At 61.6% G+C, this 113,905-nt stretch carries 101 protein-coding genes, 1 tRNA gene, 2 rRNA genes and 5 pseudogenes (2 of these 109 only partly in view); 59 read left to right on the top strand and 50 right to left on the bottom strand.

The genetic code is table 11. The features are described from left to right. The 5 genes from FJ972_RS08145 to FJ972_RS08125 form a co-directional block, all read right to left on the bottom strand. Nucleotides 1-49: the start of a copper resistance CopC/CopD family protein gene (locus tag FJ972_RS08145; protein ID WP_140522556.1), read on the bottom strand. The gene continues 1,586 nt to the left of window position 1, outside the view; 49 of the gene's 1,635 nt are visible here — the first part of the coding sequence; its start codon is at nt 47-49; its stop codon lies beyond the left edge, outside the window. A 52-nt stretch (nt 50-101) separates the two neighbouring features. Continuing rightward, complete coding sequence (locus FJ972_RS08140) at nt 102-620, bottom strand: YcnI family protein (protein ID WP_140500293.1); 519 nt, start codon at nt 618-620, stop codon at nt 102-104. A 38-nt stretch (nt 621-658) separates the two neighbouring features. After that, nucleotides 659-1,201: a copper chaperone PCu(A)C gene (locus tag FJ972_RS08135; protein ID WP_140522558.1), complete on the bottom strand. Its 543-nt coding sequence runs from the start codon at nt 1,199-1,201 to the stop codon at nt 659-661. 102 nt (nt 1,202-1,303) lie between these two features. After that, a complete protein-coding gene (locus FJ972_RS08130) occupies nt 1,304-1,660 on the bottom strand; it encodes a DUF2946 family protein (protein WP_140500463.1) in 357 nt (118 codons plus the stop codon). A gap of 138 nt (nt 1,661-1,798) precedes the next feature. Further along, nucleotides 1,799-2,701 (bottom strand): GntR family transcriptional regulator, encoded by a 903-nt coding sequence (locus tag FJ972_RS08125; protein ID WP_140500297.1) that lies wholly within the window; start codon nt 2,699-2,701, stop codon nt 1,799-1,801. Between the two features lie 252 nt (nt 2,702-2,953). On the opposite strand from FJ972_RS08125, the gene FJ972_RS08120 reads away from it, so the two are divergent. From FJ972_RS08120 to FJ972_RS08095, 6 genes are all read left to right on the top strand, one after another. Further along, nucleotides 2,954-4,459, top strand: a complete 1,506-nt coding sequence (locus FJ972_RS08120; protein ID WP_140522560.1) for a UxaA family hydrolase — start codon at nt 2,954-2,956, stop codon at nt 4,457-4,459. Between the two features lie 112 nt (nt 4,460-4,571). Then, nucleotides 4,572-5,570, top strand: a complete 999-nt coding sequence (locus FJ972_RS08115) for an aldo/keto reductase (protein WP_140522562.1) — start codon at nt 4,572-4,574, stop codon at nt 5,568-5,570. Between the two features lie 336 nt (nt 5,571-5,906). Beyond that, nucleotides 5,907-6,902 carry an ABC transporter substrate-binding protein gene (locus tag FJ972_RS08110; protein ID WP_140513786.1) on the top strand — a complete coding sequence of 332 codons (996 nt, stop codon included), beginning with the start codon at nt 5,907-5,909 and terminating at the stop codon, nt 6,900-6,902. Nucleotides 6,903-6,964: 62 nt separating this feature from the next. Then, on the top strand, nt 6,965-8,518 hold the full coding sequence (locus FJ972_RS08105) for a sugar ABC transporter ATP-binding protein (RefSeq protein WP_140500305.1): 1,554 nt from the start codon (nt 6,965-6,967) through the stop codon (nt 8,516-8,518). After that, nucleotides 8,515-9,483 carry an ABC transporter permease gene (locus FJ972_RS08100; RefSeq protein WP_140500307.1) on the top strand — a complete coding sequence of 323 codons (969 nt, stop codon included), beginning with the start codon at nt 8,515-8,517 and terminating at the stop codon, nt 9,481-9,483. The genes FJ972_RS08105 and FJ972_RS08100 overlap by 4 nt, the downstream gene beginning before the upstream one ends. Nucleotides 9,484-9,545: 62 nt before the next feature. Then, on the top strand, nt 9,546-10,565 hold the full coding sequence (locus FJ972_RS08095) for a zinc-binding alcohol dehydrogenase family protein (RefSeq protein ID WP_140522564.1): 1,020 nt from the start codon (nt 9,546-9,548) through the stop codon (nt 10,563-10,565). Nucleotides 10,566-10,685: 120 nt separating this feature from the next. On the opposite strand, the gene phnF is transcribed toward FJ972_RS08095, so the two are convergent. After that, nucleotides 10,686-11,420, bottom strand: coding sequence for a phosphonate metabolism transcriptional regulator PhnF (gene phnF, locus FJ972_RS08090; RefSeq protein WP_411969491.1), 735 nt, complete (start codon nt 11,418-11,420; stop codon nt 10,686-10,688). Between the two features lie 131 nt (nt 11,421-11,551). On the opposite strand from phnF, the gene phnG reads away from it, so the two are divergent. The 11 genes and pseudogenes from phnG to phnE (FJ972_RS08035) all read left to right on the top strand — a co-directional run bounded on the left by phnG (nt 11,552) and on the right by phnE (FJ972_RS08035) (nt 21,352). Continuing rightward, on the top strand, nt 11,552-12,013 hold the full coding sequence (gene phnG / locus FJ972_RS08085) for a phosphonate C-P lyase system protein PhnG (protein WP_140500313.1): 462 nt from the start codon (nt 11,552-11,554) through the stop codon (nt 12,011-12,013). Continuing rightward, nucleotides 12,013-12,624 (top strand): phosphonate C-P lyase system protein PhnH, encoded by a 612-nt coding sequence (gene phnH / locus FJ972_RS08080; protein WP_140522568.1) that lies wholly within the window; start codon nt 12,013-12,015, stop codon nt 12,622-12,624. The genes phnG and phnH overlap by 1 nt, the downstream gene beginning before the upstream one ends. Before the next feature lies 1 nt (nt 12,625). Continuing rightward, a complete protein-coding gene (locus FJ972_RS08075; RefSeq protein ID WP_140522570.1) occupies nt 12,626-13,738 on the top strand; it encodes a carbon-phosphorus lyase complex subunit PhnI in 1,113 nt (370 codons plus the stop codon). Then, nucleotides 13,735-14,574: pseudogene (locus FJ972_RS08070) on the top strand (alpha-D-ribose 1-methylphosphonate 5-phosphate C-P-lyase PhnJ); the annotation flags it as partial. The gene FJ972_RS08075 and the pseudogene FJ972_RS08070, both read left to right, overlap by 4 nt. Nucleotides 14,575-14,702: 128 nt before the next feature. After that, nucleotides 14,703-15,479, top strand: a complete 777-nt coding sequence (gene phnK, locus FJ972_RS08065; RefSeq protein ID WP_056577906.1) for a phosphonate C-P lyase system protein PhnK — start codon at nt 14,703-14,705, stop codon at nt 15,477-15,479. A gap of 64 nt (nt 15,480-15,543) precedes the next feature. After that, complete coding sequence (gene phnL, locus FJ972_RS08060) at nt 15,544-16,251, top strand: phosphonate C-P lyase system protein PhnL (protein ID WP_140522572.1); 708 nt, start codon at nt 15,544-15,546, stop codon at nt 16,249-16,251. Further along, a complete protein-coding gene (locus FJ972_RS08055) occupies nt 16,248-16,865 on the top strand; it encodes a DapH/DapD/GlmU-related protein (RefSeq protein ID WP_140522574.1) in 618 nt (205 codons plus the stop codon). The genes phnL and FJ972_RS08055 overlap by 4 nt, the downstream gene beginning before the upstream one ends. Nucleotides 16,866-17,126: 261 nt before the next feature. Continuing rightward, the gene (phnC, locus tag FJ972_RS08050) at nt 17,127-17,975 is read left to right on the top strand and encodes a phosphonate ABC transporter ATP-binding protein (RefSeq protein WP_140500368.1); all 849 of its coding nucleotides are present in this window, start codon (nt 17,127-17,129) and stop codon (nt 17,973-17,975) included. 92 nt (nt 17,976-18,067) lie between these two features. Next, nucleotides 18,068-18,976 (top strand): phosphonate ABC transporter substrate-binding protein, encoded by a 909-nt coding sequence (gene phnD, locus FJ972_RS08045; protein WP_140500369.1) that lies wholly within the window; start codon nt 18,068-18,070, stop codon nt 18,974-18,976. Nucleotides 18,977-19,034: 58 nt separating this feature from the next. After that, on the top strand, nt 19,035-19,991 hold the full coding sequence (gene phnE / locus FJ972_RS08040) for a phosphonate ABC transporter, permease protein PhnE (protein WP_140522576.1): 957 nt from the start codon (nt 19,035-19,037) through the stop codon (nt 19,989-19,991). Nucleotides 19,992-19,993: 2 nt separating this feature from the next. Then, complete coding sequence (phnE, locus tag FJ972_RS08035; protein ID WP_140513797.1) at nt 19,994-21,352, top strand: phosphonate ABC transporter, permease protein PhnE; 1,359 nt, start codon at nt 19,994-19,996, stop codon at nt 21,350-21,352. Nucleotides 21,353-21,702: 350 nt separating this feature from the next. On the opposite strand, the gene FJ972_RS08030 is transcribed toward phnE (FJ972_RS08035), so the two are convergent. The 3 genes from FJ972_RS08030 to FJ972_RS08020 are packed head-to-tail and all read right to left on the bottom strand — an operon-like array spanning nt 21,703 to nt 24,893. Beyond that, nucleotides 21,703-22,554, bottom strand: a complete 852-nt coding sequence (locus FJ972_RS08030; RefSeq protein ID WP_140513798.1) for a sugar phosphate isomerase/epimerase family protein — start codon at nt 22,552-22,554, stop codon at nt 21,703-21,705. Between the two features lie 40 nt (nt 22,555-22,594). Then, nucleotides 22,595-23,782, bottom strand: a complete 1,188-nt coding sequence (locus tag FJ972_RS08025) for a Gfo/Idh/MocA family protein (protein ID WP_140522578.1) — start codon at nt 23,780-23,782, stop codon at nt 22,595-22,597. A gap of 55 nt (nt 23,783-23,837) precedes the next feature. Further along, nucleotides 23,838-24,893 (bottom strand): sugar phosphate isomerase/epimerase family protein, encoded by a 1,056-nt coding sequence (locus FJ972_RS08020; protein ID WP_140522580.1) that lies wholly within the window; start codon nt 24,891-24,893, stop codon nt 23,838-23,840. A 399-nt stretch (nt 24,894-25,292) separates the two neighbouring features. Between FJ972_RS08020 and FJ972_RS08015 the strand changes: the two genes are divergently transcribed. The 5 genes from FJ972_RS08015 to FJ972_RS07995 are packed head-to-tail and all read left to right on the top strand — an operon-like array spanning nt 25,293 to nt 29,542. After that, nucleotides 25,293-26,180, top strand: a complete 888-nt coding sequence (locus FJ972_RS08015) for a sugar phosphate isomerase/epimerase family protein (protein WP_140500380.1) — start codon at nt 25,293-25,295, stop codon at nt 26,178-26,180. Between the two features lie 56 nt (nt 26,181-26,236). Then, nucleotides 26,237-27,406, top strand: a complete 1,170-nt coding sequence (locus tag FJ972_RS08010; RefSeq protein WP_140500381.1) for a mandelate racemase/muconate lactonizing enzyme family protein — start codon at nt 26,237-26,239, stop codon at nt 27,404-27,406. 2 nt (nt 27,407-27,408) lie between these two features. Next, a complete protein-coding gene (locus FJ972_RS08005) occupies nt 27,409-28,125 on the top strand; it encodes a FadR/GntR family transcriptional regulator (RefSeq protein WP_140513801.1) in 717 nt (238 codons plus the stop codon). Between the two features lie 5 nt (nt 28,126-28,130). Beyond that, the gene (locus FJ972_RS08000; RefSeq protein WP_140522582.1) at nt 28,131-29,111 is read left to right on the top strand and encodes a hydroxyacid dehydrogenase; all 981 of its coding nucleotides are present in this window, start codon (nt 28,131-28,133) and stop codon (nt 29,109-29,111) included. A gap of 41 nt (nt 29,112-29,152) precedes the next feature. Then, nucleotides 29,153-29,542, top strand: a complete 390-nt coding sequence (locus FJ972_RS07995) for a hypothetical protein (RefSeq protein WP_140522584.1) — start codon at nt 29,153-29,155, stop codon at nt 29,540-29,542. 18 nt (nt 29,543-29,560) lie between these two features. On the opposite strand, the gene FJ972_RS07990 is transcribed toward FJ972_RS07995, so the two are convergent. Beyond that, nucleotides 29,561-30,856: an amidase gene (locus FJ972_RS07990; protein WP_140522586.1), complete on the bottom strand. Its 1,296-nt coding sequence runs from the start codon at nt 30,854-30,856 to the stop codon at nt 29,561-29,563. A gap of 120 nt (nt 30,857-30,976) precedes the next feature. On the opposite strand from FJ972_RS07990, the gene FJ972_RS07985 reads away from it, so the two are divergent. Next, nucleotides 30,977-31,324: a GFA family protein gene (locus FJ972_RS07985; protein ID WP_140522589.1), complete on the top strand. Its 348-nt coding sequence runs from the start codon at nt 30,977-30,979 to the stop codon at nt 31,322-31,324. Nucleotides 31,325-31,444: 120 nt separating this feature from the next. Here the strand turns inward: FJ972_RS07985 and FJ972_RS07980 are convergent, their stop codons facing one another. Continuing rightward, nucleotides 31,445-32,659 carry an MFS transporter gene (locus tag FJ972_RS07980; RefSeq protein ID WP_140522591.1) on the bottom strand — a complete coding sequence of 405 codons (1,215 nt, stop codon included), beginning with the start codon at nt 32,657-32,659 and terminating at the stop codon, nt 31,445-31,447. A gap of 91 nt (nt 32,660-32,750) precedes the next feature. Between FJ972_RS07980 and FJ972_RS07975 the strand changes: the two genes are divergently transcribed. From FJ972_RS07975 to FJ972_RS07965, 3 genes and pseudogenes are all read left to right on the top strand, one after another. Beyond that, nucleotides 32,751-33,737 carry an AraC family transcriptional regulator gene (locus tag FJ972_RS07975; RefSeq protein WP_140522593.1) on the top strand — a complete coding sequence of 329 codons (987 nt, stop codon included), beginning with the start codon at nt 32,751-32,753 and terminating at the stop codon, nt 33,735-33,737. A gap of 106 nt (nt 33,738-33,843) precedes the next feature. Further along, a complete protein-coding gene (locus FJ972_RS07970; RefSeq protein WP_140522595.1) occupies nt 33,844-34,815 on the top strand; it encodes an AraC family transcriptional regulator in 972 nt (323 codons plus the stop codon). A gap of 146 nt (nt 34,816-34,961) precedes the next feature. Further along, nucleotides 34,962-35,392 (top strand): annotated as a pseudogene (locus tag FJ972_RS07965) (DUF4437 domain-containing protein). Nucleotides 35,393-35,721: 329 nt separating this feature from the next. Here the strand turns inward: FJ972_RS07965 and FJ972_RS07960 are convergent. From FJ972_RS07960 to FJ972_RS07930, 7 genes are all read right to left on the bottom strand, one after another. Beyond that, a complete protein-coding gene (locus tag FJ972_RS07960) occupies nt 35,722-36,807 on the bottom strand; it encodes an ABC transporter ATP-binding protein (RefSeq protein ID WP_140522597.1) in 1,086 nt (361 codons plus the stop codon). Beyond that, nucleotides 36,807-37,910: an ABC transporter ATP-binding protein gene (locus FJ972_RS07955; RefSeq protein WP_140500402.1), complete on the bottom strand. Its 1,104-nt coding sequence runs from the start codon at nt 37,908-37,910 to the stop codon at nt 36,807-36,809. Before FJ972_RS07955 ends, FJ972_RS07960 begins: the two co-directional genes overlap by 1 nt. Continuing rightward, a complete protein-coding gene (locus tag FJ972_RS07950) occupies nt 37,907-38,140 on the bottom strand; it encodes a hypothetical protein (RefSeq protein ID WP_140513808.1) in 234 nt (77 codons plus the stop codon). Before FJ972_RS07950 ends, FJ972_RS07955 begins: the two co-directional genes overlap by 4 nt. Next, on the bottom strand, nt 38,137-39,096 hold the full coding sequence (locus FJ972_RS07945; RefSeq protein ID WP_140500406.1) for a carbohydrate ABC transporter permease: 960 nt from the start codon (nt 39,094-39,096) through the stop codon (nt 38,137-38,139). Before FJ972_RS07945 ends, FJ972_RS07950 begins: the two co-directional genes overlap by 4 nt. A gap of 1 nt (nt 39,097) precedes the next feature. Further along, nucleotides 39,098-40,003: a carbohydrate ABC transporter permease gene (locus tag FJ972_RS07940; RefSeq protein WP_140500408.1), complete on the bottom strand. Its 906-nt coding sequence runs from the start codon at nt 40,001-40,003 to the stop codon at nt 39,098-39,100. 69 nt (nt 40,004-40,072) lie between these two features. Next, nucleotides 40,073-41,389, bottom strand: coding sequence for an ABC transporter substrate-binding protein (locus FJ972_RS07935; RefSeq protein WP_140500410.1), 1,317 nt, complete (start codon nt 41,387-41,389; stop codon nt 40,073-40,075). A 357-nt stretch (nt 41,390-41,746) separates the two neighbouring features. Then, a complete protein-coding gene (locus tag FJ972_RS07930) occupies nt 41,747-42,430 on the bottom strand; it encodes a TetR/AcrR family transcriptional regulator (protein WP_140522599.1) in 684 nt (227 codons plus the stop codon). 120 nt (nt 42,431-42,550) lie between these two features. Between FJ972_RS07930 and FJ972_RS07925 the strand changes: the two genes are divergently transcribed. The 4 genes from FJ972_RS07925 to FJ972_RS07910 are packed head-to-tail and all read left to right on the top strand — an operon-like array spanning nt 42,551 to nt 45,586. Continuing rightward, nucleotides 42,551-43,747, top strand: coding sequence for a Tm-1-like ATP-binding domain-containing protein (locus FJ972_RS07925; protein WP_140513810.1), 1,197 nt, complete (start codon nt 42,551-42,553; stop codon nt 43,745-43,747). 10 nt (nt 43,748-43,757) lie between these two features. Continuing rightward, nucleotides 43,758-44,627, top strand: coding sequence for a phosphoenolpyruvate hydrolase family protein (locus FJ972_RS07920; protein ID WP_140500416.1), 870 nt, complete (start codon nt 43,758-43,760; stop codon nt 44,625-44,627). A gap of 2 nt (nt 44,628-44,629) precedes the next feature. Then, on the top strand, nt 44,630-45,064 hold the full coding sequence (locus FJ972_RS07915; protein ID WP_140522601.1) for a cupin domain-containing protein: 435 nt from the start codon (nt 44,630-44,632) through the stop codon (nt 45,062-45,064). 48 nt (nt 45,065-45,112) lie between these two features. After that, complete coding sequence (locus FJ972_RS07910; RefSeq protein ID WP_140500419.1) at nt 45,113-45,586, top strand: hypothetical protein; 474 nt, start codon at nt 45,113-45,115, stop codon at nt 45,584-45,586. 123 nt (nt 45,587-45,709) lie between these two features. Here FJ972_RS07910 and FJ972_RS07905 read toward each other — a convergent pair whose 3' ends face one another. Beyond that, nucleotides 45,710-46,897: a M24 family metallopeptidase gene (locus FJ972_RS07905; protein ID WP_140522602.1), complete on the bottom strand. Its 1,188-nt coding sequence runs from the start codon at nt 46,895-46,897 to the stop codon at nt 45,710-45,712. 367 nt (nt 46,898-47,264) lie between these two features. On the opposite strand from FJ972_RS07905, the gene FJ972_RS07900 reads away from it, so the two are divergent. The 6 genes and pseudogenes from FJ972_RS07900 to FJ972_RS07875 all read left to right on the top strand — a co-directional run bounded on the left by FJ972_RS07900 (nt 47,265) and on the right by FJ972_RS07875 (nt 53,073). Beyond that, complete coding sequence (locus FJ972_RS07900) at nt 47,265-48,875, top strand: ABC transporter substrate-binding protein (RefSeq protein ID WP_140522604.1); 1,611 nt, start codon at nt 47,265-47,267, stop codon at nt 48,873-48,875. Between the two features lie 258 nt (nt 48,876-49,133). Further along, a complete protein-coding gene (locus FJ972_RS07895; protein ID WP_140522608.1) occupies nt 49,134-50,120 on the top strand; it encodes an ABC transporter permease in 987 nt (328 codons plus the stop codon). Further along, nucleotides 50,117-50,947, top strand: a complete 831-nt coding sequence (locus tag FJ972_RS07890) for an ABC transporter permease (RefSeq protein WP_140522610.1) — start codon at nt 50,117-50,119, stop codon at nt 50,945-50,947. Before FJ972_RS07895 ends, FJ972_RS07890 begins: the two co-directional genes overlap by 4 nt. Next, a pseudogene (locus FJ972_RS07885) lies at nt 50,944-51,782 on the top strand (ABC transporter ATP-binding protein). The gene FJ972_RS07890 and the pseudogene FJ972_RS07885 overlap by 4 nt, the downstream one beginning before the upstream one ends. Then, nucleotides 51,779-52,570 carry an ATP-binding cassette domain-containing protein gene (locus tag FJ972_RS07880; RefSeq protein WP_140522614.1) on the top strand — a complete coding sequence of 264 codons (792 nt, stop codon included), beginning with the start codon at nt 51,779-51,781 and terminating at the stop codon, nt 52,568-52,570. The pseudogene FJ972_RS07885 and the gene FJ972_RS07880 overlap by 4 nt, the downstream one beginning before the upstream one ends. Further along, nucleotides 52,567-53,073 carry an L-2-amino-thiazoline-4-carboxylic acid hydrolase gene (locus tag FJ972_RS07875; RefSeq protein WP_140500433.1) on the top strand — a complete coding sequence of 169 codons (507 nt, stop codon included), beginning with the start codon at nt 52,567-52,569 and terminating at the stop codon, nt 53,071-53,073. Before FJ972_RS07880 ends, FJ972_RS07875 begins: the two co-directional genes overlap by 4 nt. Nucleotides 53,074-53,085: 12 nt before the next feature. Here the strand turns inward: FJ972_RS07875 and FJ972_RS07870 are convergent, their stop codons facing one another. The 4 genes from FJ972_RS07870 to FJ972_RS07855 all read right to left on the bottom strand — a co-directional run bounded on the left by FJ972_RS07870 (nt 53,086) and on the right by FJ972_RS07855 (nt 57,296). Continuing rightward, nucleotides 53,086-53,832, bottom strand: coding sequence for an ATP-binding cassette domain-containing protein (locus tag FJ972_RS07870; protein ID WP_140500435.1), 747 nt, complete (start codon nt 53,830-53,832; stop codon nt 53,086-53,088). After that, the gene (locus FJ972_RS07865; protein ID WP_140500436.1) at nt 53,825-54,886 is read right to left on the bottom strand and encodes an ABC transporter permease subunit; all 1,062 of its coding nucleotides are present in this window, start codon (nt 54,884-54,886) and stop codon (nt 53,825-53,827) included. Before FJ972_RS07865 ends, FJ972_RS07870 begins: the two co-directional genes overlap by 8 nt. Before the next feature lie 99 nt (nt 54,887-54,985). Then, nucleotides 54,986-55,963 carry an ABC transporter substrate-binding protein gene (locus FJ972_RS07860; protein ID WP_140500438.1) on the bottom strand — a complete coding sequence of 326 codons (978 nt, stop codon included), beginning with the start codon at nt 55,961-55,963 and terminating at the stop codon, nt 54,986-54,988. Nucleotides 55,964-56,390: 427 nt separating this feature from the next. Next, nucleotides 56,391-57,296: a sugar-binding transcriptional regulator gene (locus FJ972_RS07855; protein ID WP_140500440.1), complete on the bottom strand. Its 906-nt coding sequence runs from the start codon at nt 57,294-57,296 to the stop codon at nt 56,391-56,393. Nucleotides 57,297-57,581: 285 nt separating this feature from the next. Between FJ972_RS07855 and FJ972_RS07850 the strand changes: the two genes are divergently transcribed. Beyond that, the gene (locus FJ972_RS07850) at nt 57,582-58,490 is read left to right on the top strand and encodes a tagatose-bisphosphate aldolase (RefSeq protein WP_140500441.1); all 909 of its coding nucleotides are present in this window, start codon (nt 57,582-57,584) and stop codon (nt 58,488-58,490) included. A gap of 35 nt (nt 58,491-58,525) precedes the next feature. Further along, nucleotides 58,526-59,980 (top strand): ROK family protein, encoded by a 1,455-nt coding sequence (locus tag FJ972_RS07845; protein WP_140522616.1) that lies wholly within the window; start codon nt 58,526-58,528, stop codon nt 59,978-59,980. 40 nt (nt 59,981-60,020) lie between these two features. Here the strand turns inward: FJ972_RS07845 and FJ972_RS07840 are convergent, their stop codons facing one another. Together FJ972_RS07840 and FJ972_RS07835 are read right to left on the bottom strand one after the other, a co-directional pair. Next, nucleotides 60,021-60,632, bottom strand: coding sequence for an NAD(P)-dependent oxidoreductase (locus FJ972_RS07840; protein WP_140522619.1), 612 nt, complete (start codon nt 60,630-60,632; stop codon nt 60,021-60,023). Between the two features lie 36 nt (nt 60,633-60,668). Continuing rightward, complete coding sequence (locus FJ972_RS07835; protein WP_140522621.1) at nt 60,669-61,307, bottom strand: DsbA family protein; 639 nt, start codon at nt 61,305-61,307, stop codon at nt 60,669-60,671. A gap of 133 nt (nt 61,308-61,440) precedes the next feature. Between FJ972_RS07835 and FJ972_RS07830 the strand changes: the two genes are divergently transcribed. Continuing rightward, entirely contained in the window at nt 61,441-62,358 is a 918-nt protein-coding gene (locus FJ972_RS07830; RefSeq protein WP_140522623.1) for a LysR family transcriptional regulator, read from the top strand. An 87-nt stretch (nt 62,359-62,445) separates the two neighbouring features. On the opposite strand, the gene FJ972_RS07825 is transcribed toward FJ972_RS07830, so the two are convergent. The 5 genes from FJ972_RS07825 to FJ972_RS07805 all read right to left on the bottom strand — a co-directional run bounded on the left by FJ972_RS07825 (nt 62,446) and on the right by FJ972_RS07805 (nt 65,468). Beyond that, a complete protein-coding gene (locus FJ972_RS07825; RefSeq protein ID WP_140500448.1) occupies nt 62,446-62,742 on the bottom strand; it encodes a DUF982 domain-containing protein in 297 nt (98 codons plus the stop codon). Then, nucleotides 62,723-63,103, bottom strand: coding sequence for a helix-turn-helix domain-containing protein (locus FJ972_RS07820; RefSeq protein WP_140522624.1), 381 nt, complete (start codon nt 63,101-63,103; stop codon nt 62,723-62,725). The genes FJ972_RS07825 and FJ972_RS07820 overlap by 20 nt, the downstream gene beginning before the upstream one ends. Then, nucleotides 63,081-63,392: a hypothetical protein gene (locus FJ972_RS07815; protein ID WP_226880519.1), complete on the bottom strand. Its 312-nt coding sequence runs from the start codon at nt 63,390-63,392 to the stop codon at nt 63,081-63,083. The genes FJ972_RS07820 and FJ972_RS07815 overlap by 23 nt, the downstream gene beginning before the upstream one ends. 72 nt (nt 63,393-63,464) lie before the next feature. Continuing rightward, the gene (gene groL, locus FJ972_RS07810) at nt 63,465-65,096 is read right to left on the bottom strand and encodes a chaperonin GroEL (RefSeq protein WP_140513825.1); all 1,632 of its coding nucleotides are present in this window, start codon (nt 65,094-65,096) and stop codon (nt 63,465-63,467) included. 57 nt (nt 65,097-65,153) lie between these two features. Continuing rightward, nucleotides 65,154-65,468 (bottom strand): co-chaperone GroES, encoded by a 315-nt coding sequence (locus FJ972_RS07805; RefSeq protein WP_140500451.1) that lies wholly within the window; start codon nt 65,466-65,468, stop codon nt 65,154-65,156. 336 nt (nt 65,469-65,804) lie between these two features. Between FJ972_RS07805 and FJ972_RS07800 the strand changes: the two genes are divergently transcribed. Together FJ972_RS07800 and FJ972_RS07795 are read left to right on the top strand one after the other, a co-directional pair. Then, nucleotides 65,805-66,146: a hypothetical protein gene (locus tag FJ972_RS07800; protein WP_226880517.1), complete on the top strand. Its 342-nt coding sequence runs from the start codon at nt 65,805-65,807 to the stop codon at nt 66,144-66,146. 24 nt (nt 66,147-66,170) lie between these two features. Continuing rightward, nucleotides 66,171-66,449, top strand: a complete 279-nt coding sequence (locus FJ972_RS07795; protein WP_140522626.1) for an usg protein — start codon at nt 66,171-66,173, stop codon at nt 66,447-66,449. Nucleotides 66,450-66,572: 123 nt separating this feature from the next. Here FJ972_RS07795 and FJ972_RS07790 read toward each other — a convergent pair whose 3' ends face one another. Both FJ972_RS07790 and FJ972_RS07785 read right to left on the bottom strand, forming a co-directional pair. After that, complete coding sequence (locus FJ972_RS07790) at nt 66,573-66,890, bottom strand: DUF982 domain-containing protein (protein WP_140500455.1); 318 nt, start codon at nt 66,888-66,890, stop codon at nt 66,573-66,575. Nucleotides 66,891-66,981: 91 nt separating this feature from the next. Next, nucleotides 66,982-67,131 (bottom strand): hypothetical protein, encoded by a 150-nt coding sequence (locus tag FJ972_RS07785; protein WP_181165362.1) that lies wholly within the window; start codon nt 67,129-67,131, stop codon nt 66,982-66,984. A gap of 26 nt (nt 67,132-67,157) precedes the next feature. Between FJ972_RS07785 and FJ972_RS07780 the strand changes: the two genes are divergently transcribed. Then, nucleotides 67,158-67,640, top strand: a complete 483-nt coding sequence (locus FJ972_RS07780; protein WP_140522628.1) for an Hsp20 family protein — start codon at nt 67,158-67,160, stop codon at nt 67,638-67,640. 78 nt (nt 67,641-67,718) lie between these two features. Next, the gene (locus FJ972_RS07775) at nt 67,719-68,225 is read left to right on the top strand and encodes an Hsp20/alpha crystallin family protein (RefSeq protein WP_140522630.1); all 507 of its coding nucleotides are present in this window, start codon (nt 67,719-67,721) and stop codon (nt 68,223-68,225) included. A 267-nt stretch (nt 68,226-68,492) separates the two neighbouring features. Here the strand turns inward: FJ972_RS07775 and FJ972_RS07770 are convergent, their stop codons facing one another. From FJ972_RS07770 to FJ972_RS07760, 3 genes are read right to left on the bottom strand one after another with little or no spacing between them, the layout of a single operon-like run. Beyond that, nucleotides 68,493-70,196 (bottom strand): recombinase family protein, encoded by a 1,704-nt coding sequence (locus tag FJ972_RS07770; protein ID WP_140522632.1) that lies wholly within the window; start codon nt 70,194-70,196, stop codon nt 68,493-68,495. Further along, nucleotides 70,193-70,648: a hypothetical protein gene (locus tag FJ972_RS07765; RefSeq protein ID WP_140522634.1), complete on the bottom strand. Its 456-nt coding sequence runs from the start codon at nt 70,646-70,648 to the stop codon at nt 70,193-70,195. Before FJ972_RS07765 ends, FJ972_RS07770 begins: the two co-directional genes overlap by 4 nt. Further along, nucleotides 70,638-71,240, bottom strand: coding sequence for a hypothetical protein (locus FJ972_RS07760; protein WP_226880515.1), 603 nt, complete (start codon nt 71,238-71,240; stop codon nt 70,638-70,640). The genes FJ972_RS07765 and FJ972_RS07760 overlap by 11 nt, the downstream gene beginning before the upstream one ends. 134 nt (nt 71,241-71,374) lie before the next feature. Between FJ972_RS07760 and FJ972_RS07755 the strand changes: the two genes are divergently transcribed. Further along, nucleotides 71,375-71,623, top strand: coding sequence for a helix-turn-helix domain-containing protein (locus tag FJ972_RS07755; protein ID WP_140522636.1), 249 nt, complete (start codon nt 71,375-71,377; stop codon nt 71,621-71,623). 178 nt (nt 71,624-71,801) lie between these two features. On the opposite strand, the gene FJ972_RS07750 is transcribed toward FJ972_RS07755, so the two are convergent. Further along, complete coding sequence (locus tag FJ972_RS07750) at nt 71,802-72,029, bottom strand: KTSC domain-containing protein (RefSeq protein ID WP_140522638.1); 228 nt, start codon at nt 72,027-72,029, stop codon at nt 71,802-71,804. 815 nt (nt 72,030-72,844) lie between these two features. On the opposite strand from FJ972_RS07750, the gene FJ972_RS07745 reads away from it, so the two are divergent. Next, nucleotides 72,845-73,600: a Crp/Fnr family transcriptional regulator gene (locus FJ972_RS07745; protein WP_140522640.1), complete on the top strand. Its 756-nt coding sequence runs from the start codon at nt 72,845-72,847 to the stop codon at nt 73,598-73,600. Between the two features lie 571 nt (nt 73,601-74,171). Then, on the top strand, nt 74,172-74,366 hold the full coding sequence (locus FJ972_RS07740) for a hypothetical protein (RefSeq protein ID WP_140522642.1): 195 nt from the start codon (nt 74,172-74,174) through the stop codon (nt 74,364-74,366). 700 nt (nt 74,367-75,066) lie between these two features. Here the strand turns inward: FJ972_RS07740 and FJ972_RS07735 are convergent. Next, nucleotides 75,067-75,352, bottom strand: a pseudogene (locus FJ972_RS07735) (PilZ domain-containing protein). A 959-nt stretch (nt 75,353-76,311) separates the two neighbouring features. On the opposite strand from FJ972_RS07735, the gene FJ972_RS07730 reads away from it, so the two are divergent. Continuing rightward, on the top strand, nt 76,312-77,040 hold the full coding sequence (locus FJ972_RS07730) for a Crp/Fnr family transcriptional regulator (protein ID WP_140522646.1): 729 nt from the start codon (nt 76,312-76,314) through the stop codon (nt 77,038-77,040). Between the two features lie 25 nt (nt 77,041-77,065). After that, complete coding sequence (locus FJ972_RS30340) at nt 77,066-77,311, top strand: DUF6894 family protein (RefSeq protein ID WP_140522648.1); 246 nt, start codon at nt 77,066-77,068, stop codon at nt 77,309-77,311. A 67-nt stretch (nt 77,312-77,378) separates the two neighbouring features. Here FJ972_RS30340 and FJ972_RS07725 read toward each other — a convergent pair whose 3' ends face one another. Further along, nucleotides 77,379-77,618, bottom strand: a complete 240-nt coding sequence (locus tag FJ972_RS07725) for a DUF6894 family protein (RefSeq protein ID WP_140522650.1) — start codon at nt 77,616-77,618, stop codon at nt 77,379-77,381. A 1,359-nt stretch (nt 77,619-78,977) separates the two neighbouring features. Between FJ972_RS07725 and FJ972_RS07720 the strand changes: the two genes are divergently transcribed. From FJ972_RS07720 to FJ972_RS07690, 4 genes and pseudogenes are all read left to right on the top strand, one after another. Further along, nucleotides 78,978-79,127, top strand: a complete 150-nt coding sequence (locus tag FJ972_RS07720; protein WP_181174677.1) for a hypothetical protein — start codon at nt 78,978-78,980, stop codon at nt 79,125-79,127. A gap of 26 nt (nt 79,128-79,153) precedes the next feature. Then, nucleotides 79,154-80,184, top strand: a pseudogene (locus tag FJ972_RS30335) (IS110 family transposase). A 533-nt stretch (nt 80,185-80,717) separates the two neighbouring features. Beyond that, nucleotides 80,718-81,134: a TIR domain-containing protein gene (locus FJ972_RS07695; protein ID WP_140522654.1), complete on the top strand. Its 417-nt coding sequence runs from the start codon at nt 80,718-80,720 to the stop codon at nt 81,132-81,134. Further along, nucleotides 81,134-81,685: a hypothetical protein gene (locus FJ972_RS07690; RefSeq protein ID WP_140522656.1), complete on the top strand. Its 552-nt coding sequence runs from the start codon at nt 81,134-81,136 to the stop codon at nt 81,683-81,685. Before FJ972_RS07695 ends, FJ972_RS07690 begins: the two co-directional genes overlap by 1 nt. A gap of 82 nt (nt 81,686-81,767) precedes the next feature. Here FJ972_RS07690 and FJ972_RS07685 read toward each other — a convergent pair whose 3' ends face one another. Together FJ972_RS07685 and FJ972_RS07680 are read right to left on the bottom strand one after the other, a co-directional pair. Next, the gene (locus FJ972_RS07685; RefSeq protein WP_181173430.1) at nt 81,768-82,478 is read right to left on the bottom strand and encodes a pYEATS domain-containing protein; all 711 of its coding nucleotides are present in this window, start codon (nt 82,476-82,478) and stop codon (nt 81,768-81,770) included. Continuing rightward, nucleotides 82,475-83,170, bottom strand: coding sequence for a hypothetical protein (locus FJ972_RS07680; RefSeq protein ID WP_140527974.1), 696 nt, complete (start codon nt 83,168-83,170; stop codon nt 82,475-82,477). The genes FJ972_RS07685 and FJ972_RS07680 overlap by 4 nt, the downstream gene beginning before the upstream one ends. A gap of 275 nt (nt 83,171-83,445) precedes the next feature. Between FJ972_RS07680 and FJ972_RS07675 the strand changes: the two genes are divergently transcribed. From FJ972_RS07675 to FJ972_RS07655, 5 genes are all read left to right on the top strand, one after another. Further along, on the top strand, nt 83,446-84,249 hold the full coding sequence (locus tag FJ972_RS07675; RefSeq protein ID WP_140522662.1) for an alpha/beta hydrolase: 804 nt from the start codon (nt 83,446-83,448) through the stop codon (nt 84,247-84,249). Beyond that, nucleotides 84,174-85,859: a serine protease gene (locus FJ972_RS07670; RefSeq protein WP_140522664.1), complete on the top strand. Its 1,686-nt coding sequence runs from the start codon at nt 84,174-84,176 to the stop codon at nt 85,857-85,859. The genes FJ972_RS07675 and FJ972_RS07670 overlap by 76 nt, the downstream gene beginning before the upstream one ends. 190 nt (nt 85,860-86,049) lie before the next feature. Further along, nucleotides 86,050-86,547, top strand: coding sequence for a TIR domain-containing protein (locus tag FJ972_RS07665; protein ID WP_140522666.1), 498 nt, complete (start codon nt 86,050-86,052; stop codon nt 86,545-86,547). Between the two features lie 577 nt (nt 86,548-87,124). Continuing rightward, complete coding sequence (locus FJ972_RS07660) at nt 87,125-88,087, top strand: toll/interleukin-1 receptor domain-containing protein (RefSeq protein ID WP_140522668.1); 963 nt, start codon at nt 87,125-87,127, stop codon at nt 88,085-88,087. Nucleotides 88,088-88,090: 3 nt separating this feature from the next. Further along, entirely contained in the window at nt 88,091-88,570 is a 480-nt protein-coding gene (locus FJ972_RS07655; protein ID WP_140522670.1) for a hypothetical protein, read from the top strand. 482 nt (nt 88,571-89,052) lie between these two features. On the opposite strand, the gene FJ972_RS07650 is transcribed toward FJ972_RS07655, so the two are convergent. Further along, nucleotides 89,053-89,883, bottom strand: a complete 831-nt coding sequence (locus FJ972_RS07650) for a DUF3883 domain-containing protein (RefSeq protein WP_140522672.1) — start codon at nt 89,881-89,883, stop codon at nt 89,053-89,055. A gap of 129 nt (nt 89,884-90,012) precedes the next feature. Further along, on the bottom strand, nt 90,013-91,368 hold the full coding sequence (locus FJ972_RS07645) for a hypothetical protein (protein WP_140522674.1): 1,356 nt from the start codon (nt 91,366-91,368) through the stop codon (nt 90,013-90,015). Nucleotides 91,369-92,373: 1,005 nt separating this feature from the next. Here FJ972_RS07645 and FJ972_RS07640 point away from each other — a divergent pair. Further along, nucleotides 92,374-92,985, top strand: a complete 612-nt coding sequence (locus tag FJ972_RS07640; protein WP_140522676.1) for a hypothetical protein — start codon at nt 92,374-92,376, stop codon at nt 92,983-92,985. A 204-nt stretch (nt 92,986-93,189) separates the two neighbouring features. On the opposite strand, the gene FJ972_RS07635 is transcribed toward FJ972_RS07640, so the two are convergent. From FJ972_RS07635 to FJ972_RS07615, 5 genes are all read right to left on the bottom strand, one after another. Continuing rightward, nucleotides 93,190-93,810: a matrixin family metalloprotease gene (locus tag FJ972_RS07635; protein ID WP_181173429.1), complete on the bottom strand. Its 621-nt coding sequence runs from the start codon at nt 93,808-93,810 to the stop codon at nt 93,190-93,192. A gap of 48 nt (nt 93,811-93,858) precedes the next feature. Then, on the bottom strand, nt 93,859-94,257 hold the full coding sequence (locus FJ972_RS07630; protein ID WP_140522680.1) for a hypothetical protein: 399 nt from the start codon (nt 94,255-94,257) through the stop codon (nt 93,859-93,861). A 108-nt stretch (nt 94,258-94,365) separates the two neighbouring features. Beyond that, the gene (locus tag FJ972_RS07625) at nt 94,366-94,587 is read right to left on the bottom strand and encodes a twin-arginine translocase TatA/TatE family subunit (protein WP_140522682.1); all 222 of its coding nucleotides are present in this window, start codon (nt 94,585-94,587) and stop codon (nt 94,366-94,368) included. Between the two features lie 44 nt (nt 94,588-94,631). Further along, complete coding sequence (locus tag FJ972_RS07620) at nt 94,632-99,878, bottom strand: hypothetical protein (RefSeq protein ID WP_140522684.1); 5,247 nt, start codon at nt 99,876-99,878, stop codon at nt 94,632-94,634. Beyond that, nucleotides 99,875-109,117, bottom strand: coding sequence for a hypothetical protein (locus FJ972_RS07615; protein WP_140522686.1), 9,243 nt, complete (start codon nt 109,115-109,117; stop codon nt 99,875-99,877). Before FJ972_RS07615 ends, FJ972_RS07620 begins: the two co-directional genes overlap by 4 nt. A gap of 296 nt (nt 109,118-109,413) precedes the next feature. On the opposite strand from FJ972_RS07615, the gene FJ972_RS07610 reads away from it, so the two are divergent. Further along, a complete protein-coding gene (locus tag FJ972_RS07610) occupies nt 109,414-110,457 on the top strand; it encodes a hypothetical protein (protein ID WP_140522688.1) in 1,044 nt (347 codons plus the stop codon). A gap of 405 nt (nt 110,458-110,862) precedes the next feature. Here FJ972_RS07610 and FJ972_RS07605 read toward each other — a convergent pair. The 3 genes from FJ972_RS07605 to FJ972_RS07595 form a co-directional block, all read right to left on the bottom strand. Next, a tRNA-Met gene (locus tag FJ972_RS07605) sits at nt 110,863-110,939 on the bottom strand. A 204-nt stretch (nt 110,940-111,143) separates the two neighbouring features. Beyond that, nucleotides 111,144-111,258, bottom strand: a 5S ribosomal RNA gene (gene rrf / locus FJ972_RS07600). 272 nt (nt 111,259-111,530) lie between these two features. Next, nucleotides 111,531-113,905, bottom strand: a 23S ribosomal RNA gene (locus tag FJ972_RS07595) (it continues 436 nt past the right edge of the window).

Below are 113,905 nucleotides of genomic sequence, written 5' to 3'. Positions count from 1 at the left end.
TGAGCTTGCCGGTCGCGCGAACCGTCCTGGAAGGGAATATCACCGTCATGTCATTGCCATAAATGCGGCGCGCTCCGGACAATGGAGCGCACCGCGAGAGCTTACTTTTTCGGCGTGAGCTCGATGCCGGGCGCGGGGTTCTCCAGGGCGTCTTCGTCCTGCCCGGCCGCCGGGATTTCGATCCAGCGGTCGGCGGCGCCATCGCACTCCTGCACCACCGGGAAATAGAGTTTCTGACCCGCCGGGAGGTCTGCCGTCAGCATCGCACGGAAGACGAACTCGTCGTAGAATTCGTCTGGCAGATTGCCGCCGCTCCAATCGACCTCCTTGACGCCGTCGGCCACCGCCTGGCCGTAGAGCTGGTAGGATTTCTCGTACTTGCCCTTCTTGGTCTGCAGCGTCCAGCCGGGCTTCGGCATCGGCTTCACCGCGATCACCCCTTCCGGGATCTGCACGCGCACGGCGGTCGTCGCCTTGCCGTCACAGCCATGCGGCACCCGCAGGATGGCCTTGTAGGTCGAACCGACCGCCGCTTCCTGTGTTTCGAGCGTGACATGCGCAAAGGCGGCACTGGTCCCCAGCGCCAGAAGCGCGCCGGCCGACAGAAGATACTTGTTCATGATGGTCCCTCTGAATTCAATAGTTGTGGATGGCGCGGTCAATTGGCGTGGTCGTCCATGCCACCGCCCATGCCTTCGACAGCGAACTCGACGTTGACGGCGCCAGCCTTTTCGAAGGTCAGCGTGGCTGCGAATTCTTCGCCCTGCTTGGGTTGCCGCTTCAGGCCGATGAACATCAGGTGATAGCCGCCGGGTGCTAGCGCCACCTTGCCGCCGGCCGGGATTTCCAGGCCGCCCGTCACCGGCCGCATGGTCATGACGCCGTCCTTGACGCCCATTTCATGCAGCTCTGCTTTTTCGGAGACGTCGGAGGAAATCGACAGCAGCCGGTCGGGTGCATTGCCCTTGTTGGTGATGGTGAAATAGCCGCCGGCCACCTTGGCGCCTGTGGGTGTCGCGCGCGACCAGGGATGCTCGATCTCGAGATCGCCGGCCTTGAATTCATGCGCGCAGACGGCCTGGGCACCGAAGAACAACAGCACAAACGCCAGCACGGCAAGGCCGACACGTTCATTGAAACGGCGCAGGAATTTGGTGCGGCCGCCCGAAGGAGGCGCCGCGATATGAAAAGCTTGGGACATGGTTTGCTCCATGAATAGGGGATCGCGCCGTTGGCCGGTCGCGAACGATTCGTTCTTTGGATGAAAGCACCGGCGGAAGGTTCCGCCGGGCGTACAGCAGGCTCAGGCCGAAAGCGGCGGCGCGCGCGGGTTCGACGGCGACCGCTGGCGCGCGAAATTGAGATGCGTGGCCGCCGGAAAGATGAAAACGACGGCTTCGAACGAAAGCGAGGCCAGCGCAAGCCCGGCATCGGGTGGCGGCGCAAAGGCCGCTGAAACCATGCTGCAGCCCAGCATGCAGCATGCCGGCAGATGCGACGGATGCGGGCCGCCATCGGGAAGCTGGGCAGTGCCCTCGTGGGTGCAGATGACGTTGCCGAAGGCGTCGATTTGCGAGGCGGCCGGTCCGGTGGCGAAGGCGAATGCGCTCAGCGTCGACTGAAGCAGCAGCAGGTAGGCCGCGACAAGCGCGACCGGAATGCTCCACCGTCTCCCCTTTTTGGTCAAATGACTTGCCTGTTCAAACCATCTGCATCTTCAAGCGATCACCGGAAGATGTCTACCACGGCAGCAAGAGACGGAAAATCGGCAAATCGGTGCTGCGGCAACGCGGCGCGATCAGGGCCTCTGTGGGTGCCGGCTCTCGGGGATCGAGGTCAGCAGCGTCTGGCGCGCCGACTTCAAATGCTTGCGGCAGGCGGCATCGACCTTGCCCAGGTCGCGTGATTTGAGCGCCGCGATATAGGCCAGATGCTCGCCGATCGCGATTTCGTTGCGCTCGCGCTCCTGCGCCTTGTTCCACTGGTAGTGGTAATGGAAGATCATGGCGATGACATCATAGAAATCGACGATGAAGCGGTTGTGCGAGGCGCGGTGGATCAGCCGATGGAAGCGCTCGTCGAGCTCCGAGAATTCGTTGAAGCGCGTGGCGATGTCACGGGCGAGGCCGCGGTGTTCCTCTTCGAGATTGTCGAGATCGGCCCACACCGCGCTGTCCTGCGGCAGTGCGGTGAACGCCGATGCCGAGCGCAGCTCGAACATCTCGCGGATTTCCGTCAACTCCAGCGCGAAGGCGCGGGTGAAACCCTTCAGCACCCAATGGCTGTTGCGGCGCTTCTCGATCAGGCCGAAGCGGGAGAAGCGGATCAGGAACTCGCGCACGCTGGTGGTGCCGACGCCGATCTCGCGCGCCAGTTCGAGCTCATTGATCTGCATGCCGGCCTCGGCGCCGCCGGCGAGCAGCCTGCGCATGAACGACCGCTCGATGATCTCGGCCAGCGTGTCGGTCTCTTCCTCGGGAAAGAAATCATCGGGGCGCGTTTCGCGCAGCACCGTCTTGGCGCGCTTGTTCCAGGCGATCAATCCGGTTTCTTCCATGCGCGCAAGGATGCTGCGCACAGTGGTGCGGCTGACGCCGAGCAGCGTACCCAGCTCCGGTTCCGAAGGCAGGCTGCGCGTCTCGTCGAGCAGCCTGAGGCACCTGTTATAGGCATCCTTGTAGACGTTGTTGCTCTTCGACATGCCCTGACCCATCGCTGGCCGGCGCTTGCGGCGGCCGGCTTGAAGCGCAATATGACGTTCCTATCGCCCTCGAAAGCGGAATCGCTTTGCCGAGGGGCTCGCTTACCGGTTGCAGCGCCGCTACTCATCCAGCCGCACAGGAACTGCCGGAAAAAACAATTGACGCAAAACTGTTTTTTCACGATAAAAGACATTAACTCTTAACAGGCGCGTGTCAATCCGCGCCTCCCAGGATCACCCCAGGAAACGCCCGTGAACGCCTCCAACTCAATTCTTCTGTCCCCAGCCGACAATGTCGCGGTCGCCAATGGCCGCATCGAGACCGGCACCGCGCTGCCCGGCGGAGCGCTTGCCGCCGCCATCATCGAGCCCGGCCACAAGGTGGCGATCAAGCCGATTCCCGCCGGGTCCGCCGTGGTCAAATATGCCCAGGCAATCGGCCGCGCCACGCAGGACATCGCGCCCGGCGAGCATGTCCATTCGCACAATCTGGTGTTCGAGGCCGGCCGCCTGCCGGTGGTACCGCCAAGCGAGGCCGAGCATGCGACCGAGGCCGACCGCGCCCGCACCTTCATGGGTTATCGCCGCGCCGACGGCCGCGCCGGCACGCGCAACTTCATCGGCATCATCGCCAGCGTCAACTGTTCGGCCACCGTCTGCCACGCCATCGCCGACGCGGCCAACCGCACGCTGCTGCCAAAATATCCCGGCATCGACGGCTTCGTCCCGATCGTTCACGGCCAGGGCTGCGGCATGAGCGCCACCGGCGACGGCATGATGGTGCTGCACCGCACATTGGCCGGCTATGCCCGCCATCCCAATTTCGGCGGCGCGCTGATGGTTGGGCTCGGCTGCGAGGTCAACCAGCTCACGCTGTACGGCCAGAAGGGTGCGGCCGCCGGTAAGCGCCATTTCAACATCCAGGACGCCGGCGGGTCGCGCAAATCGGTCGAAAAGGCCATGGGCGTACTGGCCGAGATCGCCGAGGAAGTCGGCGAGCTCAAGCGCGAACCGATCCCCGTGAGCGAGATCGTCGTCGGCCTGCAATGCGGCGGCTCCGACGGCATGTCGGGCATCACGGCCAATCCGGCGCTGGGCGCTGCGGTAGACATTCTGGCCGGCGTCGGCGGCATCGGTATTCTCTCCGAGACGACGGAAATCTACGGCGCCGAACATCTGCTCGCCTATCGCGCCGCGACGCCCGAGATCGCCAAGAAGCTCGATGGCTACGTCAAGTGGTGGGAAGACCACGTCGCCAAGCACGGCGCCTCGATCGACAACAACCCCTCGCCCGGCAACAAGCGCGGCGGCCTCACCACCATCCTGGAGAAATCGCTGGGCGCGGTAGCCAAGGGCGGCCAGACGCCGCTCAACGGCGTCTTCGGCTATGCCGAAAAGGTCACCGGCAGCGGGCTGGTGTTCATGGACACGCCCGGCTACGACCCGGTGTCCGCCACCGGCCAGGTGGCGGGCGGCGCCAACATCATCGTCTTCACCACCGGCCGCGGCTCCTGCTTCGGCTGCCGGCCGACGCCGTCGATCAAGGTCGCCACCAACTCGACCATGTATCATCAGATGGAAGAGGACATGGACGTCAATTGCGGCGTCATCGCCTCCGGCGAGAAGACCATCGCCGGCATGGGCCGCGAGATCTTCGAACTGATCGTCGAGACGGCCTCCGGCCGCAAGACCAAGAGCGAGGATTTCGGCTACGGCGACAACGAGTTCGTGCCCTGGCATCTCGGCGCGACGCTCTAGCTCTTTGAAGTCGCGCAGTCCGGAAAGTGGCCACGAACTTTCCTGGAATGCTGCGGCTTGAGGTCTTGGAATCTGCCGCGCCGGATAATGGCGGGCAACGGGGAGGTTGTGCATGGAAAAACGCCGCATCGGCCAGACGGCGCTCGAGGTCACCGAAGTAAGCTTCGGCGGTGCCGCGATCGGCGGGCTCTACCGCGCCTGTTCGCGCGAGGCGGCGATGGAAACGTTGCAAGGCGCGTGGGAGGCGGGCCTGCGCTATTTCGACACCGCGCCCTTCTATGGTTTCGGCCTGTCGGAGCGGCGTTTCGGCGACTTCCTGCGCTATAAGCCGCGCGATTCCTATGTGCTGTCGACCAAGGTCGGGCGCCTGTTCCGGCCCGTTCCGGAGGATCAGGTTCCCGATCACTCCTATGTCGATCCGCTGCCCTTCGCGCTCGACTACGACTATTCCTATGACGGCATCATGCGCTCGGTCGACTTCAGCTATGCGCGGCTTGGTCTAAACAGGATAGACATCCTGTTTGTGCACGACATCGGCGTGTACACGCATGGCGTCGAGAAGACCAAAATGCACTTTCGCCAGTTGATGGACGGTGGGCTCAAGGCGCTCGAAGAACTGAAAAACTCCGGCGTCATTTCCGCCTACGGGCTCGGCGTCAACGAAGTCCGGATATGTCTCGACGTGATGCGTCGCGCGCCGCTCGATTGTATCCTGCTCGCCAGCCGCTATTCCTTGCTCGATCGCAGCGCCGAAGCCGAACTTTTGCCGCTCTGCCGCGCCCGACAGACTTCGCTGGTCATCGGCGGTGTGTTCAACTCCGGCATATTGGCGACCGGACCGGTGCAGGGCGCCCATTTCGACTACAAGCCCGCCAGCGGTGACGTGCTCGACCGCGTCGGCGCGATGGAGCGGATCGCCGCCGAAGGTGGTTACCCGCTCGCCGCCGCCGCGTTCCAGTTCCCCCTCCAGGAATCCTCGGTCGCCACCGTGCTGACCGGCACCGCCAAGCTGGCGAACCTGACCCGCAATCTCGAACTGCTTGATGTCGACGTGCCTCAGGCGGACTACGCCAGATACCGCCCCTACACCGTAGTGCAGGAATTGGCATGAAGTGCCCGATCCGCCCGGGCGAAGGCGTGCGATCGCGGGGCTTCACGATCCCGCGAACCGAAGAAGGAACGGGCATTCTATATTGACTAATTTATGGAATTAATATTCCATACGTTAGTCACACGAAACGGAAGCGTCGGGCAGCGTGGGGAGAGCAAGGCGCCAGTGCTGTCATGACCGCCATGCCCCGAGGATGGCATAAACACCGCTTGCATCGACCGGATCGATGCACTATCAAAATACTGCAACTGTTTTTTATTGATAAAGTTCTGTTTGGCTACGCCTATCCGAACCGAGCTTCCGTATCGTTCACCGGGCGACCTAGGGAGGAATTCCATGAAATTCGTGACCAGCATTCTCAATCGCCGCGCTGTCATGGCGCTGGCGGCCGCGTCGATGCTTGCCGGCGTCATGCACTCGGCGCCGGTTTCGGCGGCGGACGTGACCATTCCGATCATCGTCAAGGACACCACGTCCTTCTACTGGCAGATCGTCCTGGCCGGGGCCCGCAAGGCCGGCAAGGATCTCGGCGTCAACGTGCCGGAGCTCGGCGCCCAGGCAGAGACCGACGTAAACGGCCAGATCTCGATCCTCGAAAACGCCGTCGCCAGCAATCCGGCGGCGATCGTCATCTCGCCGACCGAGTTCAAGGCGCTCGGCAAGCCGATCGACGAAGCCGCCGCCAAGGTCAAGGTTATCGGCATCGATTCCGGCGCCGACTCCAAGGCCTTCACCTCCTTCCTGACCACTGACAACGTCCAGGGCGGCCGCGTCGCCGCTGACGGCCTCGCAGCGGCCATCGGCGAAGCCAATGGCGGCAAGATCGAGGGCGACGTTGCCCTGATCACCAACACGCCTGGCGCCGGCTCGCTCGAACAGCGCAAGCAGGGCTTCATCGAACAGCTCAAGGCGAAATATCCGGGCCTGAAGCTGGTCGCCGACAAATATGCCGACGGCCAGGCCACCACCGGCCTCAACATCGCCACCGACCTGATCACCGCCAATCCGAACCTCAAGGGTATTTTCGCTTCCAACCTGATCATGGCGCAGGGCGTCGGGCAGGCTGTCGCCGAAAACAGCCTCGGCGGCAAGCTGGCGCTGGTTGGCTTCGACAGCGACGAGAAGCTGATCAAGTTCCTCAACGACGGCGTCATTTCCGCCCTCGTCGTCCAGGATCCCTACCGGATGGGCTATGACGGCATCAAGACCGCGCTTGCCGCCTCCAAGGGCGAAAAGGTCGAGACCAATGTCGACACCGGCGCCAACCTGGTCACCAAGGCCAACATGAAGGATCCCAAGATCGACGCGCTGCTCAACCCGAAGCTCAACTGAGCATCGGCACGCGCAACTGTTTCCGGGGCCTCTGCGCCCCGGAAACAACAGGGAGGATTGCCATGACGTCGACCGCGCAGGAACTGCATCCGGCCCCCGTGCTGGAGCCCGGCAGGACGATCCTCGAGCTGCAGGGTCTGGAAAAGCGCTATCCCGGCACGCATGCGCTGAAGCCTGTGACCCTGGCCTTCAAGGCGGGAGAGATCCACGCCATCGTCGGCGAGAACGGTGCCGGCAAATCGACCCTGATCAAGCTCCTGACCGGCGTCATCCCGCGCACCTCCGGAGAGGTTGTGTGGGAAGGCAAGCCGGCTGCCCTGGCGACGCCGCACGAAGCCATGGCGCTCGGCATCAACGCCGTGCACCAGGAAGTCGTGCTCTGCCGCCACCTGACCGTCGCCGCCAACATGTTCCTCGGCGAGGAGAACTCGCGCTTCGGCATCCTCCAGCAACGAGCCATGGTCAGGGAAGCGCAGAAGATCATCGACGGTCTCGGCTTCGACCTGCCGGCGCATGTCGTGCTCGGCGATCTCACCATCGGCCAGCAGCAGCTGATCGCCGCCGCCCGAGCCACCGTGCGCGGCACCAAATTCCTGATTTTCGACGAGCCGACCGCCTACCTCACCCGCAAAGAGGCCGACCAGCTGTTCACGCTGATCCGCCGCCTGAAGGGTGAAGGCGTCACCATCATCTACATCAGCCATCGCATGGAGGAGGTGTTCGAGCTCGCCGACCGCGTCTCGGTGCTGCGTGACGGCACGCTGGTCGGCACCCGCAACATCGCCGAGACCAATGAGCCGGAGCTGGTCAAGCTGATGATCAACCGCTCGATCGAGCAGATCTATCACAAGGAGCATTTCACGCCGGGCGCCGTCATCGCCGAGGCGCGGAACCTGTCCGGCAAGGGTTTCGAGAATGTCTCTCTGTCGGTGCGCGCGGGCGAGATCGTCGGGCTCTACGGCCTGATCGGAGCCGGCCGCAGCGAATTCGTCACCACCCTCTACGGCCGCCACCGCAAATCGGCCGGCCAGGTGTTGTGGGAAGGCAAGGAGGTGCAGGTCAACTCCGAGCACGACGCCATCAAGCTCGGCATGGCGCTGGCACCGGAAAGCCGCCGCGACCAGGGCCTGTGCCTCAACCTGCCGGTTGCATTGAATCTCAACCTGCCGATCTACAAGCGCATATCGAAAAATCTGCTGATCTCGTCTGCGCAGGAGAAGGCCGAGGCGGACCGGCAGATCGCCGACCTCAGGATCAAGACGCCGACGCGCGGCGCGCTGGCCTCCAGCCTGTCGGGCGGCAACCAGCAGAAGATCGTCATCGGCAAGTGGCTGGCGCACGGCGCCAAACTGTTCATCTTCGACGAGCCGACGGTCGGCGTCGATGTAGGCACCAAGGCCGAGATCTACCGGCTGTTCAGTGTGCTGTTGTCCAAGGGCGCGGGCATCATCCTGATCTCGTCCTATCTGCCTGAGGTCTACGAACTGGCCGACACGCTGCATGTGTTCCGGCGCGGCAAGCTGGTGGCCACGCATGGTTTCCGCACCGCCGATCACGAGGACATTCTGAGCCAGGCCCTGGCCGAGAAACAAGAAAAGACGGGAGGACAGACATGAGCACCGAGGCGATCCCTGCCGAAAAGCCGAAGCGCAACTACAATGCCCTGTTCGGGCTGACGCTGCTTGGCCTGCTGCTTCTGATGTGGGTCATCCTGGCGGTCGCCACGCCGTCCTTCGCTTCGGCGCTCAATATCACCAACCTGCTGCGCCAGGGTTCTCTGATCGCCATCCTGGCCGTCGGCCAGACCTTCGTCATCATCACCGGCGGCATCGACCTTTCCGTCGGCGCCATCGTCGGCTTCGCCACCGTCATCGTCGCACTGCTGATCAATGCCGGCTGGCCGGTCTGGATCGCGGTTCTGGCGACGCTGCTGGTGGGGGTCGCCATCGGCCTGTTCCACGGTTTCGGCATCGTCAGGATGGGCCTGCCGCCCTTCATCATCACGCTGGCGACCATGACCTCGCTGCGCGGCATCGGTCTCCTGATGACCAATGGCAATTCGATATCGATCAACAGCGACGCGTTCCAGGCGTTTTCGCGCGGCTCGCTGCTGGGGATCCCCTATCTGTTCTGGATGGTGATCGTGGTTGCGCTGCCCTCCTACGTCTTCCTGCACCACACGCGATGGGGACGCTATCTCTTCTCCGTCGGCTCGAACGCGGAAGCCGCGCGCCTCTCCGGCGTCAACGTGCCGCGCACGATCTACATGGCCTATGTGCTGTCCGGCCTGTGCGCGGCCTTCGTCGGCGTGCTGCTCGCGTCCCGCATCGGCATCGGCAATCCGACGCAGGGCGACACCTACGAGTTGCAAGCCATCGCCTCGTCGGTGATCGGCGGCACGTCGCTGTTCGGCGCCATCGGTTCGGTGCACGGGCCGCTGATCGGCTCGTTCATCCTCTCCACCATCAACAACGGCGCCAACCTGCTCAACGTCAACACGTTCTGGCAGCGCGTCATCACCGGCATGTTGATCATCGTCATCGTCTACTTCGACGGCCTGCGCCGCCGAGGTGGCAAGTAAAATCGATCGCCGGCCGGGTCGAAAAATCGGCCGGCGATTCCATGAACCGACTGGATTGAAGCATGAAAGCCGTTGTCTGCCGTTCGCCCGGCGACCTTGTCGTGGAAGACCGTCCCGCGGCTGGCTCGCCGCCTCCCGGCTGGGCGCTGGTGGCGGTCAGCCATGTCGGCATCTGCGGCACCGACTACCACATCTTCGAGGGCAAGCATCCCTTCCTCGCCTACCCCCGCATCATGGGCCATGAAGTGTCGGGGACCATCGTCGAGGCGGGCGAAGGCGTTGGTCTTGCCACGGGCGAGCCGGTCATCATCAATCCCTATCTGGCGTGCGGCAAATGCATCGCCTGCCGGCACGGTAAACCCAATTGCTGTGTCCGGATCGAAGTGCTCGGCGTGCATCGCGACGGCGCCATGTGCGAACAGATCCTTATCCCGGAACAAAACCTCTATCCAGCCAACGGCCTGTCGTTGGCCGATGCCGCGGCCGTCGAGTTCCTGGCCATCGGCGCCCATGCGGTGCGGCGCTCGCGTGCCGATCCCGGCGCACGGACGCTCGTCATCGGCGCCGGACCGATCGGGCTCGGCACCGCCATCTTCGCCCGCATCGCCGGGCTCGACGTGACGCTGCTCGACATGAGCAGCGAAAGGCTCGGCTTCGCCGCCAATGAACTCGGCTTCAAGACCCTCGACGGGTCGCGCGGCGCGGCATCCGATCTGGTCAGCGAAGCGACATCAGGCGAAGGCTTCGACGTGGTCTTCGACGCCACCGGGAACACCGGCTCGGTGCAGTCGGCCTTCGCTCATGTCGCGCATGGCGGGACATTGGTGCTGGTCAGCGTCGTGAAGGACGACATCGCCTTTTCCGACCCCGAGTTCCACAAGCGCGAGATGACGCTTGTCGGCAGCCGCAATGCCTTGAGGGCCGACTTTGACCACGTCGCCGCTTCGATCCGCGATGGCGCCGTGCCGCTGGCCAAGCTCGTCACCCACCGCACCACGCTTGCCGACACGCCACGTGATCTCGCCCGCTGGGCGCATGAGAAATCCGGCCTGATCAAGGCCGTGATCGAGGTGGGGGCATAAGCTGGCAGATCGTGAACCCGGCCCGTATTGACCACGCCCCGCGCAGGGCGACCCCCAAACCGCCAAGCCGCTGACAACCGAGCTGGTCTGGTACCAGCGTTGGTATAAGGCCGACACGCCCTACAGCGCCGACAGTTTCAGCTCCACCCGCTCCGCCGGGAAGCGCGCCTCGGCGAATTGGATCGGCCGGCCGTCCGTCGTCATGTTGACGGCCATCGTGACCAGCACGATGCCGCCCGGCTGCAGATCGAGGTCGGCAAGGTCGGAAGCATCGGCGTGACGCGCCGACAGCACCGTCGATTGCCTGAGATAATCGTCTATGCCGAAACGCTTGAGCGATGCGGTGATCGACCCGGTCTCGGCCATGGCCACATCGATGCCGGCGAAGCGCCTGGCGTCGAACCAGCCGGAAGCGCGCGACACCGGCTTCCCATCGGCCTCGCCGCGCGTCTCCAGGCGAATCACATCCGATCCCCTGGCAAGGCCCAGGGCTTCGGCGACGCGCCGGCTGGCCGGCTCGACCGATGAGGCCAGCAGCACGATATGCCGCTCCGACGCCTGGCCCTGCAAGCCGGTTGAAAATCGCGTGCGCGCGCCGATCGGATAGGACAGCCGCTTGCGCGACAGCACGAAAGTGCCGCGCCCCTGCTCGGCCCGCAGTACCCCGTCCTGCACGAGCGCCGCGATGGCGCTGCGCACCGTGTGACGGTTGACGCCATAGCGCTCGGCCAGCGCCACCTCCGGCGGCAGCGCGGCATTCTCGGCGAAATCGCCGGCAGCGATCGATTGCAGGATTCGGTCGGCGATCTGGCGCCACAACGAGACGCCGCTGCGCCGCTCGATACCGTCAGCCACGTGTTTTCCGTTCACGGTTTCGCCCCTGGCCGGCCCCTGTCACGCACCCGTCATGGACTCGCGTCAGGTAATGGGTATAATTCGTATGGTTGTCTATATCAATAGACAAATTAGAAGCAAGGATGTTGCTCATGCGAGGACAGGAAGCGCGCGACCAGGCCGAACGCAAGGCGGCCATGGCAACCCTGGCGCAGTCCAGCGGCGACGACATCGTTCGCCTCTGGAACGAATCCGGCCTGCCTGCCGAGGCCGAACTGCTGCGCGGTCCCGAGACCGGCCTGGTTACCATGCGCGGCCGCATCGGCGGCGGCGGCGCGCCGTTCAATGTCGGCGAGGCCACCGTGACCCGCGCCACAGTGCGCCTGCCGTCCGGACAGGTCGGCCATTGCTATGCGCTCGGCCGCGACAAGCAGAAGGCGAAGCTGGCGGCCATCGCCGACGCGCTGTGGCAGGACCCCGCCCACCGAGAGGCGGTCGAAACGGGCCTTCTCGCGCCGCTGCGGGCTGCCTTGACCACGGCACGAGAAAGGCGCCGCGCCGAAACGGCGGCAACGAAGGTGGATTTCTTCACCATGGTTCGCGGAGAAGATTGATGGATATCGCAGCGCAATCGATCGAGGGCGGGTTCGCCGATCCGGTGTTCAACGCCCAGACGGTGTTTCGCGCCGTCATGGACGCAATGGCGCGGCCGGGCAGCGTGCAACCCTTGCCGGCCCTGGCCCGCCCGCCGGCGCCGCTTTCGGCGATATCGGGCGCGGTTGCGCTGGCATTGTGCGACAACGACACGCCGCTCTGGCTGGACCCGGCCCTGCACGCCTCGGCAGCGGTCATGTCCTGGCTCGGCTTTCACAGCGGCGCGCCGCTGGCCAACACCCCGGCCGACGCGCATTTCGCCTTTGTGGCCTCGCCGGCCGAGATGATGGCGCTCGACGGTTTCTCGCAAGGCACGCAGGACTATCCCGACCGCTCGACCACATTGATCCTGCAGGTCGGCGATCTCACGTCAGGCACGCCGCTGCTGCTCGAAGGTCCTGGCATCGAGAAGACGGCGACGATCGCGCCGGCCCTCATGCCGCGTCATTTCATCGAGCAGTGGAAGCAGAACATCAACCGCTTTCCGCGCGGCGTCGACATCATCCTGGCGGCACATGACAGCCTCGCCTGCCTGCCGCGTACGACACGCATCAAGACGACGGAGGCCTAGCATGTATGTCGCGGTAAAAGGCGGCGAAGCTGCAATCGCCAACGCCCACAGCCTGCTCGCTGACCGTCGGCGCGGTGACCGCTCGGTACCGGCACTGCGCCTCGACCAGATCGTCGAACAGCTGGCGCTCGGCGTCGACCGGGTGATGAGCGAAGGCTCGCTTTACGATCGCGAACTCGCCGCACTCGCTATCGTGCAGGCGCGCGGCGACATGATCGAGGCGATCTTCCTGGTGCGGGCCTACCGCACCACGCTGCCGCGCTTTGGCTATACAAATGCCATCGACACCGCCACCATGCTGGTCGAACGCCGCGTTTCGGCGACCTACAAGGACCTGCCCGGCGGCCAGTTGCTTGGGCCCACCTTCGACTACACGCACCGGCTGCTCGATCCCGAGCTTGCCGCCGGCGCCGATGTCGCCGCGCCCTTGCGGCGCGAGACGGAAGCGCAGGCAATGCCGCGCGTCTCGGCGATCCTCGCTCGCGATGGGCTGATCGAGCCGGACGGAGACATGCCTCAGGACCATGTCCCCGGCGACATCACCCGCGAGCCGCTGGAGTTCCCGATGGCTCGCGACATCCGCCTGCAGGCGCTGTCGCGCGGCGACGAGGGGTTCCTGCTGGCGCTCGGCTATTCCACGCAGCGCGGCTATGCCCGCAACCATCCCTTCGTCGGCGAGATCCGCATCGGCGAGGTCGAGCTGGAGCTCGACGTGCCCGAACTGCCTTTCGCCGTGCCGCTCGGCACGGTGCGCGTCACCGAATGCCAGATGGTCAATCAGTTCAAGGGCTCGGCAAAGGCACCACCGCAATTCACCCGCGGCTATGGCCTGGTCTTCGGCCAGAGCGAGCGCAAGGCGATGGCCATGGCACTCTGCGACCGCGCTCTTCGTGCAAGCGAACTCGGCGAGGACATTGTCGCCGCCGCCCAGGACGAGGAATTCGTCATCTCGCACTCCGACAACGTCCAGGCGACCGGCTTCGTCGAACATCTGAAGCTGCCGCATTATGTCGACTTCCAGGCCGAACTCGACCTCGTGCGCCGCATGCGCGCCGAGTACGACGCTCGCGAAAATCCCAGCAAGATTGAAGAGAAGAAAGAGGCCGCGGAATGAGCGCGCAACCGACCGACATCGCCGCCTATAACTTCGCTTATCTCGACGAACAGACCAAGCGGATGATCCGCCGCGCGATCCTCAAGGGCATCGCCATTCCCGGCTATCAGGTGCCGTTCGCCTCGCGCGAAATGCCGATGCCCTATGGCTGGGGCACCGGCGGCGTCCAGGTTACCGCTTCGATCATCGGCCCCGACGATGTGCTGAAGGTCATCGACCAGGGCGCCGACGACACCACCAATGCGGTCTCGATCCGCGCCTTCTTCAAGAAGGTCGCCAATGTCGCGGTGACGACCGACACGGCCAGCGCCAGCATCATCCAGACCCGCCATCGCATTCCCGAACATCCGCTCGCCGCGGGCCAGGTGCTGGTCTATCAGGTGCCGATCCCCGAGCCCCTGCGCTTCCTCGAGCCGCGCGAGACCGAAACGCGCAAGATGCATGCGCTGGAGGAATACGGCCTCATGCATGTGAAGCTCTACGAGGACATCGCCAAGCACGGCCGCATCGCCACCACCTACGCCTATCCGGTGAAGGTTGAGGGCCGCTATGTGATGGACCCGTCGCCGACGCCGAAATTCGACAATCCCAAGATGCACCGCTCGCCGGCTTTGCAGCTGTTCGGCGCCGGCCGCGAGAAGCGCATCTATGCGCTGCCGCCCTTCACTGATGTGGTCAGCCTCGACTTCGAGGATCATCCGTTCGAGGTGCAGACCTTCGACCAGCCCTGCGCGCTATGCGGAGCCGAGAACGTCTATCTCGACGAGGTCATCCTCGATGATCACGGCGGCCACATGTTCGTCTGCTCCGACACCGACCACTGCGAGAAGCGGCGCAGCACCCCTACCTCCCCCTTGTGGGGAGGTCGCGCCGAAGGCGCGGGTGGGGGTAGCGACCCATCGGCAGCCCCCACCCCGGCGCTGCGCGCCGACCCTCCCCACAAGGGGGAGGGTAAGGAGATACAATGACCGACGAACCCTTGCTACGCGTTTCGGCGCTCTCGAAATTCTACGGCTCGCGCGTCGGCTGCGACAACGTCACCTTCGATCTGTGGCCGGGCGAAGTCCTGGCTGTCGTGGGCGAATCCGGCTCCGGCAAGACGACATTGCTCAACTGCCTGTCGACGCGGCTGCTGCCCTCATCCGGCACCGCCAGCTACCGCATGCGCGACGGCCAGTTCCGCGAACTCTACCGCATGAGCGAGGCCGAGCGCCGCTTCCTGATGCGCACCGACTGGGGCTTTGTCCACCAGAATCCGGCCGACGGCTTGCGCATGACGGTGTCGGCCGGCGCCAATGTCGGCGAACGCTTGATGGCGGTGGGCGACCGCCACTACGGCAAGATCCGCGCCACCGCCGTCGACTGGCTGTCGCGCGTCGAGATCGAGGAAGATCGCATCGACGACGAGCCGCGCGCCTTTTCCGGCGGCATGCGCCAGCGCCTGCAGATCGCCCGCAACCTCGTCACCGGCCCGCGGCTGGTGTTCATGGATGAACCGACAGGCGGCCTCGACGTCTCGGTGCAGGCGCGCCTGCTCGATCTCTTGCGCGGCCTCGTCACCGATCTCGGCCTCGCCGCCATCGTCGTCACCCATGACCTCGCGGTGGCGCGGCTTTTGTCGCAGCGCATGATGGTGATGAAGGACGGCCGCGTCGTCGAAAGCGGCCTCACCGACCGCGTGCTCGACGACCCGCGCGCGCCGTACACGCAATTACTTGTTTCCTCGATTCTGCAGGTTTGACGATGGCGCCAAGTCACCCCCCTCTGTCCTGCCCGCAAACGAATAACGATTGGAGTACCTTCTGATGCCGACGCCTCTCGTTGTTTCCGACGTCGCCAAGAGCTTCACCATGCATCTGCGCGACGGCATCAAACTGCCTGTCGTCGCCGGTGTCTCCTTCTCGATCCGCGCCGGTGAATGCACCGTGCTCGGCGGCCCGTCCGGGGCCGGCAAGAGCTCGATCCTGAAGATGCTCTACGGCAATTACGCCGTCGACGAAGGCCAGATCATCGTCACGCACGAAGACGGGCTGATCGACCTTGCCAGCGCCAGCCCGCGCACCGTGCTTGCCGTGCGCCGCCAGACCATCGGCTATGTCAGCCAGTTCCTGCGCACCGTGCCCCGCGTATCGGCGCTCGACGTCATCGCCGAGCCGCTCGTGGAGCGCGGCGAGGATCGCGAAACAGCAAGAAGTAAGGCGCGCGCCTTGCTGGCGCGGCTCAATCTGCCGGAAAAACTCTGGGCATTGCCGCCGGCGACCTTCTCCGGCGGCGAGCAGCAGCGCGTCAATATCGCGCGTGGCTTCATCACCGAGCACCCGATCCTGCTGCTCGACGAGCCGACCGCTTCGCTCGACGCAAGGAACCGCGATGTGGTGATCGAACTCATCGCCGCCAAGAAAACGGCAGGCGTCGCCCTGCTCGGCATCTTCCACGACCATGATGTGCGCGAAGCGGTGGCCGACCGCATCATCGACGTCACCGCCTTCGCCCCGGGAAAGCTCGCCGCATGAGCAGGAAATTGTCGGAGACGCCGCTGGTCCACCCGACGGCGGACGTGGAGAATTCGACGCTTGGCCGGTGGACCGAAATCGCCGACCGCTGTCGGGTTTCGGAAAGCGAACTCGGCGACTATTCCTACATGATGCAGGACTGCGCCGTCTGGTGTGCGACGATCGGCAAATTCTCCAACATCGCGGCAAGCGTGCGCATCAACGCCACCAACCACCCGACCTGGCGGCCGACGCTGCACCATTTCACCTACCGCGCATCGGACTATTGGGACGATGCCGAACACGAGAGCGAATTTTTCGCTGAGCGCCGCGCCAGGCGCGTCACAATCGGCCACGACACATGGCTTGGCCATGGCTCGACAGTCCTGCCCGGCATCACCGTCGGCGATGGCGCCGCCGTCGGCGCCGGAGCGGTGGTATCGAAGGATGTCGCTCCCTACACCATCGTCGCCGGCGTGCCGGCAAAGCCGGTCCGCGAGCGCTTCGACCGCCGCACCGCCGAGCGCTACCAGGCGCTTGCCTGGTGGGATTGGGACCATGCGAGGCTGCGCGCCGCACTCGACGATTTCCGTCAGCTCGAGGCCGAAGCTTTCCTGGAAAAATACGGTGGATGACGGTGGTGAATGGAATAGGGCTGCTCACTATTCGCATCCCTTACACAGAGTTCGGGCAGGGGGCTGTCTTCTCGAGCCGCCTGCCTTCCGCAGCTTCAGGGACATGGAAGCACTTCGAGGAACTGATTGGTCCTGGCCTGATCGCGCACGACACGGCTGTGGGTGGTAACAAAACTGACATCAATCCGACACCGCAGGTTCATGGCGCTGCGCTAGCGAGGGTCAACAGGACCTTCAACCGCGACTGGACGGGAACGCACCATGTCAGCCACGCTCGAAATCCGCGGCGTCACCCGACGATTTGGCAAGAACACCGCCGTTAACGATGTCAGCATCTCGATCCCGCAGGGTCAGATGGTCGGCGTCATCGGCCGTTCCGGCGCCGGCAAGTCGACCCTTCTGCGTATGATCAACCGGCTCATCGATCCCAGCCATGGATCGATTTTCTTCGACGGAGCCGAGGTCTCGCAATTGCGCGGTTCGCCGCTCAGGCGCTGGCAGCGCGACTGCGCCATGATCTTCCAGCAATTCAACCTTGTGCCGCGCCTCGACGTGCTGACCAATGTGCTGCTCGGCCGGCTGAACCATCGTCCGACCCTGTCGAACCTTTTCGGCATGTTCTCGCGAACCGAATGTGCGCAGGCGGTCGCCGCCCTCGAGCGGCTCGATATCGCCCGTACCGCGCTGCAGCCCGCAGGCACCTTGTCGGGCGGCCAGCAGCAGCGTGTCGCCATTGCCCGCGCCATGATGCAGCAGCCCCGGGTGATCCTGGCCGACGAACCGATCGCTTCGCTCGACCCGCTCAACGCCAAGGTGGTGATGGATTCGCTGCAGGACATCAATTTGCGCGAAGGCATCACCGTGGTCACCAACCTGCACACGCTGGACACCGCCCGTACCTATTGCAACCGTATCATCGGCATGGCCGCGGGCAAGGTCGTGTTCGACGGGCCGCCGGAGGAGCTCAACCGCGAGGCCGTCCGTCTCGTCTATGGCGCCGACAGCAATGGCGGCGAAATCTCCGAGGCCATCACCTCCACCAGCGTTGCCTTCAAGCAAAAGATCGCCGCATCCGCCGGACCGCTCGAACCCGCGTTCCCGGGTTACTGAGAGCGGACATGGATCGCCAGCCCGCGTCAGGGCACCCGTCAAAATCACCAACGCCGCCGGCGCGGGGCCGGAACCTACAGGAGAGAAATCAGATGTTCAGGAAGATGGTTTTCAGCGCCGTTTCGGTGCTCGCAATGGCCACCGGCGCGGCGCATGCCGCCGATATGAAGGAATTCCGCGTCGGCATCCTCGGCGGCGAGAACGAAACCGACCGGCTGCGCAACTACCAGTGCCTCGCCGATCACCTGAAGGCCGAATTCGGCTTCGAGAAGGTCTCGCTGTTTCCGGCCGCCGACTATGACGGTGTCATCCAGGGCCTTCTCGGCGGCACGCTCGACTTCGCCGAACTCGGCGCTTCCGGCTATGCCAGCGTCGTCCTCAAGGATCCCAAGGCGGTGACCCCGATCCTCACCACCCAGCAGACCGACGGCGCGACCGGCTACTATTCGATCGGCCTGGCGCTGAAGTCTTCCGGCATCACCGACATCAAGTCGGCCAAGGGCAAGAAGCTCGGCTACGCCGATCCGGATTCGACCTCCGGCTATCTGATCCCGCTGACGCAGATTCCGAAGGACACGGGGGCGTCGAACGAGACCTTCTTCGCCTCGACCCAGTTCAATGGCGGCCATGAGAACAATGTGCTCGCCGTGCGAGACGGCAAGGTCGACGTGGCCGTGGACGATTCCTCCGGCATCGGCGACTTCAAGGACGGCTACACCTCCGGCACCTTCCACAAGGAAGTCGCCAAGGGCGCCGTCGACCCCAACGACTTCGTCGAGGTCTGGCGCTCGGGCCTGATCCCGAACGGTCCGCTGGTCGTGCGCACGGCGCTCGGCGACGAGATGACGGCCAAGCTGGCGGCCTTCTTCACCGACCTGCCCAAGAAGGACAAGGCCTGCTTCGAAGGCGTCGAAGGCGGTGATTTTACCGGCTACGTTCCGGTGAAGGCGGATTTCTATAACGTCATCGTCGAAGCCCGTAAGGCAGCCATCGGCGGCTAAAGGCAGAAGTCAGGAAGGGCGGCGTCGAGAAAACGCCGCCCTTCTTGCATCTCCGACCATGACCCTTTCCCTGACAGCTCCTTCCGGCGCCACGCACCAGATGGCCGACGCCTGGCGTCGCCAGACCTCCTTGCGCCGGCTCTACACCGCCATCGGCGTCGGCCTGCTGTTGGTCGCACTCGGCGGCACCATGTGGTTCGCCGACGATGCCAATGCCGGACACTTCTTCGACCGGCTTCCGCACATACTGGATTTCCTGAGCTGGCTCGTTCCCAAGGACTGGAACGATGTCTGGCGGGCGCTGTTCGACATCGCCTCCCCGCATGACACCGGCACGCAGGAATTCAACTTTCCGCTCGGCCGCGCCTATGTCTGGGGCGGCTTCTACATCCCCGAATATTTCGAGCTGATGCTGACCACGCTTAACGTGGCGCTGGTCTCGACATCAATTGGTTTCGTCTTCGCCGTGCCGTTCTCCTTCATCGCGGCGCGCAACCTGACGCCGCATCCGCTGCTGCGGCTTGTCGTCAAGCGCTTCATGGAACTGCTGCGGGCTTTTCCCGAGATCGTCATCGCCGGCCTGTTCGCGGCCATCGTTTCGATAGGTCCGATCGCCGCCATCATCGCCATCGGTCTGCATTCGATCGGCGCGTTGGGCAAGCTGTTCTATGAGATCAACGAGAACATCGACATGCGCGCCGAGGAAGGCCTGCGGGCCGTCGGCGCCAACTGGTTCGAACGGGTACGCTTTGCCGGCCTGCCGCAGGTGCTGCCCAATTTCATGTCCTATACGCTGCTCAGGATCGAGATCAACGTGCGCATCTCCACCATCATGGGCGCGGTCGGCGGCGGCGGCATCGGCGAGGAGCTGAAGCTGTCGATCTCGCGCGGCTTCGGCGCCAAGACGATAGCCTTGGTGCTGCTCCTGTTCACGACCATCTTCATCGTCGACCAGTTCTCCGCCTGGCTGCGCCGCAAGCTGGTCGGCGAACAGACCTTTGTGATGAGCGCTTGATCATGACCGCCGCCGAAATTCAGTCGATCGAGGAACGCTTCCCGCAAGTGTTCCGCCGGCCGTTCCACAAGCGTTTCGGGCCGCTGCTGCTGCTTGGCGGCATCTTGCTCTACCTGCTCTACGCGCTGTGGTTCTTCAATCTGCCGCAAGTGCTGCGGGAATCGCATTGGGAGCGGCTGCCGCTGTTCCTGACCCAGTGGATCAGTTACGACGTGCAGCCGATCTTCCGCCTCGACGAGCCGCAGATAACGGCCAAATACCCCCGCTTTTCTGTACTCGGCCCCAATCCCCACCCGGATTGGGTCAAGACCAACGCCGACGGTTCGGTGACGGTCCTCATCGACGGCACGGCGAAGTCGGTCACCTTCGACAAGGCACGAGCAACGATCGTCGCCGCTGGGACGAGCGTGGCGGTGGCGCTGGACAGCGGCAAGCCGCTGGTCTCGGGACCTGTTCCCGACTGGGTCACCGTGCATGAGGATGAGGTCGTCGCCGACATGGGCTTCGCCGGCGAGGTCCGCGTCGCCCCCGATCGCGTCAGGATCCGCAAGCGCTTTCTCGGCTGGGCGAACTTCGTCTTCGACACACGCTCGCCCTTCTTCGGAAAATCCGCCGGCGAGGTGGTGTCACTGATCACGTCGGGCCCCGAGCTGAAAGCGGGCACCTCCAATCTGGCGCTCGCCGGCAACAACATCTGGAACAATGCGCAGTGGCAGCATGGCGATGTCTGGACAAAGCTGTTGCAGACCATCGTCATGGCCTTTCTCGGCACCGCGCTCGGCGGCATCGTCGCCTTCCCGCTCGCCTTCTTCGCCGCCCGCAACATCACCCCCAACCGGCTGGTAAACCAGCTGCTCAAGCGCTTCTTCGACTTCATGCGCTCCATCGATATGCTGATCTGGGCACTGTTCTTCACGCGCGCCTTCGGACCGGGTCCGCTGGCCGGCAGCGCCGCGATCTTCTTCACCGAGATCGGCACGCTCGGCAAAACCTATTCCGAGGCGCTGGAGAACATCGATGACAAGCCGCGCGAAGGTGTTGTGTCGACAGGCGCCAACCGTCTTCTGGTGCAGCGCTACGGCGTACTGCCGGAAGTGGTGCCGGTGTTCATCAGCCAGACGCTCTATCAGTGGGAATCCAACACCAGGGGCGCAACCATTATCGGCGCCGTCGGCGCCGGCGGCATCGGCTTGAAACTGTGGGAAGCGATGCGCACCAATTCGAACTGGGCCAACGTCTTCTACATGGTGCTGCTGACGCTGGTTGTGGTTTTCATCTTCGACAACATTTCCAATTTCCTGCGCCGCAGGCTGAGCCGGACGATTCACGACTACAACAGGTTGCAGGCCGAGCAGGGCTAACCTTGTGACGCATAAGCGCGGGCATCGTATGGTGCCGCGCCAAGGGTCGACCCCCACTCCGTCGAGCTGCGCTCGACACCTCTCCCCCGATCGACGGGGGAGAGGAAAGCGCCAGGGCGTCCTGGCCGATCCTAGGCGGAGGCTCCTTTCTATCCCGAGCCACCGGGGCCCTTTCCTCTCCCTCCGGAGGGGGGAGAGGTGGCTCGGCGAAGCCGAGACGGAGTGGGGGAACCACCTGGAAACCGCCGCGAACGCAACTGGAAAATGGGCCAGGCGCAATCAACGCCTCGCCTTGCGCCAAGGGTCGCCGACGCAGGTCTTGTCGCGTCACTATCGCCCGACCAAGGCACCTAGGCGGCCTTCTTCCACCCGTTCTTGATATGCTTATATCCATCCCGATAAACCGCTTCCGGGCTCTCGGAAAAATCGCGCCACACCTTGGTCGCCGCCGCGAGATCCTTCAGCGAACGTCCAAACGCCTCGATCGTCAGCCAGTCGTCGTAGCCGCTCTTGCGGATGGCCGAGAATGTTTCCTTCCAGGGGATGTTGCCGCGCCCCGGCACGCCGCGATCGTTCTCCGATATATGGATATGCACGACATTCCTGCGATGCTTCGTATAGGCGCCGATCGGGTCGGCCTCCTCGATATTGGCGTGGAAGGTGTCGTACATCGCCTTGATGTGCGGCCGGTCGATGGCGTCGATATGCTCCGACAGGTCGGCCATCGTGTTGAGGAGGTAGCATTCGAAGCGGTTGAGCGCCTCGAGCCCGATGGTGACGTTCCTCTTGCCGGCATGATCGCCTATGGCGCGCTGCGAGGTGACGGAGCGTTTCTTCTCGGCCGCGGTCGGGCCGGATCCGGAAAAGGCGCCGAGCGTCGAATGCAAGGGGCCGCTCAGCGTTCTGGCCCCGAGGGCGTCTGCGCAATCGATCGCCCATTTCATGTAGTCGACACCGGCCTTGCGCGTTGCCGCATCGGCCGAGATCAGGTTCATCGCCGGATCGCCCATCGCTGAAACGGCGGTCCGTTCAAGCCCTATGCGATCGAGCAGCTCGCCCAATTTCCTGTAGTCGTCCGGCATGCCGGCAAAGATCGGTATCTCGACGCCGTCGAAGCCGGTGGCCTTGATGTCGCGAAGCAATGGCTCGTGCTTCTTCGATACGGCCGTCGTCCACAAGAACATGCACATGCCGATTTTCATCGACGCCCCTCCCCCAAATGATCCCCCCGCGAGATCAAATTTAAAGTTTCGTCCACACTCCATTCTTTTTCGACGATTTCACGCAGGCCTCGATGAAGGCCATGCCCTCGACGCCGTCCTGAATGGTCGGGAACACGACGTCCTTGGCAGGTTTGCCGCCCTTGCGCCGCGCGGCGCGGATGGCGCGTGCGGCCTCCTGGTAGATGTTGGCGAAGCCTTCGAGATAGCCTTCGGGATGGCCGGAGGGAACGCGGCTGACACGGCCCGCCACCGGCAGCGCGCCGGCGCCGTTGCGGGTGATCAGCTGCTTGGGCTGGCCGAACGGCGTATACCAGAGATAGTTCGGATCGGCCTGCACCCATTCCAGCCCGCCCTTCGAACCATAGATGCGCAGCTTCAGCCCGTTCTCATGGCCGGGCGCCACCTGGCTTGCCCAGATCATGCCTTTTGCCGCATGCGTCTTGCCGACCGGCTTGAAGCGCAGCATCACGTTGACATTGTCGTCGAGCTGCCGTCCCGGCACGAAGGCGTCGAGATCGGCCGACAGCGTGTCGAGTTCCAGCCCGGAGACAAAGCGGGCAAGATTGTAGGCATGCGTGCCGATGTCGCCGAGCGCGCCGCCGGCACCGGCCTGCTTGGGGTCGGAACGCCACGCCGCCTGTTTTTGACCGGTGGCGGCAAGGTCCTCCGTCAGCCAGTCCTGCGGATATTCCGACTGCACGATGCGGATGTCGCCGAGCACGCCCTTGGCCACCATCTCGCGCGCCTGGCGGATCATCGGATAGGCGGTGTAATTGTGGGTCAGCACGAACACCTTGCCGGTCTTCTCGACGATCGCCGCGAGCTTCTTTGCCTCGGCCAGCGTCGTCGCCAGCGGCTTGTCGCAGATGACATGGATGCCGGCTTCAAGAAACGCCCTGGCCGCCGGCACATGCACATTGTTCGGAGTGACGATGGCCACCGCCTCGATGCCATCCGGGCGCTTTGCCTCGGCCTTGGCCATCTCGGCATAGGACGCGTAGCTGCGCGAAGGGTCGAGCCCGAGCTCGGCGGCAGAGGCCTTGGCGCGCGCCGGATCGGACGACAGCGCGCCGGCGACCAGCACGAACTCATTGTCCATGCGCGCCGCGATCCGGTGCACCGCGCCGATGAAAGCGCCTTGCCCGCCACCGACCATGCCATAGCGGATCGGGCCGCCTCCCGTTTCCGACTTCGATGCACCGACCATGTCGTCTCCCTCGTGTCTGAGATACCTCCCCCTCGAGGGAGAGGGAAAACCCGCGCTAGATTCCCATCATGGCGCGCAGCACCTTCTTATCCGTGGCACCGCCGGCGAAATCGTCGAACGCCTTCTCCGTCACCCGGATAATGTGGTGCTGGATGAAGGGCGCGCCTTCGGCCGCGCCATCTTCCGGATGCTTCAGGCAGCACTCCCACTCCAGCACCGCCCAGGAATCATAATTGTACTGCGTCAGCTTGGAGAAGATGCCGCCGAAATCCACTTGTCCGTCGCCCAGCGAGCGGAAGCGGCCGGCGCGGTTCGTCCAGCTCTGGTAGCCGGAATAAACGCCTTGCCGCCCGGTCGGATTGAACTCGGCGTCCTTGACGTGGAAGGCCTTGATGCGCTCGTGGTAGATGTCGATGAATTCGAGATAGTCGAGCTGCTGCAACAGGAAGTGCGACGGATCGTAATTGATGTTGCAGCGCTTGTGGCCGCCGACCGCGTCGAGGAACATCTCGAACGTCGCCCCGTCGAACACATCCTCGCCGGGATGGATTTCGTAGCCGACGTCGACGCCATTGTCCTCGTAGACATCGAGGATCGGCTTCCAGCGCTTGCCTAGTTCTGCGAACGCCTCTTCGATCAATCCGGCCGGCCGCTGTGGCCAGGGATAGAGGTAGGGGAAAGCCAGCGCGCCGCTGAAGCTCACCGAGACGTCGAGCCCGAGATTGCGCGACGCCTTGGCCCCGAACTGCATCTGTTCGACCGCCCATTGTTGCCGCGCTTTGGGGTTGTTGTGCACCGAAGCCGGCGCAAAGCCGTCGAACTGCGCGTCATAGGCCGGATGCACCGCCACCAATTGCCCCTGCAGATGCGTCGATAGTTCGGTGATCTCAACGCCGGCGTCGGCACAGATGCCCTTCACCTCGTCGCAATAGGCCTTGGAAGACGCAGCCTTTTGGAGGTCGAACAAGCGCGCGTCCCAGGTCGGGATCTGCACGCCCTTATAGCCGAGGCCGGCCGCCCATTTTGTGATCGATGCAAGCGAATTGAACGGCGCTGCATCGCCCGCGAACTGCGCCAGGAACAGTCCAGGGCCCTTCATCGTCCTCGGCATCGGCATCCTCCCTCATTGTTGTCGCGCCCGAGCATAGCGCCGATTGAAGACAGAGCCAGCCACTTTGGTCTGTTCTCAACGGTCACTTGCGTGCATTGTCATTCTGGTATTACCAAACGTGGCGATTTGGTCAAGCCTTGCCACTCACATTCAGAGCCCTCCACCGTGCCACGGGAGGGCAGCATAGTCCAATATAATCAATGGAGTAATCCAGACATCAAGTTGCCATCGCACAGTTCTTGCCGCGCGTGGGAAATTGCTGTAGACCTCGTCTTGGGCCCAATTGGTCGAACCAGTTTGCGAAGAAATGCTGGAACGCCTTGGGGAGGAACCGTCCGTCACATCCGGTGACGGCATGTTGCAGGCGAACCATTAGGGACGATCCGGGAAGGACAGACCATGCATCTTTCGACGCACAACTGGATGCGCGCGGAACCGTTGGAGACGACGCTCAAGCGCATCAAGAAATTCGGCTATGAGTCGATCGAGATTTCCGGCGAGCCCGACCAGTACAAGACCAAGGAGACGCGCGCGCTCCTGAAGGAGCACGGCATACGCTGCTGGGGCGCCGTGACCTTGATGCTTGGCGAACGCAACCTTGCCGCCCGGGACCAGGGCCAGCGCGAGCGCTCCGTGCAATACGTCAAGGACGTGTTGACCATGGTCAGCGAACTCGACGGCGAGATCATCACGCTGGTTCCCGCGACCGTCGGCAAGGTCGTGCCGGACGGCACCGAGGAAGAGGAATGGAAGTGGGTGGTCGATGCCACCAGGGAGTGCTTCACCCACGCCAAGAAGGTCGGCGTCAAGATCGCGGTCGAGCCACTCAACCGTTTCGAGACCTACCTGTTCAATCGCGGCGCCCAGGCCCTGGCATTGGCCGACGCTGTCAGCCCGGAATGTGGCGTCTGCCTGGACGCCTACCACCTCCATATGGAGGAATTTAACGTTTACGACGCGATCCGTAAGGTCGGGAAGCGCCTGTTCGACTTCCATGTCGCCGATAATAACCGCTTCGCCGCAGGCCTTGGCCAGATCGACTGGCCGAAGATCGTCGCGACCTTGCGGGAGGTCGGCTATGACGGGGCGCTGACCAACGAGTTCGTCGCGCCTGTCGACCGCACCCCGGCCGCGCCCTACCCCGACATGGTCGAACGCCACCCGGTCGACATCTCGCCCGAGCAGCTCAAATTCATCCAGGATCACGGCTCCAGCGTGCTGACGGAAAAGTTCTACACCGACCAGATGCGGATCACTGCCGAAACGTTGCTGCCGCTGATCAAGTAGCCGATCCGATTGGGAATGAGCCCTCCCGCCATCCGGCGGCAGGGCCGGGGAAGACCATGCGCATCAAAAGCGTCCAGGCCTGGTGGATTCGCATACCGATCGAGGCGGCCAAGCAGCACCGCAGCGATTTCGGTCAGGTGACGACCTTCGACGCCGCCATCCTGCGCATCGAAACCGATGACGGGCTGGTCGGCTGGGGCGAAGGCAAGAACGCCGCCGGCAGCGCCGGCAGCTATGGTGCGCTCGTCCATATGCTGAACCGCGAGGTCGGGCCGCAGCTCGTCGGCCGCGATCCGGCCGATATCGGCATCATCTGGGAAATGCTCTACAACGGCGTGCGCCACGACAGCGCGGCGCGCGCCGGCCATGCCATGCCGCAGCTGGCGCGGCGCGGCATGAGCGTGGCCGCCATCAGCGCCGTCGACATCGCGCTCTGGGACATACTGGGCAAATCGCTCGGGCAGCCGGTCTGGCGGCTGATCGGTGGGCGCAAGCTCGATCGCATGCCGGCCTACGCCTCGGGTGGCTGGGCGTCCGCCGACGCGATCGGCGACCAGCTCAAATCCTATGTCGCCAGGGGCGGCTTCAAGGCGCTGAAGATGCGCATCGGCGCCATGGATGGCGCCGCGCATGTGTCGGCCGCTCGCGTTCGCGCCGCCCGTGAGGCGCTCGGCCCCGACGTCGAGTTGATGGTCGACGCCCATGGCACCTATACGGTGGCGGAGGCCAAGCGTTTCATCCATCTCGCCGGCGATCTCGACCTTGCCTGGTTCGAGGAGCCGGTGATCGCCGACGACAAGTCCGGTCTTGCCGAAGTCCGTGCCTCCGGCGCCATACCGATCGCCACCGGCGAAAGCGATGCGACCCGCTATGCCTTCCGCGACCTCGCCGTGCTCAAGGCCGCCGACATCTTCCAGCCCGATCCCGCCTTCTGCGGCGGCATCAGCGAGGCCATGAAGATCGGAACCATCGCCAGCGCCTTCAACCTGCGCTTTGCGCCGCATCTATGGGCCGGCGCGCCCTGCTTCTTCGCCGGGCTGCATGTCTGCGCCGCCTCGCCGTCGAGCTTCACCGTCGAATATTCGCTCGGTGCCAATCCGATGATCCACGACCTTGTCGAAGAGACTGTCGAAGCCAGGGACGGTATGATAGCGATCCCCGAAAAACCCGGATTGGGATTCACCATTTCGGAGCGGTTCCTGGAGGCGCACGCGCAACGCAATTGACGATGAAAGAAAACAACCTTCTCGCGGAGCTTGCCGCCTATCTGTTCTCCCATTCCGACAAGGAGACGGGCCGAACCCCGTCGGAACGCGAACTGGCGGAGCATTTCGGCGTCAGCCGCGGCCAGATCCGCGAGGCGCTGGCCATTCTCGAGGCCATGCGCATCGTCGAGCGCAGGGCCAAGTCCGGCATCTATATCGACACCAAGCAGGCCAGCGTCGAGGCGCTGGCGCTGTTCGCGCGCGCCGGCCTGCCGCTCGATCCCTTGCAGATCTACGAGACGGTCGAATTGCGCAAGATCCATGAGATCAAGGCGGCCGAACTTGCATGCTCGCGTGCCACCGAGGAGAATTTCGAACGGCTGCGCGAGATCCTGAAGGCCTCGGAAGAACGCATCGCGGCAGGCGAAGGCCTCGCCAAGGAGGACCGCGAATTCCATCTCGAGATCGTGCGCGCCACCAAGAATGGCGTCTTCCACAACATCTGCAGCGTTTACTATTTGATGGGCGAGCAGCGCCTGCCGATCTACTTCAACGATCCGGAGCGCAGCGTGCGCTCGCATGCCGAACACATCCAGATATACGAGGCGCTGCTGCGGCGCGACGGCAATCTCGCCCAGGCGCTGATGAGCGCCCACCTGCAGGGCGCGGAAAGCTACTGGAAGGGGCTGATCGAAGGCCTCGGGGCGGCGCCGCAAAACCCGACGCTCGAACAGGCCTGACGGGGATGACGCGCATCCTGTCGACGCACAGACTGCATCCGCGCGCCGCGGCCATGCTGGCGGGGGCGGGTGAGCTTGTCGTCGCCTCGGCCATCGATCCGGGCACGCTGGCCGCCGAGGCGAGGAATGCCGACATCGTCATTGTGCGCGCGCCCCTGCCGCCACTGTTGTTCGAGGGTGCCACCAGGTTGCGGGCAGCGATCCGCCATGGCGCCGGGCTCGACATGATCCCGATGGAAGCAGCGATCGCGGCAGGTGTGCTGGTCGCCAACGTGCCGGCGGTCAACGCACGCTCGGTGGCCGAGCATGTGATGTTTGCAGCCCTCGCCCTGCTTCGGCAGTTTCGTGTCGTCGACCGCGACCTGCGCGCCAAGGGCTGGCTTGCCGGTCGCGAGCACGCCAATTCCAACATCGAGCTCGCCGGCAAGACGATCGGCATCGTCGGTCTCGGCGCCGTCGGACAGGCCGTTGGCCATATCGCCGCGCATGGGTTCGACCTGAAAGTGGTCGCAACGATCCGCAGCATGCAGCCGGCGCCGGACAAGGTCGGCTTCCTGTCGATCGACGCGCTGGTCGAGCAGAGCGACATCATCGTCCTGTGCTGTCCGCTGACGCCGGAAACGCGCGGCCTGATCAGCCGCGAACGCATATCGCGCATGAAACCCAACGCGCTGCTGATCAACGTGTCGCGCGGGCCCGTCGTCGATGACGACGCGCTGATCGAGGCCTTGCGGGAGCGCCGCATCGGCGGTGCCGCGCTCGACGTGTTCTCGACGCAGCCGCTGCCACCGGATCATCCCTATTTCAGCTTCGACAATGTCGTCATCACCCCGCACATGGCCGGCATCACCGAGGAATCGATGATGCGCATGGGCGTTGGCGCGGCCGGCGAGGCCCTGCTGGTGCTGGCAGGCAAATTGCCGGTCAATCTGCGCAACCCGGAAGTGGTCGGGCACTATCGGCGACGGTTTCCCGCCGACAGCTAGACCATCGCCGTTTCGCCCCAATTCTTCGCGACGCTGGAGCCATGTCCGTTCTCCGCCTCGCATTCCTTTGCCTTGCCACCACTTCAGCGGGCCTGCTGCCCTCGCTCGCCGCGGCCAAAAGCAGCTATGTCTATTGCGACAACGGGCTGCGCTGCTTCAAGGCTCCCTGCCCATCGAACAGCGTGCTCGACCTCGCCACCGGCAAGATCATCAAGGGCGTGTCGATCGACACCGGCGGATTGCCGACGAAGGACAAGGCGATGGTCGAGGCGTCGGATGCGCTCTCTGCCGGCAAGATTGTCGTCAGGGGATCGATCGAGCGACGCACCCAGACCATCACCGGCAAGCAATACAGCCTGCCGTGGCTGATCGCGACGGCCGTCGAGCGCGCCGCCAAGGACAGCGAACGCAAGCACTGCTCTTCACACTGACATTCGGTTCAGTCCCGATCAGCCGCCCAGCAATCTCTCCACTTCAGCGGCGATGCTCAGCAGACGGCGGTCATGGCCGTGGCGCGCCACCAGCATCAAGCCGGCCGGCAGCGCCATGCCTGGTATCGGCAGCGAGATCGCGCAGAGATCGAACTGGTTGGCCACCTGCGTGTTGCGCAGCAGCAGGCCCTCCGTGCGATCGCGCAGACCGGCATCTTGCGCCAGGGAGACGAGGGTCGGCGCCGTCACCGGCGTGGTTGGCAGGGCCAGCACATCGACCGACGTCAGCCGCTCATCCGTGGCGGCGGCCAACGCAGCACGGCGACGCAGTGCCCTGATGTAAACCGGGGTCGGCAGCATTGCCGCCCGCGACAAGGGTCCGCTCACATGCGGGTCAACCGGCACCGGAGCGCCTGCCGCCAACCAGTCTGCATGCACTTCAGCCCCTTCCATCGCGGCGATCGAACCACGTTTTGTGACCGCGCGAAGGTCCGCGATCAGGTCGTCGATCGACAGGTCCGCGACCCGTGCGCCGGCCTGCTCGATCTTGCCGAGGCAGCGCTCGAACGCTGCTGCCACCGCGCCTTCAGTCTCTCCGAAAAGCACGCCGCGCGGGAGACCGATGCGCAACCCCGCAAGGGCGAGTGGCGCCGGCAGCGCCAAGTCCTCGCCCGCCATCACCGCATCGGCTGCGGCGCATTGCGCCACGGTGCGGGCGAGCGGGCCGACCGAGTCCAGCGTGGCCGACAGTGGAAAGGCGCCTGTGAGCGGCACCCGCCGCGCCGTCGGCTTGAAGCCGACGACGCCGTTAAGTGCCGCCGGAATACGGATCGATCCGCCAGTGTCGGAACCGATGGAGATTTCGCTCGTCCCCTCGCCGACGGAAACGCCGGCGCCGGAGGAAGAGCCGCCGGGAATGCGGTCGGCATCGGTCGCGTTGCCAGGCGTGCCATAGTGCTGGTTGTCGCCGATGGCGGTAAAGGCGAACTCGGTCATGTTGGTCTTGCCGATGATCACCGCGCCGGCTTGCCGCAGCCGGCGCACAATCATGGCGTCGCCAATTGCCGGCGCAGCATCCTTGAGCAGCAGCGATCCGGCCGTGGTCGCCTCGCCGCAGACATCGAACAGGTCCTTGATCGAAATGATCGTTCCGTCGAGCGGTCCGAGCCTCACGCCGGCCCTCCGCCGCGCGTCGGCGGCATCGGCTGCGGCTCGCGCGGCCTCGGTATAGAGTTTCGTGAACACACGTTCTTCACCGGCACGGGCGGCCAGGCGCGCAAGGATAGTTTCCAGGTGATCGCGGACGGATTGCATCTTCGGTGTCGGACTCCGGACCTCTGGGACGTCTTAAGCTTAGCAGCCGGCGCGTGGCGTGCCGAGACTTAACCCGGTGCGGGCGGTTTTGCACCCCTGGCGGACGCAAGGAAGAAAACGATGCTTTACAAAGGCAGCTGTCATTGCGGCAAGGTCGCTTTCGAGTTCGAGGCGGAACTGACCGGAGCCGTGCGGTGCAATTGCTCGATCTGCGCGCGCAAAGGGGCCTTGCTGTGCGCCGTTCCGCATCGGGCGCTGCGGGTACTGGCCTGGGGCGACGAGATCGGCACCTACACATTCGGCAACCACGCCATCGCGCACCGCTTCTGTCGCACCTGCGGCATCCATCCTTTCGCCGAGGATGTGCGCGAGGGGAGTGAACGCAGCGCCTATATCAATATCAACTGTGTCGCCGATGTCGATCCGTCCGCCCTGTCGATCTTCGACTTCGATGGGCGTTCAGCCTGAATTTCACCAGCAGCCTGCCGCGTCTGCCTGTCAGCGACGCCGCCATCGCAACGACAACGGCCCGAGAACCTTGATGGTTCTCGGGCCGTTGCCCGAGTCAGGGATGATTGTCGGGAGAGCCTACCCGGCGCGTTTTGGGCCGAGCGGGAACACCACGACGGCGGCCAGCAAAGTCGCCGCGCCGCAATAGGCGAAGGCACTGGCGACGCCGGCATGATCGACCAGCAGGCCGCCAAAGACGGCGCCGAGCGCAATCGCCACCTGGAAGGTGGAGACCATCAGGCCGCCGGCGCTCTCGGCTTGATCGGGCGCGGCCCGCACCAGCCATGTCTGCAGCCCGACCGGCACCGCGCCGAAGGCAAAGCCCCAGGCCGCCACGGCGGCGGCGGCGATCGCCGGCGAGGCGCCGAAGACCAGCATCGAGGCGGCGGCCACTGCGATCAGCAGGGGTGCCAGCGCGACGGCGGCCTTGAGATTGCGTTCGGCCAGGATGCCGCCGGCGATATTGCCGAAGAAGCCGCCTATGCCATAGGCCAGGAGCACCAGCGAGATTGTCTCGATGCCGAGCATCGGGATCTTCTCGAGGAAGGGGCGCACATAGGTGAAGCCGGCAAAGTGCCCCGAAGCGACCAGCAGCACGACCAGCAGCGCCACCCTGATCGACGGGCGCTCCAGCACCTCGAGCAAAGTGCGGAAACTTGCCACGCCCATCGGCGGCAGTTTCGGAATGGTGGCCACCTGCACCAACAACGCCAGCGCGGCGACGACCGTGGCGATCATGAAAGCCGTGCGCCAGCCCCAGATATCACCGACATAGGCGCCGACAGGGGCGGCGGTGACGGTGGCCAGCGAAACGCCGGTCAGGATGATCGACATGGCGCGCGGCATCAACCGCATCGGCACCAGCCGCAACGCCATGGCCGCCGACATCGCCCAGAAGCCGCCCAGCGCAACGCCGAGCACGACGCGGGCAAGCAGAAGCATGGACAGCGACGAGGCAAAGGCGGCCAAAAGGTTCGAGGCGATGAGGAATGCCGTCAGCATCCACGTCACCAGCCGGCGGTCCATGCGCCGTGTCATGATCGCCATTGTCGGAGCGGCAATGGCGCCGACGATCGCGGTCGCGGTGACCGCCTGTCCCGCAACGCCTTCGCTGACGCCGAGATCGCTCGCCATCGGCGTCAACAGGCTGGCGGGCAGGAATTCCGCCGTAACGAGACCGAAAACACCAAGCGCCAGCGAGACGACGGCGCCCCATGCCGGCTCTGTTCGTTCCTCCTGATCGACAGTGTTCAATAGGGCGGCGTCGACGACGCCCGTCGCGGGTTCGGCCATGGTCAGTCTCCGATGAAGTTGCAGCGCAACATTTGGCTGCACTGCAACATAGGGAGTGACGGCCTGGAGTTTCCATGCTAGAAACACCATTATGTTTGACCGTTCGTCCAAAATTTCGACCACTGGCGATCCGCTGACCGACATATTGCGCGGGCTGCGTCTCGACGGCGTCGACTACGCCCGTTGCGAAATGCGGGAGCCTTGGGGCATCCAGTTTCCGGCCCAGGCAGCGGCGCGATTCCACTTCATCGGCCGCAAGGGCTGCTGGCTGATGCAGCCCTCGGGCGAGTGGGTCGAGCTCAAGGCGGGCGACGCGGCGCTGCTGCCGCGTGGCGCAGCGCATGTGCTGGCAAGCGAACCGGGCACCAAGGCTTGGCCGATCCAGGGCTACGCGGCCGAAGAAGTCTGCAAGAACGTCTATTGCATGTCCAATGAAGCCATGTGCCCCGATGGTCGCTGTCCGGGCACGCTGCTGTTTTTTGGCAGCATGTACTTCAACATCGATGGCCTACATCCCCTGCTCGGCATGATGCCTGATGTCATGCGCGCGCATGAACTCGAAGCTTATGAGCCGGGTATTCCGCATCTCCTGGACTCGATGGCGCGTGAAGTGACGATGGAGCGCGTCGGCTCCGGCGGCATTCTGGCGCGGCTCGCCGACGTCCTTGCCGCCACCGTGATCCGCTCATGGGTCGAGCGCGGCTGCGGCGATTCAAGCGGTTGGATCGCGGCGGTCAGGGATCCCGACATCGGGCGCGTTCTGGCCGCCATCCATCTCGAACCGGACCGCGACTGGACCGTCGAGGCGCTCGCCAGGATGATGGGCGCCTCGCGATCGGGCTTTGCCGAGCGTTTTGCCACCATTGTCGGCGAGACGCCGGCCAGGTACGTCACCCAGGTGCGCATGCACCAGGCCCGACAATGGCTGGTGCGCGATCGCCAGAAGATTTCCGTCGTCGCCACACGCCTGGGTTATGAGTCGGACGCCGCCTTCAGCCGGGCCTTCAAGCGCGTCATCGGCTCGGCTCCCAGCCACCTGCGTGCCGAGGAACATGCTGAGATCCGCCAGGCCGGCTGAAGCGGCAGGCCGTGACTCCAGGCTGGATCAATTCCGTCCGGAATTGCCCGAAGAGATACAGCAGTTCAGCGTTTCCGTGGGACGCTGAACTGCTGTAGGAATCGGCATGGACTTGACCTCGCCCAACGACACTGTGCCGGCCCCGGGGGGTGCGTTGACCGAGATGTTGCGCGCGCTGCGCCTCGAGGGCGTCGACTATGGCCGCTGCGAACTGGGCGCGCCTTGGGCCGTGCTCTTTCCGATGCAGAAGGCGGCGCGGTTTCACTTCATCGGCCGTGCCGGATGCTGGCTGCTTTCGCCACCAGGCGAATGGATGGAACTGAAAGCCGGCGATGCATTGCTGTTGCCGCGCGGCGCCGGGCATATCCTTGCCAGCGCACCCGGTGTACAAGCCGAGCCGCTCGAAAGCTACAGCGTCGAGCCCCTGCAGGACAATGTCTACGCCGTCTCGAACGGCGGCCATGGTGCAAAAACGCTGCTGTTCTGCGGCAGCATGCACTTCAACCACGATGGCTCGCATCCACTGCTGGCCATGATGCCGGATATGCTGCGCGCGAAGGAGCTGATGGCCGGCGAGCCAGGCATCCCGCATTTGCTGGAAGCCATGGCCGACGAGGCGACGAGGAACCGGGCCGGCTCCGGCATGATGCTGGCGCGGCTGGCCGATGTATTGGCCGCAGCCATCATCCGCTCCTGGGTGGAGAACAGCGCCGGTGACATCACGGGTTGGATCGCGGCGATCAAGGATCGGGACATCGGCCGCGTGCTGGTCGCCATTCATCGGCAGCCTGACAGGAACTGGACCGTCGAAGCGCTGGCCCGCGAGATGGGCGCCTCACGGTCGGCTTTTGCCGAACGTTTCACGGCCGTCGTCGGAGAGACGCCGGCAAAATATGTCGCCGGGGTGCGCATGCATCAGGCAAGACGGTGGCTCGAGGAAGAAGGGATGCGGGTGTCGGTGATCGCCGCCAGATTGGGCTACGATTCGGAAGCGTCGTTCAGCCGGGCCTTCAAGCGCATCGTCGGCAGCGCGCCCAGCCATTTGCGCGCCGCGGGCGGCGCCTCGGGAAAAGGCTAAATCAACGCTGTTTGCAGTGGCGATTTCCGGCCTGGATGAATTGCCAAGTGTTCCGGACAGAATGCCATTCCCGGCTTGGCCATTTGCAATAGCTTGTCATCCAACAGACGAGCGCCGGCGGCAAGTCGGCCCGAAGAGGAGAAGCGATGCCAAATCACTTAAAAATCCTGACGCTGGCCGCAATGCTCACTGTCCCCGGCCGTGCCTTCGCCCTTGAGGACAGCTATCTGCCGGCCAGCAAGATTCCCTATGTTTCTGAGGCGCCGGACCAACCGCAGCGTCTCGGACCGCTATGGGGAGAAAGGGCAAGGGCCCCGCGGGTACCTTGCTGAAAGTCCCGGGCAACTGGCACGCCCCTGTTCATGCGCACACCGCCGATTATCGCGCCGTGGTGATCCAGGGCCTATGGGCGCACTGGCAGATGGACGGCGGCGAGGCGAGCAAGGTCGAGCTGCCTCCCGGATCCTACTGGACCCAGAAGGCCAATGAGATGCATGACGACGCCTGCCTCTCGGAGACGGAATGCGTGATCCTGCTGATCAACACCGAGCCCTATGAGACCTATCTGCCGAAGTAGAGGTGCGGGACGGCTGTCCGGCCGGCATTGCTGCGGGGGCTCAGAACTCGGGTTAACAAGACCTGACCACAGCCAGTCCCGCTGTGCCAGTTTCCCATGATAGGAATTTTTTCTTGACTGGGTGAAGGCAACTATGGTAGATATTTGGTTATGGTGCTGAGTTGCGCCAGGGACCCGCCGCACAGGCGGGTTTTTCCGTTCAAATGCTTCATCAACAGCGCACCGACGAAGGCTCCGGAGGGACCCGTTAGCCCGTATTCCTTGCCCTGCCGCAAGTCGGGCTTTTTGTTTAGGGCGCTGTCCGGAACATCGCATTCGCGATATTCGCCTCATCCGGCGTGCCGCAAACTCACGCCGCTGCCCTTGTCGAACAGCACCACCTTGTCCGGATTCCAGGCAAAGCGCACCGGCTGCTCGATCGCGACATCGGTCCGCGCCGGCACCGTGGCGCGCAGCGTGGTCTCGCCCACGCGCAGCGTCAGGATCTTTTCCACGCCATGGTTTTCGACGTCGTGGACGCGCGCCTCGACCGGCGCACCGCTCTCGAGATAGACGTCCTCGGGGCGGATGCCGAAGACGAGCGGGCGACCGTCGGTCGCCGCACTCGCCTTGGCTCCCCCTGAAAGCGGCAATTCGAAATTCAGCGGCGCCATGACCGCATGATCGTTGACCACCCTGCCGTCGATGAGGTTCATCGGCGGCGAGCCCACGAAGCTCGCCACATAGGTGTCGCGCGGATTGTTGTAGATCTCATGCGGCGTGCCGGTCTGGACGATGCGGCCATGGTTGAGCACGCCCACCTTGTCGCCCATGGACATCGCCTCGATCTGGTCGTGGGTGACGAACAGGAAGGTGGCGCCGAGCTGCATCTGCAGGTTCTTCAGTTCCGTGCGCAGCGCCTCGCGCAGCTTGGCGTCGAGCGCCGACAGCGGCTCGTCCATCAGGAACACGCGCGGCTTGCGCACGATGGCCCGGCCGATCGAGACGCGCTGCATCTCGCCGCCCGACAGCCGGTCGGTCTTGCGGTCGAGCAGATGCTCGATCCTGAGCGTCCGCGCCGCGCGGTCGACGCGGTCCTTGATTTCGGCGTCGGGCAGCCGCCGGATCTTCGGCTTCAGCGGGAATTCGAGGTTTTCGCGCACCGTATAGCGCGGGTAGAGCGAATATTGCTGCAGCACCAGCGCCACGTCGCGCTCGGCGGCGCCCCAGTCGGCAACGTCGATCCCGTCGATGAAGACCTGGCCCTCGCTCGGTTTTTCCAGTCCGGCGATCAGCCGCAGCGTCGTTGTCTTGCCCGCGCCCGTCTCGCCGAGCAGGACGAAGAACTCGCCATCGGCGATGTCGAGGTCGAGCCCAGTCAGGGCCGTGTGATTGCCGAACGTCTTGGAGATGTTCTTGAGCTGGATATGGGCCATCAGAGTCTCACTCCGAGCGACTTGCCGCTCGCCGCGTCGAAGAAATGCGCCTGTGTCGGATCGATCCTGGCGAACACCCTCTCGCCGGGACCTGAAATGAAGCCGCTCTTGGTGCGGGCGCGCAGCATCTTGGAGCCGACTTTCAGGTCGACGATGTCGAACGAGCCGAGCGGCTCGACGATCTGCGTCTCGACCGCCATGAAGCCCTCCGCCGCCTCACGGCTGATGAGGACGCCTTCCGGCCTGATGCCGAGTGCCAGCCGGCCGCCCGCATGGCCGTTCAGCTTCGACAGGAGCGCGCGCGGGAACTCGAAACCGGTTGGCGCATCGCCCACCGTCACCGAGGCCGACGAGGCTTTTTCGGCCACCGCCGCGTCGGCCACGTTCATCACCGGACTGCCGACGAATTGCGCGACGAAGAGGTTGGCCGGGTGCGAATAGACCTCGTCGGGGGAGCCGACCTGCTGGAGAACCCCCTCATGCATGATGACGATGCGATCGGCGAGGCTCATCGCCTCGATCTGGTCATGGGTGACGTAGATGGTGGTCGAGCCTTGCTTGATGTGCAGCCGCTTGATCTCGGCCCGCATCTCCTCGCGCAGCTTGGCGTCGAGCGCGCCGATCGGCTCGTCCATCAGCATCGCTTTCGGCCGCCGCACCAGTGCCCGGCCGATCGCCACGCGCTGCATGTCGCCGCCCGACAGCGCCGACGGTTTCTTGCCGAGCAGGTCCGTGATTTGCAGCGTCTTGGCGACCGAGCGAACTTCCTGGTCGATTTCGCTCTTGCTCTTTCGCGTGGCGCGCAAGGGAAAGGCGATGTTCTCGTAGACGCTCATATGCGGGTACAGCGAGAACGACTGGAAGACCATGGCGATGTCGCGATCGGCGGCCTTCAGATGCTGGATGGGCTTGCCGTCGATGAGGATGTCGCCCTCGTCGATCGTCTCCAGCCCGGCAATGGCGCGCAGCGTCGTCGTCTTGCCGCAGCCCGACTGACCGAGCAGCACGATGAACTCGTTGTCTTCGATCTTGAGGTTGAGGTCCTTGATGACCTGGACGGCGCCGAAGAACTTCTGGACGCCGCGAAGCTCGATCTGGGTCAATGCTGCGCTCCCGGATTTCGCTGCGGATCGCCTGACTGGCCGGTTCCGGCTTCCTCTTGCGGTGCGATCTTGGAGGTGATGTTGAAGCCGATCAGGCCGATCAGGATGATGGTCAGCCCATAGCTGTGCAGCAGCAAGTTCCAGGGCTGGCAGAGCGCAACGATGCCGAGCACCATCAGCACCTGGCTGCCTGGTTCCAGATATTTCTGGTTGATGGCGCGAAAGCTCATTTGCGGATCGCTCCGAAGGACATGCCGCGCAACAGGTGATTACGAAGCAGGAAGGTGAAGATGGCGACAGGAAGCAGGAACAGGAAAGTGCCGGCGGCGATCACCGTCCAGTCCGGCAGCCCGGAGCCGACCTGGCTCGGGATGAACGGCGGTGCGGTCTGGGCGCGGCGATTGGTCATGATCAGCGCGAAGGCATATTCGTTCCATGCCGTGATGAAGCAGAACACGGCCGTCGCGGCGATGCCGGTGGCGGCTTCGGGCAGCACGATCTTGAAGAAGGCTTCCATGCGCGTATAGCCGTCGACGAGCGCCGCTTCCTCGTACTCCTTCGGGATCTCGTCCATGAAGCCCTTCATCAGCCAAACCGAGAAGGACAGGTTGAAGGCGGTGTAGAGGATGATCAGCCCGATATGGGAATCGTTGAGGCCGACCGCCCGGTACATCAGGAACATCGGGATCGCCACCACCACGGGCGGCAGCATGCGGGTCGAGAGGATGAAGAACAAAAGGTCCGCCTCGCCTTTGACCCTGAAGCGCGAGAAGCCATAGGCGGTGAATGTACCCATGCCGACCGCCAGCACCGTCGAGGTGATCGCGACGATCAGCGAATTCATGAAACGGTTCGGATAGCCCGACCATTGCACCTGGCCCTTGCCGTCGCGCACGATCTTTTCGCCGCCGTCGAAGACGACGCGTTCCCACCAGGGCGCCGCCGCGTATTCTTCGGGCGAAGGCGGGCTGCGCAATTGCGAGCGCTTGGTGAACAGCTTCACGAAGGGCGATATCTCCGGCTGGAACACGACCGTCGGCGGGATGGTGGTGGCAAGGTTGCGCGGCTTGAACGCCGTCGAGGCGATCCAGTAGATCGGTGCCAGGAAGATCACTGTCGCCACCAGCACGGCGACGATTGCGACGCGGTTGAGGGCGATCTCGGAAGAAGTGCGGACGGCGGCCATCTCAGCGCTCCTTCACTTTGTTCAGATATTTGACGTAGATGTTGGTGATGGCCAGCACCATGATCAGCACGATGTAGGCGAGCGCGCAGGAGCGCCCGGTCTGCCATTCCTGGAACGCCATCTTGTAGAGCCGGATCGAGATCAGTTCAGCCGTCGGCTGGGTGGTCAGGATGTAGGCCAGATCGAAGGTCTTGAACGCTTCCATGGTGCGGAAGATGACGGCGATCATGAGGATCGGCGCGACCAGCGGCAAGGTGATGCGGAAGAAGGTGTAGAACGGACCGGCGCGGTCGATAGCGGCGGCTTCGTAGAGGTGCTTCGGCACCGCCGAGAGGCCGGCCAGCGACAGCAGCATGACGAAGGGCGACCACATCCAGATGTCGGTCAGCGCCACCGCGTAGAGTGCCATCTTGGGGTCGGCCAGCCACTCGAAATTGCCAAGCCCAAGCGCATAGTTGATGACGCCCCATGACGGATCGTAGAGCAGTTTCCAGAACAGGCCGACGACGGCCATCGACAGCATCATCGGCAGCAGCAGCAGGGTCGTCAGCAGCCCCTTCAGCGGAATATCGCGGTTGAGCAGCATCGCCACGCCGAAGCCGACCAGCAACTGTCCGGCGACCGAGATGATCACGTATTTGGCGGTGATCGCGAAGTTGGACCAGACATAGGGGTCGCTGAGCAGGTCGCGGTAGTTCTGCAACCCGACGAAATTCGCCGGCGCGTTGGTCGAGGCGCGGAAATCGGTGAAGGAATAGCCGAGCGAATAGATCAGCGGAAAGATGTTGAAGACGATCAGGAACAGGATCGTCGGGATGATGAAAAGATTGCGGATCGAAATATCGCTAAGGCCACGCGCGGCCGCGCGTGAAGATCTGTCCAGCGTGGTGATCATCGTGGTCGCCAAGACCCTGCTCCCGCTTGAAGAAAAAGAAACGGAGGAGGCATGAGCGCCCCCTCCGTGGGACATGAACGATTATTGGCCGCGGCCGTATTTCTTAAAGGTCGCGTTCCAGTCGGCGGCCAGTGCGTCGAGCGTTTCCTTGGCGGTGCCTTCGCCGCCGATCATGTAGGGATAGACGCGCTGGTTGAGCTGCTGGAGCAGTTCGGCGTATTCCGGCACCGCCCAGAAATCCTTCACCTTGAACATGGTCTCGTAGAAGGCCTTGTTGTAGGGCGTCGCATTCTGGAACTCTTCCGACTTGAGCACGGCTGCGCTGCAGGTGTAGCCGCCGAGTGCCGCCCACTTCTTCTGGGTCTCGTCCTTGATGAACCATTCGAGGAACTTCATCGCCTCGTCCTGCTTCTGCGAGTAGGAGACGACGGAGATGCCCTGACCACCGAGTGCGGCGAACTGGTCGCCGTTCGGCCCGGGAGGATTGGCGAAGAAGCCGGTGTTCTTGGCGTTCGGGTTCGACGCCTCGTTGATCAGCGAGGGGAAGAACGCGAAGTAGTTCATGCTCATCGCGGCCAGGTTTTCGGTGATCGCCTGGTTGTCCTCGACGAAGAACGACTTGGCCCAGCCCGGAGGCGTGAACTTGTAAAGCTCCTTATAGGCGTCGAGCGCGGCGACAGCCTTGTCGGAGTTGATGAAACCGTCGACCTTGTAGGTCGAATAGTCACCCAGTTCGCCGCCATAGGAGAACAGCGCGTTCTCGAAGCCCATCGCCATCGCGTCATAGGAATTGTCGGTGTAGATGGCGATGCCGTATCTCTTCTGGTCCGGCCGGTGGAAGAATTCGGCGATGTCGCGCAGCGCCTTGAAATCCTTCGGCACGTCGAGGTCGTAGCCGTATTTGGCCTTGAAGGCTTCCTTCTCCTTGGGATCCTCGAACCAATCCTTGCGATAGGACCAGCCTACGGCGTCGCCTTCGAGCGGGATGGCCCAGTACTTGCCGCTGTTGCCAGGATATTCGGCGTAGTACTTCACCGTCGCCGGCGCCATCACCTCGCCGAGCTTGTGCTTGTTGAAGAAGTCGGTGAGGTCGACATAGTGGCCACCGGTCGACCCGGCGCCGAGCCACTGCGAGTCGCCGACGACCAGGTCGTAGGCATCGCCATGAGCGTTGAACTCGGTGAAGGCCTTGGTCTGGAAGTCGGCCCAGGGCGTGGTTTCCACCGTGATCTTGACGCCGGTTTCCTTCTCGTACTCGTTGCCGAGTTCCTGGAGGTAGTTGGCAGGATCCCATTCCGCCCAGAAGATGGTGAGCGATTTGTCCTGGGCGTAGACGGATGTTCCGCAGGCAAGTGTCAAGCCGATACCAGCAAGCAAGCTGGTCACTATCTTGCGCATGATGTTTCCTCCCTTGTGCGCATTCTACCGTATCAAGCGAGCCGGCAAACGGGGCCGGCCCTGGTAGTTCCTCCCTTGGTCGCGCCTTCCGGTTTGGAGCCTCCTCGCCCGTCCGGAAATGGATCGCAGCCCTCACTTTCGATCCGCTTTTCTCCTTTGATCTGGTATTACCAATTTTGAAGCTTCGTCAAGCCCTTTCTTGAGCAATGGTGACAGCTCGAAGTCTCGAATTCCAGCCTTATCTGCCTGTTTTTCCTAAATTTTCCTACTCATTGATAGACATCAGCCTTGTTCATGCTTCAGCATTGCGGTTAATATCAGCAGCCGGCATGCAAATCTGGTAGAACCAGATACCTGCTATTTCGTGACCCTTGTTGGTTCGATCGCTTGTGCTTCGGAGACTGATTCCGCGATCGCCGCGCGCACCAGGGCGACCGCCGCCCACTGGGCGACAGACATCATCCGGCGACCGTCCAGTCCCCAGATGTCCTTCAGCACGATAAGCACCTCGACGCCGAAGATCAGCGACAGCGCCTGCGCCAGCCGCTGAAGGTCGCGCGGCGGCAGCCGGCCCTTGAGCGGAGCGAGCGCGTCCTGAAGCAACTCGACGCGGTGGCCGCGCTTGAAGGTCGGTTCGCTGCCCAAAGTGCCGGCCTGGCGCCGCGCCCACTGATCGAGCGACAGTTTCAACGCCGCCTTGAATGTGGCCTCGAAAGCCTCGATGCGCGGCATGGCCGTATCGAAGAGCTCGGCGACGCGGCGCTCGGCATCGGCAGAGGTGGATTTCCACGTGAGGATCGGTCCGAGCCCCTCGTCGACCACCGCCTGCACCAGTGCCGCCTGGCTCGGAAAATAGCGATAGGCGGTGGCGCGGGAAACCTGCGCCGCCTCGGCAACCTCGCTGACCGAAGGTGTCGCGCCCGCCTGCATCAGCCTCGTCGCCGTCTCCAGCATCAGCCGTTTCGTGCGCGCGCGCGGTCCACGTTCGGGTCCCCCGGCGGTGTCGTCGCTTGTTGCGGCGTGTTGACGTGAGACATCCATATCAATATGATACGCGCGTCTCAAAAAATTACAATGACCTCCTCATTTTTGGAATGGCTAGGTTGACGCTCTGTAGAGCACTGAGCCTTGGGTGACTTGGACCGGCAGAGGGAGGCATCGATGAAGCGCATTTATGTGGTGGGCACCGCGGACACCAAGGGTGAGGAACTCGCCTTCCTGGCCGACGCGATCGCCGCCACGGGTGCCGCTGTCTGCCGGGTCGACGTCGGAACGCGCGGCGCGAGCGTGCCGGTCGACATTGCCGCTGAGGATGTGGCAGGCCACCATCCCGGCGGGCGAGACGCGGTGCTCGCCGGCAACGACCGCGGCACCGCGGTCGCCGCCATGGGCATCGCCTTCGCTCGCTTTGCCCAATCACGAAACGACATTGCCGCCATGATCGGCATCGGCGGCGGCGGCGGCACGTCGATCATCACCGCAGGCATGCGCACGCTGCCGCTCGGCCTGCCCAAGATCATGGTTTCGACGCTCGCTTCCGGCGACACCGCGCCCTATGTCGACATCTCGGACATCATCATGATGCCGTCGGTGACCGACATGGCCGGGCTGAACCAGCTCTCGCGTGTCGTTCTGCACAATGCGGCCCAGGCGATATCGGGCATGGCCGCCGGACCGCCGCCGCCGCCCGAGGGCAAGCCGTCGATCGGCCTCACCATGTTCGGCGTCACCACGCCCTGCGTGACGGCAATCGCGGATCAGCTCCGTTCGACCTATGACTGCATGGTCTTTCACGCCACCGGCACCGGCGGCCGCAGCATGGAAAAACTGGCCGACAGCGGCCTGCTGTCCGGCGCCATCGACATCACCACCACTGAGGTCTGCGATCTCCTGTTCGGCGGCGTGCTGCCGGCGACGGAGGATCGTTTCGGTGCCGTTGCCCGCACCGGCCTGCCTTATGTCGGCTCGGTCGGCGCGCTCGACATGGTCAATTTCTGGGCGCCTGCGACCATTCCGGACCATTATCGCGGGCGGCTGTTCTACGAGCACAACCCGAACGTCACGCTGATGCGCACGACGGCGCAGGAATGCCGCAAGATCGGCGAGTGGATCGGCACAAGGCTCGCCCGCTGCAAGGGGCCCGTGCATTTCCTTGTCCCGGAGAAAGGCGTCTCGGCGCTCGACATCGAAGGCGGCGCCTTCTTCGACCCGCAAGCCGATGCCGCCCTGTTCGAAGCCATTGAGCGCACGATTAAGCCGAACGCGACGCGCCGGCTGACACGCCTGCCGCTGCACATCAATGATCCCCGATTCGCCAAGGCCGCGGTCGCGGCTTTCCTCGAAATCGCCAGACAGTGAGATCCAAGACATGCCGGCAATACCGCGCAAGGACATACTGAAGAAATTCAGGGGGATGATCGACAAGGGCGTGCCGATCGTCGGCGGCGGCGCTGGCACCGGCCTGTCGGCCAAGGCCGAAGAGGCCGGCGGCATCGACCTCATCATCATCTACAATTCCGGCCGCTACCGCATGGCCGGTCGCGGTTCGGCCGCGGGCCTGCTCGCCTATGGCAATGCCAATGAGATCGTCAAGGAGATGGCCTACGAGGTGCTGCCGGTGGTCAGGAAGACGCCGGTGCTGGCCGGCGTCAACGGCACCGATCCGTTCGTCATCATGCCGCTGCTGCTCTCCGAGCTGAAGACGATGGGTTTTTCCGGGGTGCAGAATTTCCCCACCATCGGCCTGTTCGACGGCAGCATGCGACAGAGCTTCGAGGAGACCGGCATGGGTTTTGGGCTCGAGGTCGACATGATCGCCGAAGCCCGCAAGCTCGACCTTCTGACCACGCCCTATGTCTTCAACCCGGACGAGGCGCGCGCCATGACCAGGGCCGGCGCCGATATCGTCGTGGCTCATATGGGCGTGACGACGGGGGGCTCGATCGGCGCCACCTCTGCCAAGTCGCTCGACGATTGCGTGGTCGCCATCGACGCGATCGCCGAAGCGGCCCGTTCGGTGCGCAAGGATGTCATCCTGCTTTGCCATGGCGGACCGATCTCGATGCCGGACGACGCCCGCTACATCCTCGAACGCTGCAAGGGCCTGCACGGCTTTTATGGCGCGAGCTCGATGGAGCGGCTGCCGGCGGAAGCGGCGATCGCCCGGCAGACCGCCGATTTCAAGGCCGTTACGCTTGGCGGCCTGAAGACGACCACGAAGAAAAAGAAGGGATCATGAGAATGACCGACAAGAGCAAGGTGTTCGTCTACCCGAAGGATGTCAGCGCCTTCGGATTCGACTGGGGAAAATTGTCGCTGACGGTCGCTCCGGAAGTGAACGGCGCGACCCGCTTTTCCGGCGGCGTCGTCGACCTGCCTTCCGGCAAGGGCCATACCCGTCATAACCATCCGGGCGCGGAAGAAATCATCTTTGTCATTTCGGGCCATGGCGAGCAGATGGTCGAGGACGAGCAAGGCAATCCGGTGGTCGAGAAGGTCGGCCCCGGCTGCACCATTTACGTGCCGGAGAGCCGCTTCCACTCGACGCTCAACACCGGCGACGGGCCGATGCAGCTGTTCGTCGTCTATTCGCCGGCAGGGCCGGAACTGGGATTGCGCGAACTGCCGGATTTCAGGTTGCTGCCGGCCGGGAACTCCCCTCCCTCGCGACTTTGAGGCGCCCTTCCGATATGCTATCCAGCATGCCTCCTTGAGAGAGAAGCGATGACGCGTTTCAGTCCCCAGGAATTCGTGGAAAAGCTCGCAACGGGCAGCCTGCCGGATGGCAACCCGGCCATGACGGTTGGCGGTATTGTCAAGGCCAACGACGCCGACCCGTCAACGCTTCTCTTTTCGACCGATTTGTCCTGCGAATCCTGGATACCCGTGCCGCTGAGCTTGATCCAGACGGTCGAGCAGGTACGGACGGTCAACTGCAAAGACCATAAGCATCCGCTGGTCAAGATCGCTTTTACACCGCCCTCGCCGGATCAACGTGACATCAATGCCCTGCTTATGATCATGGCCGGGCTTCAGAGCCAACTCTCCTGGTTCCATCGCAACGCCAAGTCCGGCAGTCCGTGGGCGTCAACGTTTGCATCCGATTGCGCCGTCGTCTCCGCATCCGAGGGGCTTACCATATGCTGCACCCAGACGATCGACGGAAGATTGGAAGTCGTCTGCACTGGAATGGTTTAGTGCCTGTCGCGCAAAAGTGACTTCTGTTTAGCGGCAACGGCAAAGCGCCGCGCATGAATTCGTTTCGACGCGACGCGCCTTAGAGACAATCGAGACCGGCACGCTCATTTGTAACGTGGCAGGTTACATGCCACCCCGGTTCCATGCCCGACCCCGATCCCCGAACATCACATAGCCGGTATCGGTAACCGCCACCGTATCCTCCAGCTTGATGAAGCCGCGCGTCGGGTGAAGCATGGTCGTCTCCACCGATAGCACCATGTTCCTCTCCAGCGGCTTGCCCGCATAGGTGCCTTCATAGGTCACCGGATGGTTGGTCATCAGGAACGGCGCCTCATGCGTGATCAGCCCCATGCCGTGAGCGAAGAAATCCGTGTAGGGCGCGACCTTGGATTTTTTCAGCACGCCTTCGGCATGGGAAATCATGTCACCACCCAGCGTACCCGCCTTTACCTTCGAGAACGCCGCCTGCTGCACCGCCTCGACTTCGGCCAGCAGGTCCTCCAGCTCGGCATCCGGGTCTCCGAGAACCCCCATGCGGCAGAGGTCGCCGATATAGCCATGATAATTGCCGCCGGAATCGATCGACAGCACTTCACCCTTTTTCCACGCCTGCGGCGACGCCGCGCGGTTGTGGCTGGAGCCCAGCGTCAGCAGGCAATATTCGAAATGCGCGCCGCGATTGGTCTCCTCGCGGCGAAGCTGTTCGATCATCTCGCTCTTGGTCGTGCCTTCGCGCGCCCATTGGATGGTGGCCAGCATGGAATCGGTGATCAGTTCGGAGGCGATCCGCAGTTTCTCCAGCTCGGCCTCGGTCTTGATGGCGCGCATGCGCTCCAGCATGTCGGTGGCATCGACCAGCTTGGCGTCGGGGAGCGCTTTGCGGATCAGGGCATAGGCGTCCGACGGCAGGAAACCCGGCTCGATGCCGATGCGAGCGTCGCCCTTGCCGATCTTGCGCACATGCTCGACAGCGAGATTGGCGGCATCGAGCGTGCCCCAGCAGGCGGCATGCAGCGTCGGCGTCCAGAACGGGTGGTTCTGGTGTTCGCCACCCTCCATGCGGTTGCCGATATAGGCGGCGTGGTCCGGTCCGCCTTTTTCGTAGATCACGATCGGCAGGTACCGGCTGTGGCCGATCGCATCCATGGCGGCGAAGAAGATGAACTTGTAGCCGCCGAGCAGATATTGGGTGTTGTGCTTGGATGTCGCGAGCAGGACGTCGATATCAGCCTCTTCCATCAGGCCATCGACCCTGGCGTGGTCGAATGGGATGTCGCCGACGGCACTCTTCCCCGGAGCTATGTTCATTGTCTCTCTCCCTGAATGTCCGCGCGGATCGGCTGGACCGCCGGATGCCCGATCCCGTTAGGTCTTCCGACTTCGGGTCAAATCTGCACCATTTTCGCCCATCTGGTCCAGCCAGAAACAGGCTCGCCCAGCTGAATGGCCGTCGCCGGTGCCGATAATGTGAGGTGCATCGGATGACCTGGTCTTACCAAGTCAGGTTTATCGACCACTCTCCCGTAACTGGTCCAGCGAACAAAAATTTCAAAGCCACGCCACGATGCGCCAATTCCGTCTCTGGCGAAAGCCACGGCAAGGCCCATAATCAAACGTGCATGGAAACGCCCGAAAGGCCTCCGTGCAAGATATGAGATAGAGGGGGAATAGGATGATGTCGGAGTTCAGGATTTCACGCCGCACGGTGCTTGCGGGCTCTGCCGTGCTTCTGGCCTCCACCGCGATGCCGGCCTTGAGCTGGGCGCAGACGCCGAAGAAGGGTGGCCGCCTGGTGCTCGCCGCCGATTCCGAGCCGCGCAACCTCAACCCGGCCATCGTCGCCTCGAATGGCGTCTTCTTCATCTCCAGCAAGATCGTCGAAACGCTGGCCGAAGCCTCCTTCGATGGCAAGGACGGGCTTGCACCACGCCTGGCGGTCAGTTGGGAAGGCGCCGCCGACGGGCTGTCGGCGACCTTCAAACTGCGCGAAGGGGTCAAATGGCATGACGGCAAGCCGTTTACCTCGGCCGATGTCGCCTTCTCGGCGCTGCAGATCTGGAAGCCGCTGCAGAATCTCGGCCGCACCGTGTTCAAGGATCTGGCCGCGGTAGATACCCCTGATGAATTGACCGCCGTGTTCAAATTCGCCAAGCCGACGCCCTTCCAGCTGATCCGCAACGCTCTGCCGGCGCTGAGCAGCGTGGTGCCGAAGCACGTTTACGAAGTTGGCAAGATCGAGGACAACCCGGCCAACAACGCGCCCATCGGCACCGGCCCGTTCAAGTTCGCCGAATACAAGGCCGGCCAATACTACCGGCTGACGAAGAACACGGATTATTGGGGCAAGGGCGAGCCCTATCTCGATGAGATCATCTACCAGGTGTTGCCCGACCGCACTTCGGCGGCGAGCGCGCTGGAAGCAGGAGAGATCCAGCTCGCCGCCTTCTCCGCCGTGCCGCTGGCCGATCTTGACCGCATCTCGAAAGTGCCGGGCCTGAAGGTGATCACCAAGGGCTATGAGGGGCTGACCTACCAACTCGTCGTCGAGATCAATCATCGTCGCAAGGAGCTCGCCGACCTGAAGGTGCGCCAGGCGATCGCGCATGCCATCGACAAGGATTTCGTCGTCAAGACGGTGTTCCTCGGCTATGCCGCCACCGCCACCGGCCCGGTGCCGAAGAACGACCCGCAGTTCTATACCGCCGACGTCCCGACCTATGCCTTCGACGTCGCCAAGGCCAATGCGCTGCTCGACGAGGCGGGTTACAAGAAGGGCGCCGACGGCAAGCGCTTTTCGCTGAAACTGTTGCCGGCTCCCTATTTCAACGAAACCAAGCAGTTCGGCGACTATCTGCGCCAGGCGCTCGCCGCCATCGGCATCGACGCCGAGCTCGTCAACAACGATTCCGCCGCGCATATCAAGGCCGTCTACACCGACCACGCTTTCGACCTCGCCGTCGGCCCGCCGGTGTTCCGCGGCGACCCGGCGATCTCGACCACCATCCTGGTGCAGAGCGGCATTCCGGACGGCGTGCCGTTCTCCAACCAGGGCGGCTACAAGAACGATGCGCTGGACGCGCTCATCGCCAAGGCGTCCGAGACGCTCGATGCATCGGCCCGCACCGATCTCTACAAGGAGTTCCAGAAAGAGGTGGCCGCCGACCTGCCGCTGATCAATGTCGCCGAATGGAGCTTCATCAGCGTCGCCCGCGACACGGTCGGCAACATCGCCAACAATCCGCGCTGGGCGGTATCGAACTGGGCGGACACATATCTGGAATCGTGACAGTATTTCGCGGATGAACGTTCGCGAAATCATCGTAGGCGTTGAGTTCTACGAGGCCCCCCTCTGTCCTGCCGGACATCTCCCCCTCAAGGGGGGAGATTGGCAACTTGTCTGTCCCGCGAATTTTCCGACGTTGGGGATTGGCGAAGCCAAAAATGACAGCCAATCTCCCCCCTTGTGGGGGAGATGTCCGGCAGGACAGAGGGGGGTGCCCAGGCGCGGTCCTAACCAACGTATCGCCAACCCATCGAGGGCCGCATGAACCGCGCCCTCGCGCTCCTCCGCCGTCGCCTCGTCGGCAGCATCTTCGTGCTTTTGATCGTCGTCATCGGCACGTTCCTGCTGCTCGAGGCCGCCCCGGGCGACGCGGTCGATGCCTATATCGTCTCTACCGGCGGCGATGCCGGCATGATCGAGCTGTTGCGCCATCGCTGGGGCCTCGACCAGTCGGAGCTGACGCGGCTCGCCAACTATCTCTGGGCGCTGCTGCATCTCGATCTCGGCCAGTCCGTCACCTTTTCGCGGCCGATCCGCGACGTGATCCTCGAGCGCCTGCCGACCACGCTGTGGTTGATGGGCAGCGCCACCGCGCTTTCCTTCGGCCTCGGCTCGGCGCTGGGCATCTATGCCGGCGCCAGGCCGGGCAGTTTTCGCGACCGTTTTCTCTCCATCGGTTCGCTGGCGCTCTACGCGGTGCCGGGTTTCTGGCTCGGCCTGGTGCTGATCGTCGTCTTCGCTGTCGACCTGCGCTGGCTGCCGATCGGCGGCATCGAGACCATCGCCTCCGGCAAGGCCGGCCTCGACCGCGCCGCCGACATCGCCATCCATCTCGTCCTGCCGGTCTCAGCCCTCGGCTTCATCTACCTGGCGCTCTATTTGCGGATGATGCGTGCCGGCATGACCGAGGTCTGGCGGCAGGATTTTGTGCTGGCCGCCCGCGCCAGGGGCTTGTCGCGCCCCCGCATCGTGCTTGCCCATGTCGCCCGCAATGCGCTGCTGCCATTGGTCACGATGCTCGGCCTGCAGTCGGCGCAGATGCTGGGCGGTAGCGTCGTCATCGAGAGTGTCTTTGCCGTGCCCGGTCTGGGTCGGCTGGCGCAGGAGGCAGTGGCCGCGCGCGACACGCCCTTGCTGCTCGGCATCATTCTCGTCAGCGCCGTCCTGGTCATCGTCATCAATCTTCTCGTCGATGTCGCCTATGCCTTTCTCGACCCGCGCGTCGGCGCCAGCGAGGCCGGCACATGAGCACGCTCCGCCGCTTTCTGCGCACGCCGGAGGCGGTCGCCGGCGCCATACTCCTGGCGGCATTGTGCGCCATGGCCCTGTCGGCGCCGCTGCTGTTTCCGGGCGACCCGCAAGCCATCGCCGGCCCGGCGCTGCTGCCGCCCTTCCAGGACTGGTCGCTGCCGCTCGGCACGGATCGCCTCGGCCGCGACGTGCTGGCCGAGCTTTTCCACGGCGCCCGCACGTCGCTTGCCGTCGGCCTTGCGGCAGCGGCCGCCGCACTGGCCATCGGCTCCGTGGTGGGCACGGTGGCCGGGTTTGCCGGCGGCCTCACCGACGAGGTGCTGATGCGCGTCACCGATGCCTTCCAGACCGTGCCGGGCTTTTTGCTCGCTCTGGCCTTCGTCAGCGTGGTCGGCCCTTCGATCGGCGTCGTCGTGGCGGCAATAGCGCTCGGCACCTGGACCGGGCCCGCGCGCGTGGCCCGCGCGGAAGTGCTGTCGATCCGCGAGCGCGACTACGTCGCCGGCGCGCGCGTCATCGGCATGCATCCGCTGGAAATCGCCTTTCGCGAGGTGCTGCCCAATGCCTTGCCGCCGGTGTTGGCGCTGTCCTCGGTGATCGTGGCAGCGGCGATCCTCACCGAGGCGGCTTTGTCCTTCCTCGGCCTTGGCGACCCCAATCGGGTCACCTGGGGCGGCATGATAGCGGAGGGCCGCGCGGTGCTGCGCACCGCGCCCTTCCTGTCGATCGCGCCCGGCATAGCGCTGGTCCTGACGGTGCTCGGCGTCTATCTCGCCGGTGAAGGCATCGTTGAAACCACGGCGGTCAGAAGAGGCCTGTCGTGACCGCGCTGGCTTCGATCCGCAACCTCGCGGTGACCTACCGCCGTGACGACGGCGAGGTGGTGGCGCTGAGGGACATCAGCCTCGACATCAAGGCTGGCGAGCGGCTGGCCGTCATCGGCGAAAGCGGTTCGGGCAAAAGTACGCTGGCTTTGGCGATTGCGGGGTTGTTGCCGGCGAGCGCCAGGATTGACGGACGTATCGATTGGGTTTTGCGACCGTCGATGTTGGGTGCCAAGGCAGAACGCCTACCTTCCCGTTTTCTCGAAAAGGCACCCCTCCTCGGCCGCGATATCGGCTTCATCTTTCAAGACCCGTCCGCCAGCCTCGATCCTGTCATGACCGTCGGCAAACAGATCGCCGAAGTCTCCCGAACCCATCTCGGTCTCACATGGCCTCAGGCATACGCCAAGGCGAAGGATCTGCTCGAACGCGTCCGTCTGCCCGACCCGGACTCCGCCCTGCGCGCCTATCCGCATCAGCTGTCCGGCGGTCAGAAGCAGCGTGTGGCGATTGCAGCCGCGATCGCAGCCGGCCCGAGACTTTTGATCGCCGACGAGGCGACCAGCGCGCTCGACACCATCGTGCAGGCCGAGATCGTCGCACTGATCCGGCGGCTGGCGACAGAAGACGGCATGACGCTGCTGTTCATCAGTCACGACATCGCGCTGGCCGCCGAGCTTGCCGACCGCATTGCCGTGTTCCGGGATGGCGAATTGATCGAACTTGGCGCCACGCAGCAGATCGTCGGTGCGCCAACTGAAGCCTACACGCGCGCGCTGCTCGAGGCCCTATCGGCCTCGACGCCGAACCGCTGCACCACGGTATGATGGCATGAGCGCCCCTGTGCTGGCGGTTTCCAATCTTACCAGGCATTACCGCCGTGGCGGCAAGACGGTTACCGCGGTCGACGACGTTTCCTTCGAAATCGGGCCCGGCGAGACGCTGGCGCTGGCCGGACCCTCCGGCAGCGGCAAGTCGACGATTGCGCGGCTGGTGCTGCGGCTGATCGAGCCGGATGCCGGCCGGATCGAATTCGAAGGCCATGATTTCCTGGCTCTGGGCGGCGCCGGCTTGCGTGCGCGTCGCGCTCGCTTGCAGATGGTGTTCCAGGATCCGCTTGCCGCCTTCAATCCGCGCGCCACGGTGGCGCGCGTGCTTGACGATCCTTTGCGCATCCACGGCGTCGCCTCCCGTTCCGAGCGCCCGCGCCGTATCGCCGCCCTGCTGGAGCGCGTCGGGCTTACGGCGGAGCTCGCCTCTCGCGCCATCCACGAAATCTCGGGCGGCCAGCGGCAGCGGGTGGCGATTGCCCGCGCCATGGCCACGAAACCCTCGCTGATCGTGCTCGACGAAGCGGTGTCGGCACTCGATGTTTCGGTGCGCGGACAGATCCTCGATCTTTTGCTCGACCTGCAACGCCAGGAACGGATCGCTTATCTCTTCATTTCGCATGATCTCGGCGTCGTCAGGGCCGTCGCCCACCGCGTCATCCTTCTCGACGGCGGGCGGATTGCCGAGAGCGGCGATGCCCGCGCCGTCATCGATGCGCCGCGATCGGCTATCGGCAAGGCGCTCGTGGCAGCCGCACCAAAGCTCAGAAGAACCACGCAGGAAGCATCATGATCGACCCCGAAGCCAGAGCCGAGAAACTGTCGCGCGAACTCGATTCCGCATTCCGCAACCGGGCCGACCTCTATCGCCTGTTCCTGGATGAGTTGACCGGAGAGCTGGGCGCCGAAAGAGCCGAGGCGATAATGACCCGGACCATCGAGCAGCGCGGCAAGGAAGTGGCAGCAGCCGCCTTCGCCGCATTCGGTCCCAACGACGCGCGCTCAATCGGCGAAGCTTTCCTGTCGGTCAGCCCGGATGACGGCCGGATGTATCCGACCGATGTCGAACGCGGGCCCGACCGCATCGCCTTCAAGGTGAAACGCTGCCCCCTCAAGGATGCCTGGGTCGAGGCCGGCGTCGGCGAGGAAAAGCTCGCCACGCTCTGCCGCATCGCCGGCGCCTTCGACCGTGGCCTGTTCGAAGCGACCGGCGTGCGTTTCGACAATGTCACCTGGACGCCCGGCCACGGCAGCGGCTGCTGCCATATCGCGCTGACCAACCGCGATGCCGGCTAGCAATTGACGGCCTTAGCCGCCGACCATCAGCCTGACGACCTCGTCATGGTTGGTCTCGGAAATCTTGCGCTCGCCGGCCTGGATCCCACGCCGCAGCACGACGATGCGATCGGAAACGGCGAAGATGTCCTGCAGATTATGCGAGATGAAGATCACGCCGCGCCCTTGCGCCTTGAGCTGATGGATGAGCGAAATCACCTTGCGCTGCTCCGGCACGCCGAGCGCGGCCGTCGGTTCATCCATGATCAGGATCTGCGCATCCCAGTAGACGGCGCGGCCGATGGCCACGGCCTGGCGCTGGCCGCCGGAGAAATTGCTGACCGGCGCGTTCAACCGGCTGACGTGGAAGTCCAGCCGCTTCATCGTCTCCCTGGCGGCCTCTGCCATGGCCTTGCGGTCGAGCACCGGCAGGAAGCCGAACGCCTTGCGCATCGGTTCGCGGCCGAGGAAGATGTTGGCACCGATCGACAGATTGTCGGCCAGCGCGAGATCCTGGTAGATCGTCTCGATGCCCTTTTCGCGCGCCTCCTGCGGCGTGGCGAAAGCCACCGGCTGCCCTCTGAGCAGGATTTCTCCGCCCGTCGGCTGGAACACGCCCGATATTGCCTTGATCAGGGTCGTCTTGCCGGCGCCATTGTCGCCGGCAAGCGCCACCACTTCGCCCGGCCGCACGGCCATGGAGAAATCGTTGAGCGCCCGTACCGCACCGAAGTGCTTGGAAAGGTTCCGGACTTCGAGGAGGGGCTCGGTGCTATTCATCCTGACGGGCTCCACTGAACCGGCGCTGCGCCTGGTCGATGAGAACGGAAATGATGATGACGACGCCGACGGCGATGAACTGCCAGAACGGCTCCACATTGACGAAGACCAGCCCGTATTGGATGACCGCGATCACCAGCGCGCCGGCGACGGTGCCGAAGATGGTGCCGGAGCCGCCGAACAGGCTGGCGCCGCCGATCACCACCGCCGCGACGCTGTCGAGCAGCAGCGGTTCGCCGGCCTGCGCTGCCCCCGCCGTGAAGCGCGCGGCATAGAGCGCGCCGCCAAGGCCGGCGCACATTGCCGACAGCACATAAAGCCGCAGGATATGGCCCCTGATGTCGATGCCGGCGCGGCGCGCGGCCTGCACATTGGCGCCGATAGCGTAATTGTGCTGGCCGAACCGGGTCTGGCTGAGCAGATAGTGCATCACGACGACGAAGACAGCGGCGATCATCACCAGATAGGGCACGCCATGGAACTTGCCGTTGCCGAGCAGTGCGAACCAGGAATTCTGTACCGGCACCGTCGTGCCGCCGGCAAGCAGGAAGGCGACACCGCGGGCGACGCCGAACATGCCGAGCGTGCCGATGAAGGGCGGGACCCTGAGCCGCGAGATCAGCAAGCCGTTGATGACGCCGGGCACGCCGGCCACGATCACCGCGGCAAGGATGCCGGCCAGCATGGCCAACGGCAACGGAATGGCGGCGCCCGCCATGTTGGTGGCATGCGCGGCGATGACCGCCGCAAGGCCCATGATGAAGCCCAGCGACAGGTCGATGCCGCCTGAAATGATGACGAAGGTCTGCCCGGTCGCCAAAAGCAGCGGCGCCACGGCGAAGATCGCGATGGATTGAAGATTGAACGGATTGAGCACGAAAGTGGCGCCGAAGGCGCTCCGCGACCAGATCTCGAAACAGATGATCAGGCCGGCGAGAAACAGCCAGGCGCGCCCCTCGGCGATGCGTGCGATCCAGCTCCTGGCGGGATCGCCGTGGTCAGCCTGGGGGGCGACATGCTTCTCGGCTGGCTGTGCTGGTGATGTCGAGGTCATGAGTACTCCGCGGCGCGGCTGCCTTCAAACAGGTCCCGCCCTGGCGGGACCGGCACAGGCTCCTCCCGGCGCACCGGGAAGAGCCAAGCTGGTCCGGACTTACTCGGAGTAGAGATACTTCGAGATGTTCGGATCGGCGATGTTGGACTTGTCCATGATCGTGAAGCCGGTGCCGATCGTGACCGGGATGGATTGGCCGGTCAGGTGGGCATAGGCCGAGACGACGCCGAAATAGCCGATCTCTGCGGGATGCTGGGCGATCGCCACATCCACAAGGCCGGTGTTGATGTTGTCGACGATGCTGGTCGGAGCATCGAAGGCAACCACTTTGACGGTGCCCGTCTGCCCTGCCTGCTTGACGCCATTGGCGGCGCCCAGCGCCGAGAACAGATTGGCGCCGAACACGCCGACGAGGTCGGGGTTGCGCGCGAACACCGCCTGCAGCTGCGAGGCCGCCTTGTTGGCGTCGTCGTCATTGAACTGGGTCTCGAGAACGGTGATGCCGGGATGGTTGGCCATCTCCTTCTTGAAGCCTTCCTCGCGCTGGTCGGTGGTCGAGATGCCGGGCTTGACGTTGGAGACGTAGACCTTGCCCTTGTCGCCGACGGCCTTGGCAAGCGCCCGCGCCGCGATTTCGCCGCCCAGCACATTGTCCGAAGCGATGTAGGCCAGCGGGAAATCGGCGTCACCCGCTCCGGTCTGATAGGCGCCGGTGCCGATGAACGTATCCACGGTGATGACCGGAATGCCTGCGTCATTGGCCTTGCGCAGCGGCTCGACCAGCTGGACCTTGTCGGTAGGCGCGATCAGGATCGCGTCCGGCTTCTTGGCGATGACCGCGTCGAGCACCGGCACCTGGGTGACCGGATTGAACTCAGGAGCGCCCTGGAAGACCAGGTTCACGCCAAGGGCGTCGGCCGCGGCCTGGGCGCCCTTGCGCATGGTGATGTAGAAACCGTCGGTGGTCAGGCCCGGAACGAGCGCGATGGTGTATTTCTTGTCCTGCGCCTGCGCGGGCGCGATAAGCACCGTCGCGCTGACGGCGAGAGCCGCAAGCGCGGCAACGATCTTCTTCATGACATCCTCCTCATTGTGTTGGCAGATCTGCCGTTGCAAGTGACATCGAATGGCCGTCGTCCGCTTGGGACAAGACGGCCGGGAACGCCTGTTTGCTTTTCGCGGGCAGCTCCTCCCAAGCGCCCTCCAGTCGATATGTCAGCCGGTCCAGCCGACCGGCACGATAGCCACGGTCACTTCCTCGCCTCCGCGAGGTCAGAGAACCACAGCACCCGGCATGCGTTGCACGCCAAGTTCACAAACTTGTAACACTTTGCAGAAATAAATTGCAACTCGGTTTTCCGGGTCGCAACGCCGGATTTTTCACGCAACATCCGACTGCTCCACAAAGTCCCGCCGAACTATTGCCTCGACTTCTCGGCGGCACAACCGATTTCGTAAAATCGCCCTCGCGAACTGGAATGCGGCGGCGGGGCGGCGGGCGGCACTATCGCGGCGGCAGGGTAGCGAGGATGGCTTGCGCCGTCTTCGTATCCGTTATCACGGCGTTGATCAGCTGAGCGCGAGCGGCGCCGATGATGGCCGTCGCCTTTTCCGGCGACGCCGCGACACCGATCACCAGCGGCACGGCGCGGAGCTGCGCCGGCGACATAGCGATCATCCGGCCCTCTCCTTCCCAGGCGATCAGCGCGCCATCGGCATCGAAATAATGCCGAAGGACATCGCCGGCCGCATGGACCAGCGCCTGCTCGCTCGGCGTGGCGGCGCTCGCCTCGGGTGCATTGATGGCATGCGGCAGGCCGATGCCGACGATCGCCACATCGGTCCTGTCCCACAGCGCGACGGCATCGCTGATGGCGGCATCACCAAGGAAGACTTCACGCAATTCACTGGAAGGCAGATAGGGCGCATGAATGAAGTGCGGTGTCCCGCCGAACTCCTCGGCGGCGAGGCGGACGAATTCGTTGACCTGAAAATGCGCCGCGTGCTGCTGCATGCCGCCGGTGGCGGCAACGGTCAGCACGCCCGGAATGCGCGGCAGGCCGGCGCGGATCACCTCGCGCACCGCGCGCCCCCAGCCGATGGCGACCACGGAGCCGGCCACCAATTGCGCCTGCTTGAGAAGGCCGCCGAGCGGGCCGGCCAGCGCCGTCAGCGCGCCTGCGGCCGGCGTCTCGACCACCGCTGCGTCACGCAGGCCTAGCCTATCGATTAGCTGTCCGGTGATCTCCTCAGGTGCCGCCAGATCGAGAACCTCGATACGGACGATCCCTTCCGCCCGCGCCCGCTGCAAGAGGCGCGATATGGTCGCGGTGGAGACGCCAAGCTGCCGCGCGATATCGACCTGCGACATCTCCGCCTCGTAATGCAGTTTGGCGACCGTGTGCAGCATCGTGCGCGATGCGGTCGCATCCTGAATGGGAGGGACAGCCAGCTTGCAATTCCTTTCAGCAACGTGTTACACACGTATACGCCGATGGGAGTTATCGCGCAAATCCGGCGAACTCGCAACTTGAGGCCGTCCTGCCCAGGCGCCGGCAAGGTGTGCTTTTCCGGGCAATGGACGGCGCATCAAGACGGCAATTCTCCCCTGCCGGCAGGCGGGCAAAAACTGAACATTCTTGTTTCCACGGGATCCGCGCCCTCGGCCAGAGAGCGCCAACATCGGACAGAGACCATGACAAAGATGACCACCGCGGAGCTGCGCGGCTATCAGCAGATATGCGGCAAGGACGGGGCCATGCTGGCCATCGCCTGCGACCAGCGCGGCGGCATGCGCACCTTGCTGGCGTCGGATCCGGCCGAACAGGCCAGGATCACCAACGACATGCTCGGCGACACCAAGGCCGACATCACGCGCTACCTTGCAAGTGCCGCGTCCTGCGTGCTGCTCGACCCGCTCTGCGCGGTGCCGCGGGTTGTCGAGGAGGGCGTGCTGAACCGCGATACCGCGCTGCTTATCGGCCTCGACGCCTCGGGTTTCGACGTCTCGCCTGAAGGCTATCGCCTGTCGCGCCTTGTCCCCGGCATCGATGCGCGCCGCGTGCGCGAACTGGGTGGCACGGGCGGCAAGATCATGGTGTATCTGCGGGCCGACAAGCCCGAAGCGAATGAGCACAACATCGCCATCCTGCGCCAATGCATCGCCGATTTCGGGCAGGAAGATTTGTTGCTCGTCGTCGAATTCCTGACCTATCAGCTCGAAGACGAAAGCCCGGAAGATTATGCGGCGAAGACCCCCTGGCTCGTCGAGGAAGGCACAAGGATATCGCTGGAGTGCGGGGCAAAGGTGCTGAAGCTTCCGTATCCCGGAACGCCGGAAGCCTGCGCCAACATCACCAGAATGGCTGGCGAGGTGCCGTGGGCGGTGCTTTCGGCCGGCGTCAACCACGCCACCTTCCTCGGCCAGGTCGAGATTGCCATGCAGAACGGCGCCTCCGGCGTCATCGCCGGCCGCTCGCTGTGGAAGGACTGCATCTCGCTCGATCGTGACATTCAGCGCGAAAGGCTTAAGACCATCGCGGTGCCGCGATTGCGTGAGATCCAGGCGGTAATCGGGCATCACCGGCGCAAGGCCGCCGCCTGATATCCGCGTTGGATCACCGACACGTGCAGGACGTCATGCCTCTCAGCATAGGGATAGATATAGGCGGCACCAATCTGCGGGCCGCCCGCATTTCGGGCGCCGGCGAAATCCTCGAACGTCTGTCCGAAAAGAGCGCGCCGGACCCGCAGGCTGTGCTCTCGCGGATCGCCGGGATGGTGCGCCGGCTCGACACATCGGAGGTTTCGGCCATCGGCATCGGTGTTCCCGGTCGCGTCGACGCGGATCGCCGCGCGGTCCTGTCCGGCGGCTACGTCAATCTGGCCTCCGTCTCGCTGGCGCAGCGCCTGGAAGACATGGCCGGCAAGCCCGTCGTCATCGACAATGACTGCAACATGGCACTGGTCGCCGAGATGGCGCTCGGCGCCGGCCGGGGCCATCACGACGTCGCCATGTTCACCATCGGCACCGGCATTGGCGGGGCCGTCGCTCAACATCGGCGGATCGTGCGTGGCCGGGCAACGGCAGGGCAGCTCGGCCACATCACTGTCGACGTCAATGGCGAGGTCTGCGCCTGCGGCCGGCGCGGTTGTGTCGAGACCACCAGTTCGGGCACCGCGCTTGGCCGTCACATCGCGCGGGCCGGCTTGCGTACCGACCTTTCGGTCGACCAGCTCTTTGCCCGCGACGCCGCCGGAGACATCCAGGCGCGCACTATACTCGAAGCCTGGGCAATGCCCTTACGTGCCGCCATCGATACCAGCGTCGCCATGTTCGACCCCGGTGTCGTCCTGCTCGGCGGCGGTCTTGGCTGGGCGGCACACAAGGCGCTCGGCCGCGCGCCGGCCCTGGCGCCGTGGTACCAGTGCCCGGTCGAGCCGGCGCAGCTCGGCGACGACGCCGGCGTGATCGGGGCGGGATTGCAGGCGCTGGCCGGAACAGACATGGCGACAGCGCCGATTTTTGGCCGGCATTTTGTGCAAGCCGGCGCGGCCAGGCGCGCCGTGCTGGTCAACGGCATCCCGGCCAGCGGCAAGAGCACGGTGTCGCGCGGCATCGCCGACCGCATGGGATGGCCGTTGCTTGCGCTCGACACGATCAAGAATCCGTTTCTCGAGGTGCTCGGCGGCGGCGACCGCGCATTCAACCGCACGCTCGGCCGCGCCAGCTATCGGGCGATCTGGTCAGTCGTCGGCGAAGCCCCAGCGGGCTCCACATTCATCGTCGACGCCTGGTTCGGTTTCCAGCCGCGCGAGCTGCTCGATGATCATCTCAGGAATGCCGGGGTCGAACAGACCGTCGAAATCTGGTGCCATGCGCCCGGCGAAGTCCTTGCCGAGCGTTACGGCGCCCGGCTCGGCCAGCGTCTCCCCGGCCATCCAGGCGCGTCCTATATCCCCGAACTGATCGAACTCGCCAGGCGCGCCGAACCGCTGCGGCGCGGTCCGCTCTTCGACGTCGACACGACGAAACCGATCGACCTCGATGCCATCACGGCATGGCTGCGAGCGATGATGACGGGCGACGTTTAGAATGTTGGTGGACAAGAAGCAGCTGGCCTGGCCTGCCTAGTCAATAACCGACGGTGAAGCGCTGCTTTATGTGGGCGGGCTTCTCGATCTCGTCGACCATCGCGATGGCGTAATCCTCGAAGGAAATGCTGCTGCCCTTGTCCGAAGCCAGAAGCGTGTCCTTGCCGAGGCGGAACTTGCCGGTTCGCTCGCCCGGGATGAACATGGCGGACGGCGACAGGAACGTCCAATCGAGGTCATCGATGGTCTTCAACTTGTCGAGGAAGTCGGCGCCCTTCTGCGCCTCGGCCTTGTAGATGTCGGGAAATTCGGGCGTGTCGACCAGCCGCTTGCCGGGCGCGACCTCAAGGCTGCCCGCACCGCCGACGACCAGGTAGCGCTTCACGCCGGAGGCTCGCACCGCGGCGATCAGCGTGTCGGCATCGCTGTCGAGGAAATGCACCGAACTGATCACCACATCATGGCCGCGGATCAGCTTGGCCAGGCCTTCCATGTCGAAGACATCGCCCTTCCTGGCCGTCACGCCAGGCAGCGCAGCGATTTTTTCAGGATTGCGGGCGATGCCGGTGACGGTATGGCCACGGTCGGAGAGTTCCTTGAGCAGGCGCGAACCGACTGCGCCCGATGCGCCGATGAGAGCGACTTTTGCCATATCTTTTTCCATTCCTTGTTGGAGGTCGGTTGGGGATCACGCGGCCGCGATATGAGCGAGGAGATTGTCGAAACTGCCGAACAGCGCGTTCGAACCGATGAGGCGCGGCGCATCGTTGCGGATGACGGCGAGCGAAGGCACGCCATTGGAATGCAAGCGCTGGAACAGCGCGCGGCCTCGGCCGACCAGTTCGCGGTGAGCTGTCAGCAATCCTTCGGTTGGCGCCTTCACCAGTTCGCCGGCATCGGCCATGCCGGCGGCGGCGAGCACCTCGGCGACACCGCCGACCGTGACGATATCGCGCCCATCGACATAGCGCGCGTTCTGGATCGCCTTCAGCGCGGCCAGCCGGCGGCCGGGATTTTCCAGGCCCGCTGCGGTGATCGCGAGGGTCGCGGCATGGGAATCCAGCAACGTGCCGCGAACATTCAGCACGTTGTCCCGATAGCCCTGCGTGAAAACCTGTCCGGTCAAGCGCTCGATGCGCTGGTCGTTCGCCCAGGCATGGGCGGCAAAACCGTCATCCATCGGCCGGGCGCCTGCCCCCGAAAACAGGCCGGTCGGCAAGAGCTCGATGCGGACGCCGCTGCCGGACAGTTTTTCGAGCATCGGGCTTGCGCCATAGCACCAGCCGCAGAGCGGATCGAAAAGGTAGGTCACTTCTGGATTGCCCACGGTCGTCCGGTCTCCGTTGCCGTGGCGTTGGCTGCCGCATCCGCCAGACTTCTTGGCCACATGTGGCAGGTGACGGTCTTGCAATAAATAGCGTCCAATAATACAAACTGTCTGATTCAATCAGACAAAGCGCATGACCGAACTCCTGAATCTCAATCGGCTCGTCTATTTCACCACGGTGATGGAGACAGGCTCGTTCACCACGGCGGCGGACCGGCTTGGCGTAGCCAAGGCCGTGGTCAGCCACCAGGTCGGCAGGCTTGAACAGGAATTGGGCGCGACGCTCATGCGGCGCACGACGCGGCGTGTCACGCCGACCGAGGAGGGTCGCCTGTTCTACGACCGCGCGATGATCATCCTGCGCGAAGCCGAAGCGGCCTATGGCGAGATCTCGCACGGGGCGATCGAACCCAAGGGAATGCTGAGGCTGACCGCGCCGCTCGACTATGGCACGAAGATCGTTGCGCCGGTCATGGCCGCCTATCTCCGAACTTATCCGCATATGCGCGTCGAGGCGATTTTCGATGACGCCGTCAGCAATCTGGTGGACGAGCAGATCGACCTCGGCATCCGCGTCGGCTGGCTTGCGGATTCGTCCAATCAGGCGCGGCGCCTGGGCACGATACAGCAGGTCGTGGTGGCGAACCCGAGCTTCGCCGCAAGCCTGCCGCCCGATGTCACCCCGCGCCAGGCAAGATCGCTTGCCTGGGTCGGCAACGCCCAGCTGCGCGGCGTCGGCCAATGGCTGTTTTCAAGAGAGGGAGAAACGGTGTTGACCGAACTCAACCCGGTCATCATGTGCGACAAGAGCCCGGCGGCTCTTGCCTGCGTGCTCGCCGGTATCGGATTGGGCGTATTTCCCGACTACAGTGTCGGCGACGATATCGCCGAGGGACGTCTCGTGCCGGTATTTGCCGACTGGATGTTGCCTGTCGGCGGCATCCATGCCGTTTTCCCTCCGGCCCGGTTCCGGCCAGCCAAGGTCCGCGCCTTCGTCGAGTTGCTGGCGGCCGCCGAGAAGAAACGCTCGCGTCTCGTCGAAACGGCCTGAGGCGACGAGACAGCCCGCCAGCTCGAGGCTGACGGGCCGATCATTTTGGATCGCCGGGGCGCTCACCGATAGGTCGCAAATAGATACTCAATCCGCTCGCACGGCGCGGCCACCGGATGCGATACTGGCAGGCGAGATCATATTCGGCACCAGAATGTCATTGCGGCGCGCGAAGGCGATCAAGGTCGCCCGCACGGTTTCCGCATCGATCTCGCCGGCAATGCCGGCTTTGCAAGCGTTGAGGGCGACGGCATGGGCGCCGTTCCGGCTGGCAACGGGCCAGTCCTGCAGCATGGCATATGCTTCCATCGCAGTCTCGATCGTCACCGGAAGCCCCATTCCGACCAAGATGGTCACGGGTTCTTCAAAGCGCATCTGTGCCATGGTTTAAACCTCCATTCGATGGCAAACGAACCGAAGCATGTCGGGCAGCCTGGTGCGCGAAGACAGGTCGGCGCGGATAGGGCGGGTGCGCCGGTGTCGTCGGATTTCCGGCGGCCGCGAGCCTGATCTCGGCTGGCTCGACCGGGCTTGGCTTGAGCACCGGCGAGCCTCGGCCGGGCGCCGGTAGCGCCTTATGCGCCTTGGCGAGCGCCTCGAGCCAGGCAAGGACGGAAAGCGGCGGCCGCGCCCGCCCATCGAGCCAGGCGGCGACCTGGCCTTGCGGCCAACCAAGCTCGTCGACGAGGTCTGCCGCTTTCCACCTCAACGTTTTCAGGCATTCACGCAATTGGCCCACGATCATGTCGGTCCTCTCCCCAACCGGACATCGGTCCATCATTCGCTGTGGGGCTCAGATGATCGCGCCCTCCATCCCTGGTTGAGCCGCCGGAGCCTTCCGAGGCTGCCGACACATGCTGCGCGGCCAGGAACATCAGCGTCGACGCCGCCGTACGGCGGCTCCAGCCTGCGGACTCGGCCATGTCGAGAACGCGCATCAACAATGGCCCCAGCACGCTCCTGCATTCTGCCTCGTAGGCGAGAAATTCGTTTGCCGGATGCGTGGGCGCCGAAACGGAACCGATACCGGTCATAGTGGTCTCTCTCCAAACTTTCCCCGGGAAGCGCCCGCTCCCACTTGTGGGAGCGGGCGGCCTCCCGGCGTCCTAGAAGTCCATGCCCGCGCCGGCGGGCATGGCAGGGGTCGCGGCCTCCTTCTTTGGCTTCTCGGCCACCATCGCCTCGGTGGTGACCAGCAGGCCAGCGACGGAAGCGGCATCCTGAAGCGCGGTGCGCACGACCTTTGCCGGATCGATGACGCCTTGGCCGTAGAGATCGCCGAACTCGTTGGTCTGGGCGTTCCAGCCCCAGCCGAACTCGCTCTTCTCACGCAGCTTGCCGACGATGATCGAGCCCTCGGCGCCGGCGTTCTCCGCGATCTGGCGCACCGGGGTCTCGATCGCACGCCGCACGATCTCGACACCGGTCCTCTGGTCGGCATTGTCGATCGGCAAGGCATCGAGCGCCTTGGCGGCCCGGAGCAACGCGACGCCGCCGCCCGGGAGTACGCCTTCCTCGACCGCCGCACGGGTCGCATGCAGCGCGTCGTCGACACGGTCCTTGCGCTCCTTCACCTCGACTTCCGTCGAACCGCCGACACGGATGACGGCGACGCCACCGGCGAGCTTCGCCAGCCGCTCCTGCAGTTTCTCGCGGTCGTAGTCGGAGGTAGTCTCCTCGATCTGCGCTTTGATCTGGGCGATGCGGCCCTGGATCTCTTCCTTGCGGCCAACGCCGTCGACGATGGTGGTGTTTTCTTTTTCGATCACCACTTTCTTGGCGCGGCCCAGCATCTGCAGCGTGACGTTCTCGAGCTTGATGCCGAGATCCTCGCTGATCGCCGTGCCGCCGGTGAGGATGGCAATATCCTCCAGCATCGCCTTGCGGCGATCGCCGAAGCCGGGCGCCTTGACTGCCGCGACCTTCAGGCCGCCGCGCAATTTGTTCACGACCAGCGTGGCGAGCGCCTCGCCCTCGACATCCTCGGCGATGATCAGCAGCGGCTTGCCCGACTGCACGACTGCCTCGAGGACGGGGAGCATGGCTTGCAGGTTGGACAGTTTCTTCTCGTGGATCAGCACATAGGGCTCTTCGAGCTCGACGCGCATCTTGTCCTGGTTGGTGATGAAGTACGGGCTGAGATAGCCGCGGTCGAACTGCATGCCTTCGACCACCTCCAGTTCGGTCTCGGCGGTCTTGGCCTCCTCCACCGTGATGACACCTTCATTGCCGACCTTCTCCATCGCCTCGGCGAGGAACCGGCCGATCTCGGGATCGCCATTGGCCGAAATGGTGCCGACCTGGGCGATCTCATCGTTTTTCGTCACCTTGCGAGCGTTGGCCTTCAGTTCGGCAACGACCGCCTCCACGGCCTTGTCGATGCCGCGTTTCAAATCCATCGGATTCATGCCCGAGGCAACGGCCTTGGCACCTTCCTTGACGATGGCTTGGGCCAGAACGGTCGCGGTTGTGGTGCCGTCGCCGGCGATGTCGTTGGTCTTCGAAGCGACTTCGCGCACCATCTGCGCGCCCATGTTTTCGAACTTGTCTTCCAGTTCGATCTCCTTGGCCACCGTCACACCATCCTTGGTGATGCGCGGCGCGCCGAAGGATTTATCGATAACGACGTTGCGGCCTTTGGGACCGAGCGTCACCTTCACCGCATTGGCCAGAATGTCGACGCCGCGCAGCATCTTCTCGCGGGCTTCGGTATGGAATTTCACTTCCTTGGCAGCCATTGGATCACTCCTTCAATTTAGGCAGCTTTCGTTGACTGGTAACTTGGCAAGAAGCCGTCAGGCGGCCTTCTTCACGGTCGCGGTCTGCTCGATCACGCCCATCACATCGCTTTCCTTCATGATAATCAGGTCTTGGCCGCCGAGCTTGATCTCGGTGCCGGACCATTTGCCGAACAGAATGCGGTCACCCACCCTGACGTCGAGCGGCTGTAGCTGCCCGGCTTCGTTGCGGGCGCCGGGGCCGGCGGCGATCACCTCGCCTTCCTGCGGCTTTTCCTTGGCTGTGTCGGGAATGATAATGCCGCCAGCCGTTTTCTCCTCGGCTTCGATGCGGCGGACCAGGATACGGTCGTGCAATGGGCGGAACGTCATGTCGTTCTCCTTCAAGGACAAACAGTTTTTGAGGTTCCTCCGCGCCGGACCGGCAATATCGGCCCGGCAAGAGGTGCCGCGACCCTTGTTCAGGCATCGCGCGCGCATATCGAGCTAGTTTTGGAATTTTCCGGTTTCAAGAGGTCCGCGCAAAAATTTTGGCACTCGTCGCATGAGAGTGCCAACGCGTTGTTATCATGCAGGGATTCTCGCCAGGTCGACGATTTCACCGCTTGAATTTTGGTGAAGAGCCAACAAGATTATCCTGGCCGGCGCTGCCGAAGCACAGCCGGAAACTGGACGCTATCGAGGAGTTTTTGCAGACGGAGGACAGCGATGGACCGACATAAATTTTCGCCGATCATGCCTTCCCTGACTGACACGCCCGACACCTCGCTTGACCGGCTGCTTTCGCCGGCGAGGCACTTCAAACATCCTGACGAGGTATTGGAAGACGGCGCGCTCGACCTCTGGGAAAAGCGGGCGATCCTGTCGTCTTGGGCCTCGGATGCCTGCGCGGTGGAGTCGATGCCGGAACTGCGCCTGCCGCCGGGAGTCGAGCGGCCGGTTTCCTTCGACCACATCATGGAGGCCTTGTGCAAGCTCGACATCGACGTGCCGGCGCCGCGGTCCACGCCGGATGAATTCCGGCACGACTTCGCCAGGATGAATGCATAAGGTCGTAAGCGAAAGGAGAAACATATGGTGACTGCGGTCAGCAGAGAATTCCGCCTGCAGATGGATGGCTACGGCCTGACCACGGCCGAGATTCACTATCATATGCCTGACTACCCCAACCTGCTGCAGCTCTATGTCTGGCAGGAATACGACCTCGCTCCCGATTTCCCGGAGTTGAAGGGCTTCCTTGGCTATTGGGAAAGCGAACTGGACGGCGCGCTGCATTCCGTGCGCGTCGCACATCATCATCTAATCACACCGTCGGAATGGCGCGCCGTTGACGGCATCGTTGCCATCCATTGAGCGGATCACATTGAGCGGATCAAAAAACCTGAAGCGCGTCGCCTGCAACGCGGCGCGCTCAAAGGCTCGATTGAGCATACCTAAAATCAGAGTTCCCGAGCAGGATGAGTGATGGGATTCGTGTCATCCTGCTCTGACAGCCATCGGCTGGGCCGTCCTTGACATCGCCGCGGAACGGAATTGCTGGGGCGAAGCGGAGCGGCCCCTCGTCAGGCCGGCTCGCTTGGCCGCCTTCAAGAAGGCCTTGTAGGCGGCACGCCCGCTGCGCCAGCCATCCAGCGCATCACGGCATGCACGGCCGGCGGCGCGCCAGCTTGGTCCGCGCGCCCATTTCGGCCATTGTTGATCCAGGCATTCCAGAGCCTCGAAGCTGCTGGCGACCTTGCGTGGGGCGTCCGACAATTCGAGGGTAATCGGCTGGGGAAACCGAATATCGTTCATCACTTCCTCCGTTTTTTGACGTCTTTTTGCGAGTAAGCAATCGGATGGCGTCACCGGCGACCGTCCATCCGTGATCGAGATGGTCAGCCGTTCAGGCCGCGTCAAGGGCCGCCGGAATCTCGACGAGACGTTCGATCAGGCCTCTTGACGCCACGCCCGTCAGTTCCCAGATCGATTCCGCCGGCGCCGGAAGGGCCGGCAGGTCAAGGAGTGCCGCATCCTTGGCACTCCTCGTACCCATGTTGCTCAGCGAAGGAGGATATGGCTATGAGAACCGCTTTCGACTTTTCACCACTCTATCGGTCGAGCATAGGCTTCGACCGTATTTTCGACCTGCTGGAGAATGCCAGCCGCACGGCGAACGTCGACAACTGGCCGCCCTACGATATCTCCAGGACCGGTGACGACGCCTACCGCATCACCATGGCGGTAGCCGGCTTCAGTCAAGACGAATTGAGCATCGTGCATGAACCCAACATGCTCGTCATCGCCGGCGAGCGTGCCGGAGAGGACAATGGCGAATACCTGCATCGCGGCATCGCCGGACGGCCGTTTGAGCGACGCTTCGAACTTGCCGACCATGTGAAGGTGACCGGCGCCGGCCTCGTCAACGGTCTCCTGACCGTCGATCTTCAGCGTGAGATTCCCGAAGAGATGAAACCGCGCAAGATCGAGATCGGCACCAGCATGGCCAAAGCCAAGGAAAAATCCGCGGCAAAGCCCGTGCAAGTGGAAAAACAGGCTGCGTGAGGCAATTCGGGTCAGGGCTTCCACCAACCGGACGCCGGTCGCCCGGTGGTGGAGACGCAAGCAAAGAGGAGAAAGACAATGAGCGTACGTGATCTCATTCCTTTTGGCCGGGAACGCGGACAGGTGCCCAGCCTTTTGCGCGATGGCGAACGTGATCCGTTCATGTCGTTGCACCGCGAGGTCAACCGTCTTTTCGACGATGTTTTCCGTGGTTTCGGTTCGGGGCTGCCATCCTTGTCTTCCGTTGCCGCCGAGGGCGCACGCTGGCCAAGCGTCGAGATCTCCGACACTGGAAAGGAGGTCCGTGTCACGGCCGAAGTGCCCGGCATGGAGGAAAAGGACATCGAGGTCCTGCTCGATGACGACGTGCTGACCCTGAAGGGCGAAAAGCGGTCCGAGACCGAGGACAAGGAGCGCCAGTTCTCCGAGCGCTATTACGGCCGTTTCGAGCGCCGCATTCCGCTCGGCGTCGAGGTAGAGCAAGACAATGTCGAAGCGCGCTTCAGGAACGGCGTCCTGACGGTTACATTGCCGAAGACCGCGAAAGCGCAAGCGCAGGCAAAGCGGATCGAAATCAAGAGTTGAACCACCTATGCCGGCGGTTGGACAAACCCACCCGCCGGTTCAGGTCGAGATGTTGACGGCTTACACTGCGGACGCCATTGCTTTGCCGGCTGGATTATTTTCGGCGACAGGTCTGTCTTTTGTGCGGTGGCCCGGCTTGCCCGCCCCCCTGGTCGCTTTGGCTTGGCTGGGCTTTGGCGGGCGGATTGTGTTTGGTTTTGCGGGCTTTGTTTTTGACCTTGGGCGTCGGCTTTGGGTGTTTGCTGGGCTGTGATGAGGGTTCTCAAATCAGCGGGGGGCCATCAGCCGGATACAAGAACAGCCCGGGGTGAGCCGGGCTGTTTTGATTTGGTTGCGGGGACCCGCAACGCCTTTTGTCATAACATCGTCAGACCTTGGAATTTGGTCGGGTTTGACTAATTCGAGGATGCCGAACAACTCACCGCGTAGCTCGGCATGGACCTCGCCGCGCTTGTCGCCGGGCGTGAGCACGATCTGTCCGATCAACGAGCGCAACGCCTCGGCGGCTTGGCGTCCGTCCTCGTGATCGGCAAGCGCTTGCGTGAACTGCTCGACCCGCTTCTTATAAAGAGTGGCGATGTTGGGATGCAGGTCGGGCACGTCAGTGGGCGCCATCGCCAGACGCGCGGTGGCCTCCGCCTTCTGCCTCTCCAGGTCTTCCATTCTCGCTTTCATCGAAGCTTGGTACAGGCCATCCTCGATCGCGGCCATGATGCCGGCGATGGCGCGCTCGATCTTGTCGAGGGCTTTGCGGTCCTGTTCGCCTTGCGCGCGACGCTCCTGGTTGAGGCGGTTGGTCTCCTGGGCATAGGCTCTGATCGCCTCGGCCACGGCATCGGCCGAGACCAGCCTTTCCTTTAGGCCTGCGAGGACGCGCTGCTCGATCTTCTGGCGGGTGATGGAGCGGCCGTTTTCGCAGATGCCCCGGCGCTGGTGGTTGAGGCACGCATAGCGGTCTCGCGTGAACAAGCCGTAGCGCCCGCCGCAGCAGCCGCAGGAGAGCAAGCCGGACAGGAGGGAGACCGGCCGCTTCATGGTGTGCAGCTTCCTCGCCCGGGCCTTGCGCGTGGCGATCGCCACCGCCTCGAACTGGCTGGCGATGGATTTCTGCCTCTCCTTCACGGCCTGCCACATTTCATCCCCGACGATCCTGAGATGCGGCACCTCGGTGCGGATCCATTTTGCTGGCGGATTGACCCGCGACACGCGCTTGCCGGTGGCGGGATCCTTGACGAAGTGCAGCCGGTTCCAAACCAGCACGCCGGTATAGAGCTCGTTGTTGATGACGCCGGTACCCCGGATGACATGCCCGCGCACGCTGGTGTCGCCCCAGTGCCGGCCGAGCGGACCAGGAATGCCTTCCTTGTTGAGGTCGACTGCGATCGCCTTGGGGCTCTTGCCGGCGGCGAACTCCCGAAAGATGCGGCGCACGATGGTCGCTTCCTCCGGCACGATCTCGCGGTCGCCGCGAACCGGTTCACCTGCGGCATCCAGTTTCTTTACCACCCGGTAGCCGTAGCACAGCCCGCCTCCGGCCTTGCCCTTCTCCACCCTCCCCCGCAGGCCACGATGGGTCTTGAGGGCAAGGTCCTTGAGGAACAGAGCATTCATCGTGCCCTTGAGGCCGACATGCAGTTCGCTGATCTCGCCCTCGGCCAAGGTGACGATCGCAACGCCGGCGAATTTGAGATGCTTGAAGAGTGTGGCGACATCTGCCTGGTCGCGGCTGATGCGATCGAGCGCCTCGGCCAGCACCACCTCGAAGCGGCCGCGCTGGGCATCGCGCACCAGTTGCTGGATGCCCGGCCGCAGCACCGTGCTGGCACCGGAGATCGCCGCGTCCTCATAGGCTCCGGCCACGCTCCAGTCCTCACGCGCCGCCTGCTCGCGGCACAGCCTCAACTGGTCCCCGATGGAGGCATCCCGCTGGCTATCGGAAGAATAGCGGGCATAGAGTGCTACACGGGTCATGGCGGCAGATCCTCTCTCCTGTCCCCGAGGGGTTTATCATCCGGCCCCCTGCCCTCTCCCTTTCGGCGGTCCGGCCGATTGTCGTTGGCTGCCTGACTCGGCTCGAATGCCTCGCGCGCCATCTGCCGGCCGATCAGCCGGGCGATGTCCAGCACCACCCGATCCAGCTTGGCCGCCGCCATTTTTTCAGGGCGACCCTCAAGGCTGGCGGGATCGCCGTTGTCGTTCGCCGGAACCAATTCCTGTGGCCCGGTCCCGGTTTCCTCTGCCATCGTGGTCGGTCTCCCAATGGTGGATCGACCTGCCATCAAAGGCGCCCGGACGGCGAAGAAAAGCACGAAATTCATGTCGTAGGGCCACAGCGTGCAACGAATTGCGTCGTGCGGTTTCGTCTCAATCGTTGAGTTCGGGCTGCAGGCGAGAAGTTGTAAGGGGCGCATGTCAGAATACATTTACATCGCCGCGGTATTCGGCCTCGTTTTCCTCCTTCAGCGCTGCGACCAGCTTGACTGCGGACTCCCAATGCCTGGCAACGTCGCTCCGCGTCCGTCCCCGGCTCCGGCGACCAGCCGGCAAGTCTCCCGCGATCGCCTTTAAGTCACGCAGTACGGAAGCCATGTGTGGCCAGGGGAAGTCGGTAGGGTCACCAATATCTCGATCGGCGCCGACGATCATTTCCAACTTGGCCACAATCCCGGCGAGCGACGTAGCAGCGACTTCGGGGATAGAATCTTGAAGTTTTAGAGCTTCGGTCATCGCAAAGACCTCGGCCTCACGCGCAACCGCATACTCCCGTGGATCACCGTGTGAGCGCGCCGCTTGGTTTTCAGCTCGCGCTGGGGAATCTGCGGTCAATCCCTGAATACCGGGATTGACCATGATTTGGGACTCCAATCGCTGCTGCACGCGGCATAACAGCGTGGAGACGTGCCGAGCCATGCGCCAGTCGCTCACTAGAAGAAGTGCGGGATCGCGTAGGGCTCCCGGTTTCAATTTCGGCTCGTTGAGGCTTGTGGCGAGAACACTCGGCTTTTTCGCTGGCACGGCATGGTCTCCTCCCGTGACGTGGACAAGTTCCCGCTGAGTGGGCCCAACTCCAGCCCGGAAACCGGTTCAGAATGTGATTTGTAGAGAATACTCCGTGGTGGAATACTCTGCAAGGCACTGTTCTCGGGGACATGGAAATCCGAGAAGCGTTTGCGCAAAATCTAAGAGCCTTGCGGCGGGCTAGAGGCCTGTCTCAGGAAGAGCTTGCGCATCATGCTGGGATCGATCGCACCTATATCAGTGCGTTGGAACGCAACGTGTACAACGCGAGCATCGATGTCGTTGACCGGCTGGCTGAAGTGCTGGGTGTGGATGTCGCAGAATTGCTTAAACGACCCTCAGCTGATCCGCAGAGATCGCGGTCTGAGCCTGATGAGTAGAAACGCACAAACATCCCGTCAGCCAGCTTCGCGCGTATTCGGCGAAAGACTGGCCTGACGCAGGAAGACGTCAAACCGCGCTCTGGCTTCAGGGTTCACGAAGTTGGTCGGCTGCAGCGGTGCGACATCATTCCCTGCAGTCGACCGGCCCGCGCTTTCCCTGGGTTGCGTGGAGCTTTCAATCACGCGACGAGGCTTCCGCCGTATCTTGCACGAGCCTGAACGCGTAGTGGTTGCGGATGTGGTTGTTAAAATAACGGCCCTTAGCAAATGCAGATCGAAACGCGGCAACGGCCTCAGGCGGTACGGCCAAGAACTCATAGTGCTTACCGCTGCCAACAAACCAGACTGAGAGAACCCTCGTATTTGGGTCGTAGTCGAACTTGCGTATCGAGGTTGACGGCATGTAGAGGTACTTCAGTCACTCTCCTAATGGTCAAGTTCCAGCGGCTCGTGATCCGGCTGCTCGTGCTATATCACCTGGCGTAAGTTGGTCTTGTCGACCTGTTGGCCGCATATCGGGCATCATGAAAGCGATCGTGCCCGTCCTTTCGCTTATGAGGCTTACCGGCGATGATTGGTCCAAGGTCCGAGATTCTGGTCATGCTTGTTTCACGAAATCTGCGCCCGCGTCGTCGTCAAGGCTGAATTCGTGTGTGCTTCTCGCATCCTCATCGACGACACGGAACCGGGAGCGACAAAGGCGGAATGGCTGAAGCCAGGTCTCGTTGGGCGGGTGCGGTTCCTGAAGGGTGAGGAAAAGCCACATCATGCCAAGCTGCTGGATTAAGGGAGGCGACGAAGAAAGCAGCCAGCTTTGATCATATTGTACGATTGTTACCCAAGCCCCGGCCGGGGTTGCCTCTCATCGTCGTGGAACTACGTTTTTGATCATGGCACAGCCCCTCCCGTCCGCGCCTGTGAAGGCTTCGTATCAATTGATCGTGGACCACTACGAGACAGCGGTTTCACTCCAGGAGCGCATTGTGACTCGCAGTCGGCAAGTCGGATTGTCAACGAAAAGAGATGACGAGTTTCTCGAGCATTTAACTGCCGCGCTAAGGCGGGCGCGCCAAACCTTGGCTCGTGCAGTGGAACGCTCTCAATAATATACGGGACATCTAAGCTCGGCGGGCTTAGGATGCACCATCGGCGGCAACTGGAAGGGCGCCCGTCGGCTGTGAGCGATCATCATGCTTCCGCCCCAACCGGGAGGGAGCCATGACAGGCCCAAATTCGCAATCCTATAGTGCCACGCGGTCCAACATTGCCACAAACTCCATCTATCGCAATGCGCTGCTGCTCCGTATGTGCTCGGCAGATTTGGCATTGCTGCACCCTCATTTGACGAGCGTCTCCCTTGGACTGAAGACGCATCTCGAAGTGGCGGGCTCACCGATCAAAACCGTGTACTTCTTCGAGAGCGGTCTCGGATCCGTGGTGGGCGAATTGCGGCCCGGCATCGAAGCTGAGATCGGAGTTATTGGGTCCGACGGCATGTCCGGCTCAGCCCTTGTGATGGGCGATGACCGATCAACGCATGATTGTTACGTTCAATTGGAAGCCCGAGCCTTTGGTATCGATGCAGGCACGTTCACCAACGCGCTTTTGACGAGCCCAACGCTGCGCACTTTCCTGCTCCGCTACGTCCACTACTTTCACCTCCAGGCAAGCTTCACCGCACTCACCAATGCCCGGATGAACATCGTAGACCGGCTCTCGAGATGGCTGGTGATGTGCGATGATCGCGTCGAAGGGAATCGCTTGTCGATTACTCACGACTTCTTGTCGGTCATGCTCGGTGTCAGGCGGCCCGGCGTCACCATCGCGCTCCAAACTTTGGAAGGGCAGGGCTTGATACGCTCCAATCGCGGAGAGGTCGTCATCCTTGACCGTGCGCGCCTTATTGCGCTGGCCGACGGGTCATATGGCAGGGCTGAAGCCGAATACGTTCGGCTAATTGGCCAACTGCACTAACCATCGATGGCCCGCCCTATCGCCGCGTAGGCCCGATCGCTCGATATTCGAAAACCGTATCCCGCTTTTTGTTGCGGCTATTCCGAACGGAAACTTGCGTGACTCTGATCCAATTGGCCTCGCCCCACCGCAATGTGACTGCCCGATGCACTGCCTTCGCCGCGGCTTCGAACGGGGCGAGCGCATCAACCTGATGCGTCGCCTTGACAGCATCGTTTTCGATTTCTTCCACACAATACGAGTTCATAGCCCGGCCGAAACTTTCATCCGCGCATAAACAATATCTCCGAAAGGCCGGCCGCGCTGTTGTATGAAAGTGCAATAGGCGAAACTTCACCAATTTCGCTTGTGCCACTATGAGCACACGCGGCATCATCAACTTTCTCGACAGATGATTCTGGCTCCGCCACCGAGCTCGCTGACAGGGCAATACCGACAATTTGCAGAGAGGGTTTTCCGCCCGGCCGGCTTCGCTTGCGACCGCCGTTCATAACCCACAGTGCCGATGCGGCCTATACCCCCGATAAAACCCCGGGCCGCATCGCCAACTTAAAGGACGGGTCCTTCGCAAATGGCCGAGCCACAACATCGCAACACCGGAAGCCCGTTCGATATCGTGGAACTCGCCGTCTTTCTATTGATGGCGCTTGGCGCCATCATCGAGCGGCTGGTCAAAGAGACCGGGATTGCCGAGAATCAAGCCCGCGAACCAATATCGTTCCTTGGGTTCAATTGGTCGTCCCTGGTCCGGAAACCAAGTCTATAAGAAATCCTGCCCGCAGATGATAGCGGATTGCAGAGGCGTCTCTAACTTCCATGCGGACTTGAGCAAGCTCCTGATGCAAGGCGCGCATCGCGGCGGATATCTCAGGTCTTCGGCTGCAACGACCGACTGGATCACGCGGCCTCTCTCATGTTTGCATAGTTGTTGCCACTAATCTGGTTGTGGGCCGCAGGCCGCGTAGCCCAGTTCCTCTCAGCATCGAGCAGTTCACTCGCCCCAGTCAGGCCATTCATAAACAGCCGGAGTACGTGCGCTGCTATGAGCTCCCCGTTATGCGAACCAAGAGGTACCCCGCGCTCTTTGCAGATCGCGTGACAAACTCGAGCCAGCATCTCAATATCGCTCGGCTCCAAAAACCTACCCGGATACAACATATCGTCTCCTTGTTGGACAGCTACGATAGCTGTCCCTTACGCAAGGTAACCGGCAGCCACAATCAACTATGATAGTGACATCTCGCCTCTGGCAAAAAACAGTGCGCTCCCGAAAAGTGGTCGCTGGTGCCAGAGTGATGGATACGTAAATGTCCGCCGCAGCGCTTGCCGCACCCGCTGGTTCTTGGAACGCGGTCAGAACTAACTGAATTACGCTTTCAAGCCGCTTGCATCTAACGCGACCCGGGGCACAATGCGGTATTGCTCCGATAGGCGTCGCTTACGATCCAACTGCGCAGAAGCTCTCGTCATCCATAGTGAAGACGCGGCTTGGGTAACGTTCCTATGAACTGAACGCCGATCCGCTCGTTCCTGCGCCATCGCAGGACGGCTTGGTAGGCGACGCCATCCGTTGGCACGTAAAGCACAAACTGCTCGGGAACACGGGCTTCCACCGGACACTTTGAGCTCAGCGCCGCCACTCGTCTGGTTCCGGATCGTACAGCTGATTTCCGAGTTTGTAATTCCGCTGATGATTGCAGCGCCCTTCAGCACACGCTGCCGCCGTTCTCGGCTTTGCTCTCCATCGACCATTGTGACCTCCGTCGGCCACCCCACGCAATGGTACGCCCATCGACGAACAACGTCCATCTACGTCATAGCATGCACGTCATACCCTCTTGCGGTGGATCACGGGGCGGAGTGGGTTATGGCCATCCGGAGCGGGGCATAGGTTTGCCAAGCCGGGCAGCGACATCCTCCCCTTGCGTCCAGATAGCGCACTGCATTGTCTCCGGGCCCTTTCGAAGGACCTGTGTAAGCTAGCTCGAAATGCCAACCTATCCTGAGGCTGGGCGCTGCTCCGCACCCTGCTGATGATGGGCGTTGCCAGCCCGGCAATAATCTGTGGCATGACAAATGGCTTGGTGATCATCTGGCTGTTCGGCACTCCAAGCGACCCCAGTCGTCGGCGCTATCTCCGCTCATGTACATAACAGGCATATTGGGATTGGCCCTTCGCAGGTGCCGGGCCACGTCCCACCCGGTAGGTCCGTTCCCAAGCCTGATATGCGTCAATAAGGCTGTAACTCGCTCCGGATCACGATCAAAAGGCTGCGATGGCGTCGAGGCCCCTGACGGCGATCACCTCGAACCTGCTTCGCGAAGCGAGGTTTCGAGGTCCCTAGGCGGCCGCTTGCCCTCAGCGAAATCAGAGGGATACGGGGGAACTTATATCAAATGTTATAGTTGGGATGGATAACAGGAGCCGCCTATGAACTCTGAATACGAGCGCCGCCTTGCCCAACGGCTTTGCGAAGAAACCGACCTCACCGAGGCGCAAGCCTTGGAGTTGGTCTCGCTCCTAGGGGCGAATTGGTCGTCCCTGATAAGGGAGGCGAACACCATTAAGAACGGTGCGAGGTCTTCAAGCCCGGCGCCCTCTTGGGCGCCCTCTTGGATGTAGTGCAGGCCGCTGGTACCGTCTGCGCTCGGAGCCGCAGCGGAACATTAGCGCCCCCTGCAAGTTGGGCGCCAACCCCAACAGGTTCTTGATGGCACAGAATCCTTCCTCGAACATTTTGATCCGTAAGCTGCAGACGATCTCTAACCTCGGGCCATCGGACATTGCGATCTTGGAAAACGTCGCAATTCAGGAAAAGCAATTTCAGGCCAGTGAAGACATTCTGAACGAGGGCGACCGCCCGACCCTTTCCTTCGTCGTTCTGGATGGCCTGGTAGGCTCTACCAAAATGACAGGTGACGGCAAACGTCAGATCTCCTCCTTTTTTGTTCCGGGCGACATTCCCGACCTCCATGGTTTGCATCTATCGGTGATGGATTGCACCTTTACAGCTCTCACCCCCGCCTGGGTTGGTTTCATGCGGCATGACGCTCTTCGTGCCATGTGTGACCGGCAGCCTTCGATCACGACCGTGTTTTGGCGCTCGACGGTAATCGACGCCGCGATTTATCGAGAGTGGGTCACCAATGTCGGAAGGCGCGATGCTTATGCTCGGATGGCTCACATCTTTTGCGAACTCATTGTCCGTCTGCGCGCCGTAGGCCGCATTGAAGATCATGTGGCCCATCTTCCGATAACGCAGGCCGCACTTGGCGATGCGCTTGGCCTTTCCACCGTGCATGTGAACCGGGTGCTCCAGGAACTTAGACGCGACGGTCTGATCTCCACCGCCGGTTCCCGTTTTCATGCAACCGACTGGGCAGGGCTCATCCGCGCTGGTGATTTCGACTCTACCTATCTGCACCAAAAGGCCCGCTGAAGCGTTGTGGCAATAGAGGTGTCCCATGGCGCGATATTTCTTTGACAGCGGCGACCGTGACGAGCTCGTGAAAGACGAGGTGGGAATCGAATGCGATGGCATCGAGGGAGCATGTCGTGAGGGCATAGAAGGGCTAAAAGATTTGGCGAGAGAATTCCAAGAGGGAGTCCAAAGCCAGCAACTATCCATCCACGTCCGGGATGAGGCTGGTGAAAGGCTGTTGAGCTTGAGCCTCACCCTTCAGCTGAAGCTGAGCAGACAGCGGGGTTAGCGGCCAGTGCAGCGACTGGCTGCTGGCACGTTTGGATCAAGGAAGTCGTCAGGTTGTTGCCCGTTCTTCACCGGCGGGTCCGTGATAGCTCAAATGTCACCTTTACCACAAACAGTGGGTTGCTAGCATCGTCATGCACATGGAAGGCGACTTCCCGGAGAGTTCCGTCGGGCATTTGATCTTTTGCTATCTCAAGCAGCGCCCTTGACGCCTCATCTTCAGCGGCTTCCAAGCTGGCAAGCTCGGTCCCTTCACGGTCAGGGGACAATTCGCCGTTGTCGACGAGATCGATGAAGAAGCGGTCCATGGGCTCCTAACTTTGCAGTCCGCGAAAAGTTCACTGTTCTGCTTTTACCGCGGCGCGAGTAGGCAGCTGGACATCCGAACAGATCCCGAACTTTCTGGTTCATCGCGCGAGCTAATCCCCTTTCATGGGGCCTGAAACTCAACTCTTAAGCCCATCGAAATGGAGATTGATCCCGCGCAAAATAGCGTAGTCGCACACCATCGCCTCGATCTCCATGTCGGTTAATCGGCACGGGCCGACCGCAGTCTTGACTTCAGATACGAGACGGCTGACTCGGATTGGAGATTGGTTTACGCGGCAGTGCTTGAGACTGCGATTGACGGCGTTGTGAAAACGCGAAAAGACAGGTGAGACGTTCAATGCGGAACTCATAGATCGCTCCCTAGCTAGAAAAGCTGCTGTAGCAGGTAAACGAGAAATGACTCGCTTCCGGAAAGAAGTCATTAACCTAAGTCAGTCCCCGGCAAAAACTGCGATGATGTGGTCGGCGGCATCTACCCGGTCTATACCAGGCGGAGTCCCAGGCGGTCAGTCTTGACATAAACGGGAGGGTTGAACCAGCGCTGGAGCATCACGCTTCTCGAACGTCGAAGGCGATTAACAGCCCCCAAATCGGGGCCACACGAACGATCATTTCGACCAGCTGATAGTCAGTCTCACGAAGATACCGGCCGCCCTCGCGCACCCCTGCAATGGTCGTTTCACAGAAAATAAGTCGCCCTATTGAGAGCCCAACAAGACCTCGCGAACCAGTTCCTTGGCGGTTGCTGCGCAGGGCGCGCGATGCCCACGGAAGACCGCCGCGAGACAAGCACATTGTAGATTGTCTAGATGGTACAATTGTTTAGCATTGGAGTGCACATTGCGGCGAAACCTCGCAATGTGCCGAGGACGCAAAAAATCCAAGCAAAAACAACCAACCGATCGTCGCGCAATGTGCGCCCTTTTATCCTGCCGTCTTAATCGGTCGTATTTTCCGCGACTTTCTCTCCATCGTCGTTCCTCTTCCAAACTACGATAATACACTATTCTATGCTCTAAACCACGATCCCGTACTCTTGCGTCGAGTTCCGATGCGCCGTGCAGTCTTCCGCGCTCTGCGACGGGGTCTACCGGCTGCATGAAGGCAGCACTGGAACCGTCGTGGCGCACTTTTCCATCGGACTGACGGAGCATCGTCACAGGCAATCCGGCGCGGTCCGGCCGTGTGTCGCCGGCGCGGCCGCAGGCAGGATAATTTGCGTTCCGTCGTTCCTGGTCTGCATCGGTCCTCATCCGCCGGAGCGGATCTCGTTGTTCTATTCACGTCCGTCTGCGTGCGGATGTAATGCATTTAAACCGCCGCCACACGGCTCATCGATGTGCACCCAGAAGCTTGCGGGCCTTGCCATGCGCGCGCCATGCGGCGTCGCCCTCACCCACGGCCGCATCACCGAGGTAGAACGTGCCGTCGGTCCAGATAATGGTATGGGCCGGCCGCGCTCCGACGGCGCGACGGCCATGCTGTAGAAGCGCAAACGCAAAAGGAGCACGCCATGATAGAAACCGTTGGGCATCGCGATAGTATCGCCACGATCGGTATGGATCTCGGCAAAAGCAGCTTTCATCTCATCGGGATGGACGCGCGTGGGAAAATAAGCTTTCGGCAGAAACTGTCACGTGGACGATTGGAAGGCCATATTGCCAACCTTCGGCCTTGACTTGTGGGCGTTGAAGCTTGTGCAGGCGCGCATCACATTGGCCGTCGACTGAGGGCATTCGGCATGACGTTCTGCTGATCCCGGGACAGTACGTCAAGCCGTTCCGGAAAGGGCAAAAGAACGGCTACCGCGACGCCGAAGCGATCGCGTAACGAATTCGCAGCAGCCTCGTCGGCCAACGCAACACGGTCATCAATCAGCTCCGCGGCCTTCTTCTCGAGTGCGGGGTTATCGCCCTGCGAAGGCCTGAGAGACTGCGCGAGATGCTGCCACCTGTGCTGGCTGAGCGCACCGACGTGCTTTCGCCGCGCATGGGCCGTCTTGTCGAGGGATTGGCGCAGGACTGGCGTGGGCTGGACGATCGGGTCGATGCAGTCACGGGTGAAATCCAGGCGCTCGCGCATCAAGACGAAAGCTGCCAACGGCTGATGAGCGTTCCAGGGATCGGCCTTTGACCGCGAGCGCGACGATTGCGACGATCGGCTATGGCACCGCGTTTTCGAAGGGACGCGACTTTGGCGCCTGGCTCGGACTGGTGCCGAAGCGGCTCTCCACCGGCGATAGAACGGTTCTTGGTGGGCTAGCAAGCGCGGCAAAAGGTATATGCGCCCGCTCTTCATCGTCGGTGCGCGCGCCGTACTGGCGAAGCCTGCGAGTTGGACCAAGTTTGGCCTTGAGGGATGGCCGAGTGCTGCGGCCAGGCGGCTCCATCACAACGTCCCGGCTGCGGCACAGGCCAAAAGCTCGCGCAGTTTTCGGTAGCCGCGGGCCTACAGCATCGCCTCCATCAGCTCCTCGGGCAGCGGATCGCCGGACATCACTTCGCGCATCGCCGCAGCAAAGCCGACGTGTGCCGGTGCGCTTGAGAAGGTTGCCGAGTGCCTTCAGCGAGTGGCGGATGGTGTTGTCGAGTCCAGGAACTTGCGCCTCCTCTGCGTCGGCAGCAGCCACGGCCTGTAGCAGCCCGCGCTCCTCACATGGGCGCTGCGGAACCAGTCGATGCGCATGGTGAGCGATCCCGAGCGCGTCGGCGGCGTCGGACTTGTTGCGTTGTGCCGATATCGCGGCGCGCGCTTCCTTCGTGAGTCTGCTTTGAGCCCCCATTTGAGACCGCCTAGCTGGCATCAGAGGTGGGAGGCATGCTATCGGTTGCGGGACCGACACGTTCAACGCCAAGACACGACTTGCCGAGTCAAATTCTTTTGACCTCCTGTTCGCGTAGGCGATTGGCTCAAAGGTTCGCCTTGAAGGCCCTCCGAGATGGTCGGGCGGCGGCTAGGGGAAGATGGTTGCCGTCCCCAAGCTTGATATTTGAAATGCTTGATTCAAAACTTAGGTGGTAAAATATACGCGATACTGGGACAAAAGACATAAACTTCTCAATTCTAGAGGACGCAAGATGGGTAAGACGAAAACATTTGTAAGCTATGACCATTCGGAAGACGTGCACTACAAGCGGCTCCTGCAGGCATGGGATGCCAATCCGGAGTTTGATTTTGATTTTGATAGCCGCGGCCCTGACGTAGCCATCAACAGCAGCGACGCCCCTGTCATTAAAGCTGCGCTTGTAAAAAAGATGAAAGAGGCAACGCACTTGCTCGTCCTTGTTGGGGAGAAGAGCGCCAATAGCTCTTGGATGGAATGGGAGATCGAACGGGCGAAAATGGACGACACCAAATTGAAGCTCGCTGCTGTAAAACTAGGAAAGTCAAATACGACGCCCTCCGGTCTCCTGGGTGTTGGGACATCTTGGGCAACAAGCTTTGAACGAGATCGAATCGTCGAAGCACTCCGCAGCGCGACTAATCGCTATTGATGGAAAGCGTCGCGGCATTAGCTGGTAGGCGTATCGACGCGGTGGGGGCAGAGCGACGATTCCCTCTGAGCAACCTGCCCGCTGTAAGAGCGCGGATCGGCAAGGCCTTTAAGCAGCTAAAGGTAAAACGGCTGGTCTGCTCCGCCGCATGTGGCGCGGATTTGACTAGTTTGCAAGTTGCATTGGCCCATAACATTCCCCGCAGAATTCTGCTCCCGTTTGATCCAATGACCTTTAGGACGTCCTCGGTTGTCGACAGACCCGGTAATTGGGGGGAAATGTTTGACTACGTTTTGGCAAACACTCCCGTCGAGGATGTGGTAAATATGGAACTCCAGAACAAAGACCCCGATGAAAGCTATTCGCTGGTTACGAGAGAAATTGTAAGACAGGCTTCCGAGATTGCAATTACATCCGGCCTGAAGCCAATCACGCTATTGGTCTGGGACGGTCATCCTAGGGCTTCAGGTGATGCCACACAGGACATGCTTGAGGTATCCGAGGCGGCCAGTTTCGAAGTCCATCACATTCATACTGGCAACGCATCTTAGGGTCAAAACTGCACTTAAGGATCCACGTCATTGTCAGTAGAGTCGCTGATTGCCCCTTCCGTCCTGGCCACTCGCAAGAGACTCAAACCTTGCCAATTATCCCAGGCATGTATCTCAGCACCCTGTCGGCTGTGTCCTCCGGCGACAGACTGAAATCAGCAATCACAGGCTCACGTGATGCGAGCAAACTATCACCAGCAACACTCGCTTGGGGCGAGACTATCGGTATTATCTCAACATCGTTTCTAACCAGCTCGGTTACCTCTCTAGCCTGCCACTTACTTAAATTTTCTCCAACGAACACTAATGCAACATCCGGATGCAAGCTATCGAGCTTGTCCTGTAGTGCCTCTCCGGATGCAACGCTAGAGTTTACCGCGTTGACTACCCTTGCTCCCTTGTTCCTCAGAGCGTTTGTAACTTTTTCGACTGCTTCAGTATCTGAAAATGCATAGGAGATGAAAACACGAAGTTGGTTGGGTGCGATTACCCCCTCAAGTGGTCGGGAGCTTAATCTTAACCAATGAGCAAGTCGCAAATCATCCCCGCTAGTTTTGAACTTGATCGAAGCGTGAAGCAGAAACTCACCCCACCCCGAAGACGCCAATGAGAACTTACTGGAACGATCCCGCACTGTCCGAACGGGTTCCGGAAATGTCGGGTGCAACTCGTATCGGACCATCTCAATTCGGTCGAGTTCTTCTGATGATGCATCAATCCATACCCGCCAGCGCCAACGATCATCCGGGTACTCGGGCTCGACTGCCACGGCCTGCTCAATGCGGTAAGTCACGAATTGACCCTTTCGAGTTTGACCGAAATGTATTGACGCGATACGGCGCATATCCACTGCGCTCGGTCGGCAGATATCTCGACTTCCACGTGATGATCCCTGCTCGGAACTGTTGGCAGTGTGATTACCAAGCCTCCTGCATCTAACATAACACGGTCTGTGTCTCTGAATTGGGAGAAGCGGGCTTCACGGCCACAACGGTATCGCACCTGAAAACTCCTCCGATTTGTAAGGAACGCCCGAATAATTTCCTCATCATCAATCAGCAGTTGGATCGGTGCGCCCGCGTCGGCCCTCCAAACACCTAGATGCTCAACCATATCCAACAAGGCCAGGTATGGCGCTCCCGCATCGAACGGTATGTATTCACGATCTGGGTAGGGCGTCTTGTCCCATGCAACTCGGCTATCGACCAAGGCAATGCAAGGCTTATTTAGTTCAAGAGCGAAGCCAAACTCAGCCAATACCCACGGGTGCGTAGGCCAGCCACTCTTGTCCTCGCGATAAGTACAGAGCGCGATAAGGGCATCGGCATCTGATATTCTTGATTTGATCTCTTGCGTCAGCACTGCCCCGCCAAGGCGGCGTCCCGTCACCGGGGTTGCGCCAAAAGCATGGACGATGTCGCCGAGGCGTTGGACCAGAGGACGGTCGGCATCAGAAAACGAGTGAGCGATAAAAACTCTATCCATTGATTGACCGCTTGCTATGGCCTGCCCGAACAGGCAATTTAACACCATAGATATAGTTTTGGCAGCGAAGCATATTCGATGCTTTCTTGACGCCAGGATCGACACCCCTGTGCAGGATTCTTTTCAGCAGCGAGAACAAACTCATGCCCCATGTTACGTTCATTCACGGGATTGGCAACAAACCGGCACCCGATCCCCTGCTTAATATTTGGCGGAACGCGCTAGGTTCCGGCCTCGACGGGTTGGATCTAGGAGCCGAGGGAGTGTCCACGTCAATGGTTTACTGGGCGGATGTAATGTATCCGGAACCGGACGCAAACGTCGCTGCCTATGAGAGCGTCGGAGAACTAGTTCCCTCAGATGTGGATGCATCATCATCAGCCTTAGTCCCTGGGACAGAGACCCCTAGCGAGGCGCTTTTCTTAGCTATGATCGCGGCGAAAACCGGAGGCCTCCTCGCAGCCGCTGAAGCTGCCGAAGCCGTTCCTGAGAACCGCATGCTCGACGGTGTAAGCTTGGAACGGGTGCCGTTACCCTGGGGGTTAAAGGCAAAATTTTTGGAAACCTATCTCAGAGACGTTCACCATTACCTATTTGATGCGGACTTTGAATGCAGGCCAGGAAGCCGGTTCCACGTTCAGCAGGAGATACGCTCACGCTTTGTCTCAGCTCTTGCTGCCGCTCCGAATGGCGAGCGCCATTATGTTGTCAGCCACAGCATGGGTACCGTTATAGCATATGACTGCCTAATGCGGGTTCCTGAGTGCCCTCCCGTTGACGGGCTAATTACTATCGGAAGCCCGCTCGGCCTTGACGAAATTCAGGATAAGCTCGCTCCCGAGTGGTCTAGGGCAATGGGATATCCTCTAAAATTGAGAGGTGATTGGGTTAACATATTTGACAGATTGGATGTTGTTGCTGGATTTGATCCATTTATAGCCAATGATTTCCTTAAAGATGGTATCAAGGTTGTTTCCGACATTGCGGTCCGCAATGATGGCGCTTGGAGACACTCTATCACGAAGTATATGCGGCAGGCATCACTCCGAAAAGCATTGACTTCTATGCTTGGCTTCTGACTTTAGCCATACTAGGAGCCAAAGTGATTATATCACATTTGCATAAAGAAGAGGCTCTACGCTTTATCCACGAGCTGGCTGTGGGGAATCCCCCTCCCGCTAATGACACCGCCATTGTTGCATTGCGCTTAAGAGATTCTCGGGATTTCGGTTTATTGATTGATCTCGCCAAAGCCGCCAGGAACTACCACTCAGATTCACCAATTCTTCAGACGTACCACGCGCAGGCGGCGATCGAATTGGGCGACTACCAAGGCGCACTAGGTATTCTCTCAACCGTCGAACTTATGCCAGGACTGAACAGCACGATATCTTCGGAAATCTACGGCCTTCGAGGCCGAGCTCTGAAGGAGATTTTCCTCCATCTTCCTGACAAGTCTTCCCAAATCGGTCACGCCTATCTTTCTGGCTCAATTGCGGAATATAGAAAGGCGTTCAGGCTTGGGCGAGATTGGGCCGCCGTCAATATATTGGCACTTTCGCGGCTGGGTCAACACAACTTCGGACAATCGGACCCGGCTTTTCAATCTGAAGTTGAAGGCCGGGAATTGCTGACAAAGCTTGATCAGGCTCCCCACACAACTCGTGACCTTTGGTATCACGCTACACGCGCAGAACTCCGAATAGGGTTCGATGACATTTCTGGTGCCCTTGACGAGATCGCTGCGTATCTGAGCGATCCTAGCGTTACCAGCTTTGCTGTCGCGGGCACGCTCAGACAGTACACCGAAGTTTGGAACCTGCCAGCCGTGAGCGACGAGGGCGCGGGAATAGTCGAGGCCCTACAGGCGCGATTGTTGCAGATGAATTACGGCCAACTCAGACTTAACCATACTGTGGATGCGGCGGCAGGTAAGGCAGAGGCACTCGGAACCAGACATCTAGAGGCCTTACTTGGCCCGGAGGGAGTAAAGTCTATACAGTGGATGAGGCGTGGTACCGAAGTGGCCCGTTCGGTATGCGCAATTCGGCAGATCGGAGGAGGAAAGATTGGCACAGGATTTGTAGTCGCTGGCGGCGATTTCATTCCATCTCTCGGCGCTGAGCGTGTCGTGCTCACGAACTCTCATGTGGTCAGCGGAACGCAACCAGGGTCGTTACATCCGGACGAATGTGAAGTAGTATTTGAAGAGATCGGTGAGCTCTCTAACACACCGATTCGAATCAAAGAGCTGGTTTGGAGTTCACCAATCGAGAGGCTCGATGCGGCCATCATTAGATTGGTTTTACCCATAGTTGCCAGCCCACTTTTGCTCGCCCCGAGACTGCCACTGGCCGATGGCCTGCAGAAAGTCTACCTAATCGGCTACCCACGTGGTGACAACTTGAGCATCTCAATCGACGGCAATGTGTTGCTAGACCACGAAGGGCCGACTATCGGAACTCCACCGGAGCCGACTATCCGAAGACGTTTACACTATAGCGCTCCTACGGAAAAAGGCAGTTCAGGCAGTCCAGTCTTCAATGCCTCGAAATGGGAAGTCATAGGATTGCATCACGCGGGAGGGCAAATACCACGCCTAAACGGGAAGAGCGGCCTTACCAGTGCAAATGAGGGCCTATGGATCCAAGCCGTTGCCGAGGAGGCAAAGCTCACCTCTGACATCTAGCTGGCAGTTGAGGGAACGCGCCTGCGAACAAAAATGGACAACCGGAGGTCGAGAAGGTTCATCCGAAACTCCCTCGCCAGCCAATCTTCACGGCGTCTTATGTTGTACTCATTGAATAATATTTCTGAGTTGATAGATTTCAAGCACGGATCTGAATGTCTTACATTTTAGCGGCGGCGGAGGGGAACCAATGGGGTATAGAAATAAGACGTACGTCATTTTTGACGGCGACAACGACATGTGGGCATATGCCTACATGAAAGGTTGGAAGAAGAGTGAGCACATAGATTTCGATTTTCACGACGCTCATGACATAAACGGCATCCGCGACGGATCGAGTGAGGATACCGTCAAAAGGAGACTGCGGGAGAGGCTTAAGAATACAAAGCAAGCAATAGTTCTTGTCGGCACCAGCACGAAGAACCTTTATAGATATGTCCGATGGGAAATTGACATGTGCTTGGAGCTCGGCATCCCGGTTTTGGTTGTGAACCTTAATGGAAGCAAAGCAATTGACGAATATTGCCCCCCGCTTCTTCGAAAGAAGGACGCAATGTTTGTATCGTTTAGGGCAAAGATAATCTCGTACGCGATGGACGACTATTTCGATAACTATCGGGTATCTTATCATGGCCACTCAGACGACTGGCATTATCCTGATAAGATATACAAGAATCTGGGCCTATGAATTCGGCATATTTGCCAGCTTTGCACCTTATAGGAACATCGTTCGATGTGGTCTCACGGCAGATGCGGATGCTTATAGCTTCGCTTCAAAAGGCACGATGTAGGTGCGAATCGGCGAGCAAAATTGGACGCCGATCCATGGTCAATTTTGGAAGCCATTGGACATTCGGCTAACGCCGGCCGGTTCGAGACTGCTGCGTAGTCTTCGGCGCGTCCTGACTGACCTTGATAGTACGTTGGCCGCGGCTGGAGGCGCCACAGGGGGACAAGGAGGGTCGAAGCTTCGAGGCATCCATGCCCGCTAAAGAATCTCTCGATGCTACAACCGAGGAAGCAGGCCGGATCTCAGCCTCCGTCTCGTGGGCGGCTTCAGGCCGGGGCCAGAATTCTGCCGGGACTTTAAGGGCATCGTTGCGCTGTGTCATTTCGCGGAAGTAGTCATTGGGAGTGGGCTTGGGTCAAACCCGACCACAGCATTGAGCAGGCGTATCAAATTAAATAGGTACCGCTATGATATAGACTACCACAACGTTACTCCGCTGGATTCAGACACAGGCACAATTTTTTACGAGGGCGTATTGGCGGGCGTATTCTTCTCATATTCTCACGCGGACGAGGCCCTCAGGGATCAGCTCGAAAAGCAGTTGTCGATGCTCAAGCGCCAGGGAGTAATCGATACCTGGCACGATCGCAGGATCGGAGCCGGCCAGGAATTCGCCCAGTCGATCGACGAGCAGATCAACCGCGACGACATTGTCTTGCTGCTCGTCAGCGCTGACTTCCTAGCCTCCAACTACTGCTACGACATCGAGATGAAGCGGGCGATGGAACGCCATGAGGCCGGGGAGACGATCGTCATCCCGATCATCCTGCGGGCTTGCGACTGGCATCATGCGCCATTTGGCAAGCTCAACGCGGTGCCGCGCGACGGTAAGCCGATCACCCAGTGGGCAGACATCGACGAGGCATTCCTTCAGGTCGCGAAAGCCATCCGGGAGGCAGCGGTTCGACGAAACAAGGCAGCGCCATCACAAGTATCTGCCATTGATACATCGGCCATCGCCCAGCCAGCGTCAGGTGCCGCTGAAGGGCCCCGTTCCAGCAACCTGCGCTTGGCCAAGTCCTTTACACAGCGGGATAAGGACCGCTTCCAAGAGGAAGCATTCGAGTTCATGGCGCGCTTCTTCGAGAATTCACTGGCCGAGCTCGCAGAGCGCAACCCGGGCATCGAAGGAGTGTTTCGACGGGTCGACGCAAACCGTTTCTTCGCGACCGTCTACCGTGAAGGCAAGGACATTGCCAAGGCAACCATCTACATGGGCGGCGACAGCTTCGGAGGGGGCATCAACTACGTCCAGGGTCACACGACGGCCAGCAACACCATCAACGAGTCCATCAACGTCGAAGCCGACGATCAGACCATGTACCTGACGACTATGGGCATGATGCATTTCGGCGGCCAGAACGAGAAGAAGCTCTCCCACGAAGGCGCTGCGGAACTCTATTGGGAGAATCTGATCCGCCCGCTGCAGGAAAGGTAGTCAATGCTTGCACCCGAAGAGTTTACGGTAGGGACGTTTGCCTCGGCACCCGCCGGATGCCTTATCCTGCCCCGCAACAAGCACGAGGCGACCGCCATTGTCGGGCTACTCAACGAGGCACCGACAGCTGTCTTTCTCGGCGAGCGGTTCCAATTCCACTATTTCCCAACTGCCGGCTCGCAGAATTGGTCCGGCCTGATCATTCCGAATGTCCGTGTTGAGGTCGATGAGTCGACTGCCTTCGATCCCGCGTATGGCAATTCATCGTTGGGTACCATGGTGAGGGCGGCCACCCAGTTGAGTATCTACGCCAGGACAGAACGATCTTTTGGCCGGCACACAGCGGTGCCGTTGGTGTCAAACCTGCCGGCTACCTATGACGGCGAAGTCGGGTTCACGAAATGGCAAGTCGTGCTTGGGTCAGGTCCCGAGAAGCGGATACTCCTCAAGATCGACGTTCAGACCGCAGATCAATTGACCTGAGACCCTTGTGTCCTCTGGTTTGGATCGGCAGCTCATAGTCCGTGTTTCATTCGGCCCGGGGAGCCATCGCAAATCAAAACGGCAAGCGTCGTATATCGCCCTTTGAAGCCCGGCTCGCCTCCAATGCGAGACGCGCTGCATAGCACTGGCATGAAATGCTAGTCGCGCGTCCACTCGCTTGCCGTCACGAGCGGAAGCAACTGGTAATGGCTAAGATAAAAACAGGCACTTTACCCTTTAAGGCTGATTACCCCAGCCTCGCGTGCAAGCGAACGCAAGTCGGCTGGAGGTGCTAGGCAGAAAGTTCGAAAAACCTCGAGGAACTCCAGCCTAACTGGATGCGGCGGTGAACAATGAGGTTCGCGGATATCCCTGCGAAGCCATTTGAGCGGTCAATCGGGTTAGCAAACGAATGGCCGCACTGTACGGCGGTATACCGCTTTTGACTCGTACCATCCGAGTCGGGAGCGAACGCGCCATAGTCATGGCAGGAAGCTCGCTCGGTAGACGCTCGCCATCAAACTCACATGGGCCTCAATCGGTGGCCGCAGTTCGAATGCCCGGGGTTCGCGCGCGAAGTTCCACAGCCTCATCAGCAGCCAGTCATTGCGATGACGATCGGAGGCCGTCAGTTCGTTTCGCGTAATGTGGAACGGTGTGCGCTCCCAGCCATTTGTCGTCTTCACCTCAATCAGACGATCGCGGCCATCTACGTCGAAGCTCCGAATATCATAGCCCGCCCCATCGCCATCGACGTGCGACACCCAGCGGATGTGATTGGCAAGGTCGGTGCGTCCCGCAGCAAGCAGGCTAGTGCGCTCGTGGGCGAGAATGCGCTCCTCTCCTGCGCGGCCGAGGGCCTGGTTCTGGGCGTCCCGCTGGGCGACATCGTACTTGCGGGCGATAGCGGCCATCTGCTCGGTCTCGTCGGGTGGCGGCGCGTTACTGTGCGTCGGCGGCGAGCCGATCCACAGCATCGGCTCCTCCTGGAAGGCTGACGGCGCGCGGCGCGCGGCGGACGCTAGCCACTCCGGGTGACGATCGAGCCATCTCACCACGGCGTCGACGAGCGACGCCTGAAAATTAAAGGCCGGCTTGTAGCCGGGGATCCAGGTTTCACCGAGTCCCTTGAGGACCGCGCTAACATTCTGGTGCTTGTACTCTATCGAGCCGCGCGGGCGGCCGATCGCCGCCTGAAGGAGACGATTATGCCCAGCCTTGCTGTAAGACTGCCCCGTGACGTCATGACCCAGCATCGCGAAATAGTCCGCGACGATTGCGTCATTCTGTTCGTCCGACCAGTCAACAGGCATTGGAGATTGTTGCTTCACCTAACGAAGAAGTATCAAAGCTTTATCATAACAGCAGCTGCCGCAGCGCGACCAGTCCAGAGTATGTGTACGATCGCGGAGGGGTTGCCTTCTTGGGCACGCAAGGGCCGTCTACACGTCATTTGCAAAATACAGCCTGATCGCGTCCTGCTGCTTGCCGAGCGTGCCGTCCTTCCGGAAGCGAGTTCCGTCGACCGCAAAGATGATGCCTTTCTCACTGGAGTAGACCGCCGTGCTCGTTACAGAAATGCGGACGCTGCGGCCTTGAACCTGCCCGGTCACGATATCACCGATATCGATCCCGAGGATTGATTTTGCCACTGCCGAGCGTTCGACCTCGAGCTCCGTCTCCCATTGATCCAGCTCTTCTTCGATCCGCGTCCAGGCATCGCGGGCCGACCGAAACGGGTGGGCGGCGCCGAACCAGATTATGTCGGCTAGCGCGAGGGTATCGTTGGGCACGTTTCGCTCCATCGCGCGCGCGGCTCCAGACAGCATTTCGCACACCTGCTCCGCGTCCATCAGTGCTTGGAGCCGACCCCGGTAGGGCGCAACGGTCGCTCTGGTGATGGAAGGAGGCAGGGGTACTTCACGAGTGGGCATGTAGTCGATTGGCATGATTTCGCGCAGCGCCAATCTTGCAGTACCGATGCGCTCAGGCGGATCTTCCTCTCTCCAGGCGCGTCGCGTGCTTTCCACCCAAATTTCTGAGGCGGAGATGCAGAGGGTGCTGTCCAGAAACATGCGCGAATCCGGAGTGTGGATGTAGCGGGTAGACCAGGAATGGTCAGCCGACGTCAGCGGCATCACCACATGGTGGAGCTGGTGTTCGCGAACCATGTGCACCAAAGAGGCAATCCGCTCCTGTAAGGATACGGTCAGGCGGACAAGAACGGCGGGACCGTTCCCGCTCGACCACCGGTTTCTTTGCTCGCTCTCAAACATGAGAAGCTGCGGCCGGGCGAATGGAAGCAGCTTTCCGACGAGACTCGCAGCGCTTCCCTGCAGCGAATGGCTCCAATTGGCATCGATCTTTCCCTGCTTGATCCACTCATGAGCGCGGTTTTGGATCAGTAGCAGAAGTTGTGCCGCAAGGTCCGGATCGAGGTTCGGGAGTCTGTTTCCGGTAACCGCGGCAGCGTCGACGCCCTGCGCCTTCAGGTCAGCTATCGCGGCGCTGTAGAATTGCTGTTGGAGATTGGAGAGAGTTCCGGCTGCCTGGACGCGCGCGGTCTCACGCCGGCGCCGATCGATCTCTTCACGGAAGGCACCCAACGGTGGGCGCCGGGGACCACCTCCTGCCTGAACCTTGGCCCAATAGCCTCGGGGTGGCTTAGGGACCTGCAGGCGCCTGCAAAGCTTGGCGAGTGCCACATCGGAGATGCCGAGTTCCTTTGCGATCTCGCTGGTCGGCCTTTCCCAGACCAGCGCGAAGAGTTCCTCGCGGGAGAATTCTCGTCGTGTCATGCATGTGCCTCTTGCCGGTGCTCCCATATGTCACTCATTGGGATCGCTTTCAAAAAAGCGATGGGGCGACCGCGCTATTGAGCGTGCAAGAGGATCGATGTGGCGAGAGACGAGGGAGTTCGTCTGTCAGCGACAGGAAGACCCTTGTGCTTTCGTTGCGGCCGGTGGCTAGCTGATCTCCACACGACCGAAGATCACTGCCTTCACAGGATATATGAGAAGCCGGCATTCCTCTCAAACGCAAAAACCGCCCCGGTTAGACCGGGACGGTTATTGATTTATGATAGAATTGGTTGCGGGGACAGGATTTTGAGGCTGTCGAGCCTGTTTGCGCAGTCCGGTCAACAGACGAACTCGGTTGCAGCGCTGTATTGGCTGTAGCCCTCTACCGGCTCGAACTCCCAGAACGAGAACTCCGATCAAAGTTTGTACGCTTCGGAGAGACACCCAGCGTCCACATGTGCACGCGCAGGCCGGAGAGCAATGCAGGGTAGGTAACGTGCACCACGAGACAATTGACGCCACCGTGTTCGACCGATGGCGCGCTGATCCCCCATACCCCCCGGCCAACCTTATCGAATGGGCACAGCGCAAGAAGGTGGATCCTACGCAGTTGCAGACTTCGGTCCGGGCAGACGATCCCCGGGTGGACGTGCCTGACTAATCAATCGCGATCTGGTGGGCGCAGTACGCAAGGATCACGCCGAGCTGGCGCGGCCCTCACATATGACCTCCATCTAGCCGCCGCCGGAGAGGCACCCCCTCGCCTTGCATTCTAGTAGTTCGCGGTTTCATTCGACTCGGCTTAGCGCCAATGGCCGACGCTCACGCCGAGGCCATTGGCGAAAGTTTGAATTGTTTCACGTCCCGAAACCAACTGTAATCGCTATCAAGTTAGCTTCAGAGAGACCAAGGCATGTTCTTTGAAAGCGTTAATAGCCGTGCTTGCGGAAATTTGCCAACGAGTTTAGTGTAGAACAAATATCAACCCGCCGAGTTGTCGCCATGAAAGATTCACGCATACTTTCATTACTTTTCGTCTCGATGCTAGGATTGACACTGCTCGGAACGGGGATAGGCCAGGCAAATGCGGTAGACGACGGCATCGTGCTCAAGTGGATAGTGGCGGCCTTACAAAGCAAGACCGACTACGGGGGGAACGCGGACGATGATGCCACTGTCGGTAAGGTCCAAGACCAAACCTTAATCGGTGATGCTTGGTCGCGACTACAAGCTTGTCGTAATGCAGGTCAGTCTCTTGATCTCAATTTGGCGGCGGCCGAACACTACTTGTTTGCTCGTACCATCGCATCCGACCAAGGAGATACGGATTTAAGAGAATTGCCAAAGAAGTATGCCAATTGGAAATCCTACCTCCAAGGAAAGGGCTTTGAGCAACTTCTTAGGACGACCTCAGAGCCGGTCTCTCCAGTGAACGACAAAGTTACCGCTTGGGGATCGAAGGGTATTGAAGCCGGATTGGCCGATTATAAAGCTCGGGAAAACAAGGATCCGCAGTCAAAATCCGCAGCGTGGAAGGAATCATTTGGAGTCCTTTATGCCATTGCGACGCGTTATTTAGCTGACAGCCGCCCCTGCGTCGTATCGATACAATGAATTGGGCTGCAAGATTAGTCCGTCTGTCTTCGAGTGGATTGGCACGTAATTTACGAATCCCTGCGGGCTCGGATTTATGACCAAATCGATAGGGTTGGCGTAGGCTGCGCTTGCGAAAGCCACTCCAAACAACACGGATATCGCCACACCCTTCAATTAAACGCCACACCATTCAATTAAACATAGCTGCGGTGCCCTTACTGGTTACGGTGCGCCGTATATTTTATTTCTCCCGGCCAAATCATCGGCCGCCAGCTCACGCAGATACTTACCGGAATCAAGCTGCTCCTGCATGACAACACCCTTTGTTTTGACGTGATCGAGCCCGAGGCAATGACCAAACTCATGGAGCGCAACACTAAACAGGTCGTTCTCGTCTGCACCCGGATCAGCGTTGCCTAGGTACCAGAATTTGTCCTTGTTGAAGCGTACCTTGCATCGCTTCATCTTTGTGGTTGCTGGAATGTTGGGCGTATCAGCCTCAGCAGTTTTCGATGGGTTTTTAAGCTCTCCAAACTCGACGTAATTGAGCGGCGGATTCGCCGGGCAATCATCGTCGTCGAACACGAATTTGAGCTTGGCGTAGTTCCATTTTGCGGCCGCTTCCTTGATCCGTTTTGAGGCCCCCGCCGGGGCGTCGTTCTCACAGATCACAAAATGGGTCTCGATCGGATTTGCCTGATATTTCCAATCCCAGCCCAACACTTCATAGGCTGCCGCGCTGTTGCTGGAAATCGAGCCAAACGTGAGGATTGCGGCCAACAACATCGATCGCAACCGCAACGTTGATTGCGGGTAATTTCGTAGTCCGCTCCGCCAGTCCATTGCTTGCCACCCCTTATTTGCGACTAACCGAAGTTCGGCCATCCATTACTATTGCTGAACGACCTCCGTGCAATACCAAAGCGGCTTCGTCTCGAAGCCGATCTTGCAGCCGTAGCAGAAGCCTGAATTTTTGGAATCTACCTGGATATCCCAGTTGCAATTGGCCAACCGCACCATCTCCTGGCCAGAATCGTCAAGGCAATGGAGCTGGTTGTAGGCACTGTCGTCGACCGTTCCCTTATTCGAGTTCAGCGGCGAGGCATCCTTTTTGACATCGAGCCAGGTTTTGTTCTCCTTGTAGAGACGCAGCGTCGTCAGAACTGAACCGTCGGTGTTCCTGAGTTCGATTGTCAGTCTCGGGTTCGCGGCCTTTGCCGTGTTGACGCCGGCGCCAAACAGCGCAAGCAGCGAACCGAGGTTCGCGGTGAACGCTCTGCGATGGATCATTCCTATCATGGCTCCCTCCATGGATGGTCTATCGTTTCTGGCCTTGCTTGCCGTCATCGCGCAGCGGGCTCGTGCAGCCGAGGTTTGCCGCGGCGGTAGCCGTCGGCATCAGTCTTCCAAGGCGGACGGGCTTTGCTCTTTGGTCTGGCGGTCGACGCCGGCAACGGCTGGAACGCCCTTTCGGCTTGGGCCGCCTCCAAGAACTTCGCGGCGAAAGATACCCAGGCCCTTGCCCATGTCGCCCATCAACGACGATACCCGCCCGCGGCCAAAAATCACAAGCATGACCGCTATTACAATCAACCAATGCCAGGCACTCATAACGCCCATCGTTTGCCTTCTCCCTTAAGGTCGGCCGTCTGCGAGACGGTTTGCTATTTCACCCCGGTGTCCACATCGAGCAGATCCTGCAAGTTCAATCGGGCAGCGAATCTGGGGCCAGATTGGATGAAGGTTTTTGGATCGAATATGTCCTCGATATAGGCGGGTTCATTTTTGTAGGTCGCAGGCATGAAGGTCTCGACCTCTTCGGCGTAGACATAGACGACGCCAGGTCCCAGCGCCTCGACGTCGGCCTTCATCACGTCGAAAGTACAACCGCATTCAGCCAGACTGTTGTCGGGTGTGCTTAGGAGTGCAGTATCGACGCCCATCGTAATGCGCCGCAGATCGGCATCGTCGCCGCTTTCATGCATCAGACGAAAACGCACCGTCGGGTATTGAAGCGCGCTTAGATCGAGGTCAGGCGTTTTCTTTTGTACAGGTCTTTGCGGAATGCGGGCGCCCTTGTGGCTTGGACCGGCCACGGTGGCGGTGATCGCGATCTTGACCGGCTTTTCTTTCGCCTTGTCTTTTGGCTCGCTTTTGTCGTCGACGAGGGTTCGGGTGATCTTGGCTGTCAGGGTCCGGCGCGGGAACAGCTGGCTCCACACCACCACGGGTTCGGACGCTCTCAGGTCCTGGTCAATGGCATTTTCCTGGTAGCGGACGACTCCAAAGCGTATGAACAGGTTCGGCGCTTCGGGAGCCTGCACATCGAGGTCGACGAACCATTGTTCTCGATCGACATCGAAGCGTGGCTCGTAGGTCAAGATGTCAGCTGTCTCCAGAACGGTAATGTTGTCTTGGGCGCCAGGCGGCCTGGGGATTTGCACTGGGACAGCGACATTTCGCACGAGCACGGGAGCTGCGCTCGATGGCGACCCGAAGAAGGATCCGACCGTCAAATTTGTGGCCAGCGACGCATAGTCCTCGCGGATTGGGTCGCCACCCCAGCGGGTAATGTAGCGTCCGATCGGCCCCAGGCGATCATCGGGCAAAAACTCTGTTCCGACTTCCGCAACCTTGTCGGTTGCCAGCAGAACGATGCCCAGACGCTCGCCCTCGCCGGAGGAAAACCAGCCTCGCTCCAGATACAGTCGTACCAGGCTCAGGCGCTTGGTGAACGGATTGGCTCCTTCCGTCCCGGGCGTGAAGCGAAAGACTGGAACCGGTGAGAGAGAGGCACATTTGGCCGGTCGACCGCTCGAGGGTAGCAAGGCGAGCCGGGTCTTTCCGTCCGCACTGGCTTGCCAGTCGTCAAGCGCAGTGTCGGCGGGCGTGCTGTCGACAGACTGTTCGGCCGGCGCCAACGCCTGGCGCAGCCGCACGACCGGTTGCGAGATGCCGTCAGCCCCGGTCCAGCGCGCGGCGGTCTCGAAGTCGGCTCCAAAGCGCGATATCGCTCGCAGGCGCAGCCGCAACTGTCGCGCCTTGCTGTCTGGGAAAACATGTAGTTGCGAGGCGGTGAAAAGCGTATCGCCGGAGGAATTTGTCACACGCCGGCCGATCTGCGCCGCAATATGGGCCAGCGACAGGTCGATCGTTTCTTCAGCGCCGTCCGGGAGCCCAGATACCAAGGGCCCCATGCCCGGTGGGGCGATATTGTCGATCCGCAAGAGACTGACCTCGGAGCTGTGCAACGTGACCGCACCGGTCTTTACGTCGATGTGCTCAAATCCATAGACGTCAAGGTCGCGGGCTGGCGATCTCTGCGGCGTGATCGGCTTGCCGTCATCGTCGGTAACCACCGTTCTCCAGGGCCACGCGCCCGCGACGCGCGCCTTTGGAGGTCGTCGTCTCGCGGGATCGTCGATCAGCACGTCGCGGGGCGAGACGCAACTGGCCAGGATCTCGATGGCCGCGGTCGTGCGGCGGTCAAAGGTGATGTGGCCGGACAGGATGTAACTGTGCGTCCCGTTTGAATCCTGCAGGTCGGCGTCCCTGATTTTTTCAAGATCCGTCAGGTTGATCTCGGTTGGGCCGAGCCCGGTCGGTCTGTGGCGCGATTCAGCGTCGGGACTCTGGCCGGCAGGCGGCGGCATGCCATCGAAATCCGGGTCGATGGCATATTTGGGAACGTATTTCGAGGTGTCGAAAGCCTTTCGATAGATGCGGTAGTCTACTGGGCGGCCCGGAAACGACGCCGCGGCCAGCGGCCTGTTCACGGCGTGGGCGACACGTATGGAACACAGGCCAGCAAGATCCTCGATCGGGCCGCCGGCACCGTCGTACTTACCCACGCCGCAGGCAAAATCGAAGAGCTTGCGAGCCAGGAGGCGCAGGCACTTGTCTGGCGGCACATCGAAGAAGCCCGTCGTTATATGATCGGCGACGGGATAGGTCCGCTCGCTGCCGGACCGCTCCAGGGCAAGCTCATAGGCGCCTATTGTTTCGGTCAGGGCGAAATGGGTGGCAAGGCTGTTCACGTCCTGCGTGAGATAGAAGGCCTCCAGATCGAAATCGTCGCCCCGAGGCAAGGTCACCTCCACTCTTTGTGCCCGCTGTCCGCTTGCCGCCTTGAACGAGATCCCATCGGTGAGGATTGTCGAAGGCGCGCCTATCGAAGCCCGGTCGGTATCCACCTTTGCCTTCTTGATCGCGATCACGGTTGGCATGGCATGGGGATAGACGGAGATTTCGTCATAGACAGACACTTTGGTCGCCGGCCCGGCATAGGCGCCGTCACTGCGCCGGCGAAGGCGCAGGATCAACTGCCTTGCATAAGGATCGGGATAATAAGGACGCGGCGTCAGTGGCGGGCCGCCCCGCGCCTCGAAGGCCTTTCGTCCGATGAAAATGGCGGCGCCGCGGACTGCCTGGTCGTTGTTTTCCGAAGGCGGCGCGACGAAGTTCGGCATCAGCCTGCGTCTGGTCGGATCCTGGCCGAACGCGCGCTGTTCATCAATCATCGCGATCGGAAAACTCCCTTGGCTGGAGATCGGATCTTTGGTTTTGGCCAAGGGTGTGGCGACGCCGAAGCAGATCGAGCGCAGGCCGCCGAGCGCAACATCAGCCGGCCTGTTTGGGCTGTCGAACATGCCGGCGCGCAAAAGGTCGTCCAAGGCCACCTGCGGCGGGACGATAATACGCACAATCTCATTGGGTGTGAGACGGTCGTTTGCCCGCACATAGGGTCGGCCTATCACCGTTGGAGGCAGCTTCGGTTCGATATATCCCTCAGGCAGGCTTCGAAGAACGGCGGACTGGATGGTGCCGAAATCCATCTCGTTGATTTTCGCCCCTAGAACAGAGCCGGGCAAAAGGATGACGGGTGTGCCGATCGCCTCCTGGCGCGCGCATCGGCGCGTCGGGGCTTGGGTCTTTTTGTCGGGATCGCGTGGATAGGTGAAAGATTGGGTCGGGTGCTCATAGAGCTTTGCTGCATCCTCGATTTTCTTTGACTGGCCGCCCAGGAACACCGCGCGCATGCCAAAGCGATAGCCGCGCCCGTAGCGCAAGGGCGGCGCAAGCCCATCGGCCTGGACGCCGGCCTCCGGCAGGGACTGTTTTTGCAGGAAAGACAAAAGCACAGGGTCATTGGGCCCCAGTTTTGGCGCCGTGTTGACGCCCATGGGAGCGCCGGTCCAGGTCACGAACGCTTCATCGACAAAGACATCCTTGTCCGTCGCGGCGTTGCCGCCTGGCGTCGGCGTCAATCGCGACGACGGGTTTACAATCGCCTCGTCAAGCGTCCTGACACCGGTTCGGCTATCTTGCGGGAGGATAATGTCGGTCAGGGCCGCATCGATGGGCGCGAAATCGTCCGGACCTTTCGTGTCGCTCCGGCGAAGTCCGTAGGTGACGACCTTGCTGCCAAGGGCGCGCCATTCGATCTTGTCGCCAATCTTGGTTCCTGCATCCAGCCGGCGGCCGATGACCAGGTCCTGGGCGAACAGTTGGATGTCACCCTTGCCCTTCTCCGCAGCGGTTCGACGAACCTGGGCGCGCACGTCTTCAGCCCGTCGCCGATCGAGAAGGGTCAAGCCGGCGGTCAGGAAGCCGCGGTGCTGCGGGTCCGATCCGCTGAGCGGACGAACCAAGGCCTCGGTGGCGTGGCGAACATCTAGCGTCACCGCATCGTAGCGCGGCATGGCATTGCCCCCGACGCAATCGTCGCCCATCAGGAAAAGACCACCTTCGAGGCCACCCTGCGTCGGGTCGGGCCTTGGCCACCCGTCTTGATCGACGGCTGTCCAGGCCCGGCCTACCGATTGCGGCTTGTCGGCAAACTTGAACGTCACGGGAAACTCACCGGCGGAAATCCACGACGGTACTTCGTTAGCCACAAGCATCTCGACGTCGAATGCGAAGCCAAAGAAACGCGACCACGCAGGTGAGGATACAATGGCCTGGTAGCATTGCGCGACGCGGTCGAGATCGCTGTTGGTTTGAGTTGACGCTGACTGTTCCCAGGTCGCGGCGGTGTGACTGGCAAGGGCGGTGTTGCGCGTTGCCTCATCATCCCCAAGGACGGTCAGATCGGGCTTTTTAAGATCGCTGCAGCTACCGGCGACGGACTTCGCGCGTTCCGCGGCCAGAGTATCGATTGCCGCTTGCAGTTCTAGCCGCTTGCTGTCAGCTATTTGGCTGCTCAGGTCTTGCTTGACGGCATCGTCCTGGCTGGTCTTGTGTTCGACGCTCGGCGCGATCGCTGTGGCATCCTGGTCGCTGACGAGAGAAAGGCCGCGCGGTCTGCCTTGCCGGGGATCGATTGCCCCCTCGATCAGATCGTGCACGCGCTTGGCGCGCTCGAACTCCAACAAGAGCGCAAGATCCCCATGCTTGACGGGCATCACCGCCTTGACGGTCAGCTGGGCATGCGGATCGAGTGCTTGCTGCGACTGATAGGACCCATCAGCCTGAAGCGCCACTTCGTTCGACTGCCCGGGGTTATTCAGTCCATTCTGGAAGGCCTGCGAGGCCAGCGACCGGTGTATGGTGTCGAGCAGTTTTCCCCACAGTTCCTCCTTCCCGGGAGGAACGATCGCCGCCCAAGCCTCGCCGAGCCTGGTTTGCAATTCATCCAAGTGAGACGGCTGCAATATAGCAGCAAGTCGTCTCTCGCTCTTGTCCTGGGAAGGCTCGCTGGCAACGAGAACCGAGATCAGATCGCGGGTCGGATCCTGTTGCTGCGAGGCAGCTGCCACGATTTTTGTCCTGACCATGGCTGGCCACTTGTCGATCGTAAAGCCGTCATCTGCAGCGACCGGCGTTGCAATCAGCGTCATGCGAAGGTGGCCGCCGACGACACCGTTCGGTATGAGCCGCAACACCGGCTTGACTTTGGGCGCGTCGATCATTTGCTCGCCTCCGCCTTGAGCAGTTCCGGGTCGAAATAGGCCAGATAGTCGGCAACGGTCGCCTCTGAGAGCGAGATCGTGTTGGCGTGTATGTTGGGTGCCGTCGATTTGGCCTGCGCTTGCGGGATGGCGCGCGTGACGAGCGACCGCTCGACACCGTCCGCGGCGTCATCGCCGGATGATCGGCCGGCGATCGAGTTGGTGCCCCCGCCGCCGAAAGCCTCGCGCTTGTAGCTCACCGATACGTGGAAGTCATAGTCGACGATGCCCATCGAGAAGGAGAAGGTGAATGTAGCCTCACCCTCCATCTCGCCGCCCGACTTCATGCCAAGCCGGACATAGAGCGACGCATAGAAGCTGAATATCCAGATGCTTGCCTCGCCGCCGACGAAGAATGTTCCGTAGATGTCTGTCAGTGTGCGGCGGCTGCCATTGGAGACAACCTGCATCGACCGGATATAGAAGCCGCTGGTAAGGCGGCCCTGGGCCACGAGCGGTCCGGTTGAGAAGTCCGCGACCCCGCCGAACTCGAACGACGCCTCGAACCCTCGAAACCCTTGCGCATCCGCGTAGATCGCAACGAAGCCGCCGCCGCCATAGGGCGGTACAGAGATGAGGAAAGGCGCCAATGGGCGGCCGAGCGCGAAACGAAACAGCGCCGCGTCCCCATCAAAAGGCAATTCCGCCGCGGCGTTGAGGAGCACGTTGGAAAAAGCCACGCCACCCAGCTGGATCGTACCGAGATTGATGCCGTAGCCTGCCAGGATGCCGGGCCTGCCCTTCATGGGCTCGATGAAGAAGCCGCTGCCATCCTTGGAAGGCGTCATGTAGGACTGCAGCTTTTCTACGAATTTCAGTTTTTCACCGATCTGGAAGTCGCGGTAGTGGACGTCGAAGCGAGGCGATCCACCCAGTTCGAAACCAAAATCGACGCCGTCGAAGATCAAGGTCACTGCGTCAAAGACATTTCCGATCAGCTTGACGTCGAACGGCCCAATGCGACCCTTTGCCTTCATCTCGGCCTTGGCGGTGAGCAGATTGATCGTGGCCGTCATTGCCAGCTCGAACCTGCTTGGCGGTCTTGGCACAAAGACGCCGCCCGTCAGCTTCGCGAGCTTGTCGCCGTCGAAATCAAAACCCAAGGCATAGCTAAGTGTCCGTTTGACCGGCACCAGTTCGGAAATGAGTTCTTCGACCTGGTCTCGCAGCGCCCCGATGTCGACCAGGGATGCCAGTTCCCCGCGCGATATGTCGTCCCAGATCTTCTGAACGTTGATGAAAATGTTCTCAATGGCGGAGCGCCCGCCAGAGATGGAGTCGCAGAATGCCTGCAACTGCTTGCGCGCCGTCGTAGTCGGCGTAGGCACATTGGCGAGCGATCCGACCGCCTTGGTTTCCACGGTCAGTCTGTCGTCGCAGCCAGGCTTGAGCGGGTCGCAGTCGCGGGCCAGCGGCTCAATCAGGAGCGCCCGTAGGATGATAGGTCCTGCGGTGGCATAGTTCGGGGCATCGGCGGCAATCTTGTCGCGCAGAGCCTTCACCTTGACATAGGCTTCGCTCAGAACCTGGAGCAGGTCATGCACCGGTCCATCGAGGGCTTCTTCGGCGAGGATCTTTGACAATCCCGTGGCGCGTGCGAGAAGTGCTGCATAGCTTGTTGATACGCGCTGAAGCGCCAGTTCGATCTTGTCAGTCCTGGCGAGACTGTCATCGTTCTCGAACAGGTCGCGCACCGTGACGGTCGTGTTCGCGAGTTTGGCGTCAAGCAACTGCGCGACTGTCTCGTCGGTCACCGGGGACGGCAAGCTCAGATTGCCGACCGTTGCGGCCAGCCGGCCGCACTCGTCGTCAAGTTTCTCCAGCGAGACCGCCAGGTTCTCACGCTCTACATCGAACGCGTTGGGGATCTGATCGCGAACGATCTTGGCAGCCAGGCCAAGAATGGCGCCAACCGAAGGCGCACCGACGGTTTCCACCACCCTGGTCCAGCGAAACAGAGTGTTCAGTGAGACCCTGAGCGCCGAAGCGGCCGATAGATCCCATTGTTTGAGCTCGCTCTTCAAGTCATCGCCGAACGCGCTCGCCAAGGCCCCGGCAGCGGCCGCCGCCGCGATGACATCGAGATGGTCCGCAAGCAGGGTGACAAGGACGACAATGCGGCTGCGCATGCGCAGCAGACCTTGCTCGATCTCGTCGGCAAGAACACGCAGCCGCATTGCGGCCGCGATAATGTCCTCGCCCGTCATGACGGGCGGATTTCCGTGACCTTGCGCGAGTTTGGTCAATTCCGCATGCGCGGATTGAGCATGCCCGGCAATCGCCGCTGTCTCGCAGAAGAGTTCGCGATAAGCTTGAAGTGCCTTGACGAAATCGTCGATGGCCGCGCGCACGCCCTGGCTTCCATTGATCGCCGACAGCTGCGTCTGCGCGGTGTGGAGATCGTCGGCAAGCTTGAATGTGTCGGCCGCGCTTCTCGCGAAATCCGCGAGGAAATGCTTCGGCGAGAGGCTAGCGATGGTCGTCGCGGCGAGCCCGGCCTGGTCTTTGTCCTTGACGGGAAGCTGCGCGACACAGGATGCCACGACGGCGGCGGGCAGCTTCGGGTTGATGTCGGTGTTTGAAGTGATTGCGCCCGCTGCGACCGCCACCAAGCGGCTGAGGATGGCGTCAATCCACTCCTTGATCTGCGCCGCTTGCGCCTGAATGGCATTCTCGAGCTCTTTCTTGCCTGCATCGAGGTCAACGCCCAGATAGTCGCGACCCAGTTGCACCAGTATGGCAAAGACGCGTGGCTGACTGTTTGAACTCGCCAGTTCCCGGAGCAATTCGATCAGGCGGAGAATTGCGCGTACACGCGCGACCCATGCCGCCCACTCGGGCGGCGGCGAAGCACCGTCAAGCCATGCGCCGGCACTTGCCTTGGCCTCGTCGAGGCGGCCTTTGTAGCTTTCGACGGCGGCTTTCAGTATCGCTTTTGCTTGCGTCGTCTCGGGAAGTTCGTAGTAGTAGTAGTAGGGTTCGCCAAGCTTGTCGGCTTCAACCTTGTTTGCTGCGTCAATCGCCTTACCGATCAGTTCCGCGACGATTTTCTTGAGCCCGGTCGCGGGATCGGTGGTGCCTTTGGCAAGCTCGCCAAGTTCCTTCGACAAGTCGACATCGATCGCCAGGAGCCCATCGAGCGTCTCCTTTGCCAGGTTCGCCAATGTCGAGCCCTGTTCGGCGACCTCAACGATCGCGGCGATTTCCTCCCATGGCAAATCCTCGGCAACGTAGCCGATCAATGCTTGCGCCAGGTCGTGCTTGGTCGCCTTCAGGCTTGCAACGAAATCCCGCGCCTTTTGTTGATATCTGATGACCTGCGCCTGCATGTCGCCGACGACATTGTCAAACTGGCCCCGGGCGGCCTGTTCGATGCGCTCAACCGGGTTGGCCGCAAGCCTTGCCAATTCGCGCATGAACTGCCGGCCTGCCTCATGAACGGCGGCGAGACGGCCCACGAGAGCTGCGGCGTTCGTCTCACCCATGGCATCGAGCAGCGCGGCCTCGAGATTGTTCAGGCCAAGATCGATCTCGGGATAGAGCGTGCGCAGCGAGGTCGCCTGGAACTTCGGCAAGACCTTCTGGAACTCATCGATGACATTGTCCTGAGCCCCGATCTGGCGGCGATCGATCTTGGACCATTCCTTGCGAGCGGTCCGAACCAGATCCAGCAGCGGCGCGAGGATTTCGCCTTGAAGCAGTTCGATCGCCCCGGCGGCCCCCTGCTCGAGTTGGGAAAGCGCTTGCGAACCGTAGTCGACAACCTCGTTCAAGGCTGGCATGACGTCGACGCCGCCCGCTATTTTCAAGAGGCGCATCAGCGATTGAAATGAGATGACGCCCAGCAGCTTGGCGTCAGCGCTGAAGAAGCTTTCGAAGACCTTGGAGGTGGTGGCTTCGCTTGCCTGGCCCGCGACGACCTGACCGCCTCCGGACACCGGCTGCCGGGGTGGCGGCAGCGAAAAGTACTTCGCGACCGAAGCCAAGGCGGGCGAGGCCACATAGCCCTGTCCCGCGGCCTTCGCGGGGCCATACTGGTAGATGGGCTGTCCGGGTTGGGCACCGAGTATGCCTTTCGATCGGCTGAGCGCGACGATGTCCATGTTCGGCCGCCCGACACCACCAGACTGGTTGCCGTTTGGACCCATGCTCATCTTGGGCGGGCTGGGCATGTCGACGTATAAAAACACCTCGGCTGCATTATCTATGGCTGCGTCGCCGCCCGGTTGCTGGGCCGCCGTGTCTGGCGCCGTCTCGGTTGGCGCAGGCGCAAACCCGCTGCGCACATAACTGCCATCGAAACGCACCCTGACAGCGCCCATGGCAGCGCCAGACATGCTTTCGGCCTGTGCGAGGTGGATTTCGGCCGAAGCCATTACGGGATAGAATGGCGGCTGGTCAGCCCCTTCCAGAACGCCCGTGTTGATCACCACGTCGTTCTGCCCTTCCCAGCGCTGTCCGTCGTCACTGGCTCGTCCGTCGACAGCAAGGGCGATGCTGTCGGCGGCAAAGGATGTATCGCCTTCCTGGACAGGCTCGGCAAAACGCAGCGTCTGGCCGCTCAGAAGGCAGGTCCGCCAGTCTTCTTCGCTCAAGCCGCGATAATAACTGAGCAGCGCATTGAGCGATGTCTTGTTCTTGGCCGCGATCCGGTCGACGAAAATCAACGGCATCTTCGTGCGGCGGCCGTCTAGCGTGAATTCAAAGTGGAATCGCGCCTCTTCCGTCATCGCCGTCTGCGGCCAGAACGCCAAACCTGGCTGATTGTCGAGGAATATGCGGCCGCTCAGGCTTGCGCGCTCCGGCCGCGTCTCAAGTTCCAGGGTGGGGTCGACGATGTCGGGTGTCTCGCGCGTGAGCATTGTCACGTCTTCGGCGCACCATTGCCGGCCCTTGTTGGGCTGCCCCACCGCGGGGAACTTTTTGGAGGGTGCTGAGACCCTGACGAACATGCGCTGGCGAAGCACAGCCTTGACGCCGAAATCCTGCGCCTTGGCCTGGTCGCCCCTCATTCGCACAAATATGCGTTCGGTGATCTTCACCAGCGACGCTTTGTGCCCCAGGGGGAACAGGTATCCCGAATAGACAACCGTCGCCAAAACGTCGCGGCCAAGCACAATCAGATGCTGCCACCGCTCTATCGACAGGCCGTCGAACAGGGACCTGCCATCATATGTGACAGCTGGAGCCGGCGGCAGGAAATTCGTATCGTGATCGAGGAAGCCGCCCAGCGCGCTCAGCGACAATTCGCTGACATCAAGGGGCTTTGGACGATAATAGGCGAGATCCGACGTTGCATCGATGAGGTGAAAATCCTCGCCGGGCTCGAACTGACCCGATTTTTCAATCAGGTCTCCCGCATTGCTGTCGCTGTTGCCGATCTGCCGCCGGCGACCGGTGACAGGCAGGCCGTAGGCTGAGGACAACAGAACCAGTTCGTGCCTGTCATAGGCGTCGAGCGAGGTACGGAAAGTGTGCAGATCCGCCTGATTGTTGTAGCGGGCACGAAGCCTGAAAATGTCGCATATCCGCTCGAACATGGACGGGGTCCGATTGCGATCGGACAGGCTGTCCGGCGCCGGAACAGGACAGACTTCCTCGTCGGTCTTACCGCCGGTCTGGCTCTGGGCGCCCTGCGCCGGAGGCGCGTTAGGGTCGGTGGCCTTGGAAGATTGCGAGGCCTCCAGCACCTTCGATGGGACCAGCCGCACGCCGTCGACTTGCTCGCGGCGCAATATCCATGGTGACCAGGGACCGCGCGGCGGCGGCCCGGCAATGCGTGGAACCTTGTCGTCGCCGATCGCGAGAAATCCGATCGCCTCGGGCCGGGCATCAGGCGACCAGATGGCCCTGAGACCAGGTTCGGCATCCTGCGTGATCAGGCGCGCCGTCCATAGCTGTTCATAGGCCTCATAGTCGATGTCGGCTTCGGGCAAAACAGGGTCAGTGTCGAAGACGTCCGCCTCTCCCTCCTTCGGCGCTTTGCGGCTGACCTTGCGCGGCGATTGCCAGATTGCGTTTTGCGCCGTCGACAGTATCAGTCGAGAGGGGATTTCAATCTGCGTCTCCAGTCCTTTGGGACGTCTGGTCAGACTAGCCCGGACCTGACCAAGATGCGCCTCCGATGACTTGGCGCCGGCTTCGAAACCCTGCTGTATGAGAATGGCGTGATCGTCGACACTGGCCACGCGCCCCATCACAGGCGGGATGGCGCCTGAGGCCAGGGGTTCGTAAAGTTTGCGCGCTCGTTGGGTCACATGCGGTTCATGGCGTGACCAGTCCGTGAGCGCGGCAAACGTAAATGGCATGGCGCCGAACCGCTGTACGCCGGGACCAGGCGAGTTAATATTGTCGCGCGCGTAGCGCGGCAGGCCGTTGACCTCGTCCGAGTCGCCGGGCGCCGCCTCGAAATTCACCCGGAACGCTAGCAGGCTCTTTCCGGAAAGCCTGGCCATGGCAAGCCGGTCGAATGGCTCGCGGCCTGATATCTGTTTGATGAATGCGCCGGTAAACTCGTCCTCAAGCGCCTTCGAAGGCAAGTAATCGCTGGGAACGGGTTTTCTGTTGCGGTTGATGAATTCGGCGAAGCTCTTGTCCGGCTCCGGCTGGCCGGTGGCAGTAGCCGCCGTCGTCTGCCCACGCGTTTCGATGACATAGGCGCGAAACGCGTCGCGCCAGAGCTGGTAGAGCGGATAGACCTTTTCGGCGTCTGACTCGGCCTGCAGCAAAGTAGACAGCTGCCAGGACCCGATGTCTGGCGGCTGAACCTCGGCAGCCTTGGCGAGCATACGAGCAACTATCTGAGTAAGGTACTTCTCACTCTGTGCCGATTGGAAATCGCGCGCGACCTTGATCGCCTGGAGCGACATTGCATACGGACCAAAATACTGTCGTTGGTCAACCGGCAAGTCGGTTGCCGCAAGCAAGGCGTTTCGCAAGTCCGCAAAAAGCTTGGGATCATTGGTATTCGAGGACCGCTTGGCTTCCTCAGCCACCTTTTTCTCACCAATTCCCCGGCGTGCCGCCTCTCGATTGGCAGCGCTGGGCTCTTTCCTGAGCATCTCAAGGAAAGACTCGAGATCGGCCTCGTGCTCGGGCCAGTCCGTATCGGGAAGAGGCTCGGCATCCTGGCGAAAGAATGCTTCCTCCATGACATGCTGCGGCGGAAATTCGACCGCCAGAATTGGTCTGGAGTCCGCAAAATCGTCGTCAGGGCCGCTTTTGCCCGCATCTTCCCCTAGCTCGGCGAAGCGCCGTCGCACGGCTATCTGACGAGCGTCATCGCGCGCGGGTCGCAACGTGCGGGCAATGCCGCGCACAGTCCCCTGCTCATCCGTGTCCAGCGAAAAGCCCAGGACAAAATCGGCGAAGCGAAAGCGAATGTCGACCAGGTCATAATCGCGGCGCGCATGAAGCGTCGATCCGCCAAGATCGAGCCAGGCAAATTCTCTCGGCCTCCTCAGGTCTCCCAGCCAAAGATAGCCGTCAGGCGTGTTCCACGCGACTTCCGGCAGGATGAGGCCAGGGAGTTCGTTGCCGTCGCTGTGGATGAACCTGAACTGACTGCCGGCGACGGTCAGGACGCTGTCGCGCGTATCCGGCAGCGCGGTATCGAGCCCATGCAGGGCCACGTCGGCGTAAAGTCTACGCAGGATATTGAAGTCTGCCGCGGCGTCCGTGCTTTTTTTGCGCTCTGTCGCGTCGCCCTTGCGCGGGCGATCGGCGAGCAGGAAGAAAGTCCGCTGCGTCACACCGGCGCGATCGCCGATGGCGGCGGCCGAGACCGCGTCGAACTTGCGCCGGGCCTGCAAGGCGGCATCATCGTCCTCTTGCGCCTGGTTGACGGCCAAAGCCGCATCGAGCGGCAAGGCGGCGACCTCCATGCGGCCAATCAATGTGTTGATCCAGACCGGTTTTGGCGGGCTCGATGCGACTGGCGTCTGCTCCTGTCCCTTAGGCGCAGCCCCGGCTGGCGCCTGAGCGCCTAAGCGCTTGCCGCCGGCGTCGGCAATGATGACGTCGCGCCATTGATCGTCCGCATTTCCCATCGCCATGCGCGTGATCGTCACGTCGTCCAGCGGAATGCCAGTGCAGATTGGCGCTATGGTCTCGGTGCTCACCCGCAAACGGCAATCCAGAACCGCGCCAGGCGCCGAGAAGAGGGCGATGAGCGATGTGGAATCGGCTCCGCCCTCGTTGACGACCCTGGACTGCGGATCCAACTGGCCGACAAACAAATCGCCAAGATTTGAGGCTTTGGGATCTCCTTCGAGCGGCCTGATCGACACCAACGGCGCGTCATCGTTGCCGGCAATCTGGAATGGCGAAGTCCACAACGCCGCACAGCGCGCACTGAGACGCCTACCCGGGCCCGCGGCTTCATCCGCCTGCGCTTGCCATTTAATAACCAGCGCGGCCGCTTCCTTGTCCACGGCCACGGGTGCGCTGACTGATCCGTCGAACGCCGCAATAGGGCGGTCGCCTGACCTGACCGGCTCCAGGATCCATTCGAGATTGGCGTTGAAGCTCACGGCCATCTGGTCGTCGACCGAGACGTGCCTGTCGAGCATGACGTCAAGGGCGGTTTGGATACGAGGCTGCGACAGCAGCTCCGTCAGCTTGACCTGAGGGTTGGCGATAAATGCGTGAAGCGGCTGGCGGTTTTCCGGTTCAGTGTGAAATCCCGCGGCACGGGTCGGGCTTGGCCACACATTTGTCGAAAGACCGACTGTCCATGGATCGCCCTCCACACATTCGAAGACAAATGTCACACTGAGCAGATCGCCTGAAGTGTCCTTGGCATGCCCGCCCCACGACGCTCCGCGCGCCGTCAGGCGGCGGCGCAACACGCCGTCTTGCAACTTGAGCGCCTGGGCCCTCGCATCCCACGCCGCATATTCATCCTCGTGGAGGTCGAACCATGCGCCCGGGCCGAACGCGGCTGCGTCGAGCGTCCAGTCCTGATGACTGCCGGAGCCGCTTGGCGGGACCCGGCGGACAACAACGCTGCGCTCATCCGGGGCCAGGATGAAAAGCAGGTCGGCGCCAGAGTCCTTGTCCGGGAGATCGCCTGCAAATGCCAGACCGTTGGTTGCCGCGATGATGACCGGCGTCGAGGCGACGCCCAGAAAATCCCGGCGCGTGATGCCAGGCTGTTTCTTGCCGCCTGAATGTCGATTGGTCCGCCAGCGCCCGCCCATTTCGCGCCCCCGCACTTCCTAGACGGTAACGCCTCCGATCGGCAGCCGCGCGTGAAAAAATCGTGAAAAGAACGCTCTTCAAGCATGGCAATTCTCAATCGTGCGACTATTGAAGGCTCGCCGGCTCCAGCACGGCTCTCGCATTCTTTAGCTGTCACAAATATTTACCTGCCGGAGCGAACAAGTGCTTTTCAACCTGTCAGGCTGTTGCTACCAATTCTGCCTGGGGATTGAACGACGCCGTTTCGCATAACCATAGCCAAAGTAGATTTTAATGGCGAGTTTGGGGGTCGCGCATGCTTAGACTGCGTGCGGTGGGACAATTTCGACTTTTGGACGCGGCCGGTGTCGACTATAGCCCGCATTCGCAAAAAGCGCGCGGCGTGATCGCTTTGCTGGCCCTTTCGCCGACGCTTTCCCGGGGCAGGACCTGGTTACAGAACAAGCTGTGGAGCGACCGCGGCAGCGATCAGGCGGCAGCCAGCCTTCGTCAGGCTCTTTGCGACATCAGGCGCAGCCTGGACATCCACGCCAACGCGCTTCGCTCCGACAGACAATCCGTGTCACTGGACGCCCGGCTGTTTCGAACCTGCTTTGAACCGCCGGCTTGTTCGGATCCAAGTTTTTCGAGCGCCGAACTGTTTGAGGATCTGGACATTCCCGACTGGCAGTTCGCAGATTGGATTCGCAGACATCGCAGTGCTGTCAGCGCCTCATTTGACCACGACATTGACTCTGTCGCCAAACCGTTGGCTCCGCATCGAAGGAACGTCTCTTTCACGGCGGATCTGGACCCAAGCCACCGAGCCCGCCAACTTGCCAGCAAGTTCTTCGCGTTGACGTCGAGAGCCGTAAGGGCACATGTCGACGCGGTTTTCTTTCGCGAGGCGGGTCCAGTTCCACAAAACAAGCACCCTCGTCGCCACGATGCTGATCGATCCGTTGCAATTCGCGCGATCATCCGTGACTGTTTCTCGATCAATTCGCTTTCTGTCACCGTCAGCGATACAGACAGCGGATGCGTTTTGTGGGCGGACAGGGCGCAGATCGCGGGCCACGCAAACGACTTTGATGCTTCGATGGGTTTCCGATCGATGGTTTCTCGGACGGCGGATGCTGTGCTCGATGCCCTGGCGCGGCGTCCGGCCGACGTGCACGAGATGGCGTTCAGGCTTTTTGACAGCGCGCGCCTTCTCCTGATCACCCAGGATAAAGAAAACCTTGCCCTTGCCGATCGCCAATGCGCCGAGGCCTTCGAGATGTCCCGGCGATCGCGGGAGGTCCTGCAGGCCGAGATAGAAGCACTGCGCAAGCAAGAACAGATACAGGTCAATCGATAGCGGCTTTCACCGCAATGGTCGCTTCCGCGATTTTTCTTCTTCCGGAGGTTTCGTGCGGATGATGCGCGCTCAGCTTGGTTGAGAGTGTAATTCCAAGCTGAACTACGCTGTCCCCGCAACTGCGCCAGAGCGACTGAAGTGGGGGCGCAAAGCTGTCTTCTCCGACATCAGGCCTTGGTGCTCTATTTGTCCCAACACCTACAACCGGTAATCGTCAACAATAATAGCTCCCCCTTAGGCCTGCGGTACACCGCGCCTAGGCGCACTAACTTGCTCCCGCTCCCGTTTCGCACGACCTTCTCGGAGCCGTGATGCGCCCTATGGTGCGCCGCGGCGATTGCGTGCCCTTCCAAACGCAAAAACCGCCCCGGTTAGACCGGGACGGCTAGAGAGTTATGATAAAACTGGTTGCGGGGACAGGATTTGAACCTGTGACCTTCAGGTTATGAGCCTGACGAGCTACCGGGCTGCTCCACCCCGCGCCACCTATGAGCAAGCGTGAGCTTGCTTCGACCTCTGGAAGCAGGTGTTTCTGCTTCGATGTTTGGAAGCGGGCGATTGCCTGCTTCGCGCCGCCAAATTGAAAGGGCCGCTTACGCGGCCCGTTGTCCCGTTGGCGGGCCTGTTCGTGAAGAGAAGATTTCACATCTATCCGATTGGATGTGAGTTTAACGTGCGTTTGGCAGACCTGGCAGCGACCTACTCTCCCGCGTCTTGAGACGAAGTACCATCAGCGCTGGAGCGTTTCACGGCCGAGTTCGGAATGGGATCGGGTGCAGCCGCTCCGCCATAACCACCAGGTCGGCAAAACGCACGTTATTCGAGAAGCTGGGTTAGGGATTGGGCAGAAGGCAATAGTGAATAGGGGATGCCTATTCACTATTGGCTCGTTGCTCTTCACCTGTCTTTTTGTGCCTGAGCGACATCCACAGTTTGCTTTCGGGCAAAGCCCGCAAGCGCGACTGCGCGTCGCCGGTCGTCCGGCGCCCTCGCGGAGCATAGGCCCGTAAGGGCCGCTCATGCGTGAGCGCTGGCCAGACCATCGTGTTTCACGATGGGCATAAGGAATGAGAACGATCAAGCCGATCGAACTATTAGTACCGGTAAGCTTCAAGCGTTGCCGCTCTTCCACACCCGGCCTATCAACGTGGTCGTCTTCCACGGTTCTCAGGGAATACTCGTTTTAAGGTGGGTTTCCCGCTTAGATGCCTTCAGCGGTTATCCCGTCCGGATATAGCTACCCTGCTATGCGGCTGGCGCCACAACAGGTCCACCAGAGATCCGTCCATCCCGGTCCTCTCGTACTAGGGACAGATCCTTTCAATATTCCTACACCCACGGCAGATAGGGACCGAACTGTCTCACGACGTTCTGAACCCAACTCACGTACCGCTTTAAATGGCGAACAGCCATACCCTTGGGACCTGCTCCAGCCCCAGGATGCGATGAGTCGACATCGAGGTGCCAAACAACCCCGTCGATATGGACTCTTGGGGGTCATCAGCCTGTTATCCCCGGCGTACCTTTTATCCGTTGAGCGATGGCCCTTCCACGCGGGACCACCGGATCACTATGACCGACTTTCGTCTCTGCTCGACTTGTCAGTCTCGCAGTCAGGCAGGCTTATGCCATTGCACTCAGCGAACGATTTCCGACCGTTCTGAGCCCACCATCGCGCGCCTCCGTTACTCTTTAGGAGGCGACCGCCCCAGTCAAACTACCCACCATACATTGTCCCGGACCCGGATAACGGGCCGCGGTTAGACATCCATAGTGATAAGGGTGGTATTTCAAGGGTGGCTCCACCTGAGCTGGCGCCCAGGTTTCAAAGCCTACCACCTATCCTACACATGCCACTACGAATGCCAATGTAAAGCTATAGTAAAGGTGCACGGGGTCTTTCCGTCTAACCGCAGGAACCCCGCATCTTCACGGGGAATTCAATTTCACTGAGTCTATGCTGGAGACAGCGGGGAAGTCGTTACGCCATTCGTGCAGGTCGGAACTTACCCGACAAGGAATTTCGCTACCTTAGGACCGTTATAGTTACGGCCGCCGTTTACTGGGGCTTCGATTCAGAGCTTGCACCCCTCCTCTTAACCTTCCAGCACCGGGCAGGCGTCAGACCCTATACGTCGCCTTGCGGCTTCGCAGAGCCCTGTGTTTTTGATAAACAGTCGCTACCCCCTGGTCTGTGCCACCCTCCTCTGCTTGCGCAGAAAAGGGTCACGCTTCTTCCGAAGTTACGCGTGCAATTTGCCGAGTTCCTTCAGCATAGTTCTCTCAAGCGCCTTGGTATACTCTACCAGACCACCAGTGTCGGTTTCGGGTACGGTCTATAAGGAGGAGCTATTTCCTGGAACCACTCCGCTGCCCGTTCAATCCGATAAGATTGGACAACTTGTGTGATCCGTCACTACCTCCAGGCCCACGAATATTAACGTGGTTCCCATCGACTACGCGTTTCCGCCTCGTCTTAGGGGCCGGCTAACCCTGCTCAGATTAGCTTTAAGCAGGAACCCTTGGTCTTTCGGCGGGGGAGTCTCTCACTCCCCTTACGTTACTCATGTCAGCATTCGCACTTCTGATACCTCCACCACCCCTCACGGGTATGGCTTCATCAGCTTACAGAACGCTCCGCTACCGCTCGTGATTGCTCACGAACCCTAAGCTTCGGTGTATGGCTTTAGCCCCGGTACATTTTCGGCGCAAAGACCCTTATTTAGACCAGTGAGCTGTTACGCTTTCTTTAAATGATGGCTGCTTCTAAGCCAACATCCTGGTTGTTTTGGGATCCTCACATCCTTTCCCACTTAGCCATAACTTGGGGACCTTAGCTGTAGGTCAGGGTTGTTTCCCTTTTCACGACGGACGTTAGCACCCGCCGTGTGTCTGCCGACTAGTACTCCCAGGTATTCGGAGTTTGGTTAGGTTTGGTAATCCGGTGAGGACCCCTAGCCCATCCAGTGCTCTACCCCCTGGGGTATTCGGTCGACGCTCTACCTAAATAGATTTCGCGGAGAACCAGCTATTTCCGAGTTTGATTGGCCTTTCACCCCTAGCCACAAGTCATCCCGAACTATTGCAACAGTTATGGGTTCGGTCCTCCAGTAAGTGTTACCTTACCTTCAACCTGCTCATGGCTAGATCACTCGGTTTCGGGTCTAATGCGACGAACTGAACGCCCTGTTCAGACTCGCTTTCGCTGCGCCTACACCTAGCGGTTTAAGCTTGCTCGTCACACTAAGTCGCTGACCCATTATACAAAAGGTACGTGGTCACCCTTGCGGGCTCCCACTGTTTGTAGGCAATCGGTTTCAGGTACTCTTTCACTCCCCTTGTCGGGGTGCTTTTCACCTTTCCCTCACGGTACTAGTTCGCTATCGGTCATGCACGAGTACTTAGGCTTGGAGGGTGGTCCCCCCAATTTCAGACAGGATTTCACGTG

Source organism: Mesorhizobium sp. B2-1-1, from assembly GCF_006442975.2.
Taxonomy (GTDB): domain Bacteria; phylum Pseudomonadota; class Alphaproteobacteria; order Rhizobiales; family Rhizobiaceae; genus Mesorhizobium.
Note: the sequence above shows the minus strand (reverse complement) of the source record. Positions and strands in the feature narration are given on the sequence as shown.

What these genes read in the sequence shown, in the direction of transcription:
- FJ972_RS08140 (WP_140500293.1), bottom strand. Translation starts at nt 620, where the DNA reads ATGAACAAGTATCTTCTGTCGGCCGGCGCGCTTCTGGCGCTGGGGACC.
- FJ972_RS08135 (WP_140522558.1), bottom strand. Translation starts at nt 1,201, where the DNA reads ATGTCCCAAGCTTTTCATATCGCGGCGCCTCCTTCGGGCGGCCGCACC.
- FJ972_RS08125 (WP_140500297.1), bottom strand. Translation starts at nt 2,701, where the DNA reads ATGTCGAAGAGCAACAACGTCTACAAGGATGCCTATAACAGGTGCCTC.
- FJ972_RS08115 (WP_140522562.1), top strand. Translation starts at nt 4,572, where the DNA reads ATGGAAAAACGCCGCATCGGCCAGACGGCGCTCGAGGTCACCGAAGTA.
- FJ972_RS08110 (WP_140513786.1), top strand. Translation starts at nt 5,907, where the DNA reads ATGAAATTCGTGACCAGCATTCTCAATCGCCGCGCTGTCATGGCGCTG.
- FJ972_RS08105 (WP_140500305.1), top strand. Translation starts at nt 6,965, where the DNA reads ATGACGTCGACCGCGCAGGAACTGCATCCGGCCCCCGTGCTGGAGCCC.
- FJ972_RS08100 (WP_140500307.1), top strand. Translation starts at nt 8,515, where the DNA reads ATGAGCACCGAGGCGATCCCTGCCGAAAAGCCGAAGCGCAACTACAAT.
- FJ972_RS08095 (WP_140522564.1), top strand. Translation starts at nt 9,546, where the DNA reads ATGAAAGCCGTTGTCTGCCGTTCGCCCGGCGACCTTGTCGTGGAAGAC.
- phnG (WP_140500313.1), top strand. Translation starts at nt 11,552, where the DNA reads ATGCGAGGACAGGAAGCGCGCGACCAGGCCGAACGCAAGGCGGCCATG.
- phnH (WP_140522568.1), top strand. Translation starts at nt 12,013, where the DNA reads ATGGATATCGCAGCGCAATCGATCGAGGGCGGGTTCGCCGATCCGGTG.
- FJ972_RS08075 (WP_140522570.1), top strand. Translation starts at nt 12,626, where the DNA reads ATGTATGTCGCGGTAAAAGGCGGCGAAGCTGCAATCGCCAACGCCCAC.
- phnK (WP_056577906.1), top strand. Translation starts at nt 14,703, where the DNA reads ATGACCGACGAACCCTTGCTACGCGTTTCGGCGCTCTCGAAATTCTAC.
- phnL (WP_140522572.1), top strand. Translation starts at nt 15,544, where the DNA reads ATGCCGACGCCTCTCGTTGTTTCCGACGTCGCCAAGAGCTTCACCATG.
- FJ972_RS08055 (WP_140522574.1), top strand. Translation starts at nt 16,248, where the DNA reads ATGAGCAGGAAATTGTCGGAGACGCCGCTGGTCCACCCGACGGCGGAC.
- phnC (WP_140500368.1), top strand. Translation starts at nt 17,127, where the DNA reads ATGTCAGCCACGCTCGAAATCCGCGGCGTCACCCGACGATTTGGCAAG.
- phnD (WP_140500369.1), top strand. Translation starts at nt 18,068, where the DNA reads ATGTTCAGGAAGATGGTTTTCAGCGCCGTTTCGGTGCTCGCAATGGCC.
- phnE (WP_140522576.1), top strand. Translation starts at nt 19,035, where the DNA reads ATGACCCTTTCCCTGACAGCTCCTTCCGGCGCCACGCACCAGATGGCC.
- phnE (WP_140513797.1), top strand. Translation starts at nt 19,994, where the DNA reads ATGACCGCCGCCGAAATTCAGTCGATCGAGGAACGCTTCCCGCAAGTG.
- FJ972_RS08030 (WP_140513798.1), bottom strand. Translation starts at nt 22,554, where the DNA reads ATGAAAATCGGCATGTGCATGTTCTTGTGGACGACGGCCGTATCGAAG.
- FJ972_RS08025 (WP_140522578.1), bottom strand. Translation starts at nt 23,782, where the DNA reads ATGGTCGGTGCATCGAAGTCGGAAACGGGAGGCGGCCCGATCCGCTAT.
- FJ972_RS08020 (WP_140522580.1), bottom strand. Translation starts at nt 24,893, where the DNA reads ATGCCGAGGACGATGAAGGGCCCTGGACTGTTCCTGGCGCAGTTCGCG.
- FJ972_RS08015 (WP_140500380.1), top strand. Translation starts at nt 25,293, where the DNA reads ATGCATCTTTCGACGCACAACTGGATGCGCGCGGAACCGTTGGAGACG.
- FJ972_RS08010 (WP_140500381.1), top strand. Translation starts at nt 26,237, where the DNA reads ATGCGCATCAAAAGCGTCCAGGCCTGGTGGATTCGCATACCGATCGAG.
- FJ972_RS08005 (WP_140513801.1), top strand. Translation starts at nt 27,409, where the DNA reads ATGAAAGAAAACAACCTTCTCGCGGAGCTTGCCGCCTATCTGTTCTCC.
- FJ972_RS08000 (WP_140522582.1), top strand. Translation starts at nt 28,131, where the DNA reads ATGACGCGCATCCTGTCGACGCACAGACTGCATCCGCGCGCCGCGGCC.
- FJ972_RS07995 (WP_140522584.1), top strand. Translation starts at nt 29,153, where the DNA reads ATGTCCGTTCTCCGCCTCGCATTCCTTTGCCTTGCCACCACTTCAGCG.
- FJ972_RS07990 (WP_140522586.1), bottom strand. Translation starts at nt 30,856, where the DNA reads ATGCAATCCGTCCGCGATCACCTGGAAACTATCCTTGCGCGCCTGGCC.
- FJ972_RS07985 (WP_140522589.1), top strand. Translation starts at nt 30,977, where the DNA reads ATGCTTTACAAAGGCAGCTGTCATTGCGGCAAGGTCGCTTTCGAGTTC.
- FJ972_RS07980 (WP_140522591.1), bottom strand. Translation starts at nt 32,659, where the DNA reads ATGGCCGAACCCGCGACGGGCGTCGTCGACGCCGCCCTATTGAACACT.
- FJ972_RS07975 (WP_140522593.1), top strand. Translation starts at nt 32,751, where the DNA reads ATGTTTGACCGTTCGTCCAAAATTTCGACCACTGGCGATCCGCTGACC.
- FJ972_RS07970 (WP_140522595.1), top strand. Translation starts at nt 33,844, where the DNA reads ATGGACTTGACCTCGCCCAACGACACTGTGCCGGCCCCGGGGGGTGCG.
- FJ972_RS07960 (WP_140522597.1), bottom strand. Translation starts at nt 36,807, where the DNA reads ATGGCCCATATCCAGCTCAAGAACATCTCCAAGACGTTCGGCAATCAC.
- FJ972_RS07950 (WP_140513808.1), bottom strand. Translation starts at nt 38,140, where the DNA reads ATGAGCTTTCGCGCCATCAACCAGAAATATCTGGAACCAGGCAGCCAG.
- FJ972_RS07945 (WP_140500406.1), bottom strand. Translation starts at nt 39,096, where the DNA reads ATGGCCGCCGTCCGCACTTCTTCCGAGATCGCCCTCAACCGCGTCGCA.
- FJ972_RS07935 (WP_140500410.1), bottom strand. Translation starts at nt 41,389, where the DNA reads ATGCGCAAGATAGTGACCAGCTTGCTTGCTGGTATCGGCTTGACACTT.
- FJ972_RS07930 (WP_140522599.1), bottom strand. Translation starts at nt 42,430, where the DNA reads ATGGATGTCTCACGTCAACACGCCGCAACAAGCGACGACACCGCCGGG.
- FJ972_RS07925 (WP_140513810.1), top strand. Translation starts at nt 42,551, where the DNA reads ATGAAGCGCATTTATGTGGTGGGCACCGCGGACACCAAGGGTGAGGAA.
- FJ972_RS07920 (WP_140500416.1), top strand. Translation starts at nt 43,758, where the DNA reads ATGCCGGCAATACCGCGCAAGGACATACTGAAGAAATTCAGGGGGATG.
- FJ972_RS07915 (WP_140522601.1), top strand. Translation starts at nt 44,630, where the DNA reads ATGACCGACAAGAGCAAGGTGTTCGTCTACCCGAAGGATGTCAGCGCC.
- FJ972_RS07910 (WP_140500419.1), top strand. Translation starts at nt 45,113, where the DNA reads ATGACGCGTTTCAGTCCCCAGGAATTCGTGGAAAAGCTCGCAACGGGC.
- FJ972_RS07905 (WP_140522602.1), bottom strand. Translation starts at nt 46,897, where the DNA reads ATGAACATAGCTCCGGGGAAGAGTGCCGTCGGCGACATCCCATTCGAC.
- FJ972_RS07900 (WP_140522604.1), top strand. Translation starts at nt 47,265, where the DNA reads ATGTCGGAGTTCAGGATTTCACGCCGCACGGTGCTTGCGGGCTCTGCC.
- FJ972_RS07895 (WP_140522608.1), top strand. Translation starts at nt 49,134, where the DNA reads ATGAACCGCGCCCTCGCGCTCCTCCGCCGTCGCCTCGTCGGCAGCATC.
- FJ972_RS07890 (WP_140522610.1), top strand. Translation starts at nt 50,117, where the DNA reads ATGAGCACGCTCCGCCGCTTTCTGCGCACGCCGGAGGCGGTCGCCGGC.
- FJ972_RS07880 (WP_140522614.1), top strand. Translation starts at nt 51,779, where the DNA reads ATGAGCGCCCCTGTGCTGGCGGTTTCCAATCTTACCAGGCATTACCGC.
- FJ972_RS07875 (WP_140500433.1), top strand. Translation starts at nt 52,567, where the DNA reads ATGATCGACCCCGAAGCCAGAGCCGAGAAACTGTCGCGCGAACTCGAT.
- FJ972_RS07870 (WP_140500435.1), bottom strand. Translation starts at nt 53,832, where the DNA reads ATGAATAGCACCGAGCCCCTCCTCGAAGTCCGGAACCTTTCCAAGCAC.
- FJ972_RS07865 (WP_140500436.1), bottom strand. Translation starts at nt 54,886, where the DNA reads ATGACCTCGACATCACCAGCACAGCCAGCCGAGAAGCATGTCGCCCCC.
- FJ972_RS07860 (WP_140500438.1), bottom strand. Translation starts at nt 55,963, where the DNA reads ATGAAGAAGATCGTTGCCGCGCTTGCGGCTCTCGCCGTCAGCGCGACG.
- FJ972_RS07855 (WP_140500440.1), bottom strand. Translation starts at nt 57,296, where the DNA reads ATGCTGCACACGGTCGCCAAACTGCATTACGAGGCGGAGATGTCGCAG.
- FJ972_RS07850 (WP_140500441.1), top strand. Translation starts at nt 57,582, where the DNA reads ATGACAAAGATGACCACCGCGGAGCTGCGCGGCTATCAGCAGATATGC.
- FJ972_RS07845 (WP_140522616.1), top strand. Translation starts at nt 58,526, where the DNA reads ATGCCTCTCAGCATAGGGATAGATATAGGCGGCACCAATCTGCGGGCC.
- FJ972_RS07840 (WP_140522619.1), bottom strand. Translation starts at nt 60,632, where the DNA reads ATGGCAAAAGTCGCTCTCATCGGCGCATCGGGCGCAGTCGGTTCGCGC.
- FJ972_RS07830 (WP_140522623.1), top strand. Translation starts at nt 61,441, where the DNA reads ATGACCGAACTCCTGAATCTCAATCGGCTCGTCTATTTCACCACGGTG.
- FJ972_RS07825 (WP_140500448.1), bottom strand. Translation starts at nt 62,742, where the DNA reads ATGGCACAGATGCGCTTTGAAGAACCCGTGACCATCTTGGTCGGAATG.
- FJ972_RS07820 (WP_140522624.1), bottom strand. Translation starts at nt 63,103, where the DNA reads ATGATCGTGGGCCAATTGCGTGAATGCCTGAAAACGTTGAGGTGGAAA.
- FJ972_RS07815 (WP_226880519.1), bottom strand. Translation starts at nt 63,392, where the DNA reads ATGACCGGTATCGGTTCCGTTTCGGCGCCCACGCATCCGGCAAACGAA.
- groL (WP_140513825.1), bottom strand. Translation starts at nt 65,096, where the DNA reads ATGGCTGCCAAGGAAGTGAAATTCCATACCGAAGCCCGCGAGAAGATG.
- FJ972_RS07805 (WP_140500451.1), bottom strand. Translation starts at nt 65,468, where the DNA reads ATGACGTTCCGCCCATTGCACGACCGTATCCTGGTCCGCCGCATCGAA.
- FJ972_RS07800 (WP_226880517.1), top strand. Translation starts at nt 65,805, where the DNA reads ATGGACCGACATAAATTTTCGCCGATCATGCCTTCCCTGACTGACACG.
- FJ972_RS07795 (WP_140522626.1), top strand. Translation starts at nt 66,171, where the DNA reads ATGGTGACTGCGGTCAGCAGAGAATTCCGCCTGCAGATGGATGGCTAC.
- FJ972_RS07790 (WP_140500455.1), bottom strand. Translation starts at nt 66,890, where the DNA reads ATGAACGATATTCGGTTTCCCCAGCCGATTACCCTCGAATTGTCGGAC.
- FJ972_RS07785 (WP_181165362.1), bottom strand. Translation starts at nt 67,131, where the DNA reads ATGGGTACGAGGAGTGCCAAGGATGCGGCACTCCTTGACCTGCCGGCC.
- FJ972_RS07780 (WP_140522628.1), top strand. Translation starts at nt 67,158, where the DNA reads ATGAGAACCGCTTTCGACTTTTCACCACTCTATCGGTCGAGCATAGGC.
- FJ972_RS07775 (WP_140522630.1), top strand. Translation starts at nt 67,719, where the DNA reads ATGAGCGTACGTGATCTCATTCCTTTTGGCCGGGAACGCGGACAGGTG.
- FJ972_RS07770 (WP_140522632.1), bottom strand. Translation starts at nt 70,196, where the DNA reads ATGACCCGTGTAGCACTCTATGCCCGCTATTCTTCCGATAGCCAGCGG.
- FJ972_RS07765 (WP_140522634.1), bottom strand. Translation starts at nt 70,648, where the DNA reads ATGTATTCTGACATGCGCCCCTTACAACTTCTCGCCTGCAGCCCGAAC.
- FJ972_RS07755 (WP_140522636.1), top strand. Translation starts at nt 71,375, where the DNA reads ATGGAAATCCGAGAAGCGTTTGCGCAAAATCTAAGAGCCTTGCGGCGG.
- FJ972_RS07750 (WP_140522638.1), bottom strand. Translation starts at nt 72,029, where the DNA reads ATGCCGTCAACCTCGATACGCAAGTTCGACTACGACCCAAATACGAGG.
- FJ972_RS07745 (WP_140522640.1), top strand. Translation starts at nt 72,845, where the DNA reads ATGACAGGCCCAAATTCGCAATCCTATAGTGCCACGCGGTCCAACATT.
- FJ972_RS07740 (WP_140522642.1), top strand. Translation starts at nt 74,172, where the DNA reads ATGGCCGAGCCACAACATCGCAACACCGGAAGCCCGTTCGATATCGTG.
- FJ972_RS07730 (WP_140522646.1), top strand. Translation starts at nt 76,312, where the DNA reads ATGGCACAGAATCCTTCCTCGAACATTTTGATCCGTAAGCTGCAGACG.
- FJ972_RS30340 (WP_140522648.1), top strand. Translation starts at nt 77,066, where the DNA reads ATGGCGCGATATTTCTTTGACAGCGGCGACCGTGACGAGCTCGTGAAA.
- FJ972_RS07725 (WP_140522650.1), bottom strand. Translation starts at nt 77,618, where the DNA reads ATGGACCGCTTCTTCATCGATCTCGTCGACAACGGCGAATTGTCCCCT.
- FJ972_RS07720 (WP_181174677.1), top strand. Translation starts at nt 78,978, where the DNA reads ATGTGCACCCAGAAGCTTGCGGGCCTTGCCATGCGCGCGCCATGCGGC.
- FJ972_RS07695 (WP_140522654.1), top strand. Translation starts at nt 80,718, where the DNA reads ATGGGTAAGACGAAAACATTTGTAAGCTATGACCATTCGGAAGACGTG.
- FJ972_RS07690 (WP_140522656.1), top strand. Translation starts at nt 81,134, where the DNA reads ATGGAAAGCGTCGCGGCATTAGCTGGTAGGCGTATCGACGCGGTGGGG.
- FJ972_RS07680 (WP_140527974.1), bottom strand. Translation starts at nt 83,170, where the DNA reads ATGGATAGAGTTTTTATCGCTCACTCGTTTTCTGATGCCGACCGTCCT.
- FJ972_RS07675 (WP_140522662.1), top strand. Translation starts at nt 83,446, where the DNA reads ATGGTTTACTGGGCGGATGTAATGTATCCGGAACCGGACGCAAACGTC.
- FJ972_RS07665 (WP_140522666.1), top strand. Translation starts at nt 86,050, where the DNA reads ATGGGGTATAGAAATAAGACGTACGTCATTTTTGACGGCGACAACGAC.
- FJ972_RS07655 (WP_140522670.1), top strand. Translation starts at nt 88,091, where the DNA reads ATGCTTGCACCCGAAGAGTTTACGGTAGGGACGTTTGCCTCGGCACCC.
- FJ972_RS07650 (WP_140522672.1), bottom strand. Translation starts at nt 89,883, where the DNA reads ATGCCTGTTGACTGGTCGGACGAACAGAATGACGCAATCGTCGCGGAC.
- FJ972_RS07645 (WP_140522674.1), bottom strand. Translation starts at nt 91,368, where the DNA reads ATGACACGACGAGAATTCTCCCGCGAGGAACTCTTCGCGCTGGTCTGG.
- FJ972_RS07640 (WP_140522676.1), top strand. Translation starts at nt 92,374, where the DNA reads ATGAAAGATTCACGCATACTTTCATTACTTTTCGTCTCGATGCTAGGA.
- FJ972_RS07635 (WP_181173429.1), bottom strand. Translation starts at nt 93,810, where the DNA reads ATGGACTGGCGGAGCGGACTACGAAATTACCCGCAATCAACGTTGCGG.
- FJ972_RS07630 (WP_140522680.1), bottom strand. Translation starts at nt 94,257, where the DNA reads ATGATCCATCGCAGAGCGTTCACCGCGAACCTCGGTTCGCTGCTTGCG.
- FJ972_RS07625 (WP_140522682.1), bottom strand. Translation starts at nt 94,587, where the DNA reads ATGGGCGTTATGAGTGCCTGGCATTGGTTGATTGTAATAGCGGTCATG.
- FJ972_RS07620 (WP_140522684.1), bottom strand. Translation starts at nt 99,878, where the DNA reads ATGATCGACGCGCCCAAAGTCAAGCCGGTGTTGCGGCTCATACCGAAC.
- FJ972_RS07615 (WP_140522686.1), bottom strand. Translation starts at nt 109,117, where the DNA reads ATGGGCGGGCGCTGGCGGACCAATCGACATTCAGGCGGCAAGAAACAG.
- FJ972_RS07610 (WP_140522688.1), top strand. Translation starts at nt 109,414, where the DNA reads ATGCTTAGACTGCGTGCGGTGGGACAATTTCGACTTTTGGACGCGGCC.